The sequence below is a fragment of the Pseudomonas sp. genome (assembly GCF_035497915.1).
Lineage (GTDB): Bacteria > Pseudomonadota > Gammaproteobacteria > Pseudomonadales > Pseudomonadaceae > Serpens.
In genome coordinates, this window is the sequence record NZ_DATJCS010000015.1 from 1 (window position 1) to 113,058 (window position 113,058).

Here is a 113,058-nt window from a genome sequence, read left to right on the forward strand (position 1 = left end):
GGGAGAAATAATTGAAGAAGAACGTACTGATCATTGGTGCAGGGGGTGTTGCCAAGGTAGTGGCTCACAAGTGCGCGCAGCACAACGACGAATTGGGTCGTATTGCCATCGCTTCGCGCAGTCTCTCCAAATGTCAGGCCATCATCGACAGCGTCACGGCCAAGGGCAGCCTGAAACAGCCCGCCGAGATCCGGGCCTACGCCCTGAATGCGCTGGATATCGAGGCCACCAAGGCATTGATCCGCGAAACCGAATCGCAGATCGTCATCAATGTTGGCTCCGCCTTCCTCAACATGTCCGTATTGCGCGCCTGTATCGACACCGGCGCGGCCTACCTGGACACCGCGATCCACGAGGACCCGAGCAGGATCTGCGAAACCCCGCCGTGGTACGGCAACTATGAATGGAAGCACCTGGACGAGTGCCGCGAGAAGGGCATCACCGCCATTCTCGGGATCGGTTTCGATCCGGGCGTGGTGAACGCCTGGGCGGCCTTGGCCAACAAGCAGTACTTCGACCGCATCGACTCCATCGACATCCTGGACGTGAATGCCGGCTCGCACGGCAAGTACTTCGCGACCAACTTCGACCCGGAAATCAATTTCCGCGAATTCACCGGTACTGTGTGGAGCTGGCAGAACAGCCAGTGGACGCCGAACAGCATGTTCGAGGTGAAGCGCACCGACGACCTGCCGGTGGTGGGTGAACAGAACCTGTACCTGACCGGCCACGACGAAGTGCACTCGCTGTCCAGGCACCTGAACGTGCCGAACGTGCGCTTCTGGATGAGCTTCGGCGACCACTACATCAATGTGTTCAGCGTGCTGAAGAACCTGGGCCTGCTCTCCGAGCAGCCGGTGCAGACCGCCGAAGGCCTGGAAGTGGTGCCGCTCAAGCTGGTCAAGGCCGTATTGCCCGACCCGGCCTCGCTGGCGCCCGGCTACACCGGCAAGACCTGCATCGCCGACCTGGTGAAGGGCAGCAAGGACGGCCAGCCGCGTGAAGTGCTGATCTACAACGTGGCCGACCACGAGGAAGCCTTCGCCGAAACCGACAGCCAGGGCATCTCCTATACCGCCGGCGTGCCGCCGGTGGCCGCCGCCCGCCTGATCGCCCGTGGCGAGTGGGATGCGCAGCGCATGGTCAACGTGGAAGAGCTGGCCCCCGAGCCGTTCCTCACCCTGCTGGATGCGATGGGGCTGCCGACCCGCATCAAGGACGAGCGCGGCGACCGCGCCTGGAACGAATAAACCTCGCCGATTCACAAATCGCCCGCCTCTTTGGCGGGCGATTTCGTTTCGGGGCAACACCACTCTCCTGTGGGGCCGGGTTTATCCCGGCCGACGGAGGTGGGGTCGACACTCCGCTGGCCGGGATAAAGCCGGCCCTACAAGGGTTCCCCAGCCCTCAATCCCCCTCCGCCACTGCCTGCACATAGGCCAGGTCCGCAGGCAGCGGCTCGCCCTGCCCGGCCGCGACTTGAGCCAGATAGTCTCGCGCCTCCCGCTGCAGCGCCTGCCGCCGTTCAGAGCCTCCCTCAGCCGCCAGCCCCTGCTCGAGCGCGCGAATCTTCAGCAGCGCCTGCGGCTCGGACCAGCCGCCGCCAAATTTTTCCAGCGCCAGCAGATCGTCCAGCGCCGCCGCGTAGCGGCGCGCCTCGAGGTTGGCGCGCACCACCTCCAGCGCCTCGCGGGGATAGGCCTTGAGCGTGGCGCAGATACGGGAGATCTCCGGAGAGATGGCATCCGCCGGGTGGTTCACGCCAAATTCATGCATATAGATGGCGCAGTTGCCGCGCTGCTCGCGCAGGTCGAGGTAGCGGTAGTTGCCAGCCTCCAGCGGCATCTGCTGCGCCGTGATGCGCAGGTGCAGGATCACCGGATTGGCGAAGCCCAGCGCGCGCTCGGCTTCGAGCAGCCTGGCCAGCGCGCCCTGATAATCGCCGGCGGACAAGGCGGTACGGGCTTCCTGGATGTGACTGTCGACCCGATCGGAACGCGAGGCCTGCAGCGGCCCGGCGGCAACCAGACCCAGCAGGAACATGCCAACGATACGCTTCACCATGAGGCCCTCCGGATAATGCACCGAAGGTAGCGCGCGACCCGCAACCACCACAATCGGCGCAAAGGTCGCAGTCCCGGCCACAAAAAAGCCCTCGCAAGGAGGGCTTGATCGGTTCCGCTGGCCGTTACTGCGGCTGGTGGATCGGCGCGTCCGGATACCAGACGTCGATCAGTTCGCCGGCGATGCTGCCAGACAGGTCGCGGTGGCCCTTGAGCCAGGCTTCGACCTGGGCACGCTGCTCGGCGGTCACCGAACCACGGCGACCCAGGCAGACGTAGCCGAATTCATCGGCGCCAATGAAGCCCAGGCCGTTGGCCTCGATGGCCTGGTCAAGGAAATCGTCCATGGCGGCGTTGCGCTCGGCATCGCTGATGCCGTCGCGGTAGTTCAGTTGCACTTCGAAGCCCAGTTCCTGGAATTCGTCGACGCAGAGTTTCTTGCGCAGGCGGCGGGATCTAGCCATGGGGTGTCTCCTCAATAAAGTGGCGGGCACTCTACCGGCTTTAGCGTCGCCCTTGCAAATCCTTCACCTGAGCCGAAACCCAGCAACCATGCGGATTGCCGCCTAGCCGGGCACCCTTGACTGTTAGGGGGTGTCCACAAAACCAGTCAGCTCAGTCTTGATTACTGGACATTGTGGCGGCAACCGTCGCCATGCATGTCCAACTTTTCGGACCCAGTCACCGAGCAAAATCCTTACCCATTGATTTTAAAGGGAATTCTGTATCAGGTATGGAACCTGCTTAGTTCCAACCGCCACCTGCCGATGTTTCGCAGTGTCGATCGCTACGGCCAACCGGGCGTGATCTGCGCTACTGTCCGACCGGTAGCGCTTACAAAAACAACAAGAAGGTACTCAGCATGTCCATGAAGCAACCGTTCTGCCGCCTGACCTTGGGTGCTACCGCCGCGACGCTGCTCGCCAGCAGCCTGCTGACCAGCTCGGCGATGGCCAGCGAGAAGATCCGCTGGCAGGTACCGCTGGCCTTCCCTTCCCACCTTGTCGGCCTGACCACCCCGGTCAAGCACCTCTCCGAGTCACTCAAGACCATCTCGGGCGGCAACATCCAGCTCCGCTACTACGAGCCCGGCGAACTGGTGCCGCCATTCGAGATCATGAATGCGGTGAGCACCGGCAAATACCCGGCCGGCTACACCTGGATCGGCTACGACCAGGGCACCATCCCCGCCCTGCCGCTGTATTCCGGCGCGCCGTTCAACATGGAGCCGCCGGCGCACCTGGCCTGGTACTACCAGGGCGACGGCAAGAAGCTGCTGGAGGAGATCTACGCCGAGCGCAACATCCATCCGATGCTGTGCAGCATCATCGGCCCGGAGGGCGCCGGCTGGTTCGCCAAGCCGATCGAGAAGCTGGACGACTTCGACGGCCTGCGCATCCGCTTCGCCGGCATCGGCGGCAAGGTGCTGGAGAAGCTCGGCGCCTCGGTGACCATGGTGCCCGGCGGGGAGATCTACCAGGCGCTGGAGCGCAAGACCATCGATGCCACCGAGTTCTCGCAACCGGCGGTGGACAAGATGCTGGGCCTGGACCAGATCATCAAGAACTACATCATGCCCGGCTGGCACCAGACCCTCACCACCTCGCACCTGCTGGTCAACAAGGATGTCTGGGACAAGCTCAAGCCGGAAAGCCGCGCGCTCATCGAGATGGGCTGCGAAGCTGCCACCCTCAAGGGCTTCGCCGAGAGCGAGTGGGCCCAGCCGACCGCGCTGCGCGACTATGGCAAGCAGGGCGTGAAGGCCCAGGTGCTGCCCGAGCCGGTACTGCGCGAACTGCAGAAGGTAACCGACGAAGTGCTCGACGAGATGGCCGCCAAGGACGAGATGTTCAAGCGTGTGCTGACCAGCCAGCGCACGTTCATGCAGCATCACTCGATCTGGCACGGCATGGGCTACCTGCCGCGCGACTACTACCAGTACGACTGACGGCTGCGCGCCAGCCGGCGGGCACGGCGACGTGCCCGCTTCTCATCCCCTGTGTCGAGATTTCGAGGTCGCCGTGTCCTTCAAGCCCGTCTCTCCCGATGCGCCAGCGCCCGACGCGCTGCCGTACAACCGTATCTCGCGGCCACTGGATCGCCTGCTGGTGGCCATCGGCGAAGCCAGCGCCTGGCTCTGGCTTGCGGTTCTGCTGGTCGTGCTGGCCAACGTGTTCAGCCGCTTCGCCCTCTCGCGCGGCTCCATTGCGCTGGAGGAGTTGTCCTGGCACCTGTTCGGCGCCGCCCTGATGCTCGCCCTCGCCTACGCCGTGGTGCGCGACGACCATGTGCGCGTCGACGTGCTGCGCGAGCGCTTCAGCCTGCGCAGCCAGGCCTGGATCGAGCTGCTCGCCATCCTGCTGCTGGCCTTGCCGGTGATCGCGCTGATGATCGATGCGCTGATCCCCTACGCCTACCAGGCCTACCTGTACAACGAGCGTTCCCAGGCGCCGAGCGGGCTGCCCTATCGCTTCATCTTCAAGAGCGTGCTGCCGCTGGGGCTGCTGCTCGTGGCGCTGGCCCTGTTCTCCCGGGCGCTGCGTTGCAGCACGCTGCTGTTCAATTTCCCGCGGGCCCTGACGGCCCCCTCGAACGACCGCGACCGCGGCCGTTCGCAGCCCTGATGGAGTCGTCGCAATCATGGGTCTGGAAGAAATCCTCGTCATCGCCATGTTCGCCAGCTTCATGGGCCTGCTGTTGCTCGGCTTCCCGGTCGCCTGGTCGCTGGCGGGCATCGGCCTGCTGTTCGCCGTGCTCGGCTATGTACTGATCGAACAGTTCGACGCCGACCTCTGGTTCACCTGGGACGGCACCATCGGCGTACTGGATGCGCGCATCTACGGCATCGTCGCCAACGAGTTGATGGTGGCGCTGCCGCTGTTCATCTTCATGGGCATCATGCTCGACCGCTCCGGCATCGCCGAACGGCTGATGCACAGCCTGGTCCGCGTCCTCGGCCCGCTGCGCGGCGGCTACGCGGTGACCGTGGTGGTGGTCGGCATCCTGCTCGCCGCCTCCACCGGCATCGTCGGCGCCTCGGTGGCGCTGCTCGGCATGCTGTCACTCGGGCCGATGCTGCAGGCCAACTACAACAAGAGCCTGGCGGTGGGCACCGCCTGTTCGGTGGGTACGCTGGGCATCCTGATTCCGCCGAGCATCATGCTGGTGCTGATGGCCGACCGCCTCGGCACTTCGGAAGCCTCGGTGGGCAAGCTGTTCATGGGCGCGCTGATCCCGGGGATGCTGCTGGCGCTGATGTACGTGCTCTACATCGTGCTCGTCGCCTGGCTGAAGAAGGACTTCGCCCCGGCCCCCGCCAACCGGTCGAAGCTCGATGCCCGCGCGCTGCTCGACGTGTTCCGGGCGGTTGTGCCGCCGCTGGCGCTGATCTTCGCCGTGCTCGGCTCGATCTTCTTCGGCATCGCCACCACCACCGAGGCCTCGGCGGTCGGTGCGGCCGGCGCGCTGTTGATGGCGGCCGGCGGCCGTCGCCTGAGCCTTTCGGTGCTCAAGGACGCCCTGTACCAGACCAGCCGTACCGCCGCCTTCATCTTCGGCATCTTCATCGGCGCCACGGTGTTTGCCGCCGTGCTGCGCGGCCTGGGCGGTGACGACGTGATCCGCGCCGCGCTGACCGGCCTGCCCTTCGGCCAGACCGGCGTGCTGCTCACCGTGCTGGCGATCACCTTCCTGCTGGGGTTCTTCCTCGACTGGGTGGAGATCACCCTGATCATCCTGCCGCTGGTGGCGCCGGTGCTGTTCTCCATGGGCGTCGACCCGTTGTGGTTCGCCATCCTTTTCGCCCTGTGCCTGCAGACCTCGTTCCTCACCCCGCCGGTGGGCTTCGCCCTCTTCTATATCAAGGGCGTCTGCCCGCCGGGCATCAGCACCCGCGACATCTACCTGGGGGTGGCGCCCTTCATCGTCCTGCAGCTGCTCGGTCTGGCCCTGGTGTTCTACTTCCAGCCACTGGCCACCTGGCTGCCCAACGAAGTGTATGGCGGCCCGTAGGCCTGCTGAGCCGCCTTGCCCGCGCGGCGAGGCGGCTCCCATAATCTCCCCCATCCCTCTGCGGAACCCCTGCTGCCATGGCCATCTCCCGCAACGACCTCGACCAGCACGGTCTGATCGTCGGCGTGTCCCCCGAGCGCTTTCGCGCGGTGGCGATGCCGCTGCTGTTCGACCACCTCAATGCCCAGTGCGAAGGCACCATCGCGGTCAACCGCCAGGCACGCATCGTCTGGATCAACGACAAGTACGCCGAGAAGCTCGGCATCAGCCCGCCGCACAGCGTGCTCGGCAAGGAGGTCGAGGACGTACTGCCGGCCAGCCGCCTGCGCGAGGTAATGGAGAGTGGCCAGCCGAGCATGCTCGACCTGATGGCCTTCGGCAGCGAGCACTTCGTGGTTACCCGCATCCCGCTGCGCGACGAGGACGGCACCCTGGTCGGCGCCCTGGGCTTCGTCCTGCTGGATCGCGCGCACCAGCTCAAACCACTGATGGCCAAGTACAACAGCCTGCAGAACCAGTTGCTGGCCACCCAGAGTGAGCTGGCCAAGGCACGCCGCGCCCGCTACACCATCGCCGGCTTCATCGGTGGCAGCGCCGCCGCCACCGAGGTCAAGCGCCAGGCCCGACGCGCCGCGCAGCTGGACGCCACGGTGCTGCTGCGCGGCGAGACGGGCACCGGCAAGGAACTGCTGGCGCAGGGCATCCACAACCTGTCGCCGCGCGCCAATGGCCCGTTCGTGGCGGTCAATGTCGCCGCAATCTGCTGCGCATCGGCCATGTCCGCCGGGTAGTGACCGACTCGCGTGCCATGGCGGCCTAGCTCGGCAAGCACACCTTCGACGTCGCCGAAGCCGTTGATCACCACCGCGGCACCGGCCGCGGCCAGACGGTGGGCGATGCCCAGACCGATGCCGCTGGTGGCGCCGGTAACCAACGCGATCCTGCCTTTGAGATTCATGGGCCCTCCTGCCAGTGAGGGGCCCGCCGAGGGCCCAGGTGATGAGCGACCTACAGCGAAAGACGTGCCAGATCGCCTGAGTCCAGCCTGGCGGCGCACTGCAGGCCAGGGTTTACGGGGTTTGCCATGGGCTTCGGCGAGGCCCAGCAACATCCTGCCGGGCCTCGCCGGAGGTCTTGTTCTCTGGGCATGTTCAGCGGAAGCGGCGGCCGGCGGGGTCACAGTCCGGTTTTCTGGACATGCTGCGTCAATGCCCAAGTGGCGCCCGGCGGGCGGGTCGCCTGCGCCACTTGCGGCCGGAGCGGCGCGCTACGCCCGTCGGGTGGTAGTCGGGCCGGGAAACCTTTGCCCGCATACTGACCACTAAGTCATATCTGGCCAGCGCATCGGCCAACGGAATTACCGGCCATGAAACGATGGTTGCAGCCGCTGCTGCTGGGTGGCGTGTTCGTGAACCTGCTGACGATTCAAGTGCCCCTCGTGCAGGCGCAGGAGAACCGTGCGCTGCCCGGGGCGGTGGAGCAGGCCCTGCGGCGCAGCAAGCTGGATGGGCAGGCGCTGTCGCTGGTGGCCATCCCGCTCAACGGTGCCGGCCAGACCACCGCCTTCAACGCCGACGTGCCGGTCAACCCCGCCTCCACCATCAAGCTGGTCACCACCTACGCCGCGCTGGAGCTGCTCGGCCCGGCCCACACCTGGACGACCGAGCTGTATGCCGACGGGCCGCTGCGTGACGGTGTGCTGCACGGCAATCTCTACCTCAAGGGCGGCGGCGATCCCAAGCTGAACATGGAGCGCCTCTGGCTGCTGCTGCGCGACCTGCGCAGCCATGGCGTGGAGAGCATCAGCGGCGATCTGGTGCTGGATCGCAGCCATTTCGTGCAGCCGGCCGTGCCGGCGTTCGATGACGACGGCGACGATGCCAACCGCCCCTATCTGGTGGCACCGGATTCCTTGCTGATCAACCTGAATGCCCAGCGCTTCAGCGTGCGCAGCGAAGGCGGCCAGGTGCACGTCAGCGCCGAACCGCCGCTGGACGCGGTACGCATCGACAACCGGGTACGGGCACTGCCGGCCCGCGACAATTGCCCGGCCTGGCCGCAGGTCAGCTATCGGCCGATTCACCAGGGCGATGGCGTGACCCTGGTGGTGACCGGCGAGCTGGCTCAGGGCTGCAAGGCGCACACCTATCTGGCGCTGCTCGATCATCCGCGCTACGCCGCCGGCACGGTGCGCGCCATCTGGCGCGAACTGGGCGGCACCCTGCTCGGCGCCGACCGCATCGACCGCGTGCCGGACGATGCACGCCTGCTGGTACGCGCCGAATCGCCGGATCTGGTGGAAGTCATCCGCGACATCAACAAGTTCAGCAACAACACCATGGCCCGGCAGCTGTTCCTCAGCCTGGGCGCGGAATTTCGCACCCCCCAGGACCGCGACGATGCCGCCGCCGCGCAACGGGTGATCCGCCAGTGGCTCGAACGCAAGGGGCTGCCGGTGGCGCGACTGGTGCTGGAGAACGGTTCGGGCCTGTCGCGCGCCGAGCGGGTCACCGCCCGGGGGCTGGCCAGTCTGCTGCAGTCGGCCTGGCAGAGTCCGTTTGCCGCCGAGTTCATTTCCTCCATGCCTCTGGCGGCGCTGGACGGCACCATGCGTAAACGCCTACAGGACACTGCGGTGGCCGGCAAGGCGCACATCAAGACCGGCACGCTGAACAACGTGCGCGCCATCGCTGGATACAGCCGGGATGTGAATGGCAGCAGCTGGGCAGTGGTGGCCATCCTCAACCATCCGCGTCCCTGGGGCGCCTCGGCGGTGCTGGATCAGGTGCTGCTGTCCATCTACGAACAGCCGCGCGGCCGACAGAGCACCGCGCGGCGCTGACCTCAGCAGGGCGCCAGGCGCACCCGGTCACGGCCGGCGCGCTTGGCCGTGTAGAGCGCGGCATCGGCGCGGCTGAGCAGGTCATCGGCCGTTTCGCCGGCGCGCCACTCGGCCACGCCGAAGCTGGCGGTCACCCGTCCCGCGTCGCCGATCGGTTCGCCGGCGAGCAGTGCGCGCAGCACCTCGGCCAGGGTCGCGGCCTGGGCCAGGTTGGTCTGCGAACAGAGCACGGCGAATTCCTCGCCCCCCAGACGGCAGAGCAGGTCGCTGTGCCGCAGGCGTGCCCCCAGGCGCTGACAGCAGACCTGCAGCACCCGGTCGCCGGTTGCGTGGCCAAACTGGTCGTTGATCTGCTTGAAATGGTCGATATCGAACATCAGCAGGGCCAGTCCGATCTCACGCCGACCCGCCTGGGCAATCGCCAGATCCAGGCGTTCCTGGAAGTAGCGGCGGTTGAACACGCCGGTCAATGAGTCGGTTTCCGAGAGCAGGCGCAGCGCCTGTTCGGTGTCCTTGAGCGGCGTGATGTCGGACAGGAAGCCATGCCAGACGACGCCACCATCGGCGGCCGGCTCCGGCATCGCCTCGCAGCGGAACCAGCGCTGGCCCTGGACCGGCAACAGGCAGCGCAGCTCCGTCTGCCACATGCTCAGGTGCTCGGCGGAGTGCTGCAAGCCGTCGCGCAGGCGCGGGTAATCCTCGGGATGCACATAGCGGAACACCAACTGCGCATCGGCGCGCACCTCGGCCGGATCCAGCTCGTACAGGCCGGCGAGCGCGGTGCTCACGTAGGGCACGCTGAAATGGCCGTCCGCCGCGCGGTGCAGCTGGAAGATGATGCCGGGCACCCGCTGGGTGAGCTTCTGCAGCAGTTGGTCGCGCTCCTCCAGCGCCGCGCGGCTGCGCCGGCGCTCGGTGGCATCGGTGGCGATGCCCAGGTAGCCGACCGGTTGCTCGGACGCGTCGCGAATGCTGGTGGTGATCAGGTCGACGACCAGTTGCCCGCCGTCGCTGCGCACATAGGTCCATTCCTGGCTGGTGCGGCAGTCGGCGGTCATGCACGCCGGGCCGAGGGCCTGGCCGGACTGTGCGGCGCGGCGCTCCAGCTCCTCGGCGAGATACAGGCGCTCGACGGGCTGCCCGAGCATCTGTTCGGCGCGGTAGCCGAGCATGCGTTCGGCGCCGACATTGAAACGCTGGATGGTGCCCTGCAGGTCGGTGGCGATGATCGACACATGGGTGGTGGCCCGCAGCAGCGCATCGAGCTCGGCGAGGGTGCGGTTCAGTTGCAGTTCGGTGTGCTTGCGGCCATCGATGTCGGTATGCACGCCGATCATGCGCAGCGGCAGCGCCTGCGCGTCGCGCAGCACCACCTGACCACGGCTGAGGATCCACTTCCAGCCGCCATCCTTGCGGCGCAGCCGGTATTCGTAGTTCACCGCCTCCGTCTCGCCGCGCATGTGCCGGTCCAGCGCGGCCAGCGCGGCCGCCTGGTCCTGCGGGTGGATGAGCCCGAGCCACTGCTCGTAGCAGCCTTCAATCTCCTCGTCGCGGTAGCCGAGCATGCGCTTCCAGGTTGGCGAGAAGTAGGCCTTTCCGGTCTGGCAGTCCCAGTCCCAGACGCCGTCGCCGGCGCCCTCCAGGGCGAAATGCCAGCGCCGCTCGCTGGTCTGCAGCTCCTCCTGACTGGCCTGCAATTCCTCCTGGCTGGCGCGCAGCTCGGCCGTGCGTCGCGCCACCAGGCGGCGGGTGCGGCGCCGCTCGCCGAGCAGCGAAGCGAACAGACAGGCCGCCAGCAGGCTGGCCAGGCCGCCCAGCAGGAACACCCACAGATCGACCGGGCCGCCATGCGGGTGGGTGAACCCGGACAGCGGTTTCAGGCTGACCGCGTACAGGCGATCGCCCAGCGGCAGGACCCGGCGGTGTTCCAGCGCGCCGACCTCACCGGTCTCGCGGGTGCTGTGCAGCAGCACCGGCTGGCCGGCTTCGCTCAGATCCCACAGCTCGGTGTGCAGCCCTTCGGGGTCGTCTTGCAGCGCCAGGACATCATCCAGCAGCAGCGCGGAGGAGACGAAGCCCAGCAGCTCGCCTTCGCGCAGCACCGGCGCCATCACGATCAGGGCCTGGCCATACGAGGTGATCGACAGCAGGTTCAGCACGGCCGCGGTCAGCCCGGCTCGTTCCCGCGCGCGCAGCAGCAGGCTACGTCGCCCCGGGTCGGTGGCCAGGTCCAGACCCAGCAGGTTCTCGCCCAGGCCGCGCGAATTGATATAGGCAATCGGAAAATATTCGGCGCGTTCGCCGGCACTGCGGGTTTCCCCCTGCGCATCCAGCTCGCGCAGCCCGGGCGCGCCGGTGCGGGCCTGCAGCGCGGCCTCGAAGGCCGAACGCCGGTCCAGCGTCACGCGCGGCATCCAGAGGAAAGCCAGGCTGTCACCCAGCAGCGGTTCGGTCACCGAGGCGAACGCCTCGGCGCCCAGGTCGCCGGCCAGGCGCAGATGGCGGCTGAGGATTTCCGCCTGCTGCTGGCTGGTTTCGAACTGATTGTCGATCCGCGAGATGCGCTCGCTGGCCAGCCGCTGGAAATGCTCTTCGACCTGGAGGCGGCGATTCTGCTCCAGGACATAGGCGGCAATCGCCGACAGGGCCAGACCGATCAGCAGCACCAGCAGAAACACGACGCCCGCGCCGCATATCCGCCGCGCGGGGGGCGGGGCGGAGCAATCGTCGTGCTGTACTGCGTGCATACCAACTTCCTGTCAGCGCACACCTGATCAGCCGTGGCTGATGCGCCAGGCCCGGTGTATGCGGGGATTACGGGCGAAATCCGGATCCAGTGTTTCGCCGCTCACTTCGGCGATGTTGTAGCGTTTTGCCAGCATTTCGTCCAGCTGGAATTTGCGGAAGTTGTTCGAGAAGTACAGGACGCCCCCCGGCGCCAGCCGGGCCATGGCCAGCTCGAGCAGGCGGGCGTGGTCGCGCTGCACATCGAACACCCCTTCCATGCGCTTGGAGTTGGAGAAGGTCGGCGGGTCGATGAAGATCAGGTCGTACTCGCCGCGATCCGCTTCCAGCCAGGCCATCACGTCGCCCTGTTCCAGGCGCTGCTTGTCGGAGAAGCCGTTCAGCGACAGGTTGCGGCGCGCCCAGTCCAGGTAGGTCTTGGACAGGTCGACGCTGGTGGTGCTGCGCGCGCCGCCCTTGGCCGCGTGCACGGTGGCGGTCGCGGTGTAGCAGAACAGGTTGAGGAAGCGCTTGCCGGCCGCCTCGCGCTGGATGCGCAGGCGCATCGGTCGATGGTCGAGGAACAGGCCGGTGTCCAGGTAATCGGTGAGATTGACCAGCAGCTTGACGCCACCCTCACTGACTTCCATGAAGCGCCCCTGCTCGCCCTGGCGCTCGTACTGACGCGTGCCGGTCTGCCGTTCGCGACGCTTGATCACCACGCGTTCGGCGGGAACCCCGAGGGCCACCGGAATCGCCGCCAGGGCGTCGAGCAGGCGGGTCTGGGCCTTTTCCGGGTCGATCGAACGCGGCGGCGCGTATTCCTGCACATGGACCCAGTCGCGGTACAGGTCGATGGCCAGGGCGTACTCGGGCATGTCCGCGTCGTATAGGCGGTAGCATTCCACGCCGGCCTGCCTGGCCCATTTGCCGAGGGTCTTGAGGTTCTTCTGCAGGCGGTTGGCGAACATCTGCCCGCCTTCGGACAGGCGCGCCGGCTCGCTGGCCTGCGGTGCGGCACGGTCTTCGCCGCCCTGGCGATTGCCGGTGACGAACTGGTCGGGACGCACCTGCAACAGCAGCAGCTTGCACGGCAGCGCGCCGTTGAACAGGGCGTACTGCTTGTGGCTGCGAATGCCCATGCGCTTGCCCAGCTCCGGGGCGCCGGCGAAGATCGCCGCCTCCCAGCCCATGCAGGCCTGGCGCAGGCGCTCGCCCAGGTTCTGGTAGAGATACAGCAGACTGGCTTCGTCACCCAGGCGCTCGCCATAGGGCGGATTGCACACCACCAGGCCGGCCTGGCCCTTGTCGGTGCGCGGCTCGAAGGTGGCCAGCTCGCCCTGGTAGATGCGTACCCACTCGCCGAGTCCGGCACGCTCGATGTTGTTGCGCGCCGGCTGGATCAGCCGCGGATCGGCTTCATAGCCACGAATCCACAGCGGCGGCTTGCCCAGGCCGATGCGTGCACGTTCCTCGGCCTCGGCGTGCAGGCGGTTCCACACGGCCGGCACATGGCCCAGCCAGTTGGAAAAGCCCCACTGCTGGCGCTTGAGGTTGGGGGCGACGTCGGCGGCCATCATGCCGGCCTCGACCAGGAAGGTACCCACGCCGCACATCGGGTCGGCCAGTGCGCCGCCCTCGGCGGCGATGCGCGGCCAGCCTGCGCGGATGAGGATCGCGGCGGCCAGGTTCTCCTTGAGCGGCGCGGCACCCTGCTGCAGGCGGTAGCCACGCTGGTGCAGGCTGTGCCCGGACAGGTCGATGGACAGCACCGCCTCGCCCTTGTCCAGGCGCAGGTGCACGCGCAGGTCCGGGTTGTCCTTGTCCACCGACGGGCGCTGGCCGAACTGCGCGCGCAGGCGGTCGACGATGGCGTCCTTGACCTTCAGGGCGCCGAAGTGCGTGTTGTCGATGCCGGCGCCGCGCCCGCTGAACTCGACCGCCAGGCTGCCGGCGGCGTCCAGATGCTCGCTCCAGTCGACCGCCTTGACGCCTTCGTAGAGGGTCTCGGCATTGCTGACCGGGAAGCGCGCCAGCACCAGCAGCACCCGGTTGGCCAGCCGCGACCACAGGCACAGCCGATAGGCGGTTTCCATACCGGCGAAGCCGCGCACCATGGCCACATGTTCGCGGGCCTCTTCCAGCCCCAGTTGCCCGGCCTCCTCCAGCAGCAGGCTTTCCAGGCTCTTGGGGCAGGTCAGTACCAGTTCGTAACGCTCAGACATTCGAAAATCCAGGCCCGCAGGCAATAAAGGCTTCCGCCAGAGAAGCCGAAACAAATTGAAACGACGAGCTGCACAACGGCCGCCGAACAAAATCCGGTTGTGCCACCAGCGCCCAAACCCACCAGGGATACCGCTTTGCCCCGACAAGTGGAGCTGCTTATGGTTCCGTCAGGCGAAATGTTGCCTCGTTATGACAAATCGATCATTCACAGCGCTCGCCCCTTTGGATAGAAACAACCCCAAGGGAGGCGACGCAAGGTTGCCTTTCCTTTGGGGTCGTCACGCCGGCAACGGCCCCTTTCGCGGCCTCGCAACGCGGCCGCCAGTGGGAAATACAGTCAACGATTGAGGGCTATACCCGATGAGAAGACTAAAGCGTGACCCGATGGAACGCGCCTACTTACGCGGTTACCAACATGGTGTTCATGGCAAATCCCAAGAGCTCTGTCCCTTCACCCATCCGACGACTCGTCAGGCCTGGCTCAATGGCTGGCGCGAAGGTCGCGGCGACCACTGGGACGGTCTGACCGGCACCGCCGGCATACATCGACTGAATGAAATGAGAGCGGTCGGCTGAGACCCGGTCTGACGCTCTTCCGCCGCGCCAGGCCCCACACGGATCTGTCGCGGTGACTGCCAAGGGCTCCCACGGGAGCCCTTTCCATTTTCGGGATCAGGTCCGCGGCAGCGCGGCGATGGCATCCACCGCTTCGCGAATCAGCTTCGGGCCCTTGTAGATGAACCCCGAATAGATCTGCACCAGGCTCGCCCCGGCGGCGATCTTCTCGGCCGCGTCGCGCCCTTCGGTGATACCGCCCACGGCGATGATCGGCAGGCGTCCGCCCAGCTCCGCGGCCAGCACCTTGACGGTGTGGGTGCTCTTGTCACGCACCGGCGCGCCGGACAGGCCGCCTGCCTCGTCAGCGTGCAGCAGACCCTCGACGCCTTCGCGGCTCAGCGTGGTGTTGGTGGCAATCACCGCATCCATCCCCGCCTCCACCAGCGCGCGCGCCACCTCGGCGGTCTCCTCGTCGCTCATGTCCGGGGCGATCTTGATTGCCAGCGGCACACGGCGGCCGTATTCGACGGCCAGGTCTTCCTGGCGACGGCGCAGGGCTTCGAGCAGCTGCCGCAGCGAATCACCGAACTGCAGGCTGCGCAGCCCGGGGGTATTCGGCGAGCTGACATTGACCGTGACGTAGCTGGCGTGGGGATAGACCTTTTCCAGGCCGATCAGGTAGTCGTCCACCGCGCGCTCGACCGGGGTGTCGAAGTTCTTGCCGATGTTGATGCCCAGCACGCCACGGTACTTCGCCGCGCGCACCCGCTCGAGCAGGTAGTCGACGCCGTGGTTGTTGAAGCCCATGCGGTTGATGATGGCCTGGGCCTCCGGCAGGCGGAACAGGCGCGGCTTCGGGTTGCCCGGCTGCGGGCGCGGCGTCACGGTGCCGATCTCGATGAAACCGAAACCCAGCTGACCGAGGCCGTCGATGGCATCGCCGTTCTTGTCCAGGCCGGCGGCCAGGCCGACCGGATTGGCGAATTCCAGACCCATGATCTTCACTGGCAGGGCCGCCGGCTTCTTGCACAGCAGACCGTTCAGCCCCAGACGCCCGCCCGCGCCGAGCAGGTCGAGGGACAGTTCGTGAGAGGTTTCCGGAGACAGTCGAAAGAGCAGATCGCGGGCCAGGGAGTACATGGTCGGGCTCGTTGGGTGTTTGGGGCCGCCGAGTATACCCGCTCGGCGAGCGCTTTTGATCCGTCGCGCTCAGCCCAGTCGCTTCACATCCAGCAGCTTGCCATCCGCGCCGACCTCCAGGCGGAAAGTGCCGTGAACGCCCTCGTGGCTCAGGAAGGGCCGCAGGTGGTGGGCCGGCAGGCTGACGCTGCGACCGTCGCGACTGTAGGCCAGTACCCGGTTGGCGCGCCCCTGGTAATAGGCCAGGAATTGATCGGCCGTCAGATGAATATCCAGCACCAGGCTGGGCATGGAGCACCCCCTTGTCAGAACCGCGCGGCAGTTTGCCACATCTGCGACCCAAGTCGCCCTCGCCAGCGAGCGCGCCGCTCTGCCACACTAGCGAGCGCAATTCAGGCCAGGCAGATCAGCAACCTGCCACGCCGATCATCCGTCCGGACCGAGCTGTACGCCATCCCGACGCCGTACTGTTGGAGCCCGTAGCATTGTCATGACCTCGCCCACGCCACCCACCCTCACCAGGCGCCTGTCGTCCCTGGCCGGACAGCTGGGTCTGGGCGGCAAGGCCGCCAGACGCATGCTGGACCGCGCCCGCCAGTTGAACCTGCCGTTCCAGCCGATCCCCCTGCCCACCCTGAGCATCTGGTGGCAGCTCGGCCCGCAACTGGACCGCCTGGTGGATCTGCCGCGCGGCGCCCTGTCCGGTCCGGTGCAGGAAGACAAGGCTGCGGCCCACGCGGTGCTGGCACGCCTGGTCGAGGTGAATCACAGCTATGTGCCGGCCTTCGACCTGCGCGAGATCAGCGGGCTGAGCTGCGCGCCGGGCGATCAGCCGCCGCATTCACGACTGGAAGACCTGGCCGCCACGCCGGCCTGCCGCAGCCTGCGCCTGATCAGCTACAAGGACTTCCTCAAGACCGCCGAACAGGCGCTACCCGCCAAGGGCCAGCCCCTGCGTCTGCGCCAGGCGGAATGGTTCGGCGAGCGGCTGTTCTACGAGGGTGAGCAGGGCGCGACGCTTGCCGCCCTGGTCGCCTATGCCCGTCTGCGCGGCCTGAAACATGAGCTGACCGCGGACATTGCCCACTACCGGCTCAACCCGGTGGTGCTGGCCGAGCTGAACAGCCATTACCACATGCTCGGCATGCCGGCCGAAACCTGGAGCGATCCGGGCTTCATGGGCCTGCTGCTGGACAGCGGACTGCCCTACTCGCGCCTGCTGCTGCAGCGCACTCCTGCGGTACTCGAAGCCCTGCTGCTACCACGCGACGACGAACAGGCCAACGCCCTCGGCGAAGGCCTGCGCCTGGCCGGCGCGCCGGACCTGGTGGAGTTCCTCTACCACCTGCCGACCACCCTGCACATCGATCCGTAAGCGCACCGGACGCCGTGCAAACGGCGGCCAGAAAAGCGCTGACCGCCCTACGCGGCCCTTCAGCCCGAACGCGCAAGATCGGCCAGTTCCCGACTGGCCACCGCATGCAGGGCATAGTCGTTGTCGCCGGCACCGCGCAGCTCGGCGAGGATCGCTGCCCAGCGCTGCGCCAGCGGCTGGCGCTGCTCCAGCCAGCTGTCCAGGCGATGGCGCGGATCGCCCTCCCCGGGGACCGACAGCAGCGACAGGGTGATCGCCCGCTGCTGGCTGTCCAGCTCATCGCGGAACGCCTCGCGCGCCAGCGCCTGCCAGTGGCTGCTCACCGACAGGCGGGTGATGCGCCGCAGATACTCGTCCAGCTCCAGGGCGCTGCCCACCGCGAAGAACGCCCGCGCCACCAGCAGCGGCTCCTGGCCGGTCTGCTCCGCCACTTCGAGGATCGGCAACAGCATGTACAGCTGATCGCTGGCCGCCACCATGCGCGCCAGCAGCTCCGGCACGCCGGCCTCGGCAAAGGCCTGATGGCGCTCCTGCCACTGCTCGCGCGCCGCGCCCTGCAGCAGTTCGTCGAGCTTCAGGCCGAGCGCGGCCACCTGCGGGGCGAAGTGGGCCACGTCGTGGGCGGCGTCCAGGGCCTGGCGGCGACTGCGCAGGAACCAGCGGGTGGCGCGACGTCCCAGACGCATCAGCTCGTCCATCAGCGCCAGCTGGGTGTCCGCACTCACGCCGTAATCCAGCGACTCGATCTGCCGGAACCAGTGCGGCAGGTGGAAGACATCGCGCACGATCACGTAGGCCTCGGCGACCTGGGCGGCGCCCATGCCGGTGGACGAGCACAGCCGCTGCGCGAAGGTGATGCCCATGCGGTCGACCAGATCGTTGGCGATCTGGGTGGCGACAATCTCGCGACGCAGCCGGTGATTGCCCAGCGCTTCGCCGAAGCGCTCCACCAGTTGCTGCGGGAAGGCGCGCTGCATGTCGCGCACCAGGTAGTCGTCATCCGGCACGCTGGACGCCAGCAACGCCTGCTTCAGGTCGATCTTGCTGTAGGAAAGCAGCACCGCCAGCTCGGGGCGGGTCAGCGCGCGCTCGCCCAGCTGCTCGTCGCCGGGCAGGAATTCCAGCGCCCGGTCCAGCCGGCCGCGGCTTTCCAGATCGCTGATCAGCCGGCGGTATTCGCCCATGCGCTCGCGGGCACGGCGTTCGGCCAGCGACAGCGCCTGGGTCTGCCGGTAGTTGCTGCCCAGCACCAGGTGCGCCACATCGTCGGTCATGTCGGCCAGCAACTGGTTGCGCTGCTTGCCGGTCATGTCACCGGCGGCCACCACGCCGTTGAGCAGGATCTTGATGTTCACCTCGTGGTCGGAGCAGTTCACCCCGCCGGCGTTGTCGATGAAATCGGTGTTGCAGGCGCCGCCGTTGAGGCAGTACTCGATGCGTCCCAGCTGGCTCATGCCCAGGTTGCCGCCCTCGCCGATCACCCGCGCGCGCACGTCACGGCCATCGACCCGCAGCGAATCGTTGGCCTTGTCGCCGATCTCGGCATGGCTTTCCGTACTGGCCTTGATGTAGGTGCCGATGCCGCCGTTCCAGAGCAGGTCCACCGGCGCCTTGAGCAGTGCGCTGATCAGCTCGCTGGGCGCCAGCTGTTCGGCCTGGATATCGAAGCGCTCGCGCATCTGCGCGCTGATGGCAATGCTCTTGGCGCTGCGCGGGAACACCCCGCCGCCGGCGGAGATCAGCCCGGCGTCGTAGTCCGCCCAGCTGGATCGCGGCAGCTCGAACAGCCGCTTGCGCTCGGCATAACTGGCGGCCGGGTCAGGATCGGGGTCGACGAAGATGTGCAGATGGTTGAAGGCGGCCAGCAGCCGCACCTGCTCGGAGCGCAGCAGGCCGTTGCCGAACACGTCGCCGCCCATGTCGCCGATGCCGATCACGCTGATCGCCTCGCGCTGCACATCGATGCCGCGCTCGCGGAAATGCCGTTGCACCGACACCCAGGCGCCACGCGCGGTGATGCCCATCTTCTTGTGGTCGTAGCCGGCCGAGCCGCCGGAGGCGAAGGCGTCGCCCAGCCAGAAGCCGTACTGGGCGGCGATGCCGTTGGCGATGTCGGAGAAGCTCGCCGTGCCCTTGTCGGCGGCCACCACCAGGTAGGGGTCGTCGCCGTCATGGCGCACCACCTGCTCCGGCGGCACCACCTGCCCTTCGAGGTAGTTGTCGGTGAGGTCCAGCAGGCCGCTGATGAACAGCTTGTAGCAGGCGATGGCCTCGGCCTGGATCTCGTCGCGGCTGCCGCCGGTCGGCAGCTGGCGGGGTACGAAACCGCCCTTGGCGCCCATCGGCACGATCACCGAGTTCTTCACCTGCTGCGCCTTGACCAGGCCGAGCACCTCGGTGCGGAAGTCTTCCTCGCGATCCGACCAGCGCAGCCCGCCGCGCGCCACCGGGCCGAAACGCAGGTGCACGCCCTCGACGCGCGGCGAATAGACGAAGATCTCGAACAGCGGCACCGGTCGCGGTATCTCGCTGATGGCGCCGGGGCTGAGCTTGACGCTGATATAGGGCTTGCATTGCCCCTCGGCGTCGGTCTGGTAGAAATTGCTGCGCAGCGTGGCGAGGATCGCCTCCAGATAGCGGCGCAGGATGCGGTCCTCGTTGAGCACCGCCACCCGTTCCAGCGCGCCGCGAATGGCTTCCACCAGTCGGCCCTGTTTCTCTTCCAGCGCCTCGGCGGACAGCTTGCGGGCCAGGTAGAAGCGCGTCTTGAACAGGCGCACCAGCTCCACGGCGATATCGGTGTGGTTGTTCAGCGTGGCGGCGATGTAGCCCAGGTCGAAGCCGATGCGGATCTGCTTCAGGTAGCGGCCATAGGCGCGCAGCAGCGCCGCCTCGCGCCAGGTCAGCCCGGCGCCGAGCACCAGGCGGTTGAAGGCGTCGTTCTCGGCGTTGCCGGCGATGACGTTGGCGAACGCCTCCTGGCAGAGGCCGTTGAGGGTCTTCAGGTCGACCACCAGCCCGGCCGGCGGCGCAAAGGTGAAGTCGTGGATCCAGTAGGCGCGGCCGTCACGCTGGCGCAGCCGGTGGGAATACTCGCTCAGCACCCGCAGGCCGAGGTTCTCCAGGATCGGCAGCACGTCGGAGAGCGGCAGCGGCTCGTCGGCGTGGTAGACCTTGCAGCGCAGCTCGTCAGGGCCCAGCCCCGGCGGCTGGTAGAAGCTCATCACCAGGCGCTGTTCCTCGGACAGGCTGCGGATGTGCTGCATGTCCGCCACCGCCGAAAGCGGCTCGAAGCGCTCCCGGTAGCCGGCCGGGAATCCCGGCGCGAAGCGCGCCAGCAGGTCGGTGCCGCGCGCCTCGCCGAAGCGCTCGACCATCAGGCTGGCGAACTCGTCCTGCCAGGAACGGCAGGCGCGGATCACCTCCCGCTCCAGCTCGCGGGCATCGAAGGCCGGCACGCTGCGCGGATCGACGCGCAGGATCAGCTGCACGCGGGCCAGCACCGATTCGGAGAAATAGGTCCAGAACTCGCAGTCGGAGGCATTCAGGCGCTCCATCAGCAGGTTCTGGATCTTCACGCGGATCTCGGTGGAATAGTGATCGCGCGGCACATAGACCAGGCAGTAGACGAAGTGGCCGTAGGGATCCTGGCGCAGGAACAGGCGCAGCTTGTTGCGCTCCTGGATCTGCACGATGGCGATGGCGGTCTCGTACAGCGCATCCACCGGCGTCTGGAACAGCTCGTCGCGCGGCAGCACCTCCAGCACCTGGGCCAGCTCCTTGCCCAGGTGGGCATGCAGATCGAAACCGGAACGTTCGAGGATCGCCTCCACCTTGCGGCGCACGTGGGGAATGCGCGTCACGCTCTCGGTGTACAGCGTCGAGGTGTACAGGCCGACGAAGCGGCATTCGCGGACCACCTGGCCCTGCTCGTCCAGCACGCGCAGCGACACCAGGTCGGGATAGGCCGCGCGGTGCACGTGGCTGGGCTGGGACGCCTTGGCGAAGCTGAGCAGGCACGGCTCGCGCAGGAACGCCAGGGCCGCCGGCTCGATGCTGCGCTGCACATCGCTCAGGCCGCTGCGCAACAGCCGCGACAGGCCCAGCAGCGTGCCCTCGTCGTATTCCACCCGGGCGCCGCGCGCATCCTCGACGACGCAAAATTCCTCGTAGCCCAGGAAGGTGAAGTGATTGTCCAGCAGCCACTGGTAGAAGGCACGCACCTCGGCCACTTCCGGGTGCTGGCCATCACGCTGCGCCAGGTAGTCCAGCAGGCGCCGCACCTGGTCCTGCATGGCGGGGAAGTCGCCCACCGCCAGGCGCACCTCGCCCAGCACCTCACCCAGCAGCTGCTGCAGGTCGCGCAGCTCGGCGGCGCTGGCACAGCGGTCGATCTCCAGGAATATCAGCGCTTCGCTGCGAGCCCCGTCGCCCTGGCCGCCGCGCGGTAGGATGTCCAGCAGCTCGCCGTCCGCCCCGCGTCGCACGCTGAGCACGCTGTTCTGCAAGGTGTGGATGCTGTGCCCGCGCCGGTTGAGCGCCATGCGCACCGAATCCACCAGGAACGGCATGTCCGGATGCAGCACCTGCACCACGCTGTGCGCGGACTGCCAGCCGTGCTGTTCGTAGTCGGGGTTGAACGCCCGCACCACGGGCTCGCCACGGAACGCCTCCAGCAGCCGCCAGGCCGACAGGGTGCTGCCTTCCAGGTCGCTCAGGCGGTTCTGCTGCAGCTCCTCGAGCGGCGCGATGGCGAAGAATTGTTCGGCGAAGCGCATGAGCCGAGGCAGCGCCTCGGGCTCGACATGCCGGGCCAGGGCGTCCTGAAGTTGCTGGTGAAAATCGGCCTTGCCGGATGCACTGAAGAACGTCATGGAGACCCCTGGAGATGTGATCGTCGTTCGATAGTAACGGGCCCGGGTTTCCGTTCAACGGTAGCCCGGCGCACCGGACCCGCCAGCGCGCCCGAACCTCGGCCGGAAATCCGCGCGGAGCCGTGGCCCACCGCAGTTGCGACAGCCCGCCACCCTGCGACGTTTCGCCCCGCCCGGATTTCGCCGACCCGCGACACCCGGCGGAATCCCGCAAAGCCCCGTGTCAGCGCGCCCGAGTTGAATTAAAGTGCCCATCTTGCCGACGAGCCGGCCGAACTCGCCCACCCAGAGACGACCCCGAAATGGAACACCGCGAAGCGCTGCTTGCCCTGCGCCAGTTCATGGCCAGCCGAATCCTCGGCCAGGACCGCCTGATCGACCGCCTGCTGATTGCCCTGCTCGCCGACGGCCACCTGCTGGTGGAAGGCGCGCCCGGTCTGGCCAAGACCCGTGCCATCAAGGAGCTCGGCGAAGGCATCGAGGCCGAGTTCCATCGCATCCAGTTCACCCCCGACCTGTTGCCGGCGGACATCACCGGCACCGAGATCTACCGCCCGGAGACCGGCAGCTTCGTGTTCCAGCAGGGGCCGATCTTCCACAACCTGGTGCTGGCCGACGAAATCAACCGCGCGCCGGCCAAGGTGCAGTCGGCGCTGCTCGAAGCCATGGCCGAGCGCCAGGTGAGCGTCGGTCGCAGCACCTACGCGCTGTCGCCGCTGTTCATGGTGATGGCCACGCAGAACCCCATCGAGCAGGAAGGCACCTACCCGCTGCCGGAAGCCCAGCTCGACCGCTTTCTGATGTACGTGAAGATCGGCTACCCGGACGCCTCGGTGGAGCGGCGCATCCTGCAGCAGGCGCGCGGCGAGGCGCTGAACGGCGTCGCTGCCGGCGCGCACCGGCGCATCAGCCAGCAGGCGATCTTCGCCGCCCGCCAGGAAATCCTCGCCCTGCACATGGCCGACGCCGTGGAGGAATACCTGGTGCAACTGGTCATGGCCACCCGTTTCCCGGCCAAGTTCGACGCCGACCTGGCGGCCTGGCTCAGCTACGGCGCCAGCCCGCGCGGCAGCATCTCGCTGGACCGCTGCGCCCGCGCCCATGCCTGGCTGGCCGGACGCGACTTCGTCAGCCCGGAGGACATCCAGGCGGTGTTCTTCGACGTGCTGCGCCACCGCATCATCCTGTCCTTCGAGGCCGAGGCCTCCGGCATCGACCATGACCAGGTGCTGCAGCGGGTGCTCGACGTGGTAGCGGTGGGCTGATGGACCGCCTGGCTCCCGGCCCCGCCGGCGCCTACACCACCCTGGGCGAGCTGGTGGACATCCGCCACCAGTTGCGCGGCCTGCAGCTGTTCGCCACGCCCTACCGGCGCAGCACGCTGATCGGCCTGCACCGCTCGCGGCTGCGCGGGCGCGGCATCGATTTCGACCAGGTGCGCGTCTACCAGCCCGGCGATGACGTGCGCACCATCGACTGGCGCGTCACCGCGCGCACCCAGCAACCGCACACCAAGCTGTTCCACGAGGAGCGCGAGCGTCCCGTCTACCTGCTGGTCGAGCAGAGCCGGCCGCTGTTCCTGGGCAGCGGCGCGCGCTTCAAGTCGGTGCTCGCCGCCCAGGCCGCCGCGCTGTTCGGCTGGGCCGCGCTGGCGCACAACGACCGCATCGGCGGCCTGGTGTTCGGCAGCGGCGGCGCGCCGGAGGTACGCCCCCGGCGCAGCAAGCAGAGCCTGCTGCAGCTGCTCAGCCGGCTGGTCGACGCCAACCACGCGCTGCACGCCGACATGCCCGGCCCGCAGGGCACCTTCGGCCCGGCCCTGCGCCGCGCCCGCGAAGTACTGCGCCCCGGCAGCCTGCTGGTGGTGATCTGCGACGAGCGCGCGCTGGACGACGCCTCCGAACAGCAACTGGCGCTGCTCGGTCGGCACGTGGAACTGATCCTCGTGCCGCTCTCCGATCCGCTGGATCACGCCCTGCCCGCCGCCGGCCTGCTGCGCTTCGCCGAGGACGGCGCGCAGCTGGAGCTGGACACCTACGACCCCCAGCTGCGCAAGGCCTACCGCGCGCGTGGCGAGGCCCGCCAGCAGCGCTGGCAGCAACTGGCGGACAAGGTGCGCGCGCTGCTGCTGCCGCTGAGCACCCGCCACGCGCTGCTCGATCAGTTGCGCGATTTCCAGAGCGCGCCGCCCGAGGCGCAGCCATGAATCTCCTCGATACCCTGCAGCCGCCCATCGCGCCGCCACCGGTGCCCTGGTGGCCGCCGGCCCCCGGCTGGTGGCTGTTAACCCTGGCACTGTTGCTGGCCGGTCTGGGCCTGCACCTGTTGTACAGACGCCTGCGCCGGCGCCCGCCACGCCCCACCCAGCTCGATCCGTTGCGCCTGGCCGCCCTGCAGGAACTCGACAGCCTAGAAAAACCCTACGGTCGCGAGGCCGGTCCCTGGCTGCAGCAGATCAACGCACTGCTCAAGCGCCTGTGTCTGCAGCGCTACCCGCAGAGCCAGTGCCAGACCCTGAGCGGCCGCGCCTGGCTGGCCTTCCTGGACAGCCGCTGCCCCTCCGCCGGACTGACCCGCTGGATGGTGCTGGTCGAAGGCGCCTACCGGCCGCACTGCCAGCTCGACGACAAGGCGCTGCAGGCCCTGCAGCAGGCCATTGACCTGTGGATCCGCAAGCATGTTTGAGTTCGCCTGGCCGTGGATCGTCCTGCTCGCCCCGCTGCCCTGGCTGCTGCGCGCCCTGCTGCCGCCGGCCGACAGTGGCGAGGCGGTACTCAAGGTGAGCTTTCTCGACGAGCTGCAGGACCTCAGCGGCCAGCACGCCCGTGGCGGCAGCCTGCCCGCCTGGCGCCAGCAGCTGCCGTTCATGCTGGTGTGGCTGTGCCTGCTGCTGGCCGCCGCCCGCCCGCAGTGGCTCGGCGAACGCCTGCCGATTCCGGCCAGCGGCCGCGACCTGCTGGTGGCGGTGGATGTGTCCGGCTCCATGGACTACCCGGACATGCAGTGGCAGGACCAGTCGATCAGCCGCCTGGGCCTGGTCCAGCGGCTGTTTGGCGAATTCATCGAACAGCGGCGCGGCGACCGGGTCGGCCTGATCCTGTTCGGCAGCCAGGCCTACCTGCAGGCCCCGCTGACCTTTGACCGGCGCACCGTGCGCACCTGGCTGGAGGAGGCCCGCGTGGGCATCGCCGGGCCGAACACCGCCATCGGCGACGCCATCGGCCTGGCGGTCAAGCGCCTGCGCGACCAACCGGCGCAAAGCCGCGTGCTGGTGTTGATCACCGACGGCGCCAACACCGGCGGCACGCTGGCGCCGCTGACCGCCGCGCAACTGGCGGCGGACAACGACGTGACCCTCTACACCATCGGCATCGGCGCCCTGCCCGGCCAGGGTCGCGGGCTGGGCGTATTCGCCCTGGCCCCGGGACTGGACCTGGACGAACCCGGCCTGCAGGCGATGGCCGACCTGACCGGCGGGCAATATTTCCGCGCCCATTCCAGCGCGGCCCTGCAGGACATCGGCCAGACACTCGACCGCCTGCAGCCGGTGACCCAACAGAGCCTGCCGGCGCGCCTTACCCGCGAGCTGTATGCCTGGCCGCTGGCGGCCGCGCTGCTGTTCAGCCTGCTGCTGGTGCTGCGGGTGATCCGGCCCCAGGGCATGGCGCCCTACTGGCTACGGAGATCGCGCCCATGACCGAGCTCTGGCCGACCCTGCTGCGCCCCGCCTGGCTATTGCTGCTGGTGCCCAGCGCCTGGCTGCTGTGGAACCTGTGGCGCCGCGAACGGCGCAGCGCGCGCTGGCAACTGCTGCTGCCGCGTCCCTTCCACGCGCTACTGCTGTCCGGCACTGACGGCCGGGGCAGCCGCCTGCCCTGGCTGGCCCTCGGCCTGGCCTGGCTGCTGGCGCTGCTGGCCCTGCTCGGGCCGAGCTGGCAGCGCATGGAGCAGGCCTCGACGAGCCGGGGCGACGCCCTGGTGGCGATCCTCGACCTGACCCCGCGCATGCTGGCCAGCGACCTGTCGCCGTCGCGCCTGGAACAGGCGCGACGCACGCTGGTCGATCTGCTGGAGGCGCGGCGCGGTGCGCAGACCGGCATCATCGTCTACGCCGGCAGCGCCCATGTGCTGGTGCCGCTCTCCGATGACCTGGCCACCGCGCTGAACCTGCTCGGCGCGCTCAAGCCGTCCATCATGCCGGAGCCCGGGCAGCGCGCCGACCTGGCGGTGGCCCGTGCCCTGGAACTGCTGGAGCAGGCCGGCCAGGGCAGCGGGCGCCTGTTGCTGCTGACCAGCGGTCTGAGCGACACGGAACAGGCCGCCATCGCCGCGTTGCCCCGCGATGGCGACCGCCTGGACGTGCTCGGCGTGGGCACCGCGCGCGGCGCACCCATCGTGCTGGAGGACGGCAGCTTCCTGAAGGACGCCCAGGGCGCCATTGTGCTGCCGCGCCTGGACGCCGCCAGCCACCAGCGCTTCGCCCAGCAGGTGGGCGGCGCCTACCAGCCGCTGCGTCCGGACAGCGCCGACTTGCGCGCTCTCGGCCTGCTGGCAGCCGCGACCAGCGAAGAGGAACACGGCCAGGCACTGCCCCTGGAGCACTGGGTGGACCAGGGCTACTGGCTGCTGCTGCCGCTGTTGCTGCTCGCCGCCTGCGCCGGCCGGCGCGGCTGGCTGTTCTGCCTGCCGCTGCTGCTGTTCATGCCGGTGCCCGGCTACGCCGCCGACACCCTGTGGCTGCGCGCCGACCAGCAGGGCCAGCGCCTGCTGGACGCGGGCCAGCCGGAGGACGCCGCCAGGGTGTTTGCCGATCCCCAGCGCCAGGGCTACGCCCTGTACCTGGCCGGTCAGTACGCCGAGGCTGCCGAGCGCTTCGCCCAGGGCGACCAGGCGGCCGACCACTACAATCGCGGCAACGCCCTGGCCCTGGCCGATCAACTGGAGGCGGCGCTGCAGGCCTACGACCAGGCGCTGGAGCGCGACCCGCAGCTGGAACAGGCCCGCCACAATCGCCAGCAGGTGGAGGAACTGCTGCGCCAGCGGCAGGCCGAACGCGAGCGGCAGCAGGCGCAGGAACCGCCCTCCCGGGAAGCGCCAAGCGGCCAGGCGTCACCGATTGCCGGCGGCGCGGGCGAGCAGCCGACGGACGCCGAGGCCGAGCCGGGCGAGGCGCAATCGGGCGAGCCGAGCCCGCCCCGCGAAGCCACGGCTGCGGGCGGACAGGGCAGCGCGGGCAGCGACGGCGACCCCGCAGCCGCCACCGCCACGCAGGCGCCGCTGGATCGCGAGCGCCGCCAGGCCCTGGAACAATGGCTGCGCCAGATTCCCGATGACCCCGCCGAACTGCTGCGCCGCAAGTTTCGCCTCGAACAGCAACAGCGACAGGAAACCCCGTGATGATGCGAACCCTCGGTCTGCTCTGCCTTCTTTTGCTCAGCGGCGTGGCCCGTGGCAATGAGCTGCTGGCCAGCGTGGACCGCCAGCAGGTGGCCGAAGGCGACAGTGTCGAGCTGACCCTGGAGCTGTCCGGCCTGTCGCTGACCGGCCAGCCCGACCTGACCCCGCTGCTGCCGCTGTTCGAGGTGCTGGACAGCCGCCAGGTCAACCGGGTGGTCCGCGATGGACAGGGCACCCGCAACAGCACGCGCTGGATCCTCACCCTGCTGCCGCGGCGCACCGGCTACGTGGTGATTCCGCCGCTGCGGGTCGGCGAGGCGGTGTCCGCGCCCATCACCCTGCAGGTCAGCGAGGCCAGCACGCCGAGCGCAGCGGGCGTGCCGGTGTTCATCGATGCCAGCCTCGACCGCGACAACCTCTATGTGCAGGCCCAGGCGGTGCTGACCCTGCGCATCTACCATTCCGTGTCGCTGTTCGACGACAGCACCCTGACCCCGCTGCAGACCCCCGAAGCACGCATCGAGCAGCTCGGCAAGCCGCGCACCTACGAGACGCGCATCAACGGCGTGCGCCACGGCGTCATCGAGGTGCGCTACGCCATCCACCCGCTGCGCAGCGGCGAGCTGGAACTGCCCGCCCAGGTGTTCAGCGCCACCCTGGTGGAGCGCAACGACCCGGACACCTTCAACCCCTTCGGGCCGCGCACCGGCCGCAGCGTGCAGGTCAGCTCGCCGGTGATTCCACTGCAGGTCAGGCCGATTCCCGCCGAGTATCCGGCCGACACACCCTGGCTGCCGGCGACCGCGCTGACCCTGGAAGAGCACTGGAGCGAGGCGAGCGAGCCGCTCACCGTCGGCGACTCGCTGACCCGCAGCCTGACCCTGCGCGCCGAGGGCCTGGCCGGTACCCAGCTGCCGCCGCTGCCGCTCGCCGAGGTGCCGGGTCTGCGGCGCTATCCCGACCAGCCGAAGCTGGAGAGCCGCATCGGCGAAACCGGGCTGACCGGCGTGCGCGAACAGCGCGAGGCGCTGGTGCCGACCCAGGCCGGCGAGCTGGAGATCCCGGCGCTGGAAGTCGTCTGGTGGAACCTGACCAGCGATCGCCTGGAGCGCGCCACGCTGCCGGCGCGCCGCCTCGCCGTGCAGGCCGACCCGCTGCTGGAAACCCCGCCGACCTCCGGCGACGCCGCCGGCTCCACCGCGCGGCTGTGGCCTTGGCAGCTGAGCACCGCCCTGCTGGGTCTGACCAGCCTGCTCGGTTTCGGCCTGTGGTGGCATGCCCGCCGCCAGCCGGCGATTCCGCGCAGCCTGCCGGTCGCCGCGAACCCGCGCAGCCTGCTCGACGAACTCAAGCGCGCCTGCCAGGCCAACGATCCGCAGGCCACCCGCCAGGCGCTGGATGCCTGGGCCCGCGCGCTGCCGGAAACCCTGGCGGAAATGGCCGCCCGCTGCGTGCCGCTGTCCGACGCGCTGGATGGTCTGAATGGCGTGCTGTATGGCGAAAGCGGCCAGCAATGGGATGGCCAGCAGTTGTGGCTGGCCATCCGCGACCTGCCGCCCCGACCGGACGGCACGCCCGCCAGCAACGGCAACGGCGGACTGCCACCCCTGTATCCCCGATGACCCTGCCGGCGCCCGCGCCCCGGCGATGATGGAGAACGTTCCGTGACCCCTGACGACGCCCTTTGGGCACAAATGTGCGAGGCCGACGGCCTGGACCCGGCCAAGCGCCTGCAGGCCCGCCAGCAGGTGCTGGACAGCGCCGAGGCCTGCGATTGCACCCTGTACCGCTCCGCCGAGGACGATGACCCGGATACCGAGGAGGAAGACCTCGGAGATGCGCGCATCCGCTTCGAGGGTGCCTTCCAGGCGCCGGCCCACTGGGGCGAGGCCGAGCTGGAGGACTTCTTCGGCGACGAGGACCCCGAGCAGTTCGTCACCGCGCTCATCGAGTGCTGCGCCGCGCCCAGCACCGCGCAGTTCTTCACCCCCGAGCCGGGCGACTATGTGGCCGTGATGAACGAACGCGGCCAGGTGACCATGTACTACCTGTACGCCTGCCACGAGGATGACGCCGGCCGCCATTGCGTGCTGATCCATGATGACGAGGCGCTGCTGTAAGGACTTCGTCGTCTGTTGCGGCTTTGCGGGGCTTCGTCCGGCTTCTGTAGGAGCGGCTTCAGCCGCGATGCTTTTGATGCGACCCACCAGAAGCTCGCGACTGAAGTCGCTCCTACGGGTTCGGTGCGACGGTCCGCGGGTTTTCAGAAAAAGAGAGGTTAATCACCCATGTCCAAGATCATCTTCATCACCGGCGCCACCTCCGGCTTTGGCCGCGCCGCGGCGCGCCGTTTCGCCGCCGCTGGCTGGTCGCTGATCCTCACCGGCCGCCGCGTCGAACGTCTGCAGGCGCTGCAGGAAGAACTCGGCGCACAGGTGCCGGTGCATATCGCTGCGTTGGACGTGCGCGACGCCGAGGCGGTGCAGGCTGTGGTCGCGGCCCTGCCGGCCGCCTTCCGCCCGGTGCGTGTGCTGCTCAACAACGCCGGCCTGGCCCTGGCGCCGCAGGCGGCGCAGAACGTGGACCTGGCCGACTGGCACACCATGATCGACACCAACGTGAAGGGCCTGGTCAACGTCACCCATGCGCTGCTGCCGAGCCTGATCGACACCGGCGCGGGCGCCAGCATCATCAATATCGGTTCCACCGCCGGCCAGTGGCCCTACCCCGGCAGCCACGTGTATGGCGCCACCAAGGCGTTCGTCGAGCAGTTCAGCTACAACCTGCGCTGCGACCTGCAGGGCACCGGCGTGCGGGTCACCGACATTGCTCCGGGCATGGCGGAAACCGAGTTCACCCTGGTGCGCACCAAGGGCGACCAGGCGGCCTCCGACCGCCTGTACAACACCACCACGCCGCTGACCGCCGAGGACATCGCCGAGCAGATCTTCTACGTGGCCAACCTGCCGGACCGCATCAACATCAACTTCCTGGAAGTGATGCCCACCCGCCAAGCCTGGGCGGGGTTTGCCGTCGACCGCGATTGAAACGACGGGGCGGGCAATCCCACTGCCCGCCCCGCCGAGTCAGGCCGCGCGGAACTGGCCGACGCTGCTCTGCAACTGATCGGACAGCGTGCCCAGCCGCCCGGCGGTCTGGTGGTTGCTGGCCACCGCCTCGTCGTTCTCGCCGGTCATGCGCGCGATCAGCCCCACCTGCCGGGCGATTTCCCCGGACGCCATGCTCTGCTCCCTGAGGGCATGGGAAATTTCCGCCACCCGCGACACCACCTGCTCGGCGGCCTCGCTGATCTGCGCCATGGCCTCGCCGGCGCGGCGCGCCCGGCCGACGCCTTCGCCGACCCGCTCCACGCCCTGCTCCATGCTGGTCACCGCGCCGTGGATGCCGTCCTGGATGGAACGCACCATGTCGGCGATTTCCCGCGCCGATTCGGCAGTGCGCTCGGACAACTGGCGCACCTCGTCGGCGACCACGGCGAAACCACGGCCCTTGTCGCCGGCGCGCGCCGCCTCGATGGCCGCGTTGAGCGCCAGCAGGTTGGTCTGCGAGGCGATGTTGCCGATCACGTCGACGATGCTGGCGATCTGGCCCGAGCGCTCGCCGAGCGCGTCGATGGTGCGCGCCGAATGCGCCACCGAATCGGCGATGCCGCCGATCTCGCCGACCACCGAGGCGACGATCTCGCCACCCTGGCGCGACAGCTGGCCCGAGCGGCTGGCCAGTTCGTCGGCGCTGGCGGCGTTGCGGCTGATGTCCTCGATGCTGACGGTCATCTGCTCCACTGCCGCCGCCATGCTGGACGCCGCATCGTTCTGCTGCTGGGTCGCCACGCGGATCTGCCCGGAGGCGGCGGCCAACTGGTGCGCGGCGTCCGCCACCTGATCCGAATGGCCCTTGATACCGCCAATCAGCTGGGCCATGGACTCGGCCATGTGATTGAAGCTGCCCGCCACCCGCGCCAACTCGTCCTGCGCCTCCAGGCGGATGCGCACCGTCAGGTCGCCGGAAGCCAGCCGTTCGCTGCCCTCGCGCAGGCGGATGACGCTGCCCAGCACCGACCAGTAGGCGCCGGTCGCCAGGTAGCCCACCACCACCAGCAGCCCGAGGAACAGCGCCAGGTTGCGCAGCAGCTCGCTGCGCGCCTGGGCGCTGCGCTCGGCCAGCAGGTGGTCCAGCTGGGGCAGCAGCACCTCGAACATCTGCCGGTAGCCTTCGTCGATGGTCTCGGTGGCCAGGCGATAGAAGGCCTGGCTACTCATCCGCCGCTCATCCTGATAGACCAGGCCGTGCACCACCCTTTCGATCTCCGCGCCGCGCTCGCGCAGGCGGGTCAGCGAACCTTGCAGACGGCTGCCCAGATCGGGATGCAGGCTGACCACCTTGTCCAGGCTGTCCTGCATGTCGCGCAGGCCGGTGGCGATCTCGTCGACCCGTACCAGCAGCATGCCGCGATCCTCGGGCGTCGACTCGCCCCGCGCCAGCACCCCGGAGCCCAGCGCGCGCAGGCGCCCGAAGCGCTCGAGCAGGAACGGCAAACGTTCGACCGCCACCGCCTTGAGGAAATAGGTGTGCGCCTCGGGATCGAAGGTCAGCCCGTGGTCATCGGCAATGCGTGCCTGCAGGCGCAGCAACTCATCCACCAGCGCGCCGTGACTGGCGAAACTCTGCTCCTGGCTCGCACCGCGCAGGCCGTCGACGATGCGCTGCCAGTCTGCGCGGGCTCGCGCCAGAGCGCTGCGCTGGGCCGGCGCGAGCCGCTCCTCCAGTTGCGCCAGACCGGTGCCCAGATCGCGCTGCACCTCGCGCAGCGGCGCCTCGGCGTCACGGTCGCCACCCAGCAGACGGGCCGACAGGCCGCGCTGCTGCTGCGCCAGGCGCACCAGCTCGGAAACCGGCCGGGCCAGCGCGGCGGCGTGCTGTTCCTGCTCGGCGCGCTCGATGGTCGCCTGCTGCTGCCGGGCGATGCCCCACAGCATGGCGGCCAGCGCCAGCAGCATCAGCAGCCCCATGGCCAGAAACTTGAGGGGGTAGTTCAGGCGATTCATCAGGGCCTCGGCGGGCCGGAACAGTCTTCTCATCGCACGATCTCACGGCCTGGCAATTCGCTCGCCTCCCCCGAATTACCAAGCTGGCTAATAAAGTACGGGAAGGTGGCGAAAAGCTATCGGCTGGCCGGAGGCGGCTCCATGATGAGGATCAAGGACGGAAAAAAGGCGCCAGAAAAGCGCTAAAGAACTGTGGGGCCGGGTTTACCCCGGCCGATGAGGGTGGGAGCGATACCCAGGCGCGCCCTGCCGCTCCGCTGGCCGGCGTAAAGCCGGCCCTACAGGAGACGTGCAGCGGCCGGCAAAGAACCTGTGGGGCCGGACCTGCCCGGCCGGGTTTATCCCGGCCGACGGGGGTGGGAGCAATACCCGGGCGGGGGATGCCGCTCCGCTGGCCGGCGTAAAGCCGGCCCTACAGGGGACGTGCCTGCCAGGCCGTAGGGTGGACACCGCTTTTCTTGTCCACCACTCACACTGGCGTCGCGGCCCTCCGGCGGCCAGAAACACGCTGACCGCCCTAGGCGCCGTGCAAACAAAAAGGCCGCTCCGGTTGCCCGGGGCGGCCTTTGTGCAACCAGCGCCGTGCTTACGCCAGGCTCTTGCTCACCACCTCATAGACATCCGGCGACAGCTCGCCGCTGGCCAGGATGCGCTCCAGCTCGCCGCGCATCAGCGCCTGGCGGGCCGGGGCGAACTTGCGCCAGCGGGTCAGCGGCGCCAGCTGGCGGGCGGCGATCTGCGGGTTGAAGCCGTTCAGCGCGATCACCTGGTCGGCCAGGAAGCGGTAGCCGCTGCCATCCAGGGCATGGAAGTTCACGTGGTTCTGGTTGGCGAAGGCGCCAATCAGCGAGCGCACCTTGTTGGGGTTCTTCAGGGTAAACGCCGGGTGCGCCATCAGCGCCTTGACCCGTTCCAGGCCGCCGGGCAGCGGACTGCCGGCCTGCACGCTGAACCACTGGTCCATGACCAGCGGGTTGTCCTTGAAGTGCTCGGCAAACTTGGCCAGCGCGGAGGCCTTCTCCGCCTCGAACGGCGAATTGATCAGCACCGCCAGCGCCTGCAGGCGCTCGGTCATGTTGTCGCTGTGCTCGTACTGCTCCAGGCAGGCGGCCAGCACTTCCTCGCGGCCCGACTCCATCAGGTAGCTCAGGGCGATGTTCTGCAGGCTGCGTCGGGCGATCTGCCCGGCTTCGGCCACATACGGGGTCTGCCGGGACTGCTCGCGGTTGGCCTGGTAGCGCGCCCACAGTGGCTCGTACAGCGCCTCGGCGATCTGCTGGCGCACGAACTCGCGGGCGGCGTGGATGGCGTCCACATCGGCCTCGTCGCTGATTTCGGCCAGGTAGGCCTCGCTCGGCAGGCTGAGCATTTCGGCGACCATGGCCTGATCCAGCTGCTCGTTTTCCAGCAGCGTGCGCAGCGCGGCGATCAGGCGCTGATCCAGCACCATGGCCTCGTCGCGCTGCCGCTGGCCGACCAGCTCCTGCAGCACCTGTACGGCCAGTTGCTGGCCGGCTTCCCAGCGGTTGAAGCCGTCGGAATCGTGCTGCATGAGGAACATCAGCTGGTCGCGGCTGTACGGGAAGCTCAGCTTCACCGGTGCGGAGAAGCCACGCAGCAGCGAGGGCAGCGGCTTCTCCACCACGTTGACGAAGGTGAACGACTGCTGCGCCTCGGTCACCGACAGCACACGGTTGCTGCCCTGGGCGGCGGCTTCGCCGGCCAGTTGCAGCGGCAGGTCGTTGCCCTGCGCGTCCAGCAGGCCCAGGGCGACCGGAATCACGAAGGGCTGCTTGTCCGCCTGACCCGGGGTCGCCGGGCAGCTCTGGGCGAAGGTCAGGGTGTAGGTCTTGGCGGCGGCGTCGTAGGCCTCGCTGACCTGCAGGCGCGGCGTGCCGGCCTGGCTGTACCAGCGCTTGAACTGGGTCAGGTCGATACCGCTGGCGTCTTCCATGGCCTTGATGAAGTCGTCGCAGGTCACCGCCTGGCCGTCGTGGCGCTGGAAGTACAGGTCCGAACCCTTGCGGAAGGCGTCGACGCCCAGCAGGGTGTGGATCATGCGCAGCACTTCGGCGCCCTTCTCGTACACGGTCAGGGTGTAGAAGTTGGAGATTTCCATGTAGGCGTCCGGGCGCACCGGGTGGGCCATGGGGCCGGCGTCCTCGGCGAACTGGTGCGTGCGCAGGTAGGCCACATCCTCGATGCGCTTGACGGTGCGCGAGTTCATGTCGGCGCTGAACTCGGCGTCGCGGAACACGGTGAAGCCTTCCTTGAGCGACAGCTGGAACCAGTCGCGGCAGGTCACGCGGTTGCCGGACCAGTTGTGGAAGTACTCGTGGGCGACGATGGCTTCGATGCGCTGGTGGGCGGCGTCGGTGGCGGTCTCGGCGCGGGCCAGCACCGCGCTGGAGTTGAAGATGTTGAGGCCCTTGTTCTCCATGGCGCCCATGTTGAAGTCGTTGACCGCGACGATCATGAAGATGTCCAGGTCGTATTCGCGGCCGTAGACCTCCTCGTCCCAGCGCATGGACTTCTTCAGGCTGTCCATGGCGTGCTGGCACTTGTCGATGTTTTCCGGCTCGACATAGATGCGCAGGGCCACGTCACGGGCGCTCATCGTGGTGAAGCTGTCCTCGATGCACCACAGGTCACCGGCCACCAGGGCGAACAGGTAGGCCGGCTTCTTGAACGGATCCTGCCAGGTGGCCCAGTGACGGCCATCTTCGCCGTCGCCGGCGGCGATCGGGTTGCCGTTGGAAAGCAGCACCGGGTAGCGCTGCTTGTCGGCGCTGACCGTGGTGGTGAAGCTGCTCATCACGTCCGGACGGTCGAGGTAGTAGGTGATCTTGCGGAAGCCCTCGGCCTCGCACTGGGTGCAGAACATCGTGCCTGATTTGTACAGGCCTTCCAGCGCAGTGTTGCTTTCCGGATGGATGCGTACCGTGCTGTCCAGGGTGAAGCTGGCGCCGTCCGGCTGCAGGGTCAGGCTGCCCGGGGTGAGCTGATAATCGCCGGCGCCCAGTTCGCGGTCGTTGAGGCTCAGGCTGAGCAGCTCCAGGTCCTGGCCGTGCAGCACCAGGGCGGGAAGGCCCTCGCCCGCCTGCGGGTTGCGACGCATCACCAGCTGGGCATGCACCAGCGAGTGGTCTTCGTACAGCTCGAAGGTCAGGGTGGTCTCGTCGATCAGATAGTCGGGAACCTGATAGTCCTTGAGGTAGATGGTGTTCGGCTGTTCGGTACGCATGGAAACCTCAATTGTGTTCGCGAAACCGCCGGCGCCGGCGGGCTACGCGCAGCTGGCGGCGACGTTGTAGGCGGTGAACTTGCGGATGTTGATCACGCCGGTATCCAGAATCAGGTATTGACCCTTGATGCCCTGCAAGGTGCCTTCCACCACGGGAGTCTTCTCCAGGTCGTGGGTGACGATCTTGCTCGGGTACGCCTCGACGGGATAGCGGATGGTCTGCACCTGGGCATCCGGCACGGTCTGGATCGCCTGCAGGCCGAAGCGCTGTTGCAGGTGGCCGATGCCATCGGCGCACGCCTCGAACACCTGATCGCGGATGCCCGGCAGATCCAGCTGTTCGGCGTCGCCCTTGAGCAGCGCGCGCCAGTTGGTCTTGTCCGGCACCTGGCTGCGCAGCAGGTCTTCCACCAGGCCGGACTGCTGCCGGGTGGCCACGCGCAGGATCGGCAGCGCCTGGGTGGCGCCCTGGTCCAGCCAGCGAGTCGGCAGCTGGGTGGCGCGGGTGATGCCGACCTTGATGCCCGAGGAGTTGGCCAGGTAGACCACGTGATCGGTCATGCAGAAGCGGGTGCCCCACTCGGGATCGCGGCAGGTGCCCAGTTCGTGATGGCACTTCTCCGGGCTGACGATGCACAGGTCGCACTGCGGCAGCTTCTTGAAGCAGGGGTAGCAGTAGCCCTGGCTGAAGCTCTTGTTGGTCTTGCGACCGCAATGACTGCAGTGGATGGCGCCCAGGTACTCCAGGCGCAGGGTCTTGCCGATCAGCGGATTGACCGGCACCTGCAGCTCGCCGAGGCGAAAGGCGTACTGCACCGGGGCATCCAGGCGCACGGCCATCTTGTCCAGCGCGCCGCGTCCGAGCTCCTGCATCAGTGGCGGGTTCCGGCGGCCGGGGCGAACAGCTCGTTCTCGGCGGCGGCCTTCTTGCTCTTCGAGCCGCATTCCTGGCCATTCATGAAGCCGGTGTGCTCTTCCTCGGGCAGGTTCTTCAGCTCCCAGGCGATCATCGCGCCCAGGCAGGTTTCCTTCTGCTCCTGGGTCAGCTTGCGGCCATCCGGCCACTTGCCCAGCTCCACGGCCTGCTTGAGGTTCTGGTAGATCTCGGGGGTGATGTTTTCGATGGCTTCGATAAAGGACGACATGGCCGGCTCCGGAAAAGTGAAACGCCGGCCATTCTAGCGGGGCGGGAGGATTAAGGGAAAAGCCGGGAACGCGCGGCTGTTCCCTGTGGGGCCGACTTTATGCCGGCCAGCGGAGCTGGATACCACGCGTCTGCGAGGTTCCCACCCCGGTCGGCCGGGATAAACCCGGCCCCACAAGGTTAGGGCCATGCCAGGGTGTCGACCCTTCTCTCAGCGCCTGCGCGCCAGCCAGCCGCCCAGCACGCCGGTGGCGCAGCCGATCAACAGGCCGCCGACGTGGGCGGCGTTGGCGATGGAGCCCAGGCCCAGGGCGGTGACCAGGCCGGACAGGCACACCAGCAGCCAGATCAGCATCAGCCCCACCACGCCCGGCGGCAGCCGGTAGGCGGCGTTGGGGGCGAGTTTCTGGTAAAGCCAGCAGTGTCCGAGCAGGCCGTAGAGCACCCCGGATAGGCCGCCGAAGATGCCCACCCCACCGAAGGCGTACTGCGCCAGGTTGGAGACCAGGGCGAACAGCAGGGTAAAGCCCAGCAGCCCCAACCAGCCCTGGCGCGCCTCGACCCGCCGGCCCAGCTCCCAGTACCAGAGGCTGTTCATGGCCAGGTGCAGCCAGCCGAAGTGCACCAGCATCGGGGAGAACAACCGCCACCACTGACCGCTGTCGAGGGTATGTTCGACCGACGCGAAGTACAGGTATTCCTCGGTGATGCCGTAGTCGGTGAAGCTGAACCAGCGGATGGTCTCCAGGTTCTCGCCGCCCCAGGTGATGGCGAACACCACCAGGGTCACCAGCAGCATCAGCGCGGTCAGCGGCGCCTCGCGCAGGCTGCCGAAGCGGCGCCCTGGCGCAGAAACGACGTCGCCCTCGATGGGCGCATCGGGGTCGCCCTGCGGATACCGCGCGTACAGCTCGCGCACTTGCGCGGCCAGTGTTTCCGGCACCCAGAGCACCTGCTGACCGCTTTCCTCGCTGACCCGGCAAGGCACGCCCATCCGTTTCAGCAGCGCCAGGAAGCCGCTGAGATCGGCCTCCAGCGGCAGGCGCAGCACCACCACGGCGCTCATCGCGGCGCCTCCGAGCGATCCACCTCGACCCACACGAACTTGTCGGCCTGCAGGCGGTGTTCACCGTCGAAGCGGTAGGCCACCAGGCGGCCCTCCAGCACGGCGCTGTAGTCCAGGCAGGCCAGGTTGTGGCGAATCGGCGCCGGGCGGCCGTCGCGCCAGTAATGGCCGACGAACAGCGGCGGCTCGTCCGGCCCGTAGCGCAGCAGCTCGCGCTTCTGTGGCGGGGTCAGCGGCGTGGCGGCGACATGATCGGGCAGCGGCTCGGGCTGGAACACGATGTCGCCGTAGGTCTGCGGATCCTCTTCCCAGAACTTGGTGCGGAAGAAGGTACGCGGAAAGCCTTCGCGGCTGGTCAGCACCACACCCTCCGGCAGACGCATGTCCAGGCCGCGCAGCAGCCGGTTGAAGGCCTGGGCGGCGAAACTCTCCGGACGCCCGGCGGCGCGCACGAAGGCGCGGTCGACGCGCCCTTCGGGGAAATGCACGCGCAGCATGTCGATCAGCGCGCTGTCCCAGCAGGCATGCACCAGGCGGAAGGCGCCGGCGTCGATGAACAGCGGCAGGTCCTGAAACCAGTCGAGGAAGGCCTGCCACTCGGCGGGATACGCCTCGAACTGCCGATGGGTTTCCTGCAGCAGGATGGCGTGGCGGCGGATGTGTTCGCGCACGAACAGCCGACCGCTGCCGGGCGGCGCCGGGGTGGCCCAGCCCAGCGCGCTGAATTCGTGGTTGCCCATGATGCACAGCGCCTGCCCGGCCTCGACCATGTCACGCACGATGTGCAGCGCCTCGCGAATGTGCGGGCCCCGGTCGATGATGTCGCCCAGAAACAGCGCCATGCGCCGCGGATGCCGCCAGACGCCGTCCTGCCGGCGATAGCCGAGGCGTTCGAGCAGCTGTTCCAGGGCTTCGGCGCAGCCATGGACATCACCGATGATGTCGTAGCCGCGCGCGGGATCGAACTGCATCACTCGCCACCACCACCCAGACGGCTGCCCCAGCCCAGTTTGGTACGACAGATCTCGTAGTAGTTGTGATCCAGCGGATGGATCAGGCGCAGCTTCTGCGGCTTCTTGGAAATGGTCACCGTGTCGCCCGGGGCGCAGGTGAAGTGGTTCTGGCCGTCGCAGGACACCTGCGGGTAAATCTGCATATTCGGCGACACCACGACCTTCAGCTCACTGTTGCCGTCCACCACGATGGGCCGGCTGGACAGCGTGTGCGGGTACATGGGCACCACCACGATGGCGTCCAGCTTGGGATGCATGATCGGTCCCCCGGCCGACAGCGCGTAGGCGGTGGAACCGGTGGGCGTGGCGATGATCAGGCCGTCGGACTTCTGGCTGCTGACGAACTGGCCGTCGATGTACAGCTCGAACTCGATCATCCGCGTCGATTTGCCCGGGTGCAGCACCACATCGTTGAGCGCATCGCCCTGGGCGATGGGCACGGCGTTGCGACGCATCTCGGCTTCCAGCAGGAAGCGGCTTTCCACGGTGTACTGGCCGTCCAGCACCTCGGCGACCTTCTCCTCCAGATCGTCCGGGCGGATGTCGGTGAGGAACCCCAGGTTGCCCCGGTTGACCCCCAGCACCGGCACCTTGTAGCGGGCCAGGGCGCGCGCCGCGCCAAGCATGCTGCCATCGCCCCCGACCACCACCACCAGGTCGCAGACCTCGCCCAGGTTCCGGCGCGAGCAGACCTGCTGGCCGTGACCAGGCAGCACCTCGGCGATCTCCTCCTCGAGGATCACGTTGAGGTGGCGGTCGAGCAGAAAGCGCTTGAGCCGGCGGATGGTATCCAGGACCTGGGAGCTGCCCAGGCGGCCGATGATGCCGATATTACGAAACTGCTCCATGGGACTCCTGTTCGCCGCGCGCCAAAGTGGCGGCAATTATGGGCGAAAGCGACTGCCAGGGGCAGTCCTTGTCATTCGCCGGGCACAGCGCAACTATGCTCGACACCATGCACCCCTTCCTCGACCTTACCGACCTGCTGCCCCGCCTGCGCCAGCCCGTGGTCCGCGACCTGGCCTGGACGCTGCTGTCGCCGCCGTTGCTGGAGCACAGCGAATGGCCGCAGCGCCACCCGCTGGCCGGCAGCGGCTGGGCGCGTCAACCGGGCCGGCTGGCCGACTGGCTGCTGCGCCTCGACGAACAGCCCGAGCCGCTGCTGGAGTGGCTGGCGCGCGGGCCGCTGCGCCGCCTGGGCCTGTACTACGAGCGGCTCTGGCAGTTCGCCCTGCAGGCGGCGCCCGGCGTTTTGCTGCTGGCCTGCAATCTGCCGATCCGCCTGGGCGGCCGCACCCTGGGCGAGCTGGATCTGCTGCTGCGCGACGACGACGGCGTTCACCACCTGGAACTGGCGGTCAAGCTCTACCTCGGCCCGCGCCAGGGCGACGGCCGTGACGCAGCCCAGTGGCTGGGCCCGGGCAGCGAAGACCGCCTGGACCGCAAGCTGGACCATCTGGCCCGGCACCAGTTGCCGCTGTCCAGCAGCCGCCACGGCAAGCTGGCGCTGGCCGACCTGCGCCCCGACGACGTACAGGCCGAGTTCTGGCTGGGCGGCTATCTCTTCTACCCCTGGCCGGACGGCTGCGCCGCGCCGGCGGGCGCCCACCCGCTGCACTGCCGGGGAAACTGGCTGACACGGGAGCGCTTCGTCGCCTTGCGCGCGGACAGCGCGCCCGGGCCCTGGCAGCCGCTGCCGCGGCAGGCCTGGCTGGCCACTGCGCAACTGCCGCATGGCGAAGTCTGGACGGCGGAACGCTTCGACGACTGGCTGGAACAGTTGCCCCGAACGGCCCCGGCACAACTGCTGGTGCGCCTGCAGGAAACGCATACGGGCGTCTGGGAGGAAGCGGAACGGGTCTTTCTGATGCCCGACGCCTGGCCGGCTATCGGCCAGGGCGAGCCGTGACTCAGGCGTATTCCTGATGGCCGTGCTTGGAGCCGACCAGACGGCCGGCGGACAGCGACATCATCAGCAGGGCGATACGCTCGTGCATGATCAGGGTGTGGGTGTTGCCGGTATCGACCATGTGCTTGCGCAGGGCCTCGCGCACCTTGGGTGCGCCGGTGACGTCGATGATCACGTCCACGCGCTCGCCCAGTTCGGCCAGCTCCATGAAATTGTCGGTGACCGGCACGCCGAACTCGCGGGCCAGCACGATGCCGGGCATGGACAGGTCCAGGTCGGCCACGCCCACCACGGTGACGAACGGCGAAGTCAGCATCTGCTTGAGCAGCGGAGTGCCGGTCTCACCGGCGCCGATGACGGCAATACGAAAACCTTGTTGCATGAGTAAGACAACCCTCGATTAGTGACGATGTCACTGTGCCGCCATGCGCTGGCACCCGGATTGACTTGCATCAAGCCGCTTGCTGCGCACCCCTGCGACCAAAGGTCAGTGGCGCCAGCCCTGCAGCCCGCCGGTGTGTACGAAGATCAGTCGCGTGCCGGCGGCAACCGCGCCGGCGCAGACCTGCTCGCGCAGCGCCAGCAGCGCCTTGGCGGTGTACAGCGGTTCGAGCGGCAGGCCGGTCGCGTCCTCGGTGTCGCGCATGAAGGCCAGCAGCTCATCGTCCACTCGCGCGAATCCGCCCCGGCTGGCCGAATGCAGTCGATAGGCGCCCGGCGCCAGGCCCAGCTCCGCCAGGCGCCGCGGCACGCCATGATCCTCGGGCACCGCCAGCGCGCCATGCACCGGACGCTGCCCCGCCTCGCCCAGCGCCAGCCCGGCCAGGGTGGTGCCGGTACCGGCGGCCAGCCACCAGCCGTGGTAGTCGTCCCAACCCAGCGCCGGCAGTTGCCGGCGCGCCAGCTCGACCAGCTCGATGCAGCCCTGCGCGCCGGGCAGATCACCGCCACCTTCCGGCACCGGGTGCAGATCGGGGTAGCGCTGCCGCCAGGCGTCCCAGAAATCGTCCCTATGTCGCGCCCGGTAGCCGCCGTAGCCGAGCCAGTGCAGGCGCATGCCGAACGCTTCGAGATCGCGCACCGTCGGTGTGTCGCAGGGATCGCCGCGCAGCAGGCCAACGGTGGCGAAACCGAAGCGTGCGCCGGCGGCCGCCACGGCGTGCAGGTGATTGGAATGCGCGCCGCCGAGGGTCATCACCCCGGCCCTTCCTGCGGCGACGGCGTCGCGCAGATGGGGCTTGAGCTTGTACCACTTGTTGCCGGAAATCTGCGGGTCGATCAGGTCCAGGCGCAGTACCGCCAGGTCGATGCCGGCCGGGGTCAGCCAGTCGAGTTCGAGACGCTGCAGGGGCGGTTCGGGGGACCAGTCGGGGAGGATGAGCATGGGGGCGACAGACTAGGGTTTGGGAAAGGGGCCGTCCAGTCGTCTCGCCCTCTCTCCCCAGCCCTCTCCCACAAGGGGAGAGGGCGCTGCCCTAGCCCGCCGCCCGCGCCGCGCGCACCTTGGCCTGGTGCCGCGCGCAGCAGCTGCTTTCGCCGCGTACGAAGCGGCTCGGCGTATCGATGCGGTCGATGGGCATGGCGCAGCGTTCGCCGCTGGGCAGGCGGGCGCTGCAGGTCGGCTGCTGATAGTGGGCCAGCCAGTCGCGATAGTGTTCCGGGGACACCAGGCACTTGGCCGCCACAAACGCTTCGGGATCGTCCTGGTAGCGACCGATCTCCGCCAGCGGGATGGTCAGGTGGCCGGTGCCCGGGTGGTAGACCACGAACATCACGCCCAGCCCGGCCAGGCGCTCGATGCCGCGCAGCTGGTTCTGGCGCAGGCGCTCCACCTCCGCCTGCTGGCGGACCTCCCGCTCGCGGTGCGCCTCCAGCTCGGCCTGCAGCGCCGCCAGGCGCTGCTGCTGCTCGGCCACCACCGCGGCGATGCGCGCTTGCATTTCCAGCTCGAACTGATCCCGCAGCAGCTCGGTCTCGCTGCGCCCGTCGCGCTCTGCCGAGCGCAACTGCTGGACGAAATCCTCGCGGGCTTGCTGGAACTGATCGGCCTGGCTCTGCTGCTGCACCTTCAGATCGACATTCAACTGTTCCTGACGAGCCAGCACCTGCTGCTGGGTCTCGAACTGCTCGAGCAGCGCCTTCTCGCGCTGCTCGGCTTCCAGGCGCAGGCGGGCGAACTGTTCCTCGTACTGCTGGGTCAGGCTCTGCAGGCGCAGACGCTGCTGGCGGATCAGTTGCGCGGTCTTGTGGCGATGCTGCAGATCCATCGTGCGGGCCAGCCGCTTGGCCATGCTCTTGGCCACTTCCGGCGCGACCCGGTTGCCGGTCTCGCTTTTCGCGGGCAGCTCCTCGTCGGCCAGGATGCCCAGGTTGTTGCGCCGCGCCGCATCGCGCAGCAGCAGCAACTCGTTGCGCCCGGGCTTGAGACTCGGGTCCCACAGGTGCATCTGATGCCAGGCCACCGGACAGCGACTGCGGCAGGCGATGCGAATGGCACCGCCGCCCAGGTCGGGGCCGGGCGCGCCCTGCTCGGCGAGATGGCGCAGCGGGATGTTCCAGCCCGTGTCGGCGCGGCCGGTTTCGTCGAAATCGATGAGAAAAAAGGCCACCGCGCGGATGTGCAGGCGGGGCGTGATCAGCACGTAGGCGGCGGGGATCTGCTGGTCGGCGAAATCCACCAGACTGACCACCCCGTCCAGCACCGCTTCGAATTCCGCCAGGTGCATCTCCTTGCAGATGGCACCGGCGCGGAAGAACATCACCGCTTCGACCTGCTGAGGCTTGGCCTGCAGACTCATGCTTACCCCCTGAAACCAACGAACCCCGCACCAGGCGGGGTTCGCAGTCTAGGAAAAGCCTCGGCCGGGCAGCGTGATGCCGTTGGCAACCCACCCGCCACAGCGGACGCGCCGCGACGGGCGGCGCGTCCGACAGGCTTACAGCTCGGCGGCCAGGCGCGAGCCCTGGTTGATGGCGCGCTTGGCGTCCAGCTCGCTGGCGACATCGGCGCCACCGATCAGGTGCACGCGCTGGCCGGCGGCGACCAGGCCGTCGTGCAGCTCGCGCAGCGGCTCCTGGCCGGCGCAGACGATCACCGTGTCCACCGGCAGCAGCTGCGACTCACCACCGGCGATGCTGACATGCAGGCCAGCGTCGTCGATCTTCAGGTACTCGACGCAATTGAGCATCTGCACGTTCTTGTTCTTCAGGCCCGTGCGGTGGATCCAGCCGGTGGTCTTGCCCAGGCCGTCGCCCACCTTGCTCTTCTTGCGCTGCAGCAGGAACACCTCGCGGGCCGCCGCGTGCGGTTGCGCCTTGATGCCGGCCACGCCACCACGGGCCTCCAGGCCCAGGTCGATGCCCCACTCCTTCCAGAAGGCCTCGCGGTCCAGGCTGGTGGAAGCGCCATCGTGGGTGATGAACTCGGAGACGTCGAAGCCGATGCCGCCGGCGCCGATCACCGCCACGCGCTGGCCGACCGGCTTGCGCTCGAGGATGGCGTCCAGGTAGCCGATCACCTTTTCATGCTCGATGCCGGGAATCGCCGGGGTGCGCGGCACGATGCCGGTGGCCAGGATAATCTCGTCGAAGCCACCCTTGGCCAGCTCGTCGGCGCTGACGCGGGTGTTCAGGCGCACATCCACGCCGGTGTTTTCCAGGCGATTGCGGAAGAAGCGCAGGGTTTCGTGGAACTCTTCCTTGCCCGGTACGCGCTTGGCGACGTTGAACTGGCCACCGATCTCGCTGCCGGCGTCGAACAGGGTCACGCGATGGCCACGTTCGGCCGCCACGCACGCGGCGGACAGGCCGGCCGGGCCGGCGCCGACCACGGCGATCTTCTTGCCTTGAGCGACCGGGATGTAGTTCAGCTCGGTCTCGTGGCAGGCGCGCGGGTTGACCAGGCAACTGGTCAGCTTGCCGCCGAAGGTGTGGTCCAGGCAGGCCTGGTTGCAGCCGATGCAGGTGTTGATCTCGTCGGCGCGACCTTCGGCCGCCTTGTTGACGAATTCCGGGTCGGCCAGGAACGGGCGCGCCATGGACACCATGTCGGCGTCGCCCTCGGCCAGCACCTGCTCGGCCACCTCCGGGGTGTTGATGCGGTTGGTGGTGATCAGCGGGATCTGCACCTCGCCCTTGAGCTTGGCGGTGACCTTGGTGAAGGCCGCGCGCGGCACCTTGGTGGCGATGGTCGGGATGCGCGCCTCGTGCCAGCCGATGCCGGTATTGATGATCGTCGCGCCAGCGGCTTCGATGGCCTTGGCCAGGGTGACGATCTCGTCCCAGACGCTGCCGCCTTCGATCAGATCAAGCATCGACAGGCGATAGATGATGATGAAATTCGGGCCGACCGCCTCGCGCACGCGGCGCACGATCTCCACCGGCAGGCGCATGCGGTTCTCATAGCTGCCGCCCCAACGGTCGGTGCGCTGGTTGGTGTGGGCCGCCAGGAACTGGTTGATGAAGTAGCCTTCCGAACCCATGATCTCGACGCCGTCGTACTCGGCCTGCTGGGCCAGACGCGCGCAATTCACGAAGTCGCCGATCTGCTTCTCGATGCCCTCCTCGTCCAGCTCGCGCGGCTTGAACGGGTTGATCGGCGCCTGGATGGCGCTCGGCGCCACCTGCTTGGGGCTGTAGGCGTAGCGGCCGGCATGCAGGATCTGCATGCAGATCTTGCCGCCCGCCTCGTGCACGGCCTGGGTGACGATGCGGTGCTTCTCGGCTTCTTCCGGAGTGCTCAGCTTGGCGGCGCCGGCGTATACCGCGCCCTCCTCGTTCGGACCGATGCCACCGGTGACCATCAGGCCCACGCCGCCGCGAGCGCGCTCGGCGAAATAGGCCGCCATGCGCTCGAAGCCGTTGGGTTTCTCCTCCAGACCGGTGTGCATGGAGCCCATCAGGGTGCGGTTCTTCAGGGTGGTGAAGCCCAGGTCCAGCGGGGCGAGGAGGTGCGGGTAGCGAGCGGTCATGGCGATCCTTCCGGCAGGTTCACGGGTGCTTGGCCGGCATTCGTCGACGCGGCCTGTTATGGAGCCAGACGATAGTCAGCCGGACGGCGGCCCTCAATGATCGAAACTGACAACTTACTGATCGAGCCGCACAGCCAAGCTTGGCAATCTCGGTGCCGCCACCTACCCTGTGCAGCATGAAACGTACCCTGCTGATTTCCGCCGCCCTACTGCTGCTCGCCGGTGCCGGCCTGCTGATCTTTCTCGACTGGGCCAAGGAACGCCCGACCATCCATTACCTGTCCGACCTGCGCACCCAGGTGATCAGCCCGCCACCGCCGTCCGTGCGCCACGGCAACCTGCTGACCATCCGTCCGCAGCTGTTCCCGTTCGATTACCAGAGTCCGACGCACCTGCGCCTGGTGCTGGCCGCCGCGCTCGACGCCGCCCGCGACGCCGGCCTGCTGAACGCGCAGACCCTGGTGGTGCTGCCCGACCACATCGGCACCTGGCTGCTGGCCACCGGCGAAAAGCCGGAGTTCTACCGCGCCCGCGACCGCCTGGAAGTGCGCAACTGGCTGCTGCTGGGCAACCCGCTGCTGGCCATGAACGTGCTGTTGCGCAACCTGGACGCCAACCGCCTCGACGAAGCCCTGCTGCGCATGAAGGCCGAGCAGATGGCCGCCGATTACCAGAGCCTGTTCGGCGGCCTGGCCAGGGAGTACGGCGTGACCCTGCAGGCCGGCTCCATCCTGCTGCCCGAACCGCGCGTCGACGACGACGGCCAGCTGCACAGCGGCAGCGGGCCGCTGTGGAACCTCAGCCTGGTGTTCGGACCGGATGGCCGGATCACCGGCGAGCCGTTCCTGCAGGACTGGCCCTGGACCTCGGTACGCATCCCCACGCAACGGGTGACGGTTGCCGACCAGCAGTACCTGATCGAGCGCGACTGGCTCCCCGGCTGGCCGCAGAGCCGTGTGCAGCTGCCCAACGGACGCACCAGCCCGCCGCTGTTCCTGCGCGGCCGACTCAGTTGGCCGATCGGCGGCGTGCCGCGCGGCGTCGCCCTGACCCCGGCCCAGGCACCGCAGCTCAGCAGCCTGCCCGGCACGCACCTGCTCAACCAGTGGATCGAGCCGTGAAGGCACCGCGCGTGCGCCTGGGCGACCTCTCGGTGGGCAGCGTGCTGAGCCTGGCTGCTGCCCTGCGCGAGCGTGGCCACGACCCGGATCCCCTGCTCGCCCAGTACGACCTGGACCCGGCGCGCCTGGCCGAACCCCGGGCGCGGCTGTCGATTCCCCGCTACATGCGCCTCGGCCATGCCGCCATGCAGCTGAGCGGCGACCCGGCGCTGGGCCTTGAGATGGGCCGTCTCAGCCATATCGCCCAGGTCGGCCTGACCGGTGTCACCGCCGCCCAGGCGCCCACGGTGCGCGAGGCGGCGCGCACGCTGATCCGTTTCGAACCGCTGTACGCCGCCAACTATCGGGGGCAGTCAAGCTTCGCGGAAGACGCCGACGGCGCCTGGCTGAACTTCTATTCGATCAGCCCCTACAACGCCTACAACCGCTTCGTGGTCGACGCGCTGCTGGCCGGCTGGCTGCACCAGCTCGGCGCCCTGGCCGGCCGGCCGCTGGCGGCGCAGCGGGTGGAGATCGAGTTCCCCGCCCCGGACTATGCCGGGCGCTACGCCGAGGTGTTCGGCGGTCCGGTGGAATTCGCCACCGGCCACAATCGCCTGCGCCTGGATCGTGAAGCGCTGGCATTGCGCAATCCCGCCCATTGTCCGAGCACCTGGCACCAGTTGCTGGAACTGTGCGAGGCCGAGCTGGCCCAGCTGACCCGCACCCGCAGCCTGCGCGAGCGCATCACCCAGTTGCTCGGCCCGCTGCTGCACGGTCGCGAGCCGGACCTGGAGGAAATCGCCCGCCGCCTGCAGCTGCCCAGCTGGACCCTGCGCCGCAAGCTGGCCGAGGAAGGCACGCGCTTTCGCGACATCCTCAACGACACCCGCCGCGACCTGGCGATGACCTATATCCGCGACACCGAGCTCTCCTTCGGCGAGATCGCCTACCTGCTCGGCTTCGCCTCGGCCGAAGCCTTCCAGCGCGCCTTCAAGCGCTGGAGCGCGCAGACCCCCGGCGAATTTCGCCGCGCGACGCGAACCGGGTAGGTACGACGACCGCTGTGCGTTGCGCCATGCCGCACGCGACGTCGGTCAAGCGGCACGAAGCCGAGCTACGCCATTCCCCGCGTTTCCGGCTCATCGTCGGAGCGCCCAATGCTCGCCGGCGTCTCGACCAGCAGCTCTTCCGGCACTTCCTCGATACGCGGGTCGAGCGCCGCCGCCATCGGGCTCAATGTATCCGGCATCGGCACGTGACTGAGCGGCGCCTCGTCGACACGATGGCGCCCGGTAACACGCTTGGGCTGCACCCAGAAGATCAGCGCCAGGGCGTAGATCGACACCAGCATGTAGAACATCCCCGGCCCGAAGCGATGCATCATCAGGCCGGCCAGCAGCGGCCCGAGGCAGGCGCCCACACCATAGGTGGTCAGCAGCATGGCCGATAGCGCCACCCGCCGCGACTGCTCGACATGGTCATTGCCCAGCGCCACCGCCAGCGGATACAGGGTGAACAGCAGCATGCCCGTCACGAAGCCATTGGCCAGCAACAACCAGTACGGCAGGCTGAACAGCCCCCAGAGAGGAATGGCGGTCAGGCACAGCAAAATGGAATTGCCCCGGATCAGCCAGCTGCGATCCACGCGATCGGACAGCCATCCCAGCGGCCACTGCGCACAGAAACCGGCGACGATGCACATGGCCACGAACAGACTGGCCTGCGAGGTATCCAGGCCATTGCGACTGGCATACACCGGCGCCAGGCCATAGAAGGCGCCGACCATCAGCCCGGCGACGAAGATGCTGCCCAGTGCCTGCGGCACCCGCTTGCAAAAGAAGCCGATTTCCAGCGGGGCCGCCACCAGCTTGGCCGGGTGCACACGCCGCGTGACTGCCAGCGGAATCAAGCACGAGGCGAAACAGATCGCCACCAGCACCAGCGGCTTGAAATCCAGTGACGGAATCATTGCCAACAGCCCCTGGCCGACGACCAGCCCCAGGTCCACAGCCACCATGTAGCCTGCGAAGACCTTGCCGCGCATGTGGCTTTCCGCCTGCTCGTTGAGCCAGCTCTCGATGACCATGTACTGGTTCATCATCACCGCGCCCATGACGAAACGCAGCAGCAGCCAGACCTCCAACCGCTCCACCAGCACGTGCAGCAGTACGATCACCGTGGCCAGCCCGGCGCAGGCCACATAGGAGCGAATATGGCCGACGCTGGCGATCAGCCGGTGACCGAACTTGCCGCCACACACCAAGCCGAAATAGTAAGCCGCCATCAACCCGCCGACCCAGGCATCGCCTGCGCCCTCCTCCGTCAGGCGCAGGCCCATGTAGGTGCTGAACAGCCCTGAACCGGCGAGCATGAGCAGGGTGGCGGCATACAACGCCGGAAAGGTAACGAGCGGGCTGAACATGGCGACTCTCTGGCAGGACGGCGACAGGCACAGTCCAGCGAACAACGGTACAACGGCGGCCCGGCAGCCCCATCCGGAGCCGCCGAAAGCGCGCATTATCCATCACGGTGGACTATCTCGCCATGAATGCAGGGCGCCGACCGCACCGCCGGTTCGTGCCTTGCCCCGTGCAAAGCAGGCTCCGGCACGGGCGGGATGGCCGGCTCCCGACGACGTGACGACTCCCGTCCTCCCCGGCACAATGCTGCCCCATGAACGACTTCCACCCCGCCTGCTGCGCACCGCTGCGCGAGCACTGGCCGCTACCCATCCCCATGCCCGGCGCGCATCTGGTCAGCACGATGTTCCAGGCCGACCAGTTGCAACCCGGCGACTTCGTCAGTTGCGCCATCCCCGGCGTGCCCGGCGCCGCCAAGCGCCAGTGCGAATACCTGGCCGGACGCCTGTGCGCACGCCAGGCCCTGCACGGCCTCACCGGCCAGCCGGGCGTCCCGGCCGTCGGCGAGGACCGCGCGCCGCGCTGGCCCGCCGGCGTGGTCGGTTCGATCACCCACAGCCACGGCCAGGCCGCCGCGCTGGTCGCCAGCACCGCGCACTGGCGCGGCCTGGGCATCGATCTGGAGCGCCTGCTGAGTGCCGAACGCAGCCAGCGCCTGCGTGGGGAAATCCTCACCGCCGGCGAGCACCAGCGGCTCGAACAGCTGGAGCCGGCGCTGCACGCCTGGCTGACAACCCTGACCTTCTCGGCCAAGGAAAGCCTGTTCAAGGCGCTGTATCCCCTGGTCGGCCAGCGCTTCTATTTCCAGGACGCGGAACTGCTCGACTGGGACCCGGCCGGCCGCCTGCGCCTGGGCCTGCTGCGCGACCTGGGCGACGAATGGCGGGTAGGCGCACAGCTGGAGGGCCAGTTCGGGATGCTGGGCGAACAGCTGCTGACAGTCGTGGCCACGCCGGCCAGCCCGGGCTAGAGCCTAGCGATACACCGGATGGCGCCGGCATAGCGCCATCACCTGTTCCCCTACCTGACGAACCACCGTCTCGCTGTCGCCGGATTCCAGCGCATCCAGCACGTCACACAGCCAGCCCGCCAACTGCTCGCACTCCGGCACGCCGAACCCACGGGTGGTCACCGCCGGGGTGCCGATCCGCAGCCCCGAGGTCACGAACGGCGAGCGCGGGTCGTTGGGCACCGAATTCTTGTTGGCGGTGATGCAGGCATGGCTCAGGGCGGCATCGGCGTCCTTGCCGGTGTAAGGCCGGTCGGACAGGTCGATCAGCATCATGTGGTTGTCCGTCCCGCCGGAGACGATCCGGAAACCCCGCCGCTGCAGCACCGCGGCCATGGCCCGGGCGTTGTTCACCACCTGCCGCTGATAGGTCTTGAACCCCGGCGACAGCGCTTCCTTGAAGGCCACGGCCTTGGCGGCGATCAGGTGCATCAACGGGCCGCCCTGAACACCCGGAAAGACCGCCGAATCGAGCTTCTTGTAGAACGTATCGTCCTGCCCCTTGGACAGGATCAGGCCACCCCGTGGGCCGCGCAGCGTCTTGTGGGTGGTGCTGGTCACCACATGGGCGTGCGACAGCGGGTTCGGGTACTCGCCGGCCGCCACCAGGCCGGCGACATGGGCCATGTCGACCCAGAACAGCGCGCCCACCCGGTTGGCGATGTCGCGCATGCGCGCCCAGTCCATGTGCCGGGAATAGGCGGAAAATCCGCCGATCAGCAGCTTCGGACGGGTTTGCAGGGCGATGCGCTCCATCTCGTCGTAGTCGATCAAACCCGTGTGTGGGTCGAGTCCGTAGGGAACGATCCGGTAATGGCGCCCGGAGAAGTTCACCGGGTTGCCGTGGGTCAGGTGCCCACCCTGGGCCAGGTTCATGCCCATCACCGTGTCGCCGGGACTGAGCAAGGCCAGGAACACGGCGGCGTTGGCCTGGGAACCGGCATGCGGCTGGACGTTGGCGTAGTCGCAGTCGAACAGGGCCTTGGCCCGCGCGATGGCCAGGCGCTCGGCCACGTCGACATGCTCGCAGCCGCTGTAGTAGCGCCGGCCCGGATAGCCTTCGGCGTACTTGTTGGTGAGCACCGAACTCTGGATCGCCATCACCAGCGGACTGGCATAGTTCTCGGAGGCGATCAGTTCGGCGTGGTCTTCCTGACGGACTTCCTCGTCATGGATGGCCGCGGACAGCTCGGGATCAAAATCGGCAAGGGTCAGGGATGCGTCGTACATAAGGGAACCTGTGGGTTGGAAAATCGGGGGACTGCTAGGCAAGAAGCCGGATGACGCGCGCGGCAATGTCGTCGATCTGCGCGGCGTCGCAGATCAAGGGCGGTAGCAGCCGCAGGGTGGTGCCGCGGGTCACGGTGATCAGCAGGCGCTGTTCCTCCAGTGCCCGGCCAACCAGCTCGGGGCACTGGCGATCCAGCTCGATCCCGACCATCAGGCCCTGGCCACGGATCGCCAGCACCTCGGGACAGGCGCTCAGCCCCTCCCGCAGGGCCGCCAGCAGCCGGCGACCGAGGGTGGCGGCTCGCTGCGGGAGCTGCTCGCGCGCCAGGATGTCGAGTACCGTGCAGGCCACCCGGCAGGCCAGCGGATTGCCACCGAAGGTGGAGGCATGCTGGCCGGGGGAAAACAGTTCCGCCGCCCGACCACGGGCCAGGCAGGCGCCGATCGGCAGGCCGTTACCCAGCGCCTTGGCCAGGGTGATGACGTCGGGCACGATGCCCGCCTGCTGGAAGCCGAACCAGGTGCCGGTGCGGCCCAGGCCGGTCTGCACTTCGTCGACCATCATCAGCCAGTCGTGCTCGTCGCACAGTTGCCGCAGTGCCTGCAGATAGCCGGCGGACGCGGCACGCACCCCGCCTTCGCCCTGCACCGGCTCGACCAGCACCGCAACGATGCCCGGGAATTGCCGCGCCGCTTCCCGCAGCGCCTCGATGTCGTCGTAGGGCACCCGCACGAAGCCCGGCATCAGTGGCTCGAAGCCGCGCTGCGCGGCCGGGTTGCCGGTGGCCGCCAGGGTTGCCAGGCTGCGGCCATGGAAGCTGTTCTCCATGACCAGCACCTGGGGATCCGTAACCCTCCGGGCACTGGCGTGCAGGCGGGCCAGCTTGAGCGCCGCCTCATTGGCCTCGGCCCCCGAGTTGCAGAAGAACGCACGCTGCATGCCCGACAAGGCGCACAGGCGCTCAGCCAGTCGCTCCTGCCATTCGATGCGGAACAGGTTGGAGGTATGCAGCAGTTGGCCGGCCTGATCGGCGATCACGGCGGCAATTTCGGGATGGGCGTGACCGAGGCTGGTCACCGCCACGCCGGCGATCGCGTCCAGGTACTCGATGCCCTGCGTGTCCCACAGGCGCGCGCCCTGGCCGCGACTGAACGAAACGGGCTGGCGTGCGTAGGTCGGCATGAGATACGCGGATGAGGGGGTCATGGCATTCCTTCGTGAGGTCGTGGGCAAAGGTTCAGGATGGCGTGATCGTGCTATTCGCTGGCCGTCGGCCAGTAGTGGCTGTCCGGCAGGGCGCGGGCACCGAAGATGGCCTGGCCGACCCGCACCACGGTCGCGCCTTCTTCGATGGCGATTTCGAAATCCCCGGACATGCCCATGGACAGCTCCTCCAGGCCGACACCGGCCGGTGCGTCCTGGCGCAGGCGCTCCCGCAGCTCGCGCAGCCGCACGAAACAGGGACGCACACGGGCCGCGTCGGCGGAGAACAGCGCCAGGGTCATCAGGCCGCGCACCCGCAGCGCGGAGAACGCCGGCAGCGCGCGCAGGAAGTCGGCCACCGCGTCAGGCGCCAGGCCGTACTTGCTGGCCTCGCCGGAGGTATTCACCTGGACGAACACGTCCAGCCGCCGACCCTCGATCTGCAGGCGCCGGTCCAGGGCCTCGGCCAGCCGCAGGCTGTCCAGCGCCTGGAACTCGGCGGCGAAGCGCGCGACCTGCCTGGCCTTGTTGGTTTGCAGGTGGCCGATCACCGACCATTGCAGGTCGCTCAGGTCGGCCATGGCTTCCCATTTGCGCTGCGCTTCCTGCACCTTGTTCTCGCCCAGAAAGCGGCAGCCGGCGGCGTAGGCCAGGCGCAGGTGCGCCTCATCGAAGGTCTTGCTCACCGGCAGCAGGCGCACCCCCGCCGGATCGCGCCCGACCCGCCGGCAGGCGTCGGCGATGCGCTGGCGCACAGCGGCCAGGTTGCGCTGGAAGTCCTCGACGCTGTTGGCCTGCGGGTAACGGCCATGCTGTTCGTGCAGACGCGGCATCAGTGGGTCCCTCCCGCATTGGCGACCGGTTGGCCGGCCGGCGTGCGGCGCGGCAAACGGCCATTGAGCACGGCGAATGCCGCCAGCCCGATCACCAGCCCCCAGAACGCCCCGCCGATCCCGAACAGGCTGATATCGGCGGCGGCGGCCAGGAAGGTGATCAGCGCGGCTTCGCGGGATTTGGCGTCGGCCATGGCGCTGGCCAGGCTGCCGCCGAGGGTGCCGAGCAGGGCGAGCCCGGCCAGGGTGGTGATGAACGTCGCCGGGAAGGCCATGAACAGTGCGGCCAGGGTGACGCCGAAGACCCCGACGAGGATGTAGCAGACCCCTGCGGCGACACCGGCGATCCAGCGCTTGGCGGGTTCTTCGTGGGCTTCCCTGCCGGTGCAGATGGCCGCGGTGATCGCGGCGAGGTTGAACGCGTGCGAGCCGAACGGCGCCATGAGCAGCGAGCCCAGCCCGGTGACGGTGACAATCGGGTTGGCGCTGGTGCGAAAGCCATCGTTGCGCAGCACCAACATGCCGGGCATGTACTGGCCGGTCAGGGTGATCAGGAACAGCGGCAGCGCCACGCTGAGCAGGGCGTTCAGCGAGAACGCGGGCGGGGTGAACACCGGTGCCGCGAGCCGCAGCTCCAGCCCGGACAGGTCCACCCGTCCCTGGACCAGCAGGAAGGCCAGGCCGAGCAGCAGAATCCCCACCACCGCGTAGCGCGCGCTCAGGCGCTTGAGCACGACGTAGGCGCCAATCAGCAGCGCGGCCAGCAGCGGGTCGACGCTCACGCCCGCGAAGGCGCCGATGCCGAACTGCAGCAGGATACCCGCCAGCAACCCCGCGGCCACGCCCGGCGGGATCAGGCGGATGACCTTCTCGAAATAGCCGGACACGCCCAGCAGCACGAAGGCGGCGGCCGAGACCAGGTAGGCGCCGACCGCCTCGGCATAGGGCGTCGTCGCCAGGGCGACGACCAGGAATGCCGCCGCCGGGGTCGACCAGGCGGTGATGATCGGCTCGCGGAACCGCCAACTGAGCAACAGCCCGCTCAGCCCCACGCCAATCGATACCGACCATACCCAGGAAGCCGTCAGCTCAGGACTCAGCCCCGCCACCCGGGCCGCCTGAAACACCAGAATGAAGGTACCGCCATAGTTGACGATCACCGAGACCAGCCCGGCGACGATCGGATGGACGAGATCGCGGAGGCGAACCGCGGATGGGGAGGCTGTGGACGACATGGCTTCAGGTGGCTCCTGGCAACACGAGGCTGGAATTGGCGGCTGATTTATAGCGCGGCAATGGTCCGCAGAACCCGTACACTTTCCATCAGATAACCAGACCACTTTCCCGTCTGGAGCTGCCGCCGGGGTACGTCGAGAAATTCCTTCGGCGGTGAGCGCAACCACGGATAAACTGGCCCGCTTCCGCCGGCCGGTTTTTTTGTTCAGGGCAGACCACTTCGTGAAAACCTTCGAGCTCGAAACGCTCAAGATGCGGCTCAACGATGCCGAGCTTCAGCGCCTGGATCTGCATCAGCGCATTCAGCGCGCCCTGCGCGCGCTGATCCTCGACGGCGCCCTGGCCCCGGGCCTGAAGCTGCCGGCCACCCGCTCGCTGGCCACCTCGCTGGGGGTGGCGCGCGACACGGTCGAAAACGCCTATGTGCAACTGCATCGTGATGGTTTCATCGTGCGACGCGAGGGCTCGGGCAGCTACGTGGCCGAGGCGGTAGGCAACGAACTGCAGGGGGTCGCGCGTCAGCGCCCGAGGCCACGGGAAGCCCGGCGCACCGAGACGGCGGCGGCGGAAGCCGGCCTGAGCCGGCGCGGCCGCATGATTCTCGACAGCGGCGGCGTCAGCGATCAGCAGGTGGTCAAGGCGTTTGCCACCGGCCTGCCGGAAACCCGCACCTTCCCCATCGATGTCTGGCTACGTCTGCAGCGCCAGGCCATGAAGGACCACCGGGCCAGTGTCCTGCTGCATGGCGATCCGCAGGGCGCCGAGCCGCTGCGCAAGGCCATCGCCACCTACCTGAATCTGGAACGCGGCGCCGCATGCACCCCGGAGCAGATCCTGGTACTCAGCAGTACCCGCCAGGCGCTGTTCCTGTGCGCACAGCTGCTGGTCGATGCCGGCAAGCCGATCCTGCTGGAAAACCCCGGCTACTACGGCGCCCGGAAAGCTTTCGAAAGCGCCGAGGCCAGGGTCGTGCCCATCGATGTCGATGCGCTGGGCATTCGCACCGACCTGCTGCGCGCGGATCGCAGCGGCGCCAACTGCGTCTATGTGACGCCCTCCCACCAGTACCCCACCGGGGCGACCCTGCCACTGGCGCGCCGGCTCGAGCTGATCAACTGGGCGGCGGAAAACGGCAGGTGGATCATCGAGGACGACTATGACAGCGAGTTCCACTACGACGGCTTGCCGACCGCCTGTGTGCAGGGCCTGGACAAGTACCAGCGCACCCTCTACGTGGGTACGTTCAGCAAGACACTCTCTCCGGGCCTGCGCCTGGGTTACATGGTGTTGCCCCAGCCCCTGGTAAAAGCGTTCACCCATGCGCGCAGCATCATGGACGGACACACCCCGCAAATCCTTCAGCTGACCCTGGCGCGCTTCATGGAAGACGGCCACTACAACGCCCATGTGCGGGCCATGCGCAAACTGTACGCGGGACGTCGGGCCAGCATGTTCGATGCCATCGGCAGGCATCTGAGCGGTATCGCCACCGCCATGCGACCTCCGGGCGGCTTGCAGATGCCTTGCCTGCTGGACGAGGGCTGGTCGGAAGAAAGGACCATCCGCCTGGCTGCCAATGCCGGCGTACAGTTGCCCGGGCTCAGTCGACTGTATGCCGGGGAGGAACGAAAACAGGGTTGGCTGCTGGGTTACTCATCCCTGACCGCCATGGAAATCGAAGCCGCCATGCTGCGCCTGGCCAAGGCACTGCGCAGCAAATAGGCCCTGCGGCGCGACTCCCTGCGACATTGCTGCGCCTGCAATCAGTGGACACCGTAATGGCCAAACAGTAGCGTTCGCCGGCCACCCCCAGTCCACCCTCAGGTAGTGAAATGAAATCGAGCCTCGCGAAACCCCTGCTGTTTTTGTGCGCGCTGCTGTTCGCCGGTCCTGGCGTGGCCGGCTGCGGCGAGATGCAGGGCATGTGCCTGGTGATCAGCGGGGACGAGGAAACCGAGCGGGCGTGCGGCGTAACCGTATGCGCCAATGTCCATTCGTACTGGGCGCAGTGGGACATCGGCGGCGGCGAAAGTGCGGTCAGCGTGAGCGCCACCGAGGACACGTCCTCGATCAGCCTGGACGGTGAGCCCGGCTTTCCCGTGCCGCAATCCATCGTGCAAGACGGCCTGACCTGCTACAGCACGCAGAACCTGGCAAAGATCTACTGCGCGAAAGATATCCCGATGTAGGGCGGGCCGATCCGTCTCGATACGACGGATCGCGGCCCGTGCGCCAGCGTCAGAACAGCGCCTTGAATGCGAAGACCAGCAGCACGATCGGCACGACCAGAATCAGCAGCCCCAGCAGTGTGGTTCCCAGGGCGCGCCATGCGGAGAAACCCTGTACCTGGCCAAGGCTCTTGAGCAGCAGCACCAACGCCCAGCACCCCAGCACCGCCTCGGCGACCTTGAATGACAGGAAGAGCAATGGGCTGGCGGCAACACTGGGTGCCGAGTGGCTGAACAGCTCGGTGCCAAAAATCAGCAGCTCGGGAATCCACAGCAACAGCGACCAGGCAATCGGCACCATCGACCAGGCAAGCGCCATGCCGATCGCCCCTCTCGATGCGCGGCCTCCCAGCCATTTGCCTGTCCAGCCCAGAATGATCGACCCGAGATAAAGCATGAGGGGGCCGAAAATGACACTGGTCACCAGGGCCATCACCAGGATCAACGGCAACGGCGAGGTATCCCCCAGGCCTTTGCTGCTCGCTCGGTTCAGCGCATCGGAAAGAGCGGCCAGGGTGGGGAGCAGCACGACGCTTCGCCCGGGGTCGTGCTCGACGAGCCATTGAACGGTCGAGCGCGGCTTCGTCCACATAGATAGCCAGGGATTGAGCACTGTTGTTTCTGCCATGTCGTCGTCCGTTCAGTTCAGCGGGTACGACCGATACGGCGACAGTCGACAGGGCGGACTTAAGGAAACCGCGCCGGCATTCGCGTCACCACGCGGGAGCGATCGCCTTTCACACGCGAAACGCCAGCTCGAAGGTCGTCCAACCCTCCGCGCTGTGGCAGCGGATCTGTCCCCGGTGTGCCTCGACGATCGAGCGGGTGATGGCCAGTCCCAGGCCGGCGTTGCCGGGGTGGCCCTCGCGGCGGGCCGGATCGACGCGGTAGAAGCGGTCGAACAGGCGCTCCAGGTGCTCGGCGGCGATGGTGCCGCCGGGGTTGGCCAGCGACAGGCGCACCGCGTGTTCGGTCTGCTGCAGGCTCAGGCGAATGCTGGCGCCGTCCGGCGTGTAGCGCAGCGCGTTGGACAGCAGGTTGGATAGCGCCCGACGCAGCATCAGCACGTCGCCCTGCAGGGTGGCCTCGCCGCTCAGTTCGAAACGGATACCGCGTTCCTCCGCGGACAACCCGTAGAAATCCAGCAGGCTGGCGCACAGTTCGTGCAGCGCCACCGGCCGCTGCTCGGGAATAATCAGCCCGTTGTCGGCTTTGGCCAGGAACAGCATGTCGTCGATCATCCGCGCCATGCGCTGCAGCTCTTCCAGGTTGGAGTGCAGGTTCTCCTGATAGTCCTCGACGTTGCGGGCGCGGGTCAGCACCACTTCGGTATGGGTGAGCAGGTTGCTCACCGGGGTGCGCAGTTCGTGGGCGATGTCCGCCGAGAAGTTCGACAGGCGCACGAAGGAGTCCTCCAGGCGCGCCAGCATGGCGTTGAACGCCTGCACCAGCGCGCGCAGCTCGGCCGGCACCTCCTGTTCGATGCGCTCCTCCAGCGAACGGGCCGACACCGAGGCGATCACCTCGGTCACCTGGCGCAGCGGGCGCAGGCCACTGCGCACCAGCAACCAGCCCAGCAGCACGCTGAGCAGCGCCGCCAGCCCCAGCCCCGCCCACAGCCAGCCGGCCAACTGGTGGGAGAACACCTGATGGGTGGTGACATCCAGCATCAGCTGGATGCTCACGGGCCGCTCATCCACCATGACGTTCCTTTCCAGTCCCCGCCAGGCGCGCCCCTCGTACCGCCATTCACCGGAGCCCGCCCCGAACGGGGCCGCGCCCCGCTCCGGCGTGGCGAACAGCAGGCGCCCGTCCTCCAGGATCCGCGCCTGCAGATCGGCCTGGCCGCTGAACAGCGCGCGCAGCTGCCCGTCGCGGCTCGCCGGCGGCGCCTCGCGCAGCAGGCGTTCGGCAGCGGCAGCGGCGACGCTCAGGGTCTGCTGGTCCAGCTCGTCGAAATGGTGCTGGCTGAGGTGGTTGAAGAAAAACCCCGAGCCCGCCAGCACCCCGGCCACCGCCAGCATGAACAGCAGGCTCAGCCGCGCGGTGAGCGACAGGCGCCTCATGACGGCTCGGGCTCGTCGAGCATGTAGCCCATGCCGCGCGCGGTGTGGATCAGCTTGGGCTCGAAGTCGTCGTCGATCTTGGCGCGCAGCCGGCGGATGGCCACCTCGATCACGTTGGTGTCGCTGTCGAAGTTCATGTCCCAGACCTGCGAGGCGATCAGCGACTTGGGCAGCACCTCGCCGCGCCGGCGCAGCAGCAGTTCCAGCAGGGCGAACTCCTTGGCGGTCAGGTCGATGCGCCGCCCGGCGCGCACCGCGCGGCGCTTGAGCAGGTCGACCTCCAGGTCGGCGATGCGCAGGTGGGTGGCCACCGCCGCCTGGTTGCCACGGCGCAGCAGGCTGCGCACCCGGGCCAGCAGCTCGGAGAAGGCAAAGGGCTTGACCAGATAATCGTCGGCGCCCAGTTCCAGGCCCTTGACCCGGTCCTCGACCCGATCGCGCGCGGTAAGGAACAGCACCGGCATGTCCTGGCCGGCGGCGCGCACCCGGCGCAGCACTTCCCAGCCATCCAGGCCGGGCAGCATCACATCGAGGATCAGCAGGTCGTAGGGCTCGCTCAGCACCTGCTGCACGGCCTCCGTGCCGCTGGTCACGCGGTCGACGCTGAAGCCGGCCTCGCCGAGGCCCTGCTGCAGGTAGGTGCCGGTTTTCGGTTCGTCTTCGGCGACCAGGAGTTTCATGGACAACACCCCACGGGGAACAGACGCGGGCAGTGTGCAGCGCCGGAACGACGCTGACCACAAGCTGACAGAAAAGTAATCCCGGGCTCAGCCTGATGTCAGCCATCCCGCGCTAGGGTGCGGACAACCCTAGAAGGAACACCGCCATGCCAAGCCTGCCGGCCTCGTCACACCCAGCACCGCCCGCAGCACCGGACCGCGACCCGGTCTGCGGCATGACGGTCAAGCCCGACAGTCCCTACCAGGCCCAGCATGCGGGCCAGCGCCTGCGCTTCTGCAGCCAGCACTGCCTGGAGCGCTTCGGCGCCGAGCCGCACAAGTACCTGTCCGCCCAGCACACTGATCATGCGCCGGCCGCGGCCGCGCCCGACGCAGGGGCGGCCGCCGCGGCAGTGGCCGCCACGGCAGCGGCCGCCGCCGAATACACCTGTCCGATGCACCCGGAAATCCGCCAGGTCGGCCCCGGCACCTGTCCGCTATGCGGCATGGCGCTGGAGCCGGTCATGCCGGAACTGGAAGAAGAGGAAAACCCGGAGCTCAGGGACTTCACCCGGCGCTTCTGGTGGACCCTGCCGTTGACCGTGATCGTCACCGCGCTGGCCATGGGCGGGCATGCCCTGAACCTGTTCCATGGCGCCGCGCAGAACTGGGTCGAGCTCGCATTGAGCACCCCGGTGGTGCTCTGGGCCGGCTGGCCGTTCTTCGTGCGCGGCGTGCGCTCGGTGATCCGGCGCAGCCCGAACATGTGGACGCTGATCGGCCTGGGCACCGCCGCCGCCTACCTGTACAGCCTGGTCGCCACCCTGGCGCCCGGCGTGTTCCCTGCCGACTTCATGCAGGACGGGCGCATCGGCGTGTACTTCGAAGCGGCGGCGGTGATCATCTCGCTGACCCTGCTCGGCCAGATCCTCGAACTCAAGGCGCGCTCGCAGACCTCGGCGGCGATCCGCTCGCTGCTCGGCCTGGCGCCCAAGACCGCGCGGCGCATCAATGCCGACGGCAGCGAAGAAGACATCCCGCTCAGCCACGTGCACAGCGGCGACACCCTGCGCGTGCGACCGGGCGAGAAGGTGCCGGTCGACGGCCGGGTGCTGGACGGTGAAAGCGCGGTGGACGAGTCGATGCTGACCGGCGAGCCGCTGCCGATCATGAAGCGCGCCGGCGACAGCCTGATCGGCGCCACCCTGAACACCCACGGCAGCCTGGTGATGCAGGCGCAGAAGGTCGGCAGCGCGACCGTGCTCGCGCAGATCGTGCAGATGGTCGCCCAGGCCCAGCGCTCCAAGGCGCCGATGCAGCGGCTGGCCGACGTCATCGCCGGCTGGTTTGTGCTGGTGGTGATCGGCATCGCCGTGCTCACGCTGCTCGGCTGGGGCCTGTGGGGGCCGGAACCGAGCTGGGTGTTCGGCCTGATCAACGCGGTGGCGGTGCTGATCATCGCCTGCCCGTGCGCCCTGGGGCTGGCCACGCCGATGTCGGTGATGGTCGCCACCGGCAAGGCGGCGAGCAGCGGCGTGCTGTTCCGCGATGCCGGCGCCATCGAGAACCTGCGCAAGATCGACACGCTGATCGTCGACAAGACCGGCACCCTGACCGAAGGCCGCCCCGCGTTCCACAGCGTGGAGGCGGCGCCCGGTTTCGTGGCGGACGAGGTGCTGCGGCTGGCCGCCAGCCTGGATCAGGGCAGCGAGCATCCGCTGGCCCACGCCATCGTCGATCAGGCCCGCGCCCAGGGCCTGGCGCTGAGCACGCCCGAGACGTTCGAATCGGCCTCCGGCATCGGCGTGCGCGGGCAGGTCGAGGGCCGCCGCCTGCAGTTGGGCAACACCGCGCTGCTGACCGATGCCGGCGTGGATGTCGGCCCGCTGCAGGCCAGCGCCGAACGGTTGCGCGGCGACGGGGTGAGCATCATGTACCTGGCGGTGGATGGCACGCTGGCCGGGCTGCTGGCGGTCGCCGATCCGCTCAAGCCGACCTCGAAACTGGCGGTCGAGCGTCTGCAGGCCGACGGCGTGCGGGTGATCATGGCGACCGGTGACGGCCTGACCACCGCCCGGGCGGTGGCCCGCGAGCTGGGCATCGAGGAGGTGCACGGCGAGGTCAAGCCGCAGGACAAGGAGCGCCTGGCCGCGCTCCTGCAACAGCAGGGTCACCGCGTGGCCATGGCCGGCGACGGCATCAACGACGCCCCGGCCCTGGCGCGCGCCGACATCGGTATCGCCATGGGCACCGGCACCGACGTGGCGATGAACAGCGCCCAGGTCACGCTGGTCAAGGGCGACCTGCTCGGCATCCTGCGCGCGCGCAGCCTGTCGGTGGCCACCGTGCGCAACATGCACCAGAACCTGACCTTCGCCTTCCTCTACAACGCGCTGGGCATTCCGCTGGCCGCCGGCCTGCTCTACCCGCTGACCGGCCATCTGCTGTCGCCAATGATCGCCGCGCTGGCGATGAGCCTGAGTTCGGCCTCGGTGGTGTTCAACGCGCTGCGCCTGCGCAAGGTGTCCATCGACTGATTGTTTATCCGCGGCCCCGCCGCAATACGAATCCCACGACGTTCCCAACGGAGAAGTTCCATGCACCCCACCCTGCGTATCGCCACCCTCGCCACCCTGCTGCTCGGCGGCGCCGCCCAGGCGGCCGAAACCCTGGCCATCGACGTGCACCGCGACGCCAATTGCGGCTGCTGCAAGGACTGGATCGCCTACCTGAAGGACAACGGCTTCGCGGTGCGTGACCACGTCGAACGCGACATGGGCGCGGTCAAGCAGGCGCTGGGCGTGCAGCCGCGCCTGGGCTCCTGCCACACCGGCGTGATCGACGGCCAGTTCGTCGAAGGCCACGTACCGGTGGCGCAGATCCTCGAACTGCGCAAGCGCCCCGACCTGCTCGGCATCGCGGTGCCGGGCATGCCGGCGGGCTCGCCGGGCATGGACTACGGCCAGGCCCGCCAGGCGTATCAAGTGATCGGCCTGACCCGCTCCGGCCAGGACGAGGTGCTGGCCAACTACCCGGCGGACAAGGCCCCGCGCCGCTGAGCTGACGAAAACGTAACCGGCGCTTCAGCCTGCCGTCAGTAGCGCGACGGTAGGCTGGGCGCTGTTCGCAACATCAAAGGAAACCGCTCATGCAATCCCGCCTGTTCGCCCTGGCTCTGACCAGCGCCCTGTTCGCCGGCGCGCCCGTGATGGCCGCCACCGTGTATGTCGCCAACGAAGGCGCCGGCAGCCTGACCATCATTGACGAGGACGCCGCCTCCACCCGCACGATTGCCTTGGAGGTGCTGCCGCACAACCTGGATCTCACGCCCGACGGCAAGTCCCTGCTGATTGTCGGCATGCCCGCTGGCCACGGAAGCCACGGCAATCATGACGAAGGCGGTCGGCTGCTGATGCTGGATGCGCTGAATCCCGCCGCCTCACCCACCACCGTTGCCGTGGGCGGTCATCCGGCCCATGTGGTGCCCGATGCCAGCGGCAAATGGGCGTTCATCACCGATGCGGACAGCCATGCGGTGCTGGTCGTCGACCTGGCCGCCCGGCGCGTGGTGCACCGCATCCCGGTCGGCCGTTACCCCCACGGCCTGCGCCTGTCCCCGGACGGCCGCAGCCTGGCGGTGGCCAACCGCGACAGCGGCGATGTCAGCCTGATCGACGTGCAACGCCGCGCAGAAGTCGCACGCATCGCGGTCGGCAGCCAACCGGTGCAGGTGGCCTTCGCCCCCGACGGCCAGCGCCTGTTCGTCTCGCTCAGCGGCGAGAACGCCGTGGCGGCGGTGGACGTACGGCGCCGCACGCTGCTTGACCGCTACCCGGTCGGCCCCGGTCCCATCCAGTTGTCCGTCTCGCCCGATGGCCAGCAGTTGATCGTGGCCAATCAGGGCAGCGCACAGGCGCCCGGGCACAACCTGTCGATCCTGGATGCCGCCAGCGGCCGGCTCCTGGCCAGCCCCGAAGTCGGCAAGGGCGCCCACGGCGTGTCCATCGCAGACGGCACGCGCGCCTACATCAGCAATGCCTTCGACGCCAGCGTGTCGGTGGTCGACCTGAACAGCCATCGGGAACTGACCCGCTACCCGACCGCCGCCGGCCCCAACGGCATTGTGGCGCGCTGAGCTCGCGCATCTTTTTGACTCATAGGGATATCCACCTCGCATGCATTCCACACCTTCCCGACGCACCTTGCTCAAGGGCCTGGCCGCCGGCGGCGCATTCGCCGGCCTGGGCCTGTGGCGCCCGCCGGTCTGGGCGCTGACCAGCCCCGGCCAGCCGACCGTGCTGGCCGGCACCGAATTCGACCTGACCATCGACGCGCTAGACGTCGACTTCACCGGCAGGCGGCGCACCGCCATGGCCATCAACGGCTCGATTCCCGGGCCACTGCTGCGCTGGCGCGAAGGCGACACCGTCACCCTGCGCGTGCGCAACCGCCTGCCGGTGGACACCTCGATCCACTGGCACGGCATCCTGCTGCCGGCCAACATGGACGGCGTACCGGGCTTCAGCTTCGCCGGCATCGCACCGGACGGCCTGTACGAATACCGCTTCAGGGTGAAGCAGCACGGCACCTACTGGTACCACAGCCATTCCGGCTTCCAGGAGCAGCTCGGCGTGTACGGCCCGCTGATCATCGAACCACGGCAGCCCGAGCCCCACCGCTACGAACGCGACTATGTGGTGATGTTCTCCGACTGGACCGACGAGAACCCCGCGCGGGTGCTGGCCAAGCTGAAGAAGCAGTCCGACTACTACAACGAGCATCGCCGCACCGTGGGCGACTTCATCCGCGACGCTGCCGACCACGGCTGGAGCGCAACGCTGAGTGACCGCTGGGCCTGGGCACGGATGAACATGAGCCCCACGGACCTGGCCGACGTGAGCGGCGCGACCTACAGCTACCTGCTCAACGGCCGCACGCCGGCAAATCCCTGGAGCGGCCTGTTCAAGCCGGGCGAGCGCATCCGCCTGCGGCTGATCAACGGCTCGGCCATGAGCTACCTGGACTTCCGCATCCCCGGCCTGAAGCTCACCGTGATCGCCGCCGACGGCCAGCCGGTCGAGCCGGTGCAGGTCGACGAACTGCGCCTGGCGGTGGCGGAAACCTACGACGTGCTGGTCGAACCCGGCGACCAACCGGCCTACAGCCTGTTCGCCCAGGCCATGGACCGCAGCGGCTATGCCTGCGGCACGCTGGCGGTGCGCGACGGCCTGCGCGCGCCGGTGCCGGCGGTAGACCCGCGCCCGGTGCTGAGCATGGAAGACATGGGCCACGGCGAGCATGGGGCGCACGGCCAGACGGACAGCGCGATCAATCATGCGGCCATGGGCGACATGGATCACGGCTCGATGGCCGGCATGGATCACGGCGCCATGGCTCAGACGGCGATGCCCCTGCAGCAGCATCCAGCCAGCGAAGCCGGCAACCCGCTGCTCGACATGCAGACCCTGCAGCCGGTGGCCAAGCTGGCCGATCCGGGCATCGGCCTGCGCGACAACGGGCGCCGGGTGCTGACCTACGCCGACCTGCGCAGCCGCTTCGCCGACCCGGACGGCCGGCAACCGAGCCGCACGCTGGAGCTGCACCTGACCGGCCACATGGAGCGCTTCGCCTGGTCCATCGACGGCGTGGCATTCGCCCATGCCGAGCCGATCCGCCTGAAATACGGCGAGCGCGTGCGCATCGTGCTGGTCAACGACACCATGATGCATCACCCCATCCACCTGCACGGCCTGTGGAGCGATCTGGAGGACGAACAGGGCAACTTCCTGGTGCGCAAGCACACCATCGACATGCCGCCCGGTTCGCGGCGCAGCTACCGCGTCACCGCCGACGCGCTGGGCCGCTGGGCCTTCCACTGCCACCTGTTGATGCACATGGACCTCGGCATGTTCCGTGAAGTCCGCGTGGAAGAATGAGGAAGTTGATGATGAACCCCCGCAGCACATCCTTTGCCGCCTCGCTGGCGGTCGGCCTGCTGCTCGCCGCGCAGGCGCCGCAGGCCCTGGCACAAGGCGCGCACGATGGCCACCATCCGCCGAGCGCGCCGTCACCCAGTGCCGACGACCATCGCCACCAGCACGCGCCAACGTACGGCGCCGGCCGCACACCGCTCCCGGTGCCAAGCGCCGCCGACCGCGCCGCCGCCTTCCCCGACCTGCCGCCGCATGCCATGCACGCCGGCGGGACGAACTTCCTGCTACTCACCGACCAGCTGGAATGGCGGGATGCCGATGACGGCAACGCCCTGGCCTGGGACATCGACGGCTGGATCGGCGGCGACATCAACCGCCTGGCGCTGCGCTCGGAAGGCGAGCGCGTCGATGGCCACACCGAGGAAGCCGAACTGCAGTTGCTGTGGAGCCACGCCATCGGCCCCTGGTGGGAAAGCGTGCTCGGCGTGCGCCAGGACTTCAAGCCGGGCTCACCGCAGACCTGGGCGGTAGCCGGGCTCCAGGGCATGCCGTTGTACGGCCTGGAAACCGAAGTCAGCGCGTTCTTCGGCGAAGGCGGCCAGACCGGCCTGCGCCTGGCCGCCGACTACGACATCCTGCTGACCAACCGGCTGATCCTGCAGCCGGCCGTGGAGCTCAACCTGCACGGCCGCAACGACGCGGCACGCGGCGTCGGCGCGGGCTTCAGCGATGCGGAGGCCGGCCTGCGGCTGCGCTACGAGATGACCCGGCAATTCGCCCCCTACCTGGGCGTGAGCTGGCAGCGCGCCTATGGCAATACGGCCGATTATCTGCGCCGCGCGGGAGAAGATCGCGAGGAAACCGTCGTGGTCGCCGGGGTCCGCTTCTGGTTTTGAGACCCGTGGCCGGCATTGGCCAAGGGGTGTTTGGCCGCGCGCCAGGGCGCAAAGTTCCGCGCTTTGTAAGGAGTCCATAAATAGTTGGTAAAGCCGTGCAGCTCGTCGGCCGAGGGCTTGTTTCGGCACCTTCCGGCAGCGAGCATCGCCCCGTCATTTTTTTGAGGCGACACCTGATGAAGAAGCATGCCCCGATTATTTTTCTGACCCTCGGCCTGCTCAGTAGCGGCAGCGCCTTTGCCGGCAAGGACACCGAAGCAGCCGTCGGTGGAGCGCTGGGCGGGGTGATGGGCAGCGTGGTCGGCGGACATCTTGGCGGTAGCACAGGCGCGGCGATCGGCGCGGGGGTCGGTGGCGCTGCCGGCAGCGCGGTCGGCGCCGACCGACGCAATCGCACCGAAGCCGCTGTCGGCGGTGGCCTGGGTGCGGCCGGCGGCAATGTGCTGGGTCAGCAGGTCGGCGGTACCAATGGCGGCCTGCTGGGTGCCGCCGTGGGTGGCGCCGCCGGCGGCGCGCTGGGCAATGCGTACGGCGGCGATGATGATCGACGCGATTACCGGGGCGACCGTCGCCATGCGCGCCACGATCACAAGCACAAGCGCGGCCGGGGCCATTACAAGGAACAGTGGCACCACAAGTACCGCTGAGTCATTCCCCTCTCCCCGGCCGGGTGAGAGGGGATAACACCTCTGCCCCAAAACAGGGAGCGCGACGGGCGCTTCGCCCCACCAGGGATCATTCGTCCAGCCCGTCGCGCCTGCCCTCATTCGCCGCCAAACCGCTCTGCATCGGGCATTGCCGCACGTCATTCCGTCGCTGGCACGCTCCCTGCTAACTCCCAGGCAGGGTCAGCGAAGACCCCGTTATTCAGGTGATCCGGGCAACGGCGCTCGGCCAACACCACCCCACACAGAATCACCAGGCAAAGGCGCCTGGAGCTTTCAACGGCTCCAGGCGCCTTTTTGCGTTTCGGCCGGCGGGAAAACCGGCCGGCAAGGCAGAGGAAGGACACATGAACACGACAGTCAGGGTCGTCATCATCGGCAACGGCATGGTGGGTCATCACTGCGTGGCCCGTCTGGCCGAGCAGGGTGCGCTCGAGCGCTTTCAGGTGCGGGTGTTCGGCGAAGAGCGCCAGCGCGCCTACGACCGTGTGCACCTGTCCGAATACTTCGGCGGCCGCGATGCCGAGTCGCTGGCCCTGTGCGAGCCGGACTTCTATGCCCGCCATGGCGTGCACCTGCACCTGGGCGAAGCGGTGATCGACATCGACCGCGCCAGCAAGCAGGTGATCACCTCACAGGGCCGCTACGCCTACGACCACCTGGTGCTGGCCTCCGGCTCCTTCCCCTTCGTGCCGCCGATTCCGGGCGCCGAAGGCCATTCCCGGCTGGTGTACCGTACCCTGGAGGATCTGGACGCCATCCGGCTCGCCGCCCAGGGCGCCCGCCGCGGCGTGGTGGTTGGTGGCGGCCTGCTCGGCCTGGAAGCGGCCAACGCGCTGAAGTCGCTGGGCCTGGAAGCCCATGTGGTGGAATTCGCGCCGCGCCTGATGCCGGTGCAGCTGGACGAACTGGGTGGCGACGCGCTCAAGGCGCGCATCGAGGCCCTCGGCGTCGGCGTGCACCTGTCCCGCGCCACCGAGGCCATCGTCGCCGGCAGCCAGTACCGCTACCGCATGGACTTCAAGGACGGCGACAGCCTGGAAACCGACCTGATCGTGTTCTCCGCCGGCATCCGTCCGCAGGACGCCCTGGCCCGCGCCACCGGCCTGGAACTGGGCCCGCGCGGCGGCGTGGCGGTGGACGACCTGTGCCGCAGCAGCGATCCTGCCATCTACGCCATCGGCGAATGCGCAGCCTGGAACGGCAGCGTGTTCGGCCTGGTGGCGCCGGGCTACAGCATGGCGCGCACCGTGGCCGACCAACTCGCTGGCCTCGACGCCACGCCGTTCACCGGCGCCGACATGTCCACCAAGCTCAAGCTGCTCGGCGTGGATGTCGGCTCCATCGGCGACGCCCATGCCGCCACACCCGGCGCGCGCAGCTACCGCTTCATCGACGAGGCCAGCGCCAGCTACCGGCGCCTGGTGGTCTCCGCCGACGGAAAGCGCGTGCTCGGTGCGGTGCTGGTCGGTGACAACAGTTACTACGACACCTTGCTGCAGTACGCGCAAAACGGCATCAAGCTGCCCGACGACCCGGCCAGCCTGATCCTGCCGGTCTCGGATGGCGCGCCGGCGCTGGGTGCCGATGCCCTGCCCGACACCGCCACCATCTGCTCCTGCCACAACGTCACCAAGGGCGCGGTGTGCTGCCAGGTGGACGCCGGCATCACCGACCTGGGTGAGCTGAAAAGCGCCACCAAGGCGGCCACCGGCTGTGGCGGCTGCGCCAGCCTGCTCAAGCAGGTGTTCGAACACGAGTTGAGCGCCCGCGGCGTGGCGGTGGACAAGAGCCTCTGCGAGCACTTCGCCTACACCCGCCAGGAGCTGTACGACATCGTCCGCGTCGAAGGCATCGAGCGCTTCGACGAGCTGCTGGCCCGCCACGGCAAGGGCGAGTTGGGCTGCGACATCTGCAAGCCGGCGGTGGGCTCGATCCTCGCCTCCTGCTGGAACCGGCCGATCCAGGATCCGGCGCTGGTGCCGCTGCAGGACACCAACGACACCTTCATGGCCAACATGCAGAAGAACGGCACCTACTCGGTGGTGCCGCGCGTGCCCGGCGGCGAGATCACTCCGGAAGGGCTGATCGCCATCGGCCAGGTGGCGAAGAAGTACGACCTGTACACCAAGATCACCGGCGGCCAGCGCATCGACCTGTTCGGCGCGCAACTGCACCAGTTGCCGGACATCTGGGCCGAGCTGATCGAGGCCGGCTTCGAGACCGGCCACGCCTACGGCAAGTCGCTGCGCACGGTGAAATCCTGCGTGGGCAGCACCTGGTGCCGCTACGGCGTGCAGGACAGCGTCGGCATGGCCCTGACCCTGGAGAACCGCTACAAGGGCCTGCGCGCGCCGCACAAGATCAAGTTCGGCGTCTCCGGCTGCACCCGCGAATGCGCCGAGGCGCAGAGCAAGGACATCGGCGTGATCGCCACCGAAAAGGGCTGGAACCTGTACATCTGCGGCAACGGCGGCATGCGTCCGCGCCACGCCGAGCTGTTCGCCACCGACCTGGACGACGCCGGCCTGATCCGCACCATCGACCGCGTGCTGATGTTGTACATCCGCACCGCCGACAAGCTGCAGCGCACCTCGGTGTGGCGCGAAAGCCTGGACGGCGGCCTGGACTACCTCAAGGCGGTGATCCTCGACGACAGCCTGGGCCTCGGCGCCGAGCTGGAGCGCCAGATGCAGCTCGTGGTGGACCGCTACGAATGCGAATGGGCCAACGCCCTGAAGGATCCGGAAAAGCTCAAGCGCTTCCGCACCTTCGTCAACGACCACCGCGACGACCCGGACATCCACTTCGTGCGCGAGCGCGGCCAGCGCCGCCCGGCGCGCGCATCCGAACTTTCCCTGATTCCCGCCGAGGAGGTGCTCCAATGAACATGTATGCCCCGCTTCATGCCGAAACCGCGCTGCAGTGGCGCGCCCTGTGCAGCCGCCGCGACCTGGTGGCCCACTCCGGCGTTGTCGCCTGGCTGGAAGGCACCCAGGTGGCGCTGTTCCACTTGCCCGGTGACCAGGTCTACGCCGTCGAGAACCGCGACCCCAGGTCCGGCGCCAACGTGATCGGCCGCGGCATCGTCGGCTCCCTCAAGGGCCAGACGGTGGTCGCCGCCCCCCTCTACAAGCAGCACTTCCGGCTGGACGACGGCCTGTGCCTGGAGGACCCGCAGCAACGCCTGCGGGTCTGGCCGGCGCGGCTGAACGGCGACGCCGTGGAAATCGCCCTGGGCTGAAGGGTCCTGGGCTGATGTCTCGCGAATTCAACCAACAGGAATGACCGTCATGTCCTATATCGTGCCCGCCGAATTCGTCACCAAGATGGTCGACGCCGGCGAATCCAAGATCCACATGTCCACCCGCGACACCCTGATCCGCGCCTTCATGGCCGGCGCCATCCTCGCCCTGGCGGCGGTGTTCGCCGTGACCATCACCGTGCAGACCGGCTCCGCGCTGGTCGGCGCCATGCTCTTCCCGGTCGGCTTCGTGATGCTCTACCTGATGGGCTTCGACCTGCTCACCGGGGTGTTCATGCTCACCCCGCTGGCGCTGCTCGACCGCCGCCCCGGCGTCACCGTCGGCGGCATCCTGCGCAACTGGGGACTGGTGTTCCTCGGCAACTTCGCCGGCGCGCTGACCGTGGCCTTCATGATGGTGTTCGTCTTCACCTACGGCTTCTCCACCGAGCCGGGCGAAGTGGCGCAGAAGCTCTCGCACATCGGCGAGGCGCGCACCCTGGGCTACGCCCAGTACGGTGCGGCCGGCTGGGCGACCATCTTCCTGCGCGGCGTGCTGTGCAACTGGATGGTGTCGATGGGCGTGGTCGGCGCGATGATCTCCACCACCGTCGGTGGCAAGGCGATCGCCATGTGGATGCCGATCATGCTGTTCTTCTACATGGGCTTCGAGCACTCGGTGGTGAACATGTTTCTGTTCCCGGCCGGACTGATGATGGGCGGCGACTTCTCGATCATGGACTACATGCTCTGGAACGAAATCCCCACCGCACTGGGCAACCTGGTCGGCGGCCTGGCCTTCACCGGCCTGACCCTGTATGCCACCCATGTGCGTACGGCGCCGAAGCGGGCGGTGCTTTGAGGCATCCGGGGCCGCGTACAGCCGTTCCCCCCTCTCCCTTGACGGGAGAGGGGCCGGGGGAGAGGGTGAAATGCCCGCCCCCTCTCCCTAACCCTCTCCCACGAGGGGAGAGGGGACAAACAGCATCAGTGCTCGCCCCAAACTCCTGTATCCACGAATCCTCCATGCCCAACACCCTTGCGGTAACAGTCGGCCAGTTCTCCGACAAGGGCCGCAAACCCCTCAACCAGGACTTCCACGGCCTGCGCCTACCCGAGCCGGAGCAGCAATCCAGCAAGGGCATCGCCCTGGCCATCGCCGACGGCATCAGCAGCAGCAAGGTCAGCCACATCGCCAGCGAAACGGCGGTGAAGAGCTTTCTGGAAGACTACTTCTGCACGCCGGACGCCTGGTCGGTGAAGCAGTCCGGCCAGCGCGTGCTGGTGGCCACCAACGCCTGGCTGCATGCGCAGACGCGGCGCGGCCCGTACCGCTACGAGCGCGAGCGCGGACACGTCTGCACCTTCAGCGCGCTGGTGCTCAAGTCCACCACCGCGCACCTGTTCCATGTCGGCGATGCGCGCCTTTACCGGCTGCGCAACGGCCAGCTGGAGCCGCTTACCGAGGAGCACCGGGTCTGGCTGTCGCCGGAGCAGAGCTGCCTGAGCCGCGCCCTGGGCATCAATCCGCATCTGGAAATCGACTACCGCACCCTGCCCCTGCAGGTCGGCGACCTGTTCCTGTTGCTCACCGATGGCGTGCACGAATGGCTGAGCGAGGCGGCGCTGCTCGCCCTGATCGATGGCCACGGCGAGGACCTGGACGCCACCGCGCGCCGCCTGGTGCTGGAAGCCCACGCCCGGGGCAGCCCCGACAACCTCACCGCCCAGTTGGTGCGCATCGACGCGCTGCCTGACGGCGAGGCCGGGGAAGTCCAGCGCCAGCTCGAAGAACTGGCCCTGCCGCCGCTGCTGGAACCGCCGGTGCGCTTCGAGGGCTACCGCATCCTGCGCGAACTGCATGCCAGCAGCCGCAGCCATGTATACCTGGCCGAGGACGAGCAGAGCGGCGAACGGCTGGTGCTGAAGACCCCGTCCCTGGACCTGCGCCACGACCGTGCCTATCTGGAACGCCTGCTGCTGGAGGAATGGATCGCCCGCCGCATGCACAGCGTGCATGTGGTGCGCGCGCCGGCGACAAGCCGGCCGCGCCAGTACCTGTACAGCGTGACGGAGTACGTCGAGGGCCAGACCCTGGCCCAGTGGATGACCGATCATCCGCAGCCCTCGCTGGAGCAGGTGCGCGACCTGCTGGAACAGATCGCCCGCGGCCTGCGCGCCTTCCACCGCCTGGAAATGCTGCACCGCGACCTGCGGCCGGAGAACATCCTGATCGACGCCGGCGGCACCCTGAAGCTGATCGACTTCGGTTCGGCGCAGGTCACCGGACTGGCCGAGGGCGGCATGGACCCAAACAACCCGGTGCCCGGCGCGCTGGCCTACACCGCGCCGGAATACTTTCTGGGCGAAGGTGGCGGCGTGCGCTCGGACCTGTTCTCGCTGGGCGTGATCGCCTACCGGCTGCTGGGCGGCGACCTGCCCTACGGCGCCGAGGTGTCTCGCGCCCGCACTCGCACCGCCCAGCTGCGCCTGCGCTACCGCCCGCTATGGCGCGAGGATCGCGCCCTGCCGGCCTGGGTCGATGACGTGCTGCGCAAGGCCGTGCACCCCAACCCGGCGCGGCGCTATGGCGAACTGTCGGAATTCCTCCACGACCTGCGCCAGCCGCCGCCGGAACTGCTGCACCGCGCCAAAGCACCGCTGCTGCAGCGCCATCCGCTGCGCTTCTGGCAGACGCTGGCGTGGGTGCAGATGGCGGTACTGGTCGTGTTGCTGTTGCGCTAACACCAGGCCCAGCGACTTAACTGGGCCTTGGCTACCCTACGGAGCGGCGCGGTTCCGCCTGTCAGTGTCGGCTGCCGCCCCGATAACATATTTGTTAGCATGCCGCCGTCGATGAACTACACCATCACCTATTACAGCGAAAAGATTCAGGACGAGGTGCTTGCGCTGCCCGCCGGCTTACGCGGTCGCTACTTCGCGCTGACTGATCGCATGGAACTGTACGGTCCCCATTTGGGCGATCCGCACAGCAAATCCTTCGGTGATGGCTTGTTCGAGCTACGCCTGAAGGCAGCAGAAGGCATTGCGCGGGTGTTCTATTGCACGCTGATCAACCAGCGCATCGTGGTGCTGCACAGCTTCGTGAAAAAGACCGACAAGACGCCCGTCAAGGAGCGGCGGCTGGCCGAAATGCGCATGAAAGAGGTAAAGAAACATGCTGACTCACGCTGAACTCAAGGCCAAGGCTCTGGAAGATCCCGAGGCCCGCGCCGAATACGAACGTCTCAACCGCGAGGAATTCGCCCTGCTGGACGAGATGCTGGCCGCACGCCGCGCCGCCGGGCTGACCCAGGCGCAGGTGGCCGAGCGCATGGGCACCAAGGCGCCGGCCGTGGCCCGACTGGAGAACGCCCTCGCCTCCGGCAAGCACTCCCCCAGCCTGGACACGCTGCGCAAGTATGCAGCCGCGCTGGGCAAGCGGGTCGAGGTGCACCTCGTTTAAGTGCGCCCCGCACCACGGGTGCGCAGTGCGGGAGCGCCCGATTACGCTTCGTCAATCAGCCTGGTCACAGCAACCGATCGAGCAACACGGTCGTCATCCCCGCCGCCGCCAGGCACACCAACGCGCTTATCAGCGCCCGCCTGCGCAGATGACGGATCGCGCCCTCCTTGCCGCGGCTGGAAAGAACGAACGGCTGCGCCTCGCCGGGTTTGGCCAGGCGGTGCCAGTCAGGTTGCCGGGCGGCCTGGCGATGGCGCTGCTCGGCCTCCAGGCGGGCCGCCAGCTGGACCAGCCGCCACTCCTCGTCGTCCAGCCGACCGTTGCCGTCGGCGTCGAACCGGCGCAGCAGGCCGGTGAAATCCGCTTTCCATTCACGCACCACCGCGCCCCGGGCCTGTTCCCCGTCGAGGGACTGGCTGGCCGGGCTTTCTGTCTGGAATTCGCCGATGGCATACAGGTACTCGCCCACGTGCAGGCGTTCCTCGGTATAGCGATACCGGCCGCCGAACAGCCCGTCCAGCAGCCCGTAGGAGGCATCGCGCAACGGGTGGCGCAACCCGCCCTCCCACACCTGGCGCGTCGCCGGATACACCTGCGCGCCGCGCGGATCGATCAGGCATTCGCCGGTGCTGTCGGCCAGGCGCAGCCAGGCCTCGCTGCGACCGCTCTCCAACGTCTGCCAGCGGCGCGACCTGCCGGTCGTCCTATAGCGCTCGATCTCGTAGCGCCACCACAGGCACGGCTGGCCGGTGAGTGGCCCGAACTGCATCTGCTCCGCGGACTGGAGCAGGCCGGCCAGCTCCCCATATCCCTGTGCGGCAGAGCGGATCTTCGAGCTGGGCGTGTCCTGCAGATGGCGCGCCTGCGACCAGCAGCGCACGCTGTTCCAGCCGCCGGCCGCACAGGCGACGACCGCCCCGGCGAACAGCGCCAGCGTATGCACGACATTCATCGCCCGGTCCTCAGCCGAACAGCACCTTGAGGTCCACGTCGGCCTTTTCCGCCTCGCTGAACTGCAACAGGGTCGCGGCGGCGAAGCCGAAGAAACGCGCCAGCAGCACATCCGGGAACTGCTCGATGCGCACGTTGTTCAGATTGACGGCTTCGTTGTACAGCTCGCGACGGTCGGCGATGCCGTTCTCCAGGGTGCTGATGCGCTGCTGCAGATGGCGGAAGCTCTCGTCGGCCTTCAGCTGCGGATAATTCTCGGCCAGCGCGAACAGCTGACCCAGCCCGGCGCGCAAGCCGCTTTCGGCCCGGCCCAGCGCCTGCACGTCATGCCGCTCGCGGGCGCTGGCCACCGCGTTACGCGCCTCGATCACCCGTTCCAGCGTGGCGCGTTCGTACTGCATGTACTGCTTGCAGGTCTCCACCAGCTTGGGCAGCTCTTCATGGCGCTGGCGCAGCAACACGTCGATGTTCGCCCAGGCCTTGCCCACCCCATGCTTCAGGCGCACCAGGCCGTTGTACAGCCCCACCGCATAGGCCACGGCGAAGAACACCACGACCAGAACCACCGCCACCGTCAGACTCGGACTCATGCAACCCCCGCAATGTCGTTGCGCGAAAAGGACTCGGAGTCTATGGCCAGAGACAGATCGGCGGGTTGATCGGCCCCGCATTCGCGCGTTGCCGCCACGCCTGCGGCGAGACCCCGCTCCAGCGCCGGAAGGCCCGCGAGAACGCGGTTTCGTCGCCATAGCCCAGGTGCAGCGCCAGCTCGGTGATCGACTGGCCCGACTGGCGCAGCTGCTGGCAGGCTTCCTGGTAGCGCACCCGGTCGAGCAGGGCGCGGAAGCTGACCCCGCGCGCCTGCAGGGTTTTCTGCAGCACACGCGGGTGCTGGCCGAGCAGGCGGGCGGCCACCGGCAGGCTGGCTTCGCCGGTGGTGAGGATCGACTGCAGCACGTAGCACAGCTGCGCCACCGGATCCTCGGCGATGTCCGCCTGGCCGGCGAACTCGGCCAGCAGGTGCGAACGCAACGGGGCGGCCTGGGCCAGCGGGCGACGGCTCACCAGCCCGCGGTCGGTGATGAAGGCGTTGCGCGCCTGGCCGAAGCGCACCTCACAGCCGAAGAACGCCTCGTAGTGCGGCAACGACCCGCGCGCCTCGTGGCGAATCTCCAGCCGCCTCGGCCGCCAGGCCTCACCGAACAGACTGCCCAGGCTGCGGTGCACCACCCCCAGCCCCAGTTCCAGCAGCTGGCGCGTGTCGATGTGCTCGCGCAGCGTCAGGCTGTAGCGCACCTCCAGGGCATCGCCCTGCTCCGCCGTCGCCAGTTCGATGCCCTGGGCGTGCAGGTGCACGTAGTTGCGGGTCAGGCGCAGTACCTCGGGAAAGCTTTCCGCCTGAGCGAGCAACAGACCGAACGGACCGAGGATCAGGTAATCGTGTCGGCGGCTCAGGTGCAGGCCGAACAGCGGATTGCCGGAGCGCTCGGCGGCCAGGGCCAGCGCCTGGCCGAAGCGTGCGTAGGGCACGTACAGGTCGCGGCGCTGCAGCACCTCGGGGTCCAGGGCGCAGCGTTCGAGCAGGGGGAGCGGGTCGAGGCCGTTGGCGCGGCACAGCGCTTCGAAACCGATGAACACCGCGCTGCGGGCGATCTGGGTCATGGCGGTCCTCGTTCGCAAAATGTCAGGCCGGGCCGCGCCAAGGCTGCCTATGCTCGCCCGCAAAAACAAGAACTACGCCGAGGACACATGAGCGACTCCCTGCACCACGCCGATACCCTGGTGATCGGCGCCGGCCTGGCTGGCATCGTCACCGCGCTGGAACTGCTCGACCAGGGGCAGCGCGTCACCCTGCTGGACGCCGGCCCGCGCGCGGCCTGCGGCGGCCAGGCCAACGAGGCGTTCGGCGGCCTGCTGCTCAGCGAGACCCCGGAGCAGAAGCGCAACGGCATTGAGGACTCGCCCACGCTGTTCCTCGCCGACTGGCTGCGCGCCGCGCAGTTCGCGCCGGACGCGCAATGGGGCCCGCGCTGGGCCGAGGACTACGTGGCGCGCAATCGCGTGGAGATCTATGACTGGCTGCGCGGTCAGGGCATCAGCTTCTTCCCTGCCGTGCAGTGGGTGGAGCGAGGCAACCAGGGCGACGGCAATTCCGTGCCGCGCTACCACGTGGCCTGGGGCTGCGGGCGCGGGCTGGTCGGCACGCTGGCCGCGCGACTGTTCGCCCACCCGCGCCGTTATCTGCTGGACCTGCTCTTCGAGCACCGTGTGGACGGCCTGGAACGCCACAACGGCGCGGTCAGGGGCTGTCACGGGCACAATCCGCAGGGCGCGTTTCGCGTGCAGGCCGAACAGGTGGTGGTGTGCACCGGCGGCATCGGCGGCGACCTCGCCCGGGTGCGCCAGCACTGGGACACGGCGCTGTACGGCCCCTGCCCCGACAACCTGCTCAGCGGCACCCCGCCGTGCGCCGACGGCGCCCTGCACGATCAGGTGCGGGCCGTGGGCGGCCAGGTGGTCAACCTGCAGCAGATGTGGAACTACGCCGCCGGCATCGCCCATCCCGAACCCGAATACCCCAACCACGGGCTGAGCCTGATTCCGCCGCGTTCGGCGCTGTGGCTGGATGCCTATGGGCGGCGCATCGGCCCGCAGCCGCTGGTCACCGGATTCGACACCCATGATCTGTGCAAGCGCGTCGGCCGGCTGCCCGGCCAGTACAGCTGGCAGCTGATGAACTGGCGCATCGCGATCAAGGAAATGGCCATCTCCGGCACGGATACCAACCCGCTGTTCCGCGACCGCAAGCTGATCAGGCTGATCTGGCAGACCCTCACCGGCAACAAGGAGCTGGTGAACTGGATGCTGGAGCGCTGCCCGGACGTGGTGCGCGGCAACACGCTGGAAGAACTGGCCGAGCGCATGAACGCCCTCGGCCCGCTGCCGGTCGACCTGGCCGGCATGCGTGCCGATGTGCAGGCCTACGACGCCATGCTCGAACGCGGGCTGGCGCTGCACAACGACGACCAGCTGCGCCGCCTGGCCCAGTTGCGCCAATGGCGCAGCGATCGCTTGCGCACCTGCAAGAACCAGCCAATCCTCGATGCCAAGGCCGGCCCGCTGATCGCCATCCGTGAGCGCATCATCAGCCGCAAGAGCATGGGCGGCATGCTCACCGACCTGCAGTCGCGGGTGCTCGACGCGAAAGGCCAGCCCGTTCCCGGACTGTACGCGGCCGGCGAGGCGGCGGGCTTCGGGGGCGGCGGGATCAGTGGCATTCGTTCGCTGGAGGGGACGTTCCTCAGCAATTGCGTGTTCAACGGCCGCCGCGCGGCACAGGCGATTGCGCGGGGGTGATGAAAAACTTTTTTTGTAGGAGCGGCTTCAGCCGCGATAACCCGGCAGGCTGCCCACCCGATCGCGGCTGAAGCCGCTCCTACAACAGCTCTGAACAACAACGATCAACAAGGAGCAGGACATGAAGAAGACCGGCGCGGCACTGGCGCGTTTCGCCCTGGAGCAGTTGGGCGCGCGTTTCACCTTCGGCATTCCCGGCGTGCACAACACCGAGCTGTATGACGAACTGAACGCCTCGGAGAAGATTCAGCCGGTGCTGGTCACCCACGAATGTGGCGCGGCGTTCATGGCCGATGCGGTGAGCCGCACCAGCGACAGCATCGGCACGCTGGTGATCGTGCCGGCGGCCGGCGTCACCCACGCGGCCAGCGGCATCGGCGAGGCCGGGCTGGACGGCATTCCGATGCTGATCATTTCCGGCGGCATCCACAGCGACAGCCCCTACCGCTACCAGTTGCACGACATCGACCAGCATGCCCTGCTCAAGCCGATCACCAAGGCCACGTTCCGCATCGGCAGTCATGCCGAGGTGATTCCCACCCTGTACGAGGCCTACCGCATCGCCACCGGCGGCGAGCCGGGACCGGTGTTCGTCGAGCTGCCGTACAACATCGGCAACTTCCTCGGCGAGGTGGACGAGATGCCGGCCTTCCAGCAAGCCATCGCCGCCCCGCAAGAGAACGCCGACGCCATCCGCGAGGCGGCGCGCCTGCTGGTCAGCGCCAAGCGTCCGGGGCTGTTCCTCGGCTGGGGCGCCGTCGGTGCGCAGGCCGAGCTGGTGCGCCTGGCCGAGCTGCTGGATGCGCCGGCCTGCACCACCCTGCAGGGCCTGAGTGCGTTCCCTGGCAATCATCCGCTGCACGTGGGCATGGGCTTCGGCGATTACGCCGTGCCGGCGGCCGCCAACGCCTTCGACGGCTGCGACTGCCTGCTGGCGGTGGGCACGCGCTTTTCGGAAATTCCCACCGGCAGCTACAGCATGCCGGTGCCGGACTGCCTGATTCACGCCGACATCAACCCGGAGGTGTTCAACGCCAACTTCCCCGCCCGGATGACCCTGCAGGGCGATGCCGCGCAGCTCATTCCGGCGCTGCTGCGCGAAGTGGAAGCGCTGCAACCGGCCGCGCGCAGCGGCATGGCCGAGCGCATCCGCGCCGACAAGGCGGCCTATCACCAGGAATGGCTCAAGCACGACAGCCAGGGCCGGGTGAATCCGGCGCATTTCTTCGGCGAACTGCGCAGCCAGCTGGGCGACGAGGCCATCGTGGTCGCCGACGACGGCAACCACACCTTCCTGATCGCCGAGCTGATGCCGATCCACGGCCCGCGCCGTTACCTGTCGCCCAGCGACTTCAACGCCATGGGCTACTGCATCCCGGCGACCATCGGCGCCAAGCTGGCCAATCCGGACAAGGCCGTGGTGGGCGTGGTGGGCGACGGCGCGCTGCGCATGACCGGCCTGGAACTGCTCACCGCCAGCCAGCTCAAGCTGGGCGTGCCACTGTTCGTGTTCAACGACGGCGAGCTGTCGCAGATCGCCCAGGCCCAGGAGATTCCCTATAACCGCAAGACCTGCACCGTGCTGCAGCCGCTGAACGTCAGGGCGCTGGCCGAAGCGACCGGGGCCGCCTTCGTGGCCATCGACGGCAACGAGGGCTGCGCCGAGGGCATCCGCCAGGCGCTGGAGCTGGCCGCGCAGCACCGCCCGGTGCTGGTGGATGTGCGCGTCGATTATTCCAAGCGCACCCGCTTCACCCAGGGGGTGGTCAAGGCCACCCTCAAGCGCTTCACGCCACGGGACAAGGTACGGGTGATCGGGCGCGCGCTGTGGCGCCGGGTGACCGGCTGATCAGGAACGCCGGCTGCGGAACAGTGCCTGGTGCTCCCGACACTGCTTCGCCGCCAGCAGGAACACGCCGTGGCCACCGTTCTCGAAGTCCAGCCAGGTGAAGTCCACTTCCGGGTAGAGGGCTTCGACATGCACCTGGCTGTTGCCGACTTCCACCACCAGGATGCCCTGCTCGGTGAGGTGGTCGGCGGCTTCGGCCAGCATGCGCCGCACCAGGTCCAGGCCGTCGTCGCCACAGGCCAGGCCCAGGGCCGGCTCGTGGTGGTACTCGTCCGGCATGTCGGCGAAGTCTTCGGCGTCCACATAGGGCGGATTGGAAACGATCAGGTCGAAGCGCTGGCCGGGCAGGCCGTCGAAACCATCGCCCTGCACGGTGTAGACGCGCTCTTCCAGACCATGCCGCTCGATGTTGCAGTTGGCCACTTCCAGCGCCTCGAAGGACAGGTCGCCGAGCACCACTTCCGCGTCGGGGAAGGCATAGGCGCAGGCGATGCCGATGCAGCCCGAGCCGGTGCACAGGTCGAGGATGCGCGCCGGCTCGGCCGGCAGCCAGGGCGCGAAACGCTGGCTGATCAGTTCGGCAATCGGCGAGCGTGGCACCAGCACGCGCTCGTCCACCTTGAACGGCAGGCCGCAGAACCAGGCCTCGCCGAGCAGGTAGGCGGTCGGCACGCGTTCGCTGACGCGGCGCTCGATCAAGCTGCCGAGCAGGTCGCGCTCGTGATCCTCCAGCCGACAGTCCAGGTAGGCGTCGGTCATTTCATACGGCAGATGCAGGGCACCCAGCACCAGCATGCGGGCCTCGTCCCAGGCGTTATCGGCTCCATGCCCGAAATAGATCTCCTCAGCCTGGAATCGGCTGACCGCCCAGCGAATGTAATCACGCAAGGTACGAAGGCGGGTGGGCAGAACGGACACTGTGTAATCTCTCCGGGGCAAATTGCGCGGCAGTTTATCCCATGCGCGAACCGTCCGTCCCGCGCAAACGGCCAAGCGCCATCATTTTGATGCTGGAAAAACGTCGTAGACGATTCACAAGCGCGCCCACTGCCGCTACATTGCCGTCCTCGCTTGCCAGGAGATAGTCATGTCCCAGCCGCTTTCCATGCTCAAACTCTACGGTCGCGCCTACGCGCCGGCCACGCTGGGCAATGCCACCCTGCTGATCATCGACCCGCAGATGGAATACCGCATGGGCACGCTGGCCCTGCCGGGACTGGCACCGGCACTGGAACAGATCGGCGAACTGCTGACTGCCGCCCGCGCGCAGAAGCGCCCCATCATTTTCGTACGTCACCTGGGCATTCCCGGCGGCCTGCTCGATCCCCAGGGGACGCGTGGCCACTTCCTGCCCGAGCTGGCGCCGCAACCCGGCGAAACCGTGGTGGAAAAACGTCAGCCGAACGCCTTCTGCGGCACCGACCTGAACGACCGGCTGATGGCCCACGGGCATCTGGACCTGATCGTCTGCGGCTTCATGACCCATTCGAGCATCAGCAGCACCGTGCGCGCCGCCAAGGACTACGGCTTCCGCTGCACCCTGGTGGATGCCGCCATCGCTACCCGTGACATTCCGCTGGGCGATGGCACCCTGGCGGCCGCCGACCTGCACCGCATGGAAATGGCCGCCCTGGCCGACAACTTCGCCGTGGTCGTGCCCAAGGCCCGCGACGTGCTTTGAATCGCCCCGTGCGAACCTGCGTGACCGTCACCGGTCACAGTTCGGTTGGCTGCACGGTGCGACAGCATGAAACGCGACCCCTTCCTCTCCTCCCCCTCCCGAACACCGCGCCGTTGGAGCTGGCGGCTGGGCGGCATCGCCGGCGCGCTGGGCGCCACCCTCGGCGTGCTACTGATGTTGGCCGGCATCGCCGGCCTGCTGGGCCGGCCGCCCGCCCTGGGCGAACTCAACGACTCGCCCGGCGAGGGCTGGCAACTGCTTGTGGCGGGTATCGTGCTGCTGGCGGCGGGCATCTTCATCTGGCGCCTGTGCCGGCAACGGCTGCGCATCCGCACCGATCTGGGTCTTTCGCCACACCTGAGAAACAAGCGCGAGTAAACTAGCGGCCCTCAGGAGGTCGCATGAACCAAGACGACGATTTTTCCCTCTTCAGCCAGGCCGTGCGCGGCGTGCGCCGCATCCAGGACGATCGCGCCGAGACCGGCAAGCCGCGCGCCGACCGGCAGCAACTGGTCAGTCGCCGGCAGAATGCCACCCAGCGCAGCGAAGGCATCCGCGTGGACGGCCTGTCCGACCAGTTCGTCATCGACGTGGGCGCCGAGGACGAACTGCACTGGGCGCGCGATGGCGTGCAGGAAGGCCAGATGCGCAAGCTCAAGGCCGGGCAGATCGCCTTCGAGGGCAGCCTCGACCTGCACGGCATGACAGTGGAGAAGGCCCGCGAGACGCTCTGGGAGTTCCTCGCCGAGGCCGCGAAGCTGGAGGTGCGCTGCGTGCGCGTCACCCACGGCAAGGCCGCGCGCCTGGACGGCAAGCGCCCGCTGATCAAGAGCCACGTCAACACCTGGCTGCGCCAGCACCCCCAGGTGCTCGGCTTCAGCTCCTGCCTGCCGCGCCACGGCGGCACCGGCGCCCTTTACGTTCTGCTCAAACGCACCATGCTGGATGGACGCGACGAATGACGCTCCGGCTTGCAGCCTGACGCTCGCATCCCTACCCTGCGCGCCTTGCGCTTATTTCCATGCCGCTTAGGTAATCCCATGTCACTGGAAAAAAACTACAGCTCGATCCTCGAACAACTCGGCGAGGATGTCGCCCGCGAAGGCCTGCGTGATACGCCCAAGCGCGCCGCCAAGGCCATGCAGTTTCTCTGCCGTGGCTACGAGCAGACGCTGGAAGAAGTCACCAACGGCGCGCTGTTCAGCTCCGACAACAGCGAAATGGTGCTGGTGAAGAACGTCGAGCTGTATTCGCTGTGCGAACACCACATGCTGCCCTTCATCGGCAAGGCCCACGTGGCCTACATGCCCAACGGCAAGGTGCTGGGCCTGTCCAAGGTGGCGCGCATCGTCGACATGTACGCCCGCCGCCTGCAGATCCAGGAAAACCTCACCCGGCAGATCGCCGAGGCCATCGAGAAGGTCACCGGCGCCGCCGGCGTGGCGGTGGTCATCGAGGCCCAGCACATGTGCATGATGATGCGCGGCGTGGAGAAGCAGAACTCCTCGATGGTCACCTCGGTGATGCTCGGCCAGTTCCGCAGCAATGCCGCCACGCGCAGCGAATTTCTCAGCCTGATTCGCTGAGTTTCCCTGCGGGGTCGGCCAAGGGGGCTTCGCGACGGAAGTCGCAGCCCCTTGCAGAGTGCTTGCTAGAGCCCTTGAGGCTGTGATTAAGTCCGACGGACCGACTATCGACCAGACAGTCGTCAGCCTCATCGCCCCCTTAAGGAAAAATGAAATTCGCTCCCAACCCGGCGGGTGCGAAACCGGACTGACATGGCTGCATCACTTCTGATTCGCCACGCCCTGCTAGGCCTGCTGCTGGCCCTCTGCGCCGGCTGCGGCCACCTGTTCTATTTCCCCGAACCCGGCCTGCGCGGCACCCCCGCGCAGATCGGCGTGCCCTACGAGGACGTGCATCTGCAGTCCGCCGACGGCACCCGCCTGCACGGCTGGTTCCTGCCGGCCAGGAACCAGCCCCGTCGCGGGCTGATCTACTTCCTGCATGGCAACGCCGAGAACATCAGCACCCACTACGTGGCCACAAGCTGGCTGAACCGCTATGGCTGGGACCTGTTTCTCATCGATTACCGGGGCTTCGGCCTGTCCGAAGGCGCGCCGCACATCCCCGGCGTCAATCAGGATGCCCGCGCCGGCCTCGACTGGGCCGTGGCCCGGGCACGACAGGACCAGCTGCCGCTGGTGGTGTTCGGCCAGAGCCTGGGCGGCGCCACCGCCGCCACCGTGGTCGCCCACAGCCAGCCCGGCGAAGTGCAGGCCCTGGTGCTGGACAGCGCCTTCTCCGGCTATCGGCTGATCGCCCGGGAAAAGCTCGGCGAAGTGTGGCTGACCTCTCCGCTGCGCTATCCGCTGGCCTGGACCGTTCGCGACGACTTCAGCCCGGATCGCTACCTGCATCAACGCCCGCCGATGCCGCTGCTGATCCTGCACGGCTGCGCCGACCTCACCGTACCCTGCAGCCACGGCGAACGGCTCTACCGCACCGCCACCCCGCCGGTCTGGCTGTGGCTGGATCCGCAGCGCCGTCACGGCGAAATGCTCTACACCCGCCACTGGCGCGAGCAACTGGTGAAGTGGCTGGAGGAGCAGGTGCCCGCGCCCTGAACCAGTCGGGCGATGGCCTGTCTCTGATCAATAGCGGCAGCGGCAGACTGCCGGCAGACGGAGACCCATCGCATGGATGCCCTGGACCTCACTCTCGGCTGGCTCGCCTTGCTGGCCGCTGCGCTGTGGCTGACCTCGCTGTATGTGCTGGCGCGCACCTTCCCGCTTGAACCCTCCGCCGACCCGCGCCTGACGACGCGCCGCCAGGGCCTGTTGCTGGCGATTGCGGCCTGCAGCCTGCTGCCGGCGCCGGTCTTCCTCGGCGACAGCGTGCTGCGCCCCGAAGCGGCGGTGCTGGTGACGCTCGGCACGCTGGCCGCCGCATGGCTCGGCTACCGAGCCCTGTGCGATGCCCTGTATCGCCGCCCACTGCCGCTGGCTTTCGTGCTGTACGGACTGTTCGGCTACGCCGTATGGGGCTACCACCAGCTGTTCGACGCCAGCGGCGCCTACCTGCACAGCGGCGCGTTGCTGGTCACGCTGATGGCGAGCAACCTGCACGGCCTGGCCCGCGCCACCCAGCCCTCCGCCGCGCGCGCCGCCGTGTGCGAGCAGCACAATCACTACCTGACCCTGCCCCTGCTGTTCACCCTGCTCTGCGCCCACGCCCCCGCCCTGCTGGGCAACCCCTACGCCTGGCAGTTGCTGCTGCTGATCGGCGGCCTGCTGGCACTCATCTGGTATGGACTGGAACAGGCGCTGGCGCCGCGATGGGCGCTGTCCTGCGCCCTGGGCGTGCTGGCGCTGTATGTCGCCATGCCGGACGGCCTGCAGCGCGAAGCCCGCGCCAGACCCGCCACACCTCAGTTTGCTGAAGCCCTGGAACATGCCGTCCCGGCGCCCGAGCCGCTGGATACGCACCGGGAATTCGCCCTGGTGCAGCGCATCATCCAGGACCGCTGTCTGGAGTGCCATTCCCGCACCCCAAGCAACCCGATCTTTCAGGCCACCCCGCTGGTGCCGACCTTCGATACGCCGGAGCAGATCCGCGCCTGGAAGCGCGCCATCCATGACCAGGCCGTGGCCAGCCAGAACATGCCGCTGGCCAACCTGACCCAGATGAGCCAGGCGGAACGGGATCTGCTGGGGTTGTGGATCGAAAAGGGGGGGAGGATCGAGTAGCGGACAATCCGCCAGCTGGCATGACACGGCCTGCTGTAGTAGCGTTTCGCCACGCACCTACACCACCCGAAAGCCAAGATGAACACGCAGAAGAATTACGGAAGCTATCACCTACACGAGCTCGAGCGAGCGCTGGCCAATATCAACGAACAGGAAAATGCCGAAGAAGCCAGACTCATCCGCGAATACATCGCCAAGGGCGGCTATCAATACCCGGCCCATCTGACGGCCCGAGCAGTATTTATCAGCGCCCCGTTCAAATGGACACTCGTTGCGGTCCTCTCCTTTCTGCTGCTCGCCAATCTCGTTTCGCTTTTGACCGGCACGCTGATTGCCCTGATTCCCATGGCCATACAGGGAATCCTGCTGTTCATGATCTTCACCCGCCACAAGAACATAGGCGCCATGCTCAAGATCTGGACATTTCTGCTCACCATCGCAGGCGCAATCAATTTCTACATCACGCTTCAGGACGCCTACTACACCGCCTTCGAAGCGGCTACGCAGCTGATACTGCCTGCAATCAGCCTGACACTGCTCATCCTGTCCAGCAGGTACATTGCATTGACGTCGGACGAAGACACTTCTGGCGATGGAGCGTAGAACGCACTCGGCGTGACCAGTCTGGACTGTCAGTTGGCGCCTGACCCGGGCGCCATCTCTACCTAGTAGAAATACCAGCGCAGTTGCAACTGCACTTCCGTTTCCGGCGAGGACCATTGGCTGAATTCGCGTTGCGCACTCATTCTGAGCCCGAGATTTTCACTCAACTCCAGCTGCTGGCTAAGGCTGAGGCGCCGGCGCACTTCACCGTTATGGAAATAGTCACCCTGGGCCTCGAGCAACAAATTGCCACCCGCATGGCGCCAGAGCAGACCGGTATCGAAGCCGGCTGCCGGGCTGAGCGCTGCGGAAAAGTCACGATTGTGTTCAAGGCGCGCGGTCCCTATGGCAAAACCGAGCAGTCCTTCGCCAATGTCCCAGGAGACTCCCCCTCCTCCGTTCAGATGGCCTACCAGGCGTTCTTCTCCATCTATCCCGAGCACCCGTTCGACGCCGGCTGCCACTTGCCAGGACCACGGCTTGAGCAGGCGGGTTCGCGGCGTCAGCGAGCGGATGCTGACGACGTCAAACTGCTGAATCTGCCAGTGATTGCCCTCGTACTGGCGCAACCTCAAATCCCCCAACTCGATCTGCGCCCCGCGCGGAAAACCGTCGAGGTTGTCGAGCAGGTCGTGATAGGTCATGCGCAGGCCGTATTCGGCGAAGGCACGATCACCGCGATTGCCGACCGCAAACTGCAAGGCACGCGACCGATGGCTGTCTTCGGGCAACAGCGGCCGCTGGACGTCCAGGCGTGGCGGCGGGTTGCGGTTGATCGCCTGTAACAGGCGATAACTGCGCTCGGCGCTGGCGGCATCACGCTCGGCGCCTGTCTTCTGGTAACGCAGCAGACGGTAGGCGCCATCCTGAATCAGGGCGCGACGTTCGGCCGGCAGGGCCAGATACTCGCCATCCTGCAGCGCGGTGTCATCCTCAGCCAGGCGTTGTACCCAGCCCTGCTCGCGGCCATCCAGCGGTGCGACACGCGCCAGAAGCTCATGCTCACGGGAAGGTCGATAATCGATGCGCTCGATCAGCCCGGCGTCCTTCACCGCCCGCACGGTGTCGGCAGGGATGGCGGTCAGGGGGAATTGATCGGTCAGCTCAAGCCCCGGTCGGGCAATTTCCAGCAGCTCGAGCAACCGGTAGGAGCAGTTTTCGTCGAAGAAGAAATAATCGAACTGAATCTGACGCAGCTCCCACACATGCTCCAGCATGCGCCCGGTTTCCTCCGCGGTAAGGCTCAGGCGGTACTCCCACAGGTCGCGGTTTTCCAGGCGACTGTACTCACTGATTTTCTCGCGATAGGGCATCAGCGAGAACAATCCGGGGTAGCCACCCATCAGCCCCTTCCAGGCATACAGGATGCTGTTGTCCATGCCCTCGATAAAGGCACCGAAGTTAATTGCAGAACTCAGCAGTGGACTGCCTTCGCGGTCGATATCCTCGGGGTCGATGCGCAGCAAGGTATGGCCGAACATCGACGAAGGGCTATTCAGGTAGGCCGCCGGAAACACCAGCACGGTGCTGTGCGGCGCGATGTCGTTGTACCAGGAATCGAATTCCGGGCAATTCACCTTCGGCAAATCGTCCAGTGACAACTGGTCGCGCAGCCAGCGTGTACGGGCCGGATAGATGCATTGCGGATGGCGGTCACCGAGTGCGGGGTCGCGGTATAAGGCCGGGACAGTCGCTTTCAACTCGGCGAGCGGGTCCTTCTCGCCATGCTCGGCAAGGAAATAATCATCATCGTCGACATAGCTGCGCCAGCCCAGCGTGCCGCTCTCGTAGTGACCCAGGGACAACCAGAACGGCTCATTGGCCAAGGCCTGCAAACGGTCGGGGGCTATGTGCGGGGCAGCCTGCGACAGGCTACAAGCGCCGCTCAACAGAAGGGGAAGCAAGCGTCGAAGCATGAAAAGCCAATAGCGGGAGGAGCACATGAATATGCCCGCCGTGGCGGGCATACAGAAAGAGTCGGGCGTCCCGAAGAACGCCCGCAGCCTTGTTAGGCCTTGTCGGCGTACTGAGCCAGACGTGCGTCTTTCTTCAGCACTGCCAGGGTAGCGGCATGAACCTGCTCGGCAGTGACGTCAGCCGAGCTGAAGATTTCATTGAAATGGCTGTGGGTCACAGCGGAGAAGTGGGCACGGTCTTCCGGCTGCACACCCAGCACAACGGCGTAGGTGGTCAGCGCTTCGCCTTCACCCTTGGCCATGTCTTCGGACAGCTCGTTCATCATGCCGCCCAGCGCCAGCAGCGACTTGCCGCCGTAGGTCAGGGTGCCGTCAGCGGAGCAGCCGTTGGTGCCGGAGGTCAGGCCGAAGGTGGCGTTGCCGGAAGTGCCGTTAATGGAGGAAGCCAGAATGTGCGACGGCAGGCCGCTCTGACCTTGGAACAACATGTTGCCCCAGCCGCAGTTCGGGCCACCCGGCGCTTCAGCAAATGCGTTCAGCGAGGCGGCAGAAATCAGGGTAGCGAGCAGAATCCGTTTCATGGTTATTTCTCTTCTTCAAGGGCATCGATAAATGTCGGCTAATCCGACACGGGTTACAGCTTTCGGCAATCACCCTAGAGCTGTCAAGGCACATAAGTGCTGATTGAAACTTGAACTCGGAACCTCCAGAGGCGCCTGACCCGGATCAAATAACCTTCAGCTTTGACACCCTGCGTCGAGTACAGGGCCTAAAAGTGTGAACTGGATCACCTTTAACGTGATGCTACGGTCCACTTTGGTACGAACGCTTACGGTTTGACGATCAAACGCAGGCAACTATCTGTCCTGCAGCGCTGCTTTGCCGCAGACGCGGCATTGCCAATGTCGCAGGCCCAGCCCGGTGCTCCGAGGTTGGAGGGCGCCTCGAAGCATGAGCGACATTCTGGCGCGCTAGTCGCCGGAGTCGCGGTGACAAAAAACACCAGATCTGGCTCGCCGGGGGCGTGGCGTCGTGCAATCGATAGCGGAGCCGCGCGCCATGCACCAATCGCCGAACGAGCATTTCCAGCCGGGTATTTTCCCCCTGACCAAGGACATGATGCGGACTGCGCTCGCCGACGCTGAGAGGTATCCACCATGCTGAACCCCTCCCTTGCCCCTATTGGTCTAGACCCCATAGTTAGCGCGAGCATCAAGCAATTCTTGGCTGATCATCTCGTACTCTGGCATAGGGAGTGGAGAAAACAGGTGCTGCACCACTTTTGCGTATACCTCTGCCAACTCTAATAATCGCGCCCCGCTCGCAAGGGCGTCGCTGCGGGATCGCCTGACAACAGGGACGCCATTTTCATGAAACCGAATATAATTCGCGGCGATACTCGGATCTATGTGTGCACCCTCACTGAGCTCACCATAAATTCGCCCCGCATCAGGATATAGGCTCTTGAAAGAACCAACGCACTTAGTTGGGTTCAAGTAAAACACACTCTCGTCTCCGATACGGGCAGCAGCACACGACCACGCCATTTGTTCCAATATGAGGCGCACGACCGCCTCCGTTTCAAAAATGTAGTTCTTGCGTACTAAGCCATAAGCAGCCTTGAATGTTGCCTCAAGTCGGCACAGCGCCGACTTTGCACAAATCTGGCCTATTAGAGCCCCTGGATCTACCCTTTCAAGTGCTGATGCAATCGCATCAACCTGAGCAGCCATCTGCCGAAGGGCGAGAATCTGAGGCGACGTTTCGCGTGCGTGTGGTCGAAATCGTTCCCACAGATGCTCGTAACGGCGAAGAACATGGTCAACAGACTTGTTACCGAACATATGGGCGACCATTGCCGCCCATATTAGTTTTCGAAGACCATCCGATGTCTTGTGAGGTACGGCGGCACTTATGGTGTTTAGCGCTAGAACATCGTAGTCATCGAGATCACGAGTTGACGTGAGGACTCGGATTTCGATATCGACTTCTTCAGTCACTATGGAGGCATCCTCTCTGGTCTAACGATTAAGCTAACAGGCGAGCAAAGCGCAGCGTTTGCGAGCCCAGTGAGCGAAGCGAATAAGCATATTTCACATTAGGGGACAGATTTATTTGCCGGCCTGCCTCACACCGCTCAGGAGTCCCAAACTTTCGTCCACCGGCGCCCAACGCCCTACCACCTCTGCCACCCAATCCATGAACACCCGCAGCCTCGCGCTCACATGCCGGTTCTGCGCAAAGGCCACATACAGCGGCATCGGCTCGACCTGCCAGTCCTCGAACAGCGGCACCAGCTCGCCCCGCTCCAGGTGCGACTTGGCCATGTAGTCGGGGAGCCAGAGCACGCCCAGCCCGGCGAGTCCAGCGGCCAGGTAGGCGTTGCCGTCGTCGACGGCCAGCGCATGGCGGCCGCGCACGTGGAGGCGCTCAGCGCCGCGCTGCAGGGCGTAGGGCTGGACCTTGCCGGTGCGCGCCCAGAGAAAGCCGACGATGCGGTGGTGGCTGTCTTCCAGTTCGTGTGGGTGTTCGGGGACGCCGGCGCGCTGCAGGTAGCTCGGCGCCGCGTAGGCCCGCAGGCGCAGGCTGCCGATGCGGCGCGCCACCAGGGACTGGTCGGCCAGTTCGCCGCCGCGGATCACGCAGTCCACATGCTCGCCGATCAAATCCACCACCCGGTCGCTGACGCCCATGTCCAGCTGGATGTCCGGATAGCGGGCATGGAAGTCGGCCAGCGCCGGGATCAGCATCAGCCGCGCCAGCGGGCTGGGCACATCCACCCGCAGGCGCCCGCGCGGCTGTGCGGCGGCGCCGGTCAGGCTGGCCTCCGCTTCCTCCAGGTCGGCCAGCAGGCGTACCACGCGCTCGTAATAGGCGGCGCCGTCGGGCGTCAGGCCGACCCGGCGCGTGGTGCGGTTGAGCAGCTTCACGCGCAGGCGGGTTTCCAGTTGCTGCACCAGCTGGGTCACGCTGCTTTTGCTCAGGTGCAGGGTATCGGCCGCCTTGGTGAAGCTGCCCACCTGGACCACGCAGGCAAACGCCCGCATCGCCTCGAACCGGTCCATGCTCGCTCCGATTGTTTGGATTATGAAAACAGTGCGGACGGATTTTGCGCGTTTATCCACCCCGCTGGCGACTCTAAAGTGGCGACCATGATTTCGGGTCAAGCGACCCCTTGAGGAGGCCTTATGGCACAGCGTGATGTGGTGTTTCCCCGCGGACGTCAGGCGTTGTACGAGCGCAACCGGTATTCGCCGGCCATTCGTTCCAACGGGTTCCTGTTCGTTTCGGGGCAGGTCGGCAGCCGGGAAGACGGCTCGCCCGAACCGGACCTGGAGGCCCAGGCACGACTGGCGTTCGACAACCTGAACGCCGTGCTGGCGGCGGCCGACTGCACGTTCGCGGACGTGGTGGACGTGACCCTGTTCGTGGTCGATCCGGAATCCCGGCTCGACACGCTCATGACGGTACTGCCGGACTACTGGGGCGAAGCGCCGTATCCGACGCTGACCGGCGTCGGCGTGACCTGGCTGTCGGGCTTTGCCTTCGAGATCAAGGTGGTCGCCCGCCTGCCTGAGGGTGATGTACAACGCTGAAGCCAGCCGGCGCCGCTACTTCTCGAGCCCAATCGCCCCTAGCCGGCGGCGGTTCAATCAGGTGCGGAGGCATATTTGCAGCGGTCGGGCGGAGTTGTCGCTGCGCATGTAGCGCGGTGCGATCAGCGCCGCCTGACCGGCGGATTGCGGAAAGATCAGTGAGGGCTGGCGGTAGGTCGGATGATGATCTCGCTGGTATCCACATCCGCCGGTTGCGCAATGGCGAACCGGATGGCGCGGGCAATCGACTCGGGGCTGATGGCCACCTTGCGGAACGCCTTCATCTCCTCGCGCCCGCGCTCATCGGAAATGGTTTCCGCCAGCTCGGACTCCGTAACGCCGGGGCAGATGGTCGTGACACGAATGTCCGCATGCTCCTGGCGCAGGCCTTCCGAAATAGCCCATACGGCGTACTTGGTCGCGCAGTACACTGCCGCCGTCGGCGAAACCGCATGGGCACCGATGGAGGCGATGTTGATCACCTGGCCCGATGCCTGGGCCGTCATGACCGGCAGTACGGCGGCGATGCCGTGCAGCACACCCCGGAAGTTGACGTCGATCATGCGGTCCCACTCCTCGACCTTCAACGCCGCGAGGGGGGACAGCGGCATGATGCCGGCGTTGTTGATGATCACATCGACCCGGCCGAATCGCGCAACCGCATATTCAACGAACGCCTCCATGTCCTCCCGGCTCGTCACATCGAGCGGACGGGCTTCGGCGGTGCCACCGGCGGCACGAATGTCTGCGACGACGCCCTCGAGGCGATCGGTTCGCCGGGCGCCCAGCAGCACGGTTGAGCCGCTTTCTGCCAGCAGGCGTGCCGTGGCTTCGCCGATGCCGCTGCTGGCACCGGTCACCAGCACCACCTTGTTTGCTACGCCGTTCATGGACGTTTCCTCCGTCTGGATAAATGACGACTCCCGGCTCAACGCGGAATGCGATGCCGGCAGCACAGGCCACACGGTACGGTCCGTCTTTCGTCAAGAGAATTCCCTAACGGGTAACTACAGCGGTTAGTATTGCTAACCAATGGAAACCGATCTCAAACTGCTTCGCCTCTTCCTTGCCGTGGCAGAGGCCCACAACTTCCGCGCGGCCGCCGACCACATGGGCGTCACGCGCTCGGCCGTCAGCCAAGGGATTCGTCGCTTGGAGGATGGTCTGGGTATCGCCCTGGTCCAGCGTTCGACCCGCCATGTGCGGCTGACCGAGGCCGGCGAACGCCTGTACCGGCAGGTCGCCGGACCGCTGTCGATGATTGACTCCGCCCTGGAAGACACGGTCGCCGATGGCCCGCCGCGGGGCCTGTTGCGCGTGGCCGTCACCTCCATTGCCGAGCGCTTTTTGTCCGGCCCTTTGATCGCCTCGTTCGCCGAGGCCTATCCCGGCGTGACGCTGGATATCACGGTGACCGACGATGAAGCGGACATCGTCGGCGCAGGCTTCGATGCGGGCGTCCGCCTGGGCGAAGTCATCGAGCAGGATATGGTGGCCATTCCCATCACCGGGCCGCAGCGCCAGGTGGTCGTCGCCACGCCCGATTACCTGACCCGGCACGGAACCCCAATGCACCCGCGCGAACTGGTTGCGCACCGCTGCATCGGCTGGCGACCGGCCCCGGGCGTAGCGCCATACCGCTGGGAATTCACCGAAAACGGCCGCGACTTCGACGTGGCTGTCGAGCCACAAATCACCACTAACGACATGCTGTTGATGGTGCGCACCGCCCTGGCGAGCGGCGGCATTACCATCGGCATGGAAGAAACCTTTCGCCCCTACATCGTGCGCGGCGAGCTGGTGCCGTTGCTGGAGGCCTATTTGCCGCCGTTTCCCGGCTTCTACCTGTATTACCCCAGCCGCCATAACCAGCCACCGAAACTGCGCGCGCTGGTGGAGCATGTACGAGCGCTCAAGGGGCGGGAGGAATAAGAGCGCACATTGGATGCGTTCAGGCTGACGGGAACGGCCTGGCGGGCGGTGTCGCGAGCGTGATGAGGTTGCCGTCCGGATCGCGACCAGCGATCTCGTTACTGGTTGAAAGCATCAAGCCACCCTGGGCGAAGAACTCCCACTGCACCAACGTATCCATCGGCCGATGATCCGGGCTGCGACCCAGCAGTTTCGAGTACCAGTCTTCGGCCGCCACCAGGTCTGCAGTGAGCAATGCGGTGTAAGTCTTCTGCAGGTCCGGTAGACCTTCTCCCCAAAGGGCTAGCCACCTCAACCGCCGCCGATCTGGTTGCACAGCTCGCTGGTCAATCACTCCCCGCCCCTGCTGTCGGATGCTCGTTACGTTCCCTCTGCCAACGGAGCTTCCCCATGCCCATCCACGCCTACGGCGCCTACTCCGGCACCCAGCCTCTCGAACCCATGCAGATCACCCGTCGCACACCCGGCGCCCATGATGTGCAGATCGACATCCTGTTCTGTGGCATCTGCCATTCGGACCTGCATCAGGTGCGCTCCGAGTGGGCCGGCACGCGGTTTCCCTGTGTGCCGGGCCATGAAATCGTCGGCCGCGTGAGTGCGGTCGGCCCGCAGGTGTCGCGCTACCAGGTGGGTGATCTGGTGGGGGTCGGCTGCATCGTCGACAGCTGCCAGCACTGCGAGGATTGCGAGGCCGGGCTGGAGAACTATTGCAACGACATGGTCGGCACCTACAACTCGCTCAGCGAAGACGAACCCGGCTGGACGCTCGGCGGCTACTCGCAACAGGTCGTGGTGCATGAGCGCTATGTGCTGCGTATTCGTCATCCCGAAGACCAATTGGCCGCCGTGGCGCCGCTGCTGTGTGCCGGCATTACCACCTATTCGCCGCTACGGCACTGGAAGGTCGGGCCGGGCCAGAAGGTCGGGGTGGTCGGCATCGGCGGGCTGGGCCATATGGGCATCAAGCTGGCCCACGCCATGGGTGCGCATGTGGTGGCCTTCACCACCTCGGAGTCCAAGCACGAGGCGGCGAAGCAGCTGGGCGCCGATGAGGTGGTGGTGTCGCGTAACGCGGATGAGATGGCAGCCCACGCGCTGAGCTTCGATCTCATCCTCAACACCGTCGCCGCCTCGCACGATCTGGACGCCTTTCTGGTGCTGCTCAAGCGCGACGGGGTGATGTGTCTGGTCGGCGCGCCGGCCACGCCGCACCCGGCGCCGAACGTATTCAACCTGATCATGAAGCGCCGTTCCATTGCCGGCACGCTGATCGGCGGCATTCCGGAAACCCAGGAGATGCTGGATTTCTGTGCCGAGCGCGGGATCGTCGCGGATATCGAAATGGTGCGGGCCGAGCAGATCAACGAGGCCTACGAGCGCATGTTGCGCGGCGATGTGAAGTACCGCTTCGTGATCGATATCGGCACGCTGGCGGGCTGACCGACGAAACCGGGCAGCCATCGTCCGCAGGACGCCGAGGACGAACCACCGCTGGACCGCGCTGTCTCCACGCTTATCGCGATGAACACAAGGAGGACATCATGGCCATCCCCTACCGCCGCCTGGAGAAGCAAAATGCCGCCGTGCTGCTGGTCGATCACCAGACCGGCCTGCTTTCCCTGGTGCGCGACATCGAACCGGATACGTTCGTGAACAACGTGTTGGCGCTGGCCGATCTGGCCCGTTACTTCGAGCTGCCGACCCTCCTGACCACCAGTTTCGAGAACGGCCCCAACGGGCCGCTTCTGCCCGAGCTGAAGGAACGTTTTCCCGATGCCCCGTACATTGCCCGGCCTGGGCAGATCAACGCCTGGGACAACGAGGACTTCGTCGCCGCGGTGAAGGCCACCGGCCGGCAGCAGTTGATCATCGCCGGCGTGGTCACCGAGGTGTGCGTGGCCTTTCCGGCCCTGGCGGCCATCGAGGAGGGTTTCGAGGTGTTCGTGGTCACCGATGCCTCCGGCACCTTCAACGCCCTGACCCGGGATTCGGCCTGGGGGCGCATGAGTGCCGCAGGGGTGCAACTGATGAGCTGGTTCGGCGTGGCCTGCGAGCTGCACCGCGATTGGCGCAACGACGTCGAGGGCCTGGGCAGCCTGTTCGCCAAGCATATTCCCGACTATCGCAACCTGATGGTCAGCTACGCGCAACACGCGAAATAGCGGGCCTGCGGAGGCGCGCATGACGCCTGTCGAACCTTTCTTCCGCACCGCCGGCGACGGCTGCGGAGTGCTCTGCTTCCACGCCAATGCGAGCAGCTCGAGCCAGTGGCGCAGCCTCATGGAGCGGCTGTCTGGGGATTACCGGGTATTCGCGCCGGACAGCTACGGCGCCGGCAAGACGCCGCACTGGGGTGGCGGCCGGCTGCTGACCCTGGCCGACGAGGTCGACCTGATCGAACCGCTGCTGCTGCGCGCCCGGCCGCCGTTGGTGCTGGTGGGCCACTCCTATGGCGGCGCCATTGCCCTGCTCGCCGCGCTGCGTCATTCCCAGAAGGTGCGCGCCCTGGCGCTGTACGAGCCGACGCTGTTTTCCCTGCTCGACGCCGAGTCGCCGCCACCCAATGCCGCCGATGGCATCCGCAGCACCGTCACCACCGCCACCCGCGCGCTGGAGGCCAACGACCCGAGCGCTGCCGCCGAGTGCTTCATCGATTACTGGATGGAACCCGGCGCGTGGCAACAGATCCCGAAGGAGCGCAGGCCGGCCATCCTGGCCAGCATCGTCAATATTCCGCACTGGGCCCATGCGCTGACCCGGGACCCCACCCCGCTGGAGGCCTTCCACCGCCTGGACATGCCGGTGCTGTACATGACCGGCCAGCGCTCACCCGCCTCGTCACTGGCCGTGGCCCGCCTGCTGGCCGGCGCCCTGCCCGACGTGCGCCGGGTCGACTTTCCCGGGCTCGGGCACATGGGCCCGGTCACCGATCCGGAGCCGGTCAACGCCGAGATCGAGCGGTTTCTGGCGAGCCTCACGCGCCATTAACGACGGCGCTACACGCCCCGCTCGTTGTTCCAGATCAGCACGTGCAGTTGCGGCAGCACCCGGGGCCGGTACCAGCGATCGGCGGCGATGCGCTCAACCAGCCAGCGCAGTTGCGCGTTGAGGGCCTGGATATCGGCCTCCCGCTCGGGTTGCTCGGGCGTGGCCGGCGTCGGATTGCAGGGCTGCAAAAAGAGCGGCAGATCGGGGTAATCGGCGGCCAGGGCTCTGGCCCACTGGTAATCCGCCTCGTCAGCGATCACCAGCTTGAGACTGACCCGGGTATCGGCCCCGACGGCGGCCAGGCAGGCGTCGAAGCGCTCCTTGCGAAACGGCATGCCCGAGGACGGCGGCTTGGGGCTGAGGGTCAGGTAATCGAGCGCGCCGAACCACGGCTGAGTCTTGCTGCCCTGGGTTTCCATGGCGAAGCGGTGGCCTTGCCGGTGGCCGCGCTGCAGCAGCGTTTCCAGCGGTTGCAAGGCGGGGTTGCCGCCGGACAGGGTGACCAGAATCGGCTCGCCACCGCTCAGCCGGTTGACCTCGGCGAGGATCATCTCGGCGTCCATGGCCTGCCAGTCGGCGCGGAACACCGGGTCCACCGCGTAGCGGGTGTCGCACCAGCTACAGCGGAAATCGCAACCGCCGGTGCGCACGAACACCGTGGGCATGCCGATCAGCGCGCCCTCGCCCTGGATGGTCGGGCCGAAGATCTCGCTGATGGCGATCACGGCCGGTACTCCGCCCAGGTCTTGGGCGTCTCCGACACCGACACCGCGCTCACCTCGGACCAGCGGGCGCGGGCCCAGTCGTACAGGTGGCGGGCCAGGCGTTCGGCGGTGGTGCATGCGTCACCCAGCACCTCGTTGAGGTGGCGGTGGTCGAGGGTGTCGTCGATGTAGTCCTTGAACGCCTTCAGTTCCAGGTAGTCGCGCACGAAGCCGTAATGATCGAGCCGCTCGCTCTTGAGCTCGATCACCACCACATAGTTGTGGCCGTGCAGGCGGGCGCAGGGATGGCCGTCGGGCATCTGCTTGAGCTGGTGGGAGGCGGAAAAGTGAAATTCTTTCCTTATCGTGTACATGCGTTGACCCTCGCCACCGCTTCGCGCCAGTACTGCGGATCCTGGTAGGGCGTGGGGTCGGGCACGCCGGCCAGCGCCATGGCCTCGATGCGCTCCACGCAGGTGCCGCAGCGACCGCAGTGGATCTCGCCGCCCTCGTAGCACGACCAGGTATCGACCACCGGCACGGCGAAGCGCGCCGCGTCACGGGCGATCTCGGTCTTGTCGGCGTTCACGTAGGGCGCCAGCAGTGCCACCTCGGCCACACCGTCCAGCGCCCGGGCCTGCATCTCGCCGAACAGGCGGATGAAGTCGGGGCGGCAGTCGGGGTAGATGAAGTGGTCGCCGCCGTGCACGGCCAGGGCCACGGTATCCAGCCCGCGCGAGGCGGCCACGCCGAAGGCGATGGTGAGCATGATGGCGTTGCGGTTGGGCACCACCGTCACCTTCATGGTCTCTTCGCTGTAGTGCCCGTGGGGGACGGCGATGTCATCGGTGAGGGCGGAGCCGGAGAGCTGGCGGCCGATCTGGCCGATGTCCATCACCAGATGGGGCACGGCCAGCCGCTGGGCGGCCAGGCGGGCGGCGTCGATTTCCTTACGGTGGCGCTGACCGTAGTCGAAGGTCAGCAGGGCGCCGAGGGATTGCTCCGCCGCCAGCCGATAGGCCAGGGTCACGGAGTCGAATCCGCCGGAGCAGATCAACAGAGCATTCATCATGGGTGTCCTTGTTTTGTCCGGGTAGGCTGCGACCGGTAACGCGGCGGCCATTGTAACGGCCGGTCTCGGCTTGTCCATGCTGGCGCAGGATTGCCGGCGGCCATGCGTACGATTAAGCTACGCTCCGTATACATTTCATATACGGAGCGCTTCATGGGAATCGTCAAAATCTCCGACGGCATGCACGAGAACCTGCGCACCGCCAGCGTTGCGCTCAGCCGGTCGATCAACGCCCAGGCCGAGCACTGGATGCGCCTGGGGATGCTCGCCGAGCTGTATCCGGACCTGGATTACCGCGAGTTGTCCCGCCTGCTGATTCGCGCCGAGCAGCAGGGCGGACTGGATATCGGGCGCTTGTGCGCGCTGCCGGCGGAGCCACCGCTGCCGCACGCGGCGGGAGAAAACTGATGAGCCGGCGCATTCCCCTGCACTCGCCGCAGGAAATCGCCTGCGCCCGCGAGGCCGGCCGGCTGGCCGCCGAGGTGCTGGCGATGATCGCGCCCCACGTGCAGGCCGGCGTCAGCACGGTCGAACTGGATGCGCTGTGCCACGAGTACATCGTCAACGTGCAGCGCTGCATTCCCGCCAACCTGGGCTACCACGGCTACCCGAAGACCATCCTCACCTCCGTCAACCAGGTGGTCTGCCACGGTATTCCGTCCGCCCAGGTGCTGCGCGACGGCGACATCGTCAATATCGACGTGGCGGTGATCCGCGATGGCTGGTACGGCGACACCAGCCGCATGTTCTTCGTCGGCGAGCCCGACGCTGCGGCGCGCCAACTGGTGGAAGCCACCCACGAAGCCCTGTGGGCCGGCATTCGCGCGGTGCGGCCGGGCGCCACGCTGGGCGATGTCGGCCACGCCATCCAGCGCGTGGCCGAGCGCGACGGCTACGGTCTGGTGCGCGAGTACTGCGGCCATGGCATCGGCCGCGTCTACCACGATGACCCGCAGGTGCTGCACTTCGGCACCCCCGGCAGCGGTGTGCGCCTGCAGCCGGGCATGATCTTCACCATCGAGCCGATGCTGAATGCCGGGAAACGCCAGGTGCGCAGCCTCGCTGACGGCTGGACGGTGGTCACCCGCGACAACTCCCTCTCCGCGCAATGGGAGCACATGGTCGCGGTCACCGACGACGGTTTCGAGGTGCTTACGCAGTGGCCGGACGCCGGCGACGCCTCCCCTTCCCTGGCCCGGCATATGGCAGTCGAAGCTGAGTAACGCTGCGCTCAGACCGCCACCGCCTGACGCTGCGCGATGGCCGGCGCCAGCAGGAAGTCCAGCACCGCGTCGCGGGTCTCCAGGCCGGCGCGCTTGTGTTCGATATCGATGAAATGCCCGGCCCTGGCCACGCGGTGGAAGTCGCAGTGGCGCGCATGCTGGGCGAACAGGCGGGCGTCCTGGGGAGTGGTGTACTCGTCCCATTCGCCGTTGAGAAACAGCAGGGGAACGTCGATGGCATCGGCCTGGCTGACGCAGGAGCGCCCTTCGTGGTGCAGCACGGTGTCGACATGGAACTTCATCTGCGCGTACTCGTAGAGTTCCAGCGAACGGATGTGCCGGTGGTTGTAGCGCTGGTACAGCGACGGCAGGTGCTTGCCGATGGTGCCGTTGACCAGCGCGGCAATGCCGTCGCGGTCGCCGGCGCCGAGCACCTGGGAGCCGCGTTCCAGGTAGTCGAGCATGGCGCCGTTGATCACCGGCGAGAACGAATAGATCGCCGCCTTGCGCAGGTGCCGAGGGCGGCGCGCCAGCGCCTTGAGACTGGCGATGCCGCCCCAGGAGAACGACAGCAGGTGGTCGGCTTTGAAGTGCTCGATCAGCCCGACGATGATGTCTGCCTCATCCTCGCGACTGAGCAGCCGCTGGTGGTGGTTGTGGCGCCGCGAGTGGCCGGCATACGGCAGGTCGAACAGCACGACGTTGAAATGCGGCTGCAGGTAGCGGGTGGTCTGGGCGAAGGACGCCAGGGTGGAGAGCGAGCCATTGACCAGCAGGATGGTGCCCGCAGGCGTCTTTGCCCGGTGCAGCTCCGTGTAGATCCGGTGAGTTCCTTGAATATCCAGTACAGCGATTTCCGCTTTCATCCTGGCGTGCCTCCTTGATGGCAACTGTCGAGATTCCTGTTTCATCCGGCATGCCTCGCCCCTCGCGCGCAGGTTCCAGGTTGCGCACGATTCGGCAGGCATAAGCAAAAAAGGCCCCCCGGCGACCAAAGACGAACTGGCCGGCTGGCTGATGGACGGGGCATGTGTGGCGGGAGTTCCCGCGCGTGGCGTGTCGCGCCTCGACCCGAGGCGGGCACCGCTCGCTCTTGTTAGCGCACCCAGTGAAGCAGCGGTGTATGACGGCAACAAGTTAGGCCCGGGGAAATCGCTTTCATCCGCCCAACGGTCGTCGGGCCTGCGACATGCGTCCGCCTGCCTAGTAGTCCTCGAACATGCCCTGCGCCTGCCAGAGCAGCTGGAACACCCCCCCGGCCCTGCGCAGTTCATCCGGCGGGCCGTCCTCGACCAGCTCGCCGGCCTGCAGCACCAGAATGCGGTCGAAGCGCGCCACGGTGGACAGGCGGTGCGCCACGGCCAGCACGGTGCGGCCCTGCATGAGGTCGTCCAGCGCCAGCTGGATCTGCGCCTCGGATTCGGAGTCGAGCGCCGAGGTGGCTTCGTCGAGAATCAGGATGGGGGCGTTCTTCAGAAACGCGCGGGCGATACCCAGGCGCTGACGCTGCCCGCCGGAGAGCCTGCCGCCGCGCTCGCCGACCACCGTGTCGTAGCCCTTCGGCAGCGCGCGGATGAATTCGTCGCAATAGGCATGCCGGGCCGCATCGATGATCTGCGCCTCGGTGGCGTTGGGCTGCCCGTAGGCAATATTCTCGTAGATGGTGCGGTTGAACAGCGCCGGCTCCTGGGGCACCACGGCGATCTGCTTGCGCAGGCTGTCCTGGCTGACCGAGCGGATGTCGCGATCGTCGATGAGGATCACCCCGGTGCGCACGTCGTCCAGACGCTGCACCAGCTTGATGAGCGTCGATTTGCCCGCCCCGGACGGGCCGACGATGCCGACCCGCTGCCCTGCCGGAATGTCCACGAACAGGTGTTTGATGGCGCTGCGCCCATCGGCGTAGGTGTAACTGACGTCGACGAAGCGAATGCTGCCGTGGCTTTCGTCCAGCTGCACCGAGGTATCGCTCAGCGCGTGAGGCTGGACGATGATGCGCAGGGTATCGGCGATTACCCCGAGCTGCTGCGAGGTGTCCACCAGCGCCAGGGCCAGGTCCCGCGAGCCGTGCAAGATGCGGAAGGTCAGTGCGCTGACCATCACCACGTCGCCCGGGGTGATCTGCCCCTGCTGCCATTGCAGGATGGCCCAGCCGAGCATGCCACCGGCCATGATCGACAGGCAGAAGTCGTGGAACACCCGGGCGTTTTCCAGGTAGATCCAGCTGTGCCGATGGGCCTTGGCCTCGCGGCCGATGGCCGCCTCCAGCCGGCGCCGTTCCCGCTCCCGCGCGGAGAAGGCCTTGATCGACCAGACGTTGGACACCATGTCGACGATCTCGCCGCTCACCTTGGCGGACTGGGCAGCGTACTCGATGTGCCGGCTGCGCCCGCGAATGCCCATGCGGGTGATCAGCGTGGCGACGATCAGCACACTGACGATCAGCGCAAAGCCCATGGTCAGCTGCACGGTGAACAGCACGATGACCGCGCCGACGAAGTCGATGCACGGCGGGATGATCTTCCAGGCCAGCCCGCCATAGATGCCGCCGGCCGCGCCGCCGGCCGAGGAAATCCGGTTGGCCAGCGAGCCGGCGAAATGCTGCGAGAAGTAGCGCATCGGGTGGCCGGTGAGGTGGTTGAACAGGTCGATGCGCAGGTCGGCGCCGCTGCTCACCACCGTGCGGCAGCCCAGGTAGCCGGCCGAGCGCCAGAGCAGGTTTTCCACCACGATCAGGAAGATGAACAGGAAGAACGGCGGCCAGACGCGGCCGGCTTCGCGGCCCAGGGCCATGGCGTCGACCAGCAGTTTCATCCCGTACTGCACCGCCACCGCGCAACTGGCGGCACCGACGATGAGTCCAAACAGCGTGCCGAAATGCCAGGGGCGCCGCCGCACGTAGCGCCACAGGAACGGGACCGGCTGGTCCGGCAGGGAGTTGCCGCCGGGCGGCCTAGTGTCCATTGCCGTGTCCGCTCATGGCCACGGGTGAGGCGAAGCGCGCCTGGAACACCCGCATTTCCACATGCAACGGGTGGAACGGCGCGCGGGTGCCCGCGTGGTCGGCATAGCCGAAGGCCCCGGTGGCGCAGTAGCGGTCATCGTTCCAGCCGGGATAGTCGAGCATCGGATACCAGCACACCCCGTGCAGCGGCAAGCCTCGCTGCAGCGCCAGGGCCACCTGGTCGCCGATGTAGCGCAGCCAGGGCACGCGCTTGGCGAACTCGCCGCCGGTCTCGGCCAGCAGCAGCGGACGCCCGTAGCGCTGGTGCACTTCGCTGAGCATGCCCACCAGCGGCCGGTAGCGCGGATCGTCCCGTTCGAGCTTGGTGCCGCCGTCCAGGTACCACTGGTTCTGCGGGTAGAAGTTGACGCCCATGATGTCCAGGTACTCCTCGCGCCCGCCGAGGCCCGGCCAGCGTCGGCCGGTGAGCAGGTCCCAGGCGTCGAACTGCGACTGGCGGTACGCCTCGGCGGCCTCGATTTCGTCCACGCGGTGCGTGCGGGAGATGACGTTGATCAGCGGATCGCACTGCACGAAGCGCGCCTGCGGCGTCACCGCGCGAATCGCCTCGATGGCGGCGATGCTGGCGCGCACCAGTTGCTGCTTGAGTTCCTCACCCCGGTTGCGCGCGCAGGGATTGAAATAGGCCTCGGCCCCGCCCGCCCAGCTCCAGAAGGAGATCTCGTTGATCGGCGAAAAGAACGGCGTCTCGATGCCCTCCTCGCCCATCAGCCGGGCGACGGCCGCCGCGAAGCGCTCGAAGCGCTCGACGAACGCCGGGCGCCAGATGTCGAGGTCGTCGGGGTAGCCGTAATGGCAGAGGTCCCAGATCACCTGCAGGTTGCAGGATCGCGAGGCGCGCAGCACGGGCAGGAAGCTGCTCCAGTCGTAATGGCCGGGCTGGCGCTCGATCAGGTGCCAGCGCAGGCCGTCGCGCACGCAGCGAATGCCCAGCGGCGCAAGCTGGCGATAATCCTGCTCGGCAAAGCGCGCATGACCGGTCGATTCGAGCAGGTCCAGGCGCCGGCCATCGTTGCGCCGGTGACTGGAGCATTCGTAGCCCGCCATCAGGAAGCTCGCGAAGAGGCGCGTCGACACGGCGGCGTCTCCCCTGCCCTCAGCCCGACTCGGCTTCATGGCTTTCCACGGCGACGCCCGCCTCCCGGGCGATGCGCTGGTAGAGGGCCAGCGCCTGCCCGACCACCTGGTCCATGTTGTAGTACTTGTAGGTGCCCAGCCGGCCCAGGAAGGTGACCCCCGGCGTCGCCTCCGCCAGCGCCTGGTAGCGCCGATACAGCGCGGCGTTCTCCGGGCGCGGCACCGGGTAGTAGGGATCACCATCGGCGCAGGGGTATTCGTAGCTGATGCTGGTGCACGGGTGCGGCTGGCCGGTGAGGTGCTTGTACTCGGTGATGCGCGTGAAGGGCACGTCCGGGGCCGGGTAGTTGACCACCGCCACCGGCTGAAACACCGGCTGCTCCAGCGTCTGGTGCTCGAAGCGCAGCGAACGGTACGGCAGGCGGCCGAAGCGGTAGTCGAAGTACTCGTCGATCGGCCCGCAGTACACCAGGTGCCGGTAGGCGATGCGCCTGCGCACCGCCTTGAAGTCGGTGCCCAGCAGCAGGTCGATGCGCGGATGGTCGAGCATGCGTTCGAACAGGCGCGTGTAGCCGTGCAACGGCATCATCTGGAAGCGGTCGGTGAAGTAGCGGTCATCCTCGTTGGTGCGTGTGGGCACCCGCGAGGTGACCGACTTGTCTAGCTCCGAGGGGTCCAGCCCCCACTGCTTGCGGGTGTAGCCGCGAAAGAACTTCTCGTACAGCTCGCGGCCGATCTGGTTGATCACCACGTCCTCGGAGGTGCGGATCGTCGCCACCGGCTCGGCGCGCCGGGCGAGGAATTCCGCGGCCTGCTGTTCATCCATGGCCAGCCCGTACAGGGTGTTCAGCGTGGTCAGGTTGATGGGGATCGGCACCAGATGCTCGTCCACCCGCGCCAGCACCCGGTGCTCGTAGGGCCGCCATTCGGTGAAGCGCGACAGGTAGTCGACGATGCGCTGGGCATTGGTGTGGAAGATGTGCGGCCCGTAGCGGTGGACCCGCACGCCGGCGGCGTCCAGATGGTCGTAGGCGTTGCCGCCGATGTGTTCGCGCCGGTCCAGCACCAGCACCTGCTTGCCCAGCCCCGCCGCCAGGCGCTCGGCCAGCACGCTGCCGGCGAAGCCGGCGCCAACGATCAGGTAGTCGTAGACGCGCCCGTCGCCGGCCGCATCCAGGCTCAGCGCAGGCATTCGATCCGCTCCCGGATGGTGGCGCAGGTCTTGTCCCAGGACATGCCGTCCAGCACCTGGTCGGCGAGGCGTTCGACCGCCTCCGGAGCGATGCGCAGCGCCGCCTCGATGGCCTCGATGAAGCCCTGCGGTGTCGCGGCGATGCTGACCACGCCGCTGTCGCCGTAACCCTTGATCACGTCGCGAATCGGCGTGGACACCACCGGCCGGCCGCCGGCGAGGTACTCGGGGGTCTTGGTGGGGCTGATGAAACGGGTCGACTCGTTCAGCGCGAAGGGCATCAGCGCCACGTCCCAGCCCGACAGGTAGCTCGGCAGCTCGCCGTAGGGCTTGGCGCCCAGGTAGTGGATGTTGGGCAGGCGCGGCAGCGTGGCCGGATCGATCTTCACCACCGGCCCGACCAGCACGATGTTCCAGTCGGGCCGCTGCGCCGCCAGTTCGCTGAGCAGCTGGATGTCGAAGCGCTCATCGATGACGCCGAAGAAACCCAGCCGCGGCCCCGGGATAGCGGCCTGATCGGCAGGCTCCGGCAAGGGCTGCCGGGCGGCGGCGAAATGCGCGACATCCACACTGCTGGGCACGGCGTGGATGTTGGCGTGGTGCCGGCGCTTGGCCTCCCACAGGCTGTGGCCGCCGGTGAACACCACATCGGCGCGGGTCATCAGCCGGCGTTCCATGTCCACCAGCGCGGGCGGGGCGTGGCGAAACGCCGAGAGCTCGTCCATGCAGTCGAAGATCACCACCTGCCCTTGCAGGTGCCCGGTGAAGGCCAGGCTCATCGGGGTGAAGTACCAGAGCAGCAGCTCGGCCGCCTGCCGCTTCGCCAGGTAGCCATCGAGCAGCTCGCGCTGGGCGCGGATCGCCTGTGTCTCGTGCATGCCGGCGGGCAGTTGGGGCACCAGAAGCGTCACCCCCGGGGCGGCGGCATGGCTTTCCAGCCGAGGCGCCGCGTGCCCCTCGAAGATCGGTTCCTCGAAAAACAGCACGTCGTAGTCCGCCGCCAGGCGCGACATCAGGTGCTGGGGACGCTGGTAGACGAAGCCCCAGCGCAGGTGCGACAGGCACAGCAGCGTGGCCCGCGGGCGGGCCGCACGCAGCGGTTCGCGGTTCAACGGGGACAGGCGGGGCGGTTCGAGCGGCTCTTCTCGATTCATGCGGGCTACCTTTGATGGCATCAAACGAATGAATGCCGGCTCCCCGGGCGATGCTGCCCGGATACCGCACGCCAGCCTTGCTTGGAGGAAGCCGCCACGCGCCCCGTTCAAGGCCGCGCGATGAACTGCATGGAGGGCCGCTGGCCGCGACCCGGTTTCCGGCGCAACCGCTCGCCCGGCGAGCTCGCCAAGGCGCGACGACACCGAATGGCTGTGAAAAGGAAAAAAGGGGGACAGATTTCAAATCTGTCCCCCTTTGAGCCAAGCGGCGGCCTTATAGCGCAGCGGAAAAGCCGCCCGGTGCAAGCCCGCTTGGGCTGGAGCAAATTCGAGTGACTTGTTATGCGCCTGTTTGCTCGTTAGGCAATGTTGCCTGACCTACTTGTCATTGCTTATGCATCAGTAAGACAGGTTGCCCGAGACGAAACACCCTTCTCCTGGTAGACGGCACGAATAGTGATGAATTCGTGCTCCACGCGCATGAATGCATCGACGATATCCGGGTCGAAATGGCGGCCCCGATCCGACAGGATGATCTCCGCAGCCTTTTCGTGACTCATGGGGTCCTTGTAGCAGCGCTTGGAAGTCAATGCATCGTAGACATCGCCCAGCGCCAGGATGCGCGCTGCAAGGGGGATACTTTCTCCCGCCAGGCCGTAGGGGTAGCCGCTGCCGTCCCACTTTTCATGGTGAGACTCGGCGATTTCGATACCCATCTGAATGAAGCTGTTGCCCGGATGCTGCGCGTTCACGGCCCGCAATGTTTCCGCGCCAAGCAGCGCGTGGGTACGCATCAGTTTCCATTCCTCGTCGGTCAGCTTCCCCGGCTTTTGCAGCACCATGTCCGGCACGCCGACCTTGCCGATATCGTGCAAAGGGCTGGCGCCGTGAATGTCGTCCACAAAGCGGCTGTCGATCTGCGTGGCATATCTGTCCGTCTTACTCAGGTCTAGGGCCAGCACACGGCAATATTCCCGCATGCGCTCCAGATGCTGGCCCGTTTCCGGGTCGCGCGACTCGGCCAGTTTGGACATGGCGAAGATGGTCGCAATCTGGGCCGAAGACAGTGCCTTCACCTGCTGGCGGACTTGCTCTTCCAGGAGCCCGTTATGCGCCTCGATACGCTGCTGGTAGTGCCGCTCGGTATCGTGGGCACGCTTCCTTTCAAGGCAGGCATTGATGCGCGCCTGGAGCAGGACGGGGTTGAATGGCTTGGGCAGGTAGTCTTCAGCGCCCAGTTCGATACAGCGCACCACGCTGTCCATTTCGCTCAGGGCGGTGATCATGATGATCGGGATATGACGCAGTTTCTGGTCCGCCTTCACGGCTTCCAGGACCTGATACCCGTTCATTACCGGCATCATGATATCGAGCAGGACGAGGTCGAAGTCGGCGCCTTGCAACTGGCTGAGGGCGTCATGGCCGTCCACCGCCAAGGTAACGTGGTAGCCATTCTTCTTCAGGCGCCGGTAAAGAAGATCGCGATTGAGCTCGGTGTCATCCACCACGAGGATGGTGGGTTTCTTCGCACTGATATCGTCAGCGTCCATGCTTCATCCGTTCTCGAAATTGTGTCAGTCGACAGGCCTCACTGAGGCCCCTCGCAGGCGTCCAGCAAGGCGGCGATCTTGCCGACGAGGCGGGTAAACTCCACGGGCTTGGTGTCGTATTCGTCGCAGCCCGCTGCCAGGGTCTTTTCCCGGTCACCCGTCATGGCATGTGCCGTGAGAGCAATGACCGGAGTCGCGGCAGTTTCTGCATTGGCCTTGATGCGCCGGGTCGCTTCCCAGCCGTCGAGCACCGGCATGTTCATGTCCATGATGATGAGATCCGGCTTCTCGGCGAGCGCCACGCGGATTCCCTGTTCGCCGTCGGCAGCATGCACCACCTGAAAACCGCGGCGCTCCAGACGTCGGGACAGCATGTCCCGGTTCATCTCGTTGTCTTCCACCAGCAGGATTTTCTTCATTATCGGGTCTCGCTCAGGTCGGAGCGCTTGCTGCCGCCGGCATGCCTGTCACGCACCAGATCGCGCAAGCTGTTCACCAGGTCGTCGCGCCGATAGGCCCCCTTCTGCAAGGTACGTTCGACACGGCTGTTGAGAAACTGCCGATCTTCGAGGCTGAGGTCCTTCGCGGTTACCACCACCACCGGAATGTCGTCGCAGTCCTGGCGCTTGGCCAGTTCGTCGAGGAACTGGAAGCCATCCATCTCGGGCATCATGAGGTCCAGCAGAATCAGTTCGGGGCGGCGCCTGGTGACGCACTCCAATGCTTCCCGACCATTGCTTGCCAGAACCGCGTGCCAGCCTTCCTTTTCCAGCATGCGCTGGGTCATTTCCCGGGTCATGGCATCGTCCTCCACCAGGAGCACGAAATGCTCGGCATGCTTAGGGCAGTAGCGCTCGATAACACTGAGCAGGCGCGACCGGTCGAACGGTTTGACCAGATAATCCGTTGCGCCCAGCGTGTAGGCCAGGTTGCGATCCTCGACGATGGTGACCATGACCACGGGAATCTCCGCCAGCTCAGGATCCTGCTTCAGGGCGGAAAGCACGGCCCAGCCATCCATGCTGGGCATCATTACGTCCAGGGTAATGACACTGGGTCGCAACTTGCGGGCCAATGCGAGGCCCTCGGCCCCGCTATTGGCGAAGACGACCTTGTACCCCTCCTCGCCCAGCGACTTTCCGATGATGTCGCATACCGCAGGGTCATCGTCGATCACCAGCACGAGGGAATTATCGGTGGTGCGCGATTGACCCGCGGAATCGGTGGGCGGGGCGGCGCTGGCGGTTTGCTCGGCCACTGTCGCAGGCAACCGTACGATGAAGGTGGTGCCCTTGCCGGGCGTACTCTTTACATCGATGGTGCCGCCCATCATGTTGCAGAATCGCTGGGTGATGGTCAGACCGAGTCCCGTACCGCCATATTTCCGGGTCGTCGAGGCATCCGCCTGGGTAAACGCCTGAAACAGGCGCCCGAGCTGCTCCTCGGTCATGCCGATGCCGCTGTCCGTAACGCTGAACACCAGCGATTCCTGCCGTTGCCTGCTTTCCCGCGCAACGCTGATGGCGATCTCGCCCTGCTCGGTAAACTTGCTGGCGTTGGACAACAGGTTGAACAACATCTGTCGCACCTTGGTCATGTCGGCGCGCATCTCGCCGACGTTTTCCGGCAACTGAATCGACAGGCGGTTGGCGTTCTTCTCGACCAGCGGGCGAATGGTGGTGCAGACATCCTGCACCATCGAACTGACGTCGAACGTCTCCAGATAGAGTTCCATCTTGCCGGCTTCGATCTTGGAGAGGTCCAGAATGTCGTTGATCAATCCCAGAAGATGCTTGCCGGCGGATTGAATCTTCTGCAGGTCGGCCACAAAAGTTTCCTCGCCCATGTCCTGCGCCTCTTCGCTGAGCATCTCGCTATAGCCAATGATGGCGTTCAAGGGAGTGCGCAACTCGTGGCTCATGTTCGCAAGGAAAATGCTCTTGGAGCGGTTGGCCTGTTCCGCCGTCTCCTGGGCACGGTTGGCCTCGTTGATCATGCGGTGGAGTTCCTGGTTCACCCGTTCCAGCTCGTGGGTGCGTGCCTCCACGCTGCGCTGCAAGGTGATGTTGCGCTCGAAGAGGGAATAGGCGCCGCCCGTATCGTTGACGCTGCGCTCCACGCGCTCCATGAGGACTTTGGTGATTTTTTTTTGTGCCGCCAGTTCTTTTTCCAGGCGGGCGATGCGCTCATCGGCAGTCATGTTTCAGCTCCCCAGGGCCAGGCCAGTCAGGGTCTGGTTCACATGAATACCGTTGTATTGCTCACCATAGGTGCTAAAGCCGATGAACTTCGCCCCGCCGAGTGCGTCAGGCGCCAGTTGGGTGAGGTTTTTCTGCTGCAGTTCCAGGCGGCGCAGGATGCAGTCGCAGCCCAGCACCAGCTCGAGGTTGGGTACCTCCCGGCGCACTTTTTCCAGGTGCTGCTGAAGGTTGTCCAGCAAGGCATGTCCCTTGGCGACGGTGAGCACCAGGCCGGTGTCGATGGCGCAGTAAAAGGTCAGGCTGCCGTCCGGGTTGGCCTTCTGGATGGAGCGGACGAAGTATTCCCCACCGATTCGGAGCATGACCGGATAGGCCGCAAAGATCTGCGGCGTCAGCTCCGTTACCTCCAGGCCCACGGCTCTGGCGTACTCTTCGGCGGCGGGGCCACCATTGATCTCCATCACGGTCCGGGTCGCGCAATCGCTCTCGGTGATCACCAGCCGGGTTTCCGTCGTTTCAAAGTGCTGAGTCTGAAACGTCTCGAACGGCAAGGTGGTCTCGAACAGCGTGAAGATCGCGGCGTTCTTCAGAAAACGCCCGTTCCAGTACACGAATGTTTCACCGAAATTGAGATCGTCGCCGGCCGAGCCGCCAATGATGGAGACGCCTCTCAACTGGCTATGGAGGGAAGCGGTAACCTGCTCCTCCAGCATCGACATGCCATCCACCAGCAACAGGCCAAACATCTTGCCGGGGTCGAAATCGTCGGCCAGGTTGAGGGAACCGCGCAGATCGCGGGCCAGGATTTCGGCCTCTTCCAGACCGAAGTTATCCAGCGGATGGATCAGGCGCGGATGAATATGCAGCTCGTCCGAGGCCAGGCTCACCCCGACGACCCCACCCTCGATATAGCCCAGCTCGGACGTGATCTCGCCCGCTGTGGTGCAGCCGATGACCGGACAGGTCAAGCGCTCTTGCAAGGTCGCGCTGAAAACATCGAGATCGTAGCGGGGGGAGCAGAAGAAAATGACCAGATTGGCGTCAGCCTGCTCCAGCCGCTCCGCCAGTTCTGTTGCAGCCTGGCGTGAGTCTGTCGCGGTGGAATGGGCCTTCTTGACGCGCAAGCGTTGTTGTTCCTGCATGGTTCTCTCCTTGTGCTCCACGGGGATTCGCCCATAGCACTATTGCGCTGGGTTTATTGGCAATAGCGTAGCCACCGTACCAAGCATCTCTTTGTCGGGCTGACAGAGTTAACCGGAGAATGTTGTATTTACGCAGGGCAAACTGGCAAGCCCGCAATGAGCGACAATTTAACGCACCCATGCACGGCGCATCTGCCTGGCGATGCTCGGGCACAAGCTTGCACAAGCGATACGGCGGACCCGTTGCCAGCGCCGATGATTTCGGATGAGAAAGCAAACTTACGGTGACCAAACCAGCTTCCATATTCTGCATTCCGACCAGAAATAAATACCGCCTCGCCGCGCTAACAGGCACGCGACATAGTCTGCGGAGCGGCAAGCTTTTTTCGCGCTTCCGGATTCAGCAACGAATTATGCGTCTACATTGCCAAAAACAGTCGAATGCGCATTCCCAATGTTACTCGTCCGTTAGAACTTCGTTCGTAACATTGTCAACTACAACAGGACTGTCAAAGTACGTAATTGAAGGAGCCGTGCCGTACTTCTCCTGTACAAAATTCTTCCAGCTCTCGGTGTAAACCGCCTCTGCGTCAGCACGAGAGCGCCAGAGATAGACTCCGCCAGCAGTACGCCCATCTTCCGACAAGATATAGGACTTGCGAAAAAGGCCCAATACGCCCTGATACTTTGGAGCCGTACTCAGGAAAATGCTTCACGCTTCCTCTCGCGTAATCGGCTTTGGCAACTGGAACGTCGTGATAGCGGTGATCATTTTAACTCTCCTTCCGTTGTAAATATCGTCAAAGACGCATAACACCGCAGTAGCAACGCGTAGGCAGTCCGGTGGAGGCCATGCTTTGGCCGGTCCTGTAATCTGCATAACGCCATTTTTTAGCGGCGCCAATGTAGCATAGCGAAATGGGCGTCCGGTGGCCCGGGACGTACAACAACTACTGGTTAAGTATCTTTGCGATCATACACCCTGGCTCAGCATGAGGTGTAAAGGGTACATGGCGTAAACCATCAAAGCAGTTAGCGCGAGACTGGCGGCCGCAAGTTTCCCCAAGTGCTGCCTACGCGACCCCCGAACTAGAGCAACTACCACAATAATGGTGGTCGTATCGGCACGACGATCCAGTAGCTACCGAGCGAGAATGCGAAGGACGACCATGCTGGTACTTCACCGTAGAAAGACCGGAAAAACCTCTCAAACTCCGGCACGGCCGGAGTTTCCCGCCAATACCATGTAATTATCGATTGCAGCGCAACAGAAAGGAAAACTAGCAGGGTGAAAGATATTCTCATGGATCCTTCCAATAAACGATTAAGCTAACGGGCAGGCAAAGCACAGCTTTTGCGTTGAGCGAAGCGAACGGTGTTGAGCGCATTGCTATACGCTGAATTGGCGTAGAGCGGCCATTAGCAAGGTGGCAAACACGAAAATTCCTACGCAGCATACGTAAGCCTCATTTTTTGATCCGCTTAGCCACTCGCGCTTTGGATATTTTCCAAGGGTAGCTGCTTTCACAAAAGGCCAACCTATAGCGTAAAAGAAGGTTCCCATTAGTAGGTCGGCTACTACGTTGCCTAGGAAGCGGAGGATTAGGCTGAATATCTCGTCCATGTAGCTCCAGCGTATAGCGTTGAGTTAAGCCGACCGCTTTATCGGGTCGACTTGAATGAATGGTTAAGCTTCTTGAAGAAACAATTTTCAAGCCAGAGAGACATAAGCCGATTCGACTCTCGCATTATCATCATGGCACTTATCAGGAACATACAGCCTAATCTGGCTATCAATCACTATAAGGTCAGAGCCGTGCTCCAAATAGCATACGCCAAGCTCATTAAGAAGAGCGCATAAATCGGTACACCTGTAGCAAAACACCTGAAGACTTTTGTAGATTAGCGTGGCGGACGCAGGAAATAACTCCACCCCTTTGATCAGCTCATTACTAGCGTAATAGACGTGCACGCCAATCTCATCGTATGCATCGGTCGTGTTCTTAGAGAACTCCGTCTTCCGAAACTCAACAAAATCCCCACCAAGTACGGAGCGTACTCTTTTCCTTGTCATACCTTGGCTTAATGGGCCGATTCGCCCTTCAGAGAACTCGAACTCCATACGAAAGACCCAGACTACTTAATCGGGATAGGGAGACGCCTCACGGCGCCTCTCCTCCCACACCACCGTGCATACGGGTCACGTACACGGCGGTTCGATGAATATATTCCTGCCGCACCGCAATGGCCGGCAGCCCCAAGTTCGTGAAGTACCGCACTGG

Annotated in this window: 97 protein-coding genes and 2 pseudogenes; 50 read left to right on the forward strand and 49 right to left on the reverse strand. The window is 66.8% G+C overall.

Translation table 11 applies throughout. The features are described 5' to 3' along the window. Nucleotides 1-11: 11 nt before the first annotated feature. Nucleotides 12-1,250, forward strand: a complete 1,239-nt coding sequence (locus tag VL129_RS05140) for a saccharopine dehydrogenase family protein (RefSeq protein WP_325410758.1) — start codon at nucleotides 12-14, stop codon at nucleotides 1,248-1,250. Nucleotides 1,251-1,407: 157 nt separating this feature from the next. Here VL129_RS05140 and VL129_RS05145 read toward each other — a convergent pair whose 3' ends face one another. Both VL129_RS05145 and VL129_RS05150 read right to left on the reverse strand, forming a co-directional pair. Continuing rightward, nucleotides 1,408-2,064 carry a hypothetical protein gene (locus tag VL129_RS05145; protein ID WP_325410760.1) on the reverse strand — a complete coding sequence of 219 codons (657 nt, stop codon included), beginning with the start codon at nucleotides 2,062-2,064 and terminating at the stop codon, nucleotides 1,408-1,410. A gap of 124 nt (nucleotides 2,065-2,188) precedes the next feature. Next, complete coding sequence (locus VL129_RS05150; RefSeq protein WP_325410763.1) at nucleotides 2,189-2,527, reverse strand: YggL 50S ribosome-binding family protein; 339 nt, start codon at nucleotides 2,525-2,527, stop codon at nucleotides 2,189-2,191. A gap of 398 nt (nucleotides 2,528-2,925) precedes the next feature. Here VL129_RS05150 and VL129_RS05155 point away from each other — a divergent pair, with 398 nt between their 5' ends. The 4 genes and pseudogenes from VL129_RS05155 to VL129_RS05170 form a co-directional block, all read left to right on the forward strand. Next, the gene (locus VL129_RS05155; RefSeq protein WP_325410765.1) at nucleotides 2,926-4,011 is read left to right on the forward strand and encodes a TRAP transporter substrate-binding protein; all 1,086 of its coding nucleotides are present in this window, start codon (nucleotides 2,926-2,928) and stop codon (nucleotides 4,009-4,011) included. Between the two features lie 73 nt (nucleotides 4,012-4,084). After that, the gene (locus VL129_RS05160) at nucleotides 4,085-4,687 is read left to right on the forward strand and encodes a TRAP transporter small permease subunit (RefSeq protein ID WP_325410767.1); all 603 of its coding nucleotides are present in this window, start codon (nucleotides 4,085-4,087) and stop codon (nucleotides 4,685-4,687) included. Between the two features lie 16 nt (nucleotides 4,688-4,703). After that, on the forward strand, nucleotides 4,704-6,074 hold the full coding sequence (locus VL129_RS05165; protein ID WP_325410769.1) for a TRAP transporter large permease: 1,371 nt from the start codon (nucleotides 4,704-4,706) through the stop codon (nucleotides 6,072-6,074). A gap of 77 nt (nucleotides 6,075-6,151) precedes the next feature. Continuing rightward, a pseudogene (locus VL129_RS05170) lies at nucleotides 6,152-6,835 on the forward strand (sigma 54-interacting transcriptional regulator); the annotation flags it as partial. Here the strand turns inward: VL129_RS05170 and VL129_RS05175 are convergent. After that, nucleotides 6,829-7,032, reverse strand: a pseudogene (locus VL129_RS05175) (SDR family NAD(P)-dependent oxidoreductase); the annotation flags it as partial. The pseudogenes VL129_RS05170 and VL129_RS05175 overlap by 7 nt on opposite strands. 408 nt (nucleotides 7,033-7,440) lie before the next feature. Here VL129_RS05175 and dacB point away from each other — a divergent pair. Then, nucleotides 7,441-8,916, forward strand: coding sequence for a D-alanyl-D-alanine carboxypeptidase/D-alanyl-D-alanine endopeptidase (dacB, locus tag VL129_RS05180; RefSeq protein WP_325410771.1), 1,476 nt, complete (start codon nucleotides 7,441-7,443; stop codon nucleotides 8,914-8,916). Nucleotides 8,917-8,918: 2 nt separating this feature from the next. Here the strand turns inward: dacB and VL129_RS05185 are convergent, their stop codons facing one another. Together VL129_RS05185 and rlmKL are read right to left on the reverse strand one after the other, a co-directional pair. Continuing rightward, entirely contained in the window at nucleotides 8,919-11,594 is a 2,676-nt protein-coding gene (locus tag VL129_RS05185; RefSeq protein WP_325410773.1) for a diguanylate cyclase, read from the reverse strand. Nucleotides 11,595-11,690: 96 nt separating this feature from the next. Continuing rightward, the gene (gene rlmKL, locus VL129_RS05190; protein WP_325410775.1) at nucleotides 11,691-13,865 is read right to left on the reverse strand and encodes a bifunctional 23S rRNA (guanine(2069)-N(7))-methyltransferase RlmK/23S rRNA (guanine(2445)-N(2))-methyltransferase RlmL; all 2,175 of its coding nucleotides are present in this window, start codon (nucleotides 13,863-13,865) and stop codon (nucleotides 11,691-11,693) included. Between the two features lie 361 nt (nucleotides 13,866-14,226). Between rlmKL and rmf the strand changes: the two genes are divergently transcribed. Further along, nucleotides 14,227-14,442, forward strand: coding sequence for a ribosome modulation factor (gene rmf, locus VL129_RS05195; RefSeq protein WP_325410777.1), 216 nt, complete (start codon nucleotides 14,227-14,229; stop codon nucleotides 14,440-14,442). Nucleotides 14,443-14,538: 96 nt separating this feature from the next. Here the strand turns inward: rmf and VL129_RS05200 are convergent, their stop codons facing one another. Together VL129_RS05200 and VL129_RS05205 are read right to left on the reverse strand one after the other, a co-directional pair. Then, nucleotides 14,539-15,564, reverse strand: a complete 1,026-nt coding sequence (locus tag VL129_RS05200; protein WP_325410779.1) for a quinone-dependent dihydroorotate dehydrogenase — start codon at nucleotides 15,562-15,564, stop codon at nucleotides 14,539-14,541. A 69-nt stretch (nucleotides 15,565-15,633) separates the two neighbouring features. Continuing rightward, on the reverse strand, nucleotides 15,634-15,855 hold the full coding sequence (locus tag VL129_RS05205) for a DUF2835 domain-containing protein (protein WP_325410780.1): 222 nt from the start codon (nucleotides 15,853-15,855) through the stop codon (nucleotides 15,634-15,636). Nucleotides 15,856-16,054: 199 nt separating this feature from the next. Here VL129_RS05205 and VL129_RS05210 point away from each other — a divergent pair, with 199 nt between their 5' ends. Beyond that, nucleotides 16,055-16,939, forward strand: a complete 885-nt coding sequence (locus VL129_RS05210) for a DUF6685 family protein (protein ID WP_325410782.1) — start codon at nucleotides 16,055-16,057, stop codon at nucleotides 16,937-16,939. A 59-nt stretch (nucleotides 16,940-16,998) separates the two neighbouring features. Here VL129_RS05210 and VL129_RS05215 read toward each other — a convergent pair whose 3' ends face one another. Then, complete coding sequence (locus VL129_RS05215) at nucleotides 16,999-21,813, reverse strand: NAD-glutamate dehydrogenase (RefSeq protein WP_325410784.1); 4,815 nt, start codon at nucleotides 21,811-21,813, stop codon at nucleotides 16,999-17,001. A gap of 302 nt (nucleotides 21,814-22,115) precedes the next feature. On the opposite strand from VL129_RS05215, the gene VL129_RS05220 reads away from it, so the two are divergent. From VL129_RS05220 to VL129_RS05255, 8 genes are all read left to right on the forward strand, one after another. Then, nucleotides 22,116-23,078: an AAA family ATPase gene (locus tag VL129_RS05220; RefSeq protein ID WP_325410786.1), complete on the forward strand. Its 963-nt coding sequence runs from the start codon at nucleotides 22,116-22,118 to the stop codon at nucleotides 23,076-23,078. Next, entirely contained in the window at nucleotides 23,075-24,019 is a 945-nt protein-coding gene (locus VL129_RS05225) for a DUF58 domain-containing protein (protein ID WP_414705141.1), read from the forward strand. Before VL129_RS05220 ends, VL129_RS05225 begins: the two co-directional genes overlap by 4 nt. Beyond that, on the forward strand, nucleotides 24,016-24,498 hold the full coding sequence (locus tag VL129_RS05230; RefSeq protein ID WP_325410790.1) for a DUF4381 domain-containing protein: 483 nt from the start codon (nucleotides 24,016-24,018) through the stop codon (nucleotides 24,496-24,498). Before VL129_RS05225 ends, VL129_RS05230 begins: the two co-directional genes overlap by 4 nt. Next, a complete protein-coding gene (locus tag VL129_RS05235) occupies nucleotides 24,491-25,510 on the forward strand; it encodes a VWA domain-containing protein (RefSeq protein WP_325410792.1) in 1,020 nt (339 codons plus the stop codon). The genes VL129_RS05230 and VL129_RS05235 overlap by 8 nt, the downstream gene beginning before the upstream one ends. After that, complete coding sequence (locus VL129_RS05240) at nucleotides 25,507-27,210, forward strand: VWA domain-containing protein (RefSeq protein ID WP_325410794.1); 1,704 nt, start codon at nucleotides 25,507-25,509, stop codon at nucleotides 27,208-27,210. The genes VL129_RS05235 and VL129_RS05240 overlap by 4 nt, the downstream gene beginning before the upstream one ends. Before the next feature lie 2 nt (nucleotides 27,211-27,212). Then, a complete protein-coding gene (locus VL129_RS05245) occupies nucleotides 27,213-28,832 on the forward strand; it encodes a BatD family protein (protein ID WP_414705142.1) in 1,620 nt (539 codons plus the stop codon). 42 nt (nucleotides 28,833-28,874) lie between these two features. Next, nucleotides 28,875-29,330 carry a hypothetical protein gene (locus tag VL129_RS05250; RefSeq protein ID WP_414705137.1) on the forward strand — a complete coding sequence of 152 codons (456 nt, stop codon included), beginning with the start codon at nucleotides 28,875-28,877 and terminating at the stop codon, nucleotides 29,328-29,330. Nucleotides 29,331-29,498: 168 nt separating this feature from the next. Beyond that, on the forward strand, nucleotides 29,499-30,257 hold the full coding sequence (locus VL129_RS05255) for an SDR family NAD(P)-dependent oxidoreductase (protein ID WP_325410798.1): 759 nt from the start codon (nucleotides 29,499-29,501) through the stop codon (nucleotides 30,255-30,257). 39 nt (nucleotides 30,258-30,296) lie between these two features. On the opposite strand, the gene VL129_RS05260 is transcribed toward VL129_RS05255, so the two are convergent. The 7 genes from VL129_RS05260 to VL129_RS05290 form a co-directional block, all read right to left on the reverse strand. Beyond that, nucleotides 30,297-32,309: a methyl-accepting chemotaxis protein gene (locus VL129_RS05260; RefSeq protein WP_325410800.1), complete on the reverse strand. Its 2,013-nt coding sequence runs from the start codon at nucleotides 32,307-32,309 to the stop codon at nucleotides 30,297-30,299. A gap of 553 nt (nucleotides 32,310-32,862) precedes the next feature. After that, entirely contained in the window at nucleotides 32,863-35,520 is a 2,658-nt protein-coding gene (gene pepN, locus VL129_RS05265) for an aminopeptidase N (protein WP_325410802.1), read from the reverse strand. A 42-nt stretch (nucleotides 35,521-35,562) separates the two neighbouring features. Continuing rightward, nucleotides 35,563-36,393, reverse strand: coding sequence for a DUF2797 domain-containing protein (locus tag VL129_RS05270; RefSeq protein ID WP_325410804.1), 831 nt, complete (start codon nucleotides 36,391-36,393; stop codon nucleotides 35,563-35,565). Next, on the reverse strand, nucleotides 36,393-36,665 hold the full coding sequence (locus tag VL129_RS05275) for a YeaC family protein (protein WP_325410806.1): 273 nt from the start codon (nucleotides 36,663-36,665) through the stop codon (nucleotides 36,393-36,395). Before VL129_RS05275 ends, VL129_RS05270 begins: the two co-directional genes overlap by 1 nt. A 210-nt stretch (nucleotides 36,666-36,875) precedes the next feature. Next, a complete protein-coding gene (locus tag VL129_RS05280) occupies nucleotides 36,876-37,730 on the reverse strand; it encodes a rhomboid family intramembrane serine protease (protein ID WP_325410808.1) in 855 nt (284 codons plus the stop codon). After that, nucleotides 37,727-38,701: a metallophosphoesterase gene (locus tag VL129_RS05285; protein WP_325410810.1), complete on the reverse strand. Its 975-nt coding sequence runs from the start codon at nucleotides 38,699-38,701 to the stop codon at nucleotides 37,727-37,729. The genes VL129_RS05280 and VL129_RS05285 overlap by 4 nt, the downstream gene beginning before the upstream one ends. Further along, the gene (locus VL129_RS05290; RefSeq protein ID WP_325410812.1) at nucleotides 38,701-39,591 is read right to left on the reverse strand and encodes an NAD(+) kinase; all 891 of its coding nucleotides are present in this window, start codon (nucleotides 39,589-39,591) and stop codon (nucleotides 38,701-38,703) included. Before VL129_RS05290 ends, VL129_RS05285 begins: the two co-directional genes overlap by 1 nt. Before the next feature lie 107 nt (nucleotides 39,592-39,698). Between VL129_RS05290 and VL129_RS05295 the strand changes: the two genes are divergently transcribed. After that, a complete protein-coding gene (locus tag VL129_RS05295; protein ID WP_325410945.1) occupies nucleotides 39,699-40,652 on the forward strand; it encodes a DUF1853 family protein in 954 nt (317 codons plus the stop codon). 1 nt (nucleotide 40,653) lies between these two features. Here the strand turns inward: VL129_RS05295 and VL129_RS05300 are convergent, their stop codons facing one another. The 4 genes from VL129_RS05300 to VL129_RS05315 form a co-directional block, all read right to left on the reverse strand. Next, nucleotides 40,654-41,034: a Gfo/Idh/MocA family oxidoreductase gene (locus VL129_RS05300; RefSeq protein WP_325410814.1), complete on the reverse strand. Its 381-nt coding sequence runs from the start codon at nucleotides 41,032-41,034 to the stop codon at nucleotides 40,654-40,656. Nucleotides 41,035-41,139: 105 nt separating this feature from the next. Next, entirely contained in the window at nucleotides 41,140-42,036 is an 897-nt protein-coding gene (locus tag VL129_RS05305) for a 1-aminocyclopropane-1-carboxylate deaminase/D-cysteine desulfhydrase (RefSeq protein WP_325410816.1), read from the reverse strand. A gap of 91 nt (nucleotides 42,037-42,127) precedes the next feature. Beyond that, the gene (locus VL129_RS05310) at nucleotides 42,128-43,450 is read right to left on the reverse strand and encodes a chromosome partitioning protein ParA (RefSeq protein WP_325410818.1); all 1,323 of its coding nucleotides are present in this window, start codon (nucleotides 43,448-43,450) and stop codon (nucleotides 42,128-42,130) included. A 138-nt stretch (nucleotides 43,451-43,588) separates the two neighbouring features. Beyond that, entirely contained in the window at nucleotides 43,589-45,622 is a 2,034-nt protein-coding gene (locus VL129_RS05315; protein WP_325410820.1) for an NADPH-dependent 2,4-dienoyl-CoA reductase, read from the reverse strand. 176 nt (nucleotides 45,623-45,798) lie between these two features. Between VL129_RS05315 and VL129_RS05320 the strand changes: the two genes are divergently transcribed. Together VL129_RS05320 and VL129_RS05325 are read left to right on the forward strand one after the other, a co-directional pair. Next, nucleotides 45,799-46,743 (forward strand): carbon-nitrogen hydrolase family protein, encoded by a 945-nt coding sequence (locus VL129_RS05320; RefSeq protein ID WP_325410822.1) that lies wholly within the window; start codon nucleotides 45,799-45,801, stop codon nucleotides 46,741-46,743. Next, the gene (locus VL129_RS05325; protein ID WP_325410824.1) at nucleotides 46,740-47,774 is read left to right on the forward strand and encodes an AraC family transcriptional regulator; all 1,035 of its coding nucleotides are present in this window, start codon (nucleotides 46,740-46,742) and stop codon (nucleotides 47,772-47,774) included. The genes VL129_RS05320 and VL129_RS05325 overlap by 4 nt, the downstream gene beginning before the upstream one ends. A gap of 65 nt (nucleotides 47,775-47,839) precedes the next feature. Here the strand turns inward: VL129_RS05325 and VL129_RS05330 are convergent, their stop codons facing one another. Then, nucleotides 47,840-49,147 carry an MFS transporter gene (locus tag VL129_RS05330; RefSeq protein WP_325410826.1) on the reverse strand — a complete coding sequence of 436 codons (1,308 nt, stop codon included), beginning with the start codon at nucleotides 49,145-49,147 and terminating at the stop codon, nucleotides 47,840-47,842. Between the two features lie 251 nt (nucleotides 49,148-49,398). On the opposite strand from VL129_RS05330, the gene VL129_RS05335 reads away from it, so the two are divergent. Next, nucleotides 49,399-50,115, forward strand: coding sequence for a 4'-phosphopantetheinyl transferase family protein (locus VL129_RS05335; RefSeq protein WP_325410828.1), 717 nt, complete (start codon nucleotides 49,399-49,401; stop codon nucleotides 50,113-50,115). A 3-nt stretch (nucleotides 50,116-50,118) separates the two neighbouring features. On the opposite strand, the gene glyA is transcribed toward VL129_RS05335, so the two are convergent. From glyA to VL129_RS05355, 4 genes are read right to left on the reverse strand one after another with little or no spacing between them, the layout of a single operon-like run. Next, nucleotides 50,119-51,384 carry a serine hydroxymethyltransferase gene (gene glyA, locus VL129_RS05340; protein WP_325410830.1) on the reverse strand — a complete coding sequence of 422 codons (1,266 nt, stop codon included), beginning with the start codon at nucleotides 51,382-51,384 and terminating at the stop codon, nucleotides 50,119-50,121. 34 nt (nucleotides 51,385-51,418) lie between these two features. Beyond that, nucleotides 51,419-52,591 carry an aspartate aminotransferase family protein gene (locus VL129_RS05345; RefSeq protein ID WP_325410832.1) on the reverse strand — a complete coding sequence of 391 codons (1,173 nt, stop codon included), beginning with the start codon at nucleotides 52,589-52,591 and terminating at the stop codon, nucleotides 51,419-51,421. 50 nt (nucleotides 52,592-52,641) lie between these two features. Further along, on the reverse strand, nucleotides 52,642-53,421 hold the full coding sequence (locus VL129_RS05350) for a YggS family pyridoxal phosphate-dependent enzyme (RefSeq protein WP_325410834.1): 780 nt from the start codon (nucleotides 53,419-53,421) through the stop codon (nucleotides 52,642-52,644). Continuing rightward, nucleotides 53,421-54,656 (reverse strand): benzoate/H(+) symporter BenE family transporter, encoded by a 1,236-nt coding sequence (locus VL129_RS05355; protein WP_325410836.1) that lies wholly within the window; start codon nucleotides 54,654-54,656, stop codon nucleotides 53,421-53,423. The genes VL129_RS05350 and VL129_RS05355 overlap by 1 nt, the downstream gene beginning before the upstream one ends. 253 nt (nucleotides 54,657-54,909) lie before the next feature. Here VL129_RS05355 and pdxR point away from each other — a divergent pair, with 253 nt between their 5' ends. Both pdxR and VL129_RS05365 read left to right on the forward strand, forming a co-directional pair. After that, a complete protein-coding gene (gene pdxR / locus VL129_RS05360) occupies nucleotides 54,910-56,379 on the forward strand; it encodes a MocR-like pyridoxine biosynthesis transcription factor PdxR (protein WP_325410947.1) in 1,470 nt (489 codons plus the stop codon). A gap of 110 nt (nucleotides 56,380-56,489) precedes the next feature. Then, nucleotides 56,490-56,846, forward strand: coding sequence for a hypothetical protein (locus tag VL129_RS05365; RefSeq protein ID WP_325410838.1), 357 nt, complete (start codon nucleotides 56,490-56,492; stop codon nucleotides 56,844-56,846). A gap of 49 nt (nucleotides 56,847-56,895) precedes the next feature. On the opposite strand, the gene VL129_RS05370 is transcribed toward VL129_RS05365, so the two are convergent. The 3 genes from VL129_RS05370 to VL129_RS05380 all read right to left on the reverse strand — a co-directional run bounded on the left by VL129_RS05370 (nucleotide 56,896) and on the right by VL129_RS05380 (nucleotide 59,631). Next, complete coding sequence (locus VL129_RS05370; protein ID WP_325410840.1) at nucleotides 56,896-57,513, reverse strand: YIP1 family protein; 618 nt, start codon at nucleotides 57,511-57,513, stop codon at nucleotides 56,896-56,898. A gap of 109 nt (nucleotides 57,514-57,622) precedes the next feature. Further along, nucleotides 57,623-58,951, reverse strand: coding sequence for a heavy metal sensor histidine kinase (locus tag VL129_RS05375; protein ID WP_325410842.1), 1,329 nt, complete (start codon nucleotides 58,949-58,951; stop codon nucleotides 57,623-57,625). Next, nucleotides 58,948-59,631 (reverse strand): heavy metal response regulator transcription factor, encoded by a 684-nt coding sequence (locus VL129_RS05380; RefSeq protein WP_325410844.1) that lies wholly within the window; start codon nucleotides 59,629-59,631, stop codon nucleotides 58,948-58,950. The genes VL129_RS05375 and VL129_RS05380 overlap by 4 nt, the downstream gene beginning before the upstream one ends. Before the next feature lie 146 nt (nucleotides 59,632-59,777). Here VL129_RS05380 and VL129_RS05385 point away from each other — a divergent pair, with 146 nt between their 5' ends. The 12 genes from VL129_RS05385 to VL129_RS05440 all read left to right on the forward strand — a co-directional run bounded on the left by VL129_RS05385 (nucleotide 59,778) and on the right by VL129_RS05440 (nucleotide 73,814). After that, a complete protein-coding gene (locus tag VL129_RS05385; RefSeq protein WP_325410846.1) occupies nucleotides 59,778-62,147 on the forward strand; it encodes a heavy metal translocating P-type ATPase in 2,370 nt (789 codons plus the stop codon). A gap of 60 nt (nucleotides 62,148-62,207) precedes the next feature. After that, nucleotides 62,208-62,669 (forward strand): DUF411 domain-containing protein, encoded by a 462-nt coding sequence (locus tag VL129_RS05390; protein ID WP_325410849.1) that lies wholly within the window; start codon nucleotides 62,208-62,210, stop codon nucleotides 62,667-62,669. Nucleotides 62,670-62,758: 89 nt separating this feature from the next. Beyond that, complete coding sequence (locus tag VL129_RS05395) at nucleotides 62,759-63,745, forward strand: YncE family protein (protein WP_325410851.1); 987 nt, start codon at nucleotides 62,759-62,761, stop codon at nucleotides 63,743-63,745. A 40-nt stretch (nucleotides 63,746-63,785) separates the two neighbouring features. Further along, nucleotides 63,786-65,546 carry a copper resistance system multicopper oxidase gene (locus VL129_RS05400; protein WP_325410853.1) on the forward strand — a complete coding sequence of 587 codons (1,761 nt, stop codon included), beginning with the start codon at nucleotides 63,786-63,788 and terminating at the stop codon, nucleotides 65,544-65,546. An 11-nt stretch (nucleotides 65,547-65,557) separates the two neighbouring features. Further along, nucleotides 65,558-66,439, forward strand: a complete 882-nt coding sequence (locus VL129_RS05405; RefSeq protein WP_325410855.1) for a copper resistance protein B — start codon at nucleotides 65,558-65,560, stop codon at nucleotides 66,437-66,439. Nucleotides 66,440-66,615: 176 nt separating this feature from the next. Then, entirely contained in the window at nucleotides 66,616-67,086 is a 471-nt protein-coding gene (locus tag VL129_RS05410) for a hypothetical protein (protein ID WP_325410858.1), read from the forward strand. A 365-nt stretch (nucleotides 67,087-67,451) separates the two neighbouring features. After that, the gene (gene nirB, locus VL129_RS05415) at nucleotides 67,452-69,992 is read left to right on the forward strand and encodes a nitrite reductase large subunit NirB (protein WP_325410860.1); all 2,541 of its coding nucleotides are present in this window, start codon (nucleotides 67,452-67,454) and stop codon (nucleotides 69,990-69,992) included. After that, entirely contained in the window at nucleotides 69,989-70,348 is a 360-nt protein-coding gene (nirD, locus tag VL129_RS05420) for a nitrite reductase small subunit NirD (RefSeq protein WP_325410862.1), read from the forward strand. The genes nirB and nirD overlap by 4 nt, the downstream gene beginning before the upstream one ends. Before the next feature lie 49 nt (nucleotides 70,349-70,397). After that, entirely contained in the window at nucleotides 70,398-71,210 is an 813-nt protein-coding gene (locus VL129_RS05425; protein WP_039561718.1) for a formate/nitrite transporter family protein, read from the forward strand. Nucleotides 71,211-71,374: 164 nt separating this feature from the next. Next, complete coding sequence (locus VL129_RS05430; RefSeq protein WP_325410866.1) at nucleotides 71,375-73,093, forward strand: bifunctional protein-serine/threonine kinase/phosphatase; 1,719 nt, start codon at nucleotides 71,375-71,377, stop codon at nucleotides 73,091-73,093. A gap of 111 nt (nucleotides 73,094-73,204) precedes the next feature. Next, nucleotides 73,205-73,543 (forward strand): type II toxin-antitoxin system RelE/ParE family toxin, encoded by a 339-nt coding sequence (locus VL129_RS05435; protein ID WP_325410867.1) that lies wholly within the window; start codon nucleotides 73,205-73,207, stop codon nucleotides 73,541-73,543. Further along, entirely contained in the window at nucleotides 73,527-73,814 is a 288-nt protein-coding gene (locus tag VL129_RS05440) for a helix-turn-helix domain-containing protein (protein WP_325410869.1), read from the forward strand. The genes VL129_RS05435 and VL129_RS05440 overlap by 17 nt, the downstream gene beginning before the upstream one ends. A gap of 64 nt (nucleotides 73,815-73,878) precedes the next feature. Here VL129_RS05440 and VL129_RS05445 read toward each other — a convergent pair whose 3' ends face one another. From VL129_RS05445 to VL129_RS05455, 3 genes are read right to left on the reverse strand one after another with little or no spacing between them, the layout of a single operon-like run. Further along, nucleotides 73,879-74,766 (reverse strand): GIDE domain-containing protein, encoded by an 888-nt coding sequence (locus tag VL129_RS05445; RefSeq protein WP_325410871.1) that lies wholly within the window; start codon nucleotides 74,764-74,766, stop codon nucleotides 73,879-73,881. A 10-nt stretch (nucleotides 74,767-74,776) separates the two neighbouring features. Then, entirely contained in the window at nucleotides 74,777-75,355 is a 579-nt protein-coding gene (locus VL129_RS05450; protein WP_325410873.1) for a LemA family protein, read from the reverse strand. Nucleotides 75,356-75,395: 40 nt separating this feature from the next. Continuing rightward, nucleotides 75,396-76,427 carry an AraC family transcriptional regulator gene (locus tag VL129_RS05455; RefSeq protein ID WP_325410875.1) on the reverse strand — a complete coding sequence of 344 codons (1,032 nt, stop codon included), beginning with the start codon at nucleotides 76,425-76,427 and terminating at the stop codon, nucleotides 75,396-75,398. A gap of 87 nt (nucleotides 76,428-76,514) precedes the next feature. On the opposite strand from VL129_RS05455, the gene VL129_RS05460 reads away from it, so the two are divergent. Together VL129_RS05460 and VL129_RS05465 are read left to right on the forward strand one after the other, a co-directional pair. Further along, a complete protein-coding gene (locus tag VL129_RS05460; protein WP_325410878.1) occupies nucleotides 76,515-78,122 on the forward strand; it encodes an FAD-binding dehydrogenase in 1,608 nt (535 codons plus the stop codon). A 121-nt stretch (nucleotides 78,123-78,243) separates the two neighbouring features. After that, a complete protein-coding gene (locus VL129_RS05465; RefSeq protein WP_325410880.1) occupies nucleotides 78,244-79,971 on the forward strand; it encodes a thiamine pyrophosphate-binding protein in 1,728 nt (575 codons plus the stop codon). On the opposite strand, the gene prmB is transcribed toward VL129_RS05465, so the two are convergent. After that, entirely contained in the window at nucleotides 79,972-80,880 is a 909-nt protein-coding gene (gene prmB, locus VL129_RS05470; protein WP_414705143.1) for a 50S ribosomal protein L3 N(5)-glutamine methyltransferase, read from the reverse strand. Between the two features lie 178 nt (nucleotides 80,881-81,058). Here prmB and VL129_RS05475 point away from each other — a divergent pair, with 178 nt between their 5' ends. The 7 genes from VL129_RS05475 to VL129_RS05505 all read left to right on the forward strand — a co-directional run bounded on the left by VL129_RS05475 (nucleotide 81,059) and on the right by VL129_RS05505 (nucleotide 86,004). Further along, nucleotides 81,059-81,652 (forward strand): cysteine hydrolase family protein, encoded by a 594-nt coding sequence (locus VL129_RS05475; protein WP_325410884.1) that lies wholly within the window; start codon nucleotides 81,059-81,061, stop codon nucleotides 81,650-81,652. A 66-nt stretch (nucleotides 81,653-81,718) separates the two neighbouring features. After that, nucleotides 81,719-82,030: a hypothetical protein gene (locus VL129_RS05480; protein WP_325410886.1), complete on the forward strand. Its 312-nt coding sequence runs from the start codon at nucleotides 81,719-81,721 to the stop codon at nucleotides 82,028-82,030. Nucleotides 82,031-82,053: 23 nt separating this feature from the next. After that, nucleotides 82,054-82,614 (forward strand): Smr/MutS family protein, encoded by a 561-nt coding sequence (locus tag VL129_RS05485; RefSeq protein WP_325410888.1) that lies wholly within the window; start codon nucleotides 82,054-82,056, stop codon nucleotides 82,612-82,614. Between the two features lie 78 nt (nucleotides 82,615-82,692). Further along, nucleotides 82,693-83,238, forward strand: coding sequence for a GTP cyclohydrolase I FolE (gene folE / locus VL129_RS05490; RefSeq protein WP_325410890.1), 546 nt, complete (start codon nucleotides 82,693-82,695; stop codon nucleotides 83,236-83,238). Nucleotides 83,239-83,430: 192 nt separating this feature from the next. Continuing rightward, nucleotides 83,431-84,279, forward strand: a complete 849-nt coding sequence (locus VL129_RS05495; RefSeq protein ID WP_325410892.1) for an alpha/beta hydrolase — start codon at nucleotides 83,431-83,433, stop codon at nucleotides 84,277-84,279. Between the two features lie 72 nt (nucleotides 84,280-84,351). Further along, a complete protein-coding gene (locus VL129_RS05500; RefSeq protein WP_325410894.1) occupies nucleotides 84,352-85,401 on the forward strand; it encodes a urate hydroxylase PuuD in 1,050 nt (349 codons plus the stop codon). A gap of 78 nt (nucleotides 85,402-85,479) precedes the next feature. Further along, nucleotides 85,480-86,004, forward strand: coding sequence for a hypothetical protein (locus tag VL129_RS05505; protein ID WP_325410896.1), 525 nt, complete (start codon nucleotides 85,480-85,482; stop codon nucleotides 86,002-86,004). Between the two features lie 62 nt (nucleotides 86,005-86,066). Here the strand turns inward: VL129_RS05505 and VL129_RS05510 are convergent, their stop codons facing one another. The 4 genes from VL129_RS05510 to VL129_RS05525 form a co-directional block, all read right to left on the reverse strand. Further along, nucleotides 86,067-87,920: an Lnb N-terminal periplasmic domain-containing protein gene (locus VL129_RS05510; RefSeq protein ID WP_325410950.1), complete on the reverse strand. Its 1,854-nt coding sequence runs from the start codon at nucleotides 87,918-87,920 to the stop codon at nucleotides 86,067-86,069. A 92-nt stretch (nucleotides 87,921-88,012) separates the two neighbouring features. Beyond that, a complete protein-coding gene (locus VL129_RS05515) occupies nucleotides 88,013-88,501 on the reverse strand; it encodes a DUF3015 domain-containing protein (protein ID WP_325410898.1) in 489 nt (162 codons plus the stop codon). Between the two features lie 606 nt (nucleotides 88,502-89,107). Continuing rightward, on the reverse strand, nucleotides 89,108-89,920 hold the full coding sequence (locus VL129_RS05520; RefSeq protein WP_325410900.1) for a hypothetical protein: 813 nt from the start codon (nucleotides 89,918-89,920) through the stop codon (nucleotides 89,108-89,110). Nucleotides 89,921-90,031: 111 nt separating this feature from the next. Continuing rightward, the gene (locus VL129_RS05525; protein WP_325410902.1) at nucleotides 90,032-90,985 is read right to left on the reverse strand and encodes a LysR family transcriptional regulator; all 954 of its coding nucleotides are present in this window, start codon (nucleotides 90,983-90,985) and stop codon (nucleotides 90,032-90,034) included. Nucleotides 90,986-91,108: 123 nt separating this feature from the next. Between VL129_RS05525 and VL129_RS05530 the strand changes: the two genes are divergently transcribed. After that, a complete protein-coding gene (locus tag VL129_RS05530) occupies nucleotides 91,109-91,516 on the forward strand; it encodes a RidA family protein (protein WP_325410903.1) in 408 nt (135 codons plus the stop codon). 155 nt (nucleotides 91,517-91,671) lie between these two features. Here VL129_RS05530 and VL129_RS05535 read toward each other — a convergent pair whose 3' ends face one another. After that, a complete protein-coding gene (locus VL129_RS05535) occupies nucleotides 91,672-92,406 on the reverse strand; it encodes an SDR family oxidoreductase (protein ID WP_325410905.1) in 735 nt (244 codons plus the stop codon). 142 nt (nucleotides 92,407-92,548) lie between these two features. Here VL129_RS05535 and VL129_RS05540 point away from each other — a divergent pair, with 142 nt between their 5' ends. Further along, nucleotides 92,549-93,448 carry a LysR family transcriptional regulator gene (locus VL129_RS05540; protein ID WP_325410907.1) on the forward strand — a complete coding sequence of 300 codons (900 nt, stop codon included), beginning with the start codon at nucleotides 92,549-92,551 and terminating at the stop codon, nucleotides 93,446-93,448. Nucleotides 93,449-93,467: 19 nt separating this feature from the next. Here the strand turns inward: VL129_RS05540 and VL129_RS05545 are convergent, their stop codons facing one another. Continuing rightward, on the reverse strand, nucleotides 93,468-93,683 hold the full coding sequence (locus tag VL129_RS05545) for a hypothetical protein (RefSeq protein WP_325410909.1): 216 nt from the start codon (nucleotides 93,681-93,683) through the stop codon (nucleotides 93,468-93,470). Between the two features lie 155 nt (nucleotides 93,684-93,838). Between VL129_RS05545 and VL129_RS05550 the strand changes: the two genes are divergently transcribed. From VL129_RS05550 to VL129_RS05560, 3 genes are all read left to right on the forward strand, one after another. Continuing rightward, nucleotides 93,839-94,888 carry an NAD(P)-dependent alcohol dehydrogenase gene (locus VL129_RS05550; protein ID WP_325410911.1) on the forward strand — a complete coding sequence of 350 codons (1,050 nt, stop codon included), beginning with the start codon at nucleotides 93,839-93,841 and terminating at the stop codon, nucleotides 94,886-94,888. A 101-nt stretch (nucleotides 94,889-94,989) separates the two neighbouring features. Further along, nucleotides 94,990-95,610, forward strand: coding sequence for an isochorismate family cysteine hydrolase YcaC (ycaC, locus tag VL129_RS05555; protein ID WP_325410913.1), 621 nt, complete (start codon nucleotides 94,990-94,992; stop codon nucleotides 95,608-95,610). Nucleotides 95,611-95,629: 19 nt separating this feature from the next. Then, nucleotides 95,630-96,436, forward strand: coding sequence for an alpha/beta fold hydrolase (locus tag VL129_RS05560; RefSeq protein WP_325410915.1), 807 nt, complete (start codon nucleotides 95,630-95,632; stop codon nucleotides 96,434-96,436). Between the two features lie 8 nt (nucleotides 96,437-96,444). On the opposite strand, the gene queE is transcribed toward VL129_RS05560, so the two are convergent. From queE to queC, 3 genes are read right to left on the reverse strand one after another with little or no spacing between them, the layout of a single operon-like run. Next, a complete protein-coding gene (gene queE / locus VL129_RS05565) occupies nucleotides 96,445-97,161 on the reverse strand; it encodes a 7-carboxy-7-deazaguanine synthase QueE (RefSeq protein WP_325410917.1) in 717 nt (238 codons plus the stop codon). Continuing rightward, nucleotides 97,158-97,514, reverse strand: coding sequence for a 6-carboxytetrahydropterin synthase QueD (gene queD, locus VL129_RS05570; protein ID WP_325410919.1), 357 nt, complete (start codon nucleotides 97,512-97,514; stop codon nucleotides 97,158-97,160). The genes queE and queD overlap by 4 nt, the downstream gene beginning before the upstream one ends. Further along, the gene (gene queC, locus VL129_RS05575; protein ID WP_325410921.1) at nucleotides 97,502-98,209 is read right to left on the reverse strand and encodes a 7-cyano-7-deazaguanine synthase QueC; all 708 of its coding nucleotides are present in this window, start codon (nucleotides 98,207-98,209) and stop codon (nucleotides 97,502-97,504) included. The genes queD and queC overlap by 13 nt, the downstream gene beginning before the upstream one ends. A 156-nt stretch (nucleotides 98,210-98,365) precedes the next feature. Between queC and VL129_RS05580 the strand changes: the two genes are divergently transcribed. Continuing rightward, nucleotides 98,366-98,620: a ParD-like family protein gene (locus tag VL129_RS05580; protein WP_325410923.1), complete on the forward strand. Its 255-nt coding sequence runs from the start codon at nucleotides 98,366-98,368 to the stop codon at nucleotides 98,618-98,620. Continuing rightward, nucleotides 98,620-99,435: a type I methionyl aminopeptidase gene (map, locus tag VL129_RS05585; protein WP_325410925.1), complete on the forward strand. Its 816-nt coding sequence runs from the start codon at nucleotides 98,620-98,622 to the stop codon at nucleotides 99,433-99,435. Before VL129_RS05580 ends, map begins: the two co-directional genes overlap by 1 nt. A gap of 8 nt (nucleotides 99,436-99,443) precedes the next feature. Here map and VL129_RS05590 read toward each other — a convergent pair whose 3' ends face one another. The 9 genes from VL129_RS05590 to VL129_RS05630 form a co-directional block, all read right to left on the reverse strand. After that, the gene (locus tag VL129_RS05590) at nucleotides 99,444-100,301 is read right to left on the reverse strand and encodes an alpha/beta fold hydrolase (protein WP_325410927.1); all 858 of its coding nucleotides are present in this window, start codon (nucleotides 100,299-100,301) and stop codon (nucleotides 99,444-99,446) included. A gap of 337 nt (nucleotides 100,302-100,638) precedes the next feature. After that, the gene (locus tag VL129_RS05595; RefSeq protein ID WP_325410929.1) at nucleotides 100,639-102,399 is read right to left on the reverse strand and encodes an ABC transporter ATP-binding protein; all 1,761 of its coding nucleotides are present in this window, start codon (nucleotides 102,397-102,399) and stop codon (nucleotides 100,639-100,641) included. Further along, nucleotides 102,389-103,507, reverse strand: a complete 1,119-nt coding sequence (locus VL129_RS05600; protein WP_325410952.1) for a glycoside hydrolase family 1 protein — start codon at nucleotides 103,505-103,507, stop codon at nucleotides 102,389-102,391. The genes VL129_RS05595 and VL129_RS05600 overlap by 11 nt, the downstream gene beginning before the upstream one ends. A gap of 49 nt (nucleotides 103,508-103,556) precedes the next feature. Then, on the reverse strand, nucleotides 103,557-104,729 hold the full coding sequence (gene glf / locus VL129_RS05605; protein WP_325410931.1) for a UDP-galactopyranose mutase: 1,173 nt from the start codon (nucleotides 104,727-104,729) through the stop codon (nucleotides 103,557-103,559). Further along, a complete protein-coding gene (locus tag VL129_RS05610) occupies nucleotides 104,717-105,883 on the reverse strand; it encodes a glycosyltransferase family 1 protein (RefSeq protein ID WP_325410933.1) in 1,167 nt (388 codons plus the stop codon). Before VL129_RS05610 ends, glf begins: the two co-directional genes overlap by 13 nt. Nucleotides 105,884-106,275: 392 nt before the next feature. Further along, nucleotides 106,276-107,433, reverse strand: a complete 1,158-nt coding sequence (locus VL129_RS05615) for an HD domain-containing phosphohydrolase (protein ID WP_325410935.1) — start codon at nucleotides 107,431-107,433, stop codon at nucleotides 106,276-106,278. Nucleotides 107,434-107,471: 38 nt separating this feature from the next. Then, the gene (locus VL129_RS05620; RefSeq protein WP_325410937.1) at nucleotides 107,472-107,852 is read right to left on the reverse strand and encodes a response regulator; all 381 of its coding nucleotides are present in this window, start codon (nucleotides 107,850-107,852) and stop codon (nucleotides 107,472-107,474) included. Beyond that, the gene (locus tag VL129_RS05625; protein ID WP_325410939.1) at nucleotides 107,852-109,633 is read right to left on the reverse strand and encodes an ATP-binding response regulator; all 1,782 of its coding nucleotides are present in this window, start codon (nucleotides 109,631-109,633) and stop codon (nucleotides 107,852-107,854) included. Before VL129_RS05625 ends, VL129_RS05620 begins: the two co-directional genes overlap by 1 nt. A gap of 3 nt (nucleotides 109,634-109,636) precedes the next feature. Next, nucleotides 109,637-110,776 carry an FIST N-terminal domain-containing protein gene (locus VL129_RS05630; protein ID WP_325410941.1) on the reverse strand — a complete coding sequence of 380 codons (1,140 nt, stop codon included), beginning with the start codon at nucleotides 110,774-110,776 and terminating at the stop codon, nucleotides 109,637-109,639. Nucleotides 110,777-113,058 lie beyond the last annotated feature (2,282 nt).

Bases quoted from the DNA above. Each gene is read 5' to 3' on its own strand.
- queD (WP_325410919.1), bottom strand. From the start codon at position 97,514: ATGTACACGATAAGGAAAGAATTTCACTTTTCCGCCTCCCACCAGCTC.
- VL129_RS05155 (WP_325410765.1), top strand. From the start codon at position 2,926: ATGTCCATGAAGCAACCGTTCTGCCGCCTGACCTTGGGTGCTACCGCC.
- VL129_RS05450 (WP_325410873.1), bottom strand. From the start codon at position 75,355: ATGAGTCCGAGTCTGACGGTGGCGGTGGTTCTGGTCGTGGTGTTCTTC.
- VL129_RS05620 (WP_325410937.1), bottom strand. From the start codon at position 107,852: ATGAAGAAAATCCTGCTGGTGGAAGACAACGAGATGAACCGGGACATG.
- VL129_RS05625 (WP_325410939.1), bottom strand. From the start codon at position 109,633: ATGACTGCCGATGAGCGCATCGCCCGCCTGGAAAAAGAACTGGCGGCA.
- nirD (WP_325410862.1), top strand. From the start codon at position 69,989: ATGAACATGTATGCCCCGCTTCATGCCGAAACCGCGCTGCAGTGGCGC.
- VL129_RS05305 (WP_325410816.1), bottom strand. From the start codon at position 42,036: ATGCTCATCCTCCCCGACTGGTCCCCCGAACCGCCCCTGCAGCGTCTC.
- map (WP_325410925.1), top strand. From the start codon at position 98,620: ATGAGCCGGCGCATTCCCCTGCACTCGCCGCAGGAAATCGCCTGCGCC.
- VL129_RS05280 (WP_325410808.1), bottom strand. From the start codon at position 37,730: ATGAGCGCCGTGGTGGTGCTGCGCCTGCCGCTGGAGGCCGATCTCAGC.
- VL129_RS05630 (WP_325410941.1), bottom strand. From the start codon at position 110,776: ATGCAGGAACAACAACGCTTGCGCGTCAAGAAGGCCCATTCCACCGCG.
- VL129_RS05235 (WP_325410792.1), top strand. From the start codon at position 24,491: ATGTTTGAGTTCGCCTGGCCGTGGATCGTCCTGCTCGCCCCGCTGCCC.
- VL129_RS05385 (WP_325410846.1), top strand. From the start codon at position 59,778: ATGCCAAGCCTGCCGGCCTCGTCACACCCAGCACCGCCCGCAGCACCG.
- VL129_RS05495 (WP_325410892.1), top strand. From the start codon at position 83,431: ATGGCTGCATCACTTCTGATTCGCCACGCCCTGCTAGGCCTGCTGCTG.
- VL129_RS05220 (WP_325410786.1), top strand. From the start codon at position 22,116: ATGGAACACCGCGAAGCGCTGCTTGCCCTGCGCCAGTTCATGGCCAGC.
- VL129_RS05540 (WP_325410907.1), top strand. From the start codon at position 92,549: ATGGAAACCGATCTCAAACTGCTTCGCCTCTTCCTTGCCGTGGCAGAG.
- VL129_RS05455 (WP_325410875.1), bottom strand. From the start codon at position 76,427: ATGACCCAGATCGCCCGCAGCGCGGTGTTCATCGGTTTCGAAGCGCTG.
- VL129_RS05335 (WP_325410828.1), top strand. From the start codon at position 49,399: ATGAACGACTTCCACCCCGCCTGCTGCGCACCGCTGCGCGAGCACTGG.
- VL129_RS05505 (WP_325410896.1), top strand. From the start codon at position 85,480: ATGAACACGCAGAAGAATTACGGAAGCTATCACCTACACGAGCTCGAG.
- glf (WP_325410931.1), bottom strand. From the start codon at position 104,729: ATGCCTGCGCTGAGCCTGGATGCGGCCGGCGACGGGCGCGTCTACGAC.
- VL129_RS05610 (WP_325410933.1), bottom strand. From the start codon at position 105,883: ATGAATCGAGAAGAGCCGCTCGAACCGCCCCGCCTGTCCCCGTTGAAC.
- VL129_RS05445 (WP_325410871.1), bottom strand. From the start codon at position 74,766: ATGAATGTCGTGCATACGCTGGCGCTGTTCGCCGGGGCGGTCGTCGCC.
- glyA (WP_325410830.1), bottom strand. From the start codon at position 51,384: ATGTACGACGCATCCCTGACCCTTGCCGATTTTGATCCCGAGCTGTCC.
- VL129_RS05535 (WP_325410905.1), bottom strand. From the start codon at position 92,406: ATGAACGGCGTAGCAAACAAGGTGGTGCTGGTGACCGGTGCCAGCAGC.
- VL129_RS05510 (WP_325410950.1), bottom strand. From the start codon at position 87,920: ATGCTTCGACGCTTGCTTCCCCTTCTGTTGAGCGGCGCTTGTAGCCTG.
- VL129_RS05460 (WP_325410878.1), top strand. From the start codon at position 76,515: ATGAGCGACTCCCTGCACCACGCCGATACCCTGGTGATCGGCGCCGGC.
- VL129_RS05595 (WP_325410929.1), bottom strand. From the start codon at position 102,399: ATGGACACTAGGCCGCCCGGCGGCAACTCCCTGCCGGACCAGCCGGTC.
- VL129_RS05580 (WP_325410923.1), top strand. From the start codon at position 98,366: ATGGGAATCGTCAAAATCTCCGACGGCATGCACGAGAACCTGCGCACC.
- VL129_RS05590 (WP_325410927.1), bottom strand. From the start codon at position 100,301: ATGAAAGCGGAAATCGCTGTACTGGATATTCAAGGAACTCACCGGATC.
- VL129_RS05245 (WP_414705142.1), top strand. From the start codon at position 27,213: ATGCGAACCCTCGGTCTGCTCTGCCTTCTTTTGCTCAGCGGCGTGGCC.
- VL129_RS05255 (WP_325410798.1), top strand. From the start codon at position 29,499: ATGTCCAAGATCATCTTCATCACCGGCGCCACCTCCGGCTTTGGCCGC.
- VL129_RS05465 (WP_325410880.1), top strand. From the start codon at position 78,244: ATGAAGAAGACCGGCGCGGCACTGGCGCGTTTCGCCCTGGAGCAGTTG.
- VL129_RS05380 (WP_325410844.1), bottom strand. From the start codon at position 59,631: ATGAAACTCCTGGTCGCCGAAGACGAACCGAAAACCGGCACCTACCTG.
- VL129_RS05330 (WP_325410826.1), bottom strand. From the start codon at position 49,147: ATGTTCAGCCCGCTCGTTACCTTTCCGGCGTTGTATGCCGCCACCCTG.
- VL129_RS05390 (WP_325410849.1), top strand. From the start codon at position 62,208: ATGCACCCCACCCTGCGTATCGCCACCCTCGCCACCCTGCTGCTCGGC.
- VL129_RS05405 (WP_325410855.1), top strand. From the start codon at position 65,558: ATGAACCCCCGCAGCACATCCTTTGCCGCCTCGCTGGCGGTCGGCCTG.
- VL129_RS05425 (WP_039561718.1), top strand. From the start codon at position 70,398: ATGTCCTATATCGTGCCCGCCGAATTCGTCACCAAGATGGTCGACGCC.
- VL129_RS05275 (WP_325410806.1), bottom strand. From the start codon at position 36,665: ATGTCGTCCTTTATCGAAGCCATCGAAAACATCACCCCCGAGATCTAC.
- VL129_RS05530 (WP_325410903.1), top strand. From the start codon at position 91,109: ATGGCACAGCGTGATGTGGTGTTTCCCCGCGGACGTCAGGCGTTGTAC.
- VL129_RS05285 (WP_325410810.1), bottom strand. From the start codon at position 38,701: ATGCAGTTCGATCCCGCGCGCGGCTACGACATCATCGGTGATGTCCAT.
- VL129_RS05300 (WP_325410814.1), bottom strand. From the start codon at position 41,034: ATGCAACAAGGTTTTCGTATTGCCGTCATCGGCGCCGGTGAGACCGGC.
- dacB (WP_325410771.1), top strand. From the start codon at position 7,441: ATGAAACGATGGTTGCAGCCGCTGCTGCTGGGTGGCGTGTTCGTGAAC.
- VL129_RS05430 (WP_325410866.1), top strand. From the start codon at position 71,375: ATGCCCAACACCCTTGCGGTAACAGTCGGCCAGTTCTCCGACAAGGGC.
- VL129_RS05550 (WP_325410911.1), top strand. From the start codon at position 93,839: ATGCCCATCCACGCCTACGGCGCCTACTCCGGCACCCAGCCTCTCGAA.
- pdxR (WP_325410947.1), top strand. From the start codon at position 54,910: ATGCGGCTCAACGATGCCGAGCTTCAGCGCCTGGATCTGCATCAGCGC.
- VL129_RS05355 (WP_325410836.1), bottom strand. From the start codon at position 54,656: ATGTCGTCCACAGCCTCCCCATCCGCGGTTCGCCTCCGCGATCTCGTC.
- VL129_RS05210 (WP_325410782.1), top strand. From the start codon at position 16,055: ATGACCTCGCCCACGCCACCCACCCTCACCAGGCGCCTGTCGTCCCTG.
- VL129_RS05270 (WP_325410804.1), bottom strand. From the start codon at position 36,393: ATGCAGGAGCTCGGACGCGGCGCGCTGGACAAGATGGCCGTGCGCCTG.
- VL129_RS05475 (WP_325410884.1), top strand. From the start codon at position 81,059: ATGTCCCAGCCGCTTTCCATGCTCAAACTCTACGGTCGCGCCTACGCG.
- VL129_RS05375 (WP_325410842.1), bottom strand. From the start codon at position 58,951: ATGAGGCGCCTGTCGCTCACCGCGCGGCTGAGCCTGCTGTTCATGCTG.
- VL129_RS05310 (WP_325410818.1), bottom strand. From the start codon at position 43,450: ATGAGTCTGCAGGCCAAGCCTCAGCAGGTCGAAGCGGTGATGTTCTTC.
- VL129_RS05370 (WP_325410840.1), bottom strand. From the start codon at position 57,513: ATGGCAGAAACAACAGTGCTCAATCCCTGGCTATCTATGTGGACGAAG.
- VL129_RS05320 (WP_325410822.1), top strand. From the start codon at position 45,799: ATGAAACGTACCCTGCTGATTTCCGCCGCCCTACTGCTGCTCGCCGGT.
- rlmKL (WP_325410775.1), bottom strand. From the start codon at position 13,865: ATGTCTGAGCGTTACGAACTGGTACTGACCTGCCCCAAGAGCCTGGAA.
- VL129_RS05230 (WP_325410790.1), top strand. From the start codon at position 24,016: ATGAATCTCCTCGATACCCTGCAGCCGCCCATCGCGCCGCCACCGGTG.
- folE (WP_325410890.1), top strand. From the start codon at position 82,693: ATGTCACTGGAAAAAAACTACAGCTCGATCCTCGAACAACTCGGCGAG.
- VL129_RS05500 (WP_325410894.1), top strand. From the start codon at position 84,352: ATGGATGCCCTGGACCTCACTCTCGGCTGGCTCGCCTTGCTGGCCGCT.
- VL129_RS05315 (WP_325410820.1), bottom strand. From the start codon at position 45,622: ATGACCGCTCGCTACCCGCACCTCCTCGCCCCGCTGGACCTGGGCTTC.
- VL129_RS05515 (WP_325410898.1), bottom strand. From the start codon at position 88,501: ATGAAACGGATTCTGCTCGCTACCCTGATTTCTGCCGCCTCGCTGAAC.
- VL129_RS05435 (WP_325410867.1), top strand. From the start codon at position 73,205: ATGAACTACACCATCACCTATTACAGCGAAAAGATTCAGGACGAGGTG.
- VL129_RS05600 (WP_325410952.1), bottom strand. From the start codon at position 103,507: ATGGCGGGCTACGAATGCTCCAGTCACCGGCGCAACGATGGCCGGCGC.
- queC (WP_325410921.1), bottom strand. From the start codon at position 98,209: ATGAATGCTCTGTTGATCTGCTCCGGCGGATTCGACTCCGTGACCCTG.
- VL129_RS05240 (WP_325410794.1), top strand. From the start codon at position 25,507: ATGACCGAGCTCTGGCCGACCCTGCTGCGCCCCGCCTGGCTATTGCTG.
- VL129_RS05295 (WP_325410945.1), top strand. From the start codon at position 39,699: ATGCACCCCTTCCTCGACCTTACCGACCTGCTGCCCCGCCTGCGCCAG.
- rmf (WP_325410777.1), top strand. From the start codon at position 14,227: ATGAGAAGACTAAAGCGTGACCCGATGGAACGCGCCTACTTACGCGGT.
- VL129_RS05215 (WP_325410784.1), bottom strand. From the start codon at position 21,813: ATGACGTTCTTCAGTGCATCCGGCAAGGCCGATTTTCACCAGCAACTT.
- VL129_RS05395 (WP_325410851.1), top strand. From the start codon at position 62,759: ATGCAATCCCGCCTGTTCGCCCTGGCTCTGACCAGCGCCCTGTTCGCC.
- pepN (WP_325410802.1), bottom strand. From the start codon at position 35,520: ATGCGTACCGAACAGCCGAACACCATCTACCTCAAGGACTATCAGGTT.
- VL129_RS05260 (WP_325410800.1), bottom strand. From the start codon at position 32,309: ATGAGAAGACTGTTCCGGCCCGCCGAGGCCCTGATGAATCGCCTGAAC.
- VL129_RS05615 (WP_325410935.1), bottom strand. From the start codon at position 107,433: ATGGACGCTGACGATATCAGTGCGAAGAAACCCACCATCCTCGTGGTG.
- VL129_RS05290 (WP_325410812.1), bottom strand. From the start codon at position 39,591: ATGGAGCAGTTTCGTAATATCGGCATCATCGGCCGCCTGGGCAGCTCC.
- VL129_RS05480 (WP_325410886.1), top strand. From the start codon at position 81,719: ATGAAACGCGACCCCTTCCTCTCCTCCCCCTCCCGAACACCGCGCCGT.
- VL129_RS05410 (WP_325410858.1), top strand. From the start codon at position 66,616: ATGAAGAAGCATGCCCCGATTATTTTTCTGACCCTCGGCCTGCTCAGT.
- VL129_RS05365 (WP_325410838.1), top strand. From the start codon at position 56,490: ATGAAATCGAGCCTCGCGAAACCCCTGCTGTTTTTGTGCGCGCTGCTG.
- VL129_RS05400 (WP_325410853.1), top strand. From the start codon at position 63,786: ATGCATTCCACACCTTCCCGACGCACCTTGCTCAAGGGCCTGGCCGCC.
- VL129_RS05165 (WP_325410769.1), top strand. From the start codon at position 4,704: ATGGGTCTGGAAGAAATCCTCGTCATCGCCATGTTCGCCAGCTTCATG.
- VL129_RS05200 (WP_325410779.1), bottom strand. From the start codon at position 15,564: ATGTACTCCCTGGCCCGCGATCTGCTCTTTCGACTGTCTCCGGAAACC.
- VL129_RS05145 (WP_325410760.1), bottom strand. From the start codon at position 2,064: ATGGTGAAGCGTATCGTTGGCATGTTCCTGCTGGGTCTGGTTGCCGCC.
- ycaC (WP_325410913.1), top strand. From the start codon at position 94,990: ATGGCCATCCCCTACCGCCGCCTGGAGAAGCAAAATGCCGCCGTGCTG.
- VL129_RS05485 (WP_325410888.1), top strand. From the start codon at position 82,054: ATGAACCAAGACGACGATTTTTCCCTCTTCAGCCAGGCCGTGCGCGGC.
- VL129_RS05560 (WP_325410915.1), top strand. From the start codon at position 95,630: ATGACGCCTGTCGAACCTTTCTTCCGCACCGCCGGCGACGGCTGCGGA.
- nirB (WP_325410860.1), top strand. From the start codon at position 67,452: ATGAACACGACAGTCAGGGTCGTCATCATCGGCAACGGCATGGTGGGT.
- VL129_RS05440 (WP_325410869.1), top strand. From the start codon at position 73,527: ATGCTGACTCACGCTGAACTCAAGGCCAAGGCTCTGGAAGATCCCGAG.
- VL129_RS05345 (WP_325410832.1), bottom strand. From the start codon at position 52,591: ATGACCCCCTCATCCGCGTATCTCATGCCGACCTACGCACGCCAGCCC.
- VL129_RS05205 (WP_325410780.1), bottom strand. From the start codon at position 15,855: ATGCCCAGCCTGGTGCTGGATATTCATCTGACGGCCGATCAATTCCTG.
- VL129_RS05150 (WP_325410763.1), bottom strand. From the start codon at position 2,527: ATGGCTAGATCCCGCCGCCTGCGCAAGAAACTCTGCGTCGACGAATTC.
- VL129_RS05350 (WP_325410834.1), bottom strand. From the start codon at position 53,421: ATGCCGCGTCTGCACGAACAGCATGGCCGTTACCCGCAGGCCAACAGC.
- VL129_RS05525 (WP_325410902.1), bottom strand. From the start codon at position 90,985: ATGGACCGGTTCGAGGCGATGCGGGCGTTTGCCTGCGTGGTCCAGGTG.